The organism is Leptospira kemamanensis (genome assembly GCF_004769665.1).
In the GTDB taxonomy this organism is placed as follows: domain Bacteria; phylum Spirochaetota; class Leptospiria; order Leptospirales; family Leptospiraceae; genus Leptospira_A; species Leptospira_A kemamanensis.
The window spans coordinates 57,672-173,014 of record NZ_RQGG01000010.1; the positions used below are offsets into that span (position 1 = coordinate 57,672).

117 protein-coding genes (2 of these 117 cut by a window edge) are annotated in these 115,343 nt (G+C 38.4%); 55 read left to right on the plus strand and 62 right to left on the minus strand.

Features of this window, described 5'->3' with window-relative positions; all coding sequences use genetic code 11:
• Window positions 1–96, plus strand: the end of a protein-coding gene (gene htpX / locus EHQ59_RS03655; RefSeq protein WP_135617794.1) for a protease HtpX. The gene continues 795 nt to the left of window position 1, outside the view; the window shows 96 of its 891 coding nt (coding positions 796–891); its start codon lies beyond the left edge, outside the window; the stop codon is at window positions 94–96.
• 94 nt (window positions 97–190) lie between these two features.
• Window positions 191–724 carry an adenine phosphoribosyltransferase gene (locus EHQ59_RS03660; protein ID WP_135617795.1) on the plus strand — a complete coding sequence of 178 codons (534 nt, stop codon included), beginning with the start codon at window positions 191–193 and terminating at the stop codon, window positions 722–724.
• Window positions 725–756: 32 nt separating this feature from the next.
• Here EHQ59_RS03660 and EHQ59_RS03665 read toward each other — a convergent pair whose 3' ends face one another.
• On the minus strand, window positions 757–1,794 hold the full coding sequence (locus tag EHQ59_RS03665) for an ATP-binding protein (RefSeq protein WP_135617796.1): 1,038 nt from the start codon (window positions 1,792–1,794) through the stop codon (window positions 757–759).
• A 31-nt stretch (window positions 1,795–1,825) separates the two neighbouring features.
• On the opposite strand from EHQ59_RS03665, the gene EHQ59_RS03670 reads away from it, so the two are divergent.
• Together EHQ59_RS03670 and EHQ59_RS03675 are read left to right on the plus strand one after the other, a co-directional pair.
• Entirely contained in the window at window positions 1,826–3,376 is a 1,551-nt protein-coding gene (locus EHQ59_RS03670; protein ID WP_135617797.1) for a S1C family serine protease, read from the plus strand.
• Window positions 3,373–4,845 carry a PDZ domain-containing protein gene (locus EHQ59_RS03675; protein ID WP_135617798.1) on the plus strand — a complete coding sequence of 491 codons (1,473 nt, stop codon included), beginning with the start codon at window positions 3,373–3,375 and terminating at the stop codon, window positions 4,843–4,845. The genes EHQ59_RS03670 and EHQ59_RS03675 overlap by 4 nt, the downstream gene beginning before the upstream one ends.
• On the opposite strand, the gene EHQ59_RS03680 is transcribed toward EHQ59_RS03675, so the two are convergent.
• Genes EHQ59_RS03680 through EHQ59_RS03705 form a run of 6 tightly spaced genes read right to left on the minus strand, consistent with a single transcriptional unit; the run spans window position 4,842 to window position 11,472 of the window.
• On the minus strand, window positions 4,842–6,056 hold the full coding sequence (locus tag EHQ59_RS03680) for an AZOBR_p60025 family cell surface glycopolymer formation protein (RefSeq protein WP_135617799.1): 1,215 nt from the start codon (window positions 6,054–6,056) through the stop codon (window positions 4,842–4,844). The genes EHQ59_RS03675 and EHQ59_RS03680 overlap by 4 nt on opposite strands.
• Entirely contained in the window at window positions 6,056–7,645 is a 1,590-nt protein-coding gene (locus EHQ59_RS03685) for a hypothetical protein (protein ID WP_208652318.1), read from the minus strand. The genes EHQ59_RS03680 and EHQ59_RS03685 overlap by 1 nt, the downstream gene beginning before the upstream one ends.
• Window positions 7,618–8,340 carry a glycosyltransferase gene (locus tag EHQ59_RS03690; protein ID WP_135617800.1) on the minus strand — a complete coding sequence of 241 codons (723 nt, stop codon included), beginning with the start codon at window positions 8,338–8,340 and terminating at the stop codon, window positions 7,618–7,620. The genes EHQ59_RS03685 and EHQ59_RS03690 overlap by 28 nt, the downstream gene beginning before the upstream one ends.
• Before the next feature lies 1 nt (window position 8,341).
• Window positions 8,342–9,382, minus strand: coding sequence for an NAD-dependent epimerase/dehydratase family protein (locus EHQ59_RS03695; protein ID WP_135617801.1), 1,041 nt, complete (start codon window positions 9,380–9,382; stop codon window positions 8,342–8,344).
• Window positions 9,372–10,847, minus strand: a complete 1,476-nt coding sequence (locus tag EHQ59_RS03700) for a sugar phosphate nucleotidyltransferase (RefSeq protein ID WP_135617802.1) — start codon at window positions 10,845–10,847, stop codon at window positions 9,372–9,374. The genes EHQ59_RS03695 and EHQ59_RS03700 overlap by 11 nt, the downstream gene beginning before the upstream one ends.
• A 34-nt stretch (window positions 10,848–10,881) precedes the next feature.
• Window positions 10,882–11,472: a hypothetical protein gene (locus tag EHQ59_RS03705; RefSeq protein WP_208652319.1), complete on the minus strand. Its 591-nt coding sequence runs from the start codon at window positions 11,470–11,472 to the stop codon at window positions 10,882–10,884.
• A 51-nt stretch (window positions 11,473–11,523) separates the two neighbouring features.
• On the opposite strand from EHQ59_RS03705, the gene EHQ59_RS03710 reads away from it, so the two are divergent.
• A complete protein-coding gene (locus tag EHQ59_RS03710; protein ID WP_208652320.1) occupies window positions 11,524–13,035 on the plus strand; it encodes a peptidase MA family protein in 1,512 nt (503 codons plus the stop codon).
• Here the strand turns inward: EHQ59_RS03710 and EHQ59_RS03715 are convergent.
• From EHQ59_RS03715 to speE, 11 genes are all read right to left on the minus strand, one after another.
• A complete protein-coding gene (locus EHQ59_RS03715) occupies window positions 12,989–14,050 on the minus strand; it encodes a DUF1574 domain-containing protein (protein WP_135617804.1) in 1,062 nt (353 codons plus the stop codon). The two genes, EHQ59_RS03710 and EHQ59_RS03715, sit on opposite strands and share 47 nt — an antisense overlap.
• An 83-nt stretch (window positions 14,051–14,133) precedes the next feature.
• A complete protein-coding gene (locus tag EHQ59_RS03720; RefSeq protein WP_135617805.1) occupies window positions 14,134–14,496 on the minus strand; it encodes a protein kinase family protein in 363 nt (120 codons plus the stop codon).
• Between the two features lie 58 nt (window positions 14,497–14,554).
• Complete coding sequence (locus tag EHQ59_RS03725; RefSeq protein WP_135617806.1) at window positions 14,555–15,001, minus strand: SRPBCC family protein; 447 nt, start codon at window positions 14,999–15,001, stop codon at window positions 14,555–14,557.
• 103 nt (window positions 15,002–15,104) lie between these two features.
• Window positions 15,105–16,418: an SAM-dependent methyltransferase gene (locus tag EHQ59_RS03730; protein WP_208652321.1), complete on the minus strand. Its 1,314-nt coding sequence runs from the start codon at window positions 16,416–16,418 to the stop codon at window positions 15,105–15,107.
• A complete protein-coding gene (locus EHQ59_RS03735; RefSeq protein WP_135617942.1) occupies window positions 16,375–17,178 on the minus strand; it encodes a DUF1365 domain-containing protein in 804 nt (267 codons plus the stop codon). The genes EHQ59_RS03730 and EHQ59_RS03735 overlap by 44 nt, the downstream gene beginning before the upstream one ends.
• 8 nt (window positions 17,179–17,186) lie before the next feature.
• Entirely contained in the window at window positions 17,187–18,458 is a 1,272-nt protein-coding gene (locus tag EHQ59_RS03740) for an NAD(P)/FAD-dependent oxidoreductase (RefSeq protein ID WP_135617807.1), read from the minus strand.
• Between the two features lie 26 nt (window positions 18,459–18,484).
• Window positions 18,485–19,303 (minus strand): orotidine-5'-phosphate decarboxylase, encoded by an 819-nt coding sequence (gene pyrF / locus EHQ59_RS03745; protein WP_135617808.1) that lies wholly within the window; start codon window positions 19,301–19,303, stop codon window positions 18,485–18,487.
• On the minus strand, window positions 19,300–20,178 hold the full coding sequence (locus EHQ59_RS03750) for a hypothetical protein (protein ID WP_135617809.1): 879 nt from the start codon (window positions 20,176–20,178) through the stop codon (window positions 19,300–19,302). Before EHQ59_RS03750 ends, pyrF begins: the two co-directional genes overlap by 4 nt.
• Window positions 20,175–20,906 (minus strand): hypothetical protein, encoded by a 732-nt coding sequence (locus EHQ59_RS03755; RefSeq protein ID WP_135617810.1) that lies wholly within the window; start codon window positions 20,904–20,906, stop codon window positions 20,175–20,177. The genes EHQ59_RS03750 and EHQ59_RS03755 overlap by 4 nt, the downstream gene beginning before the upstream one ends.
• Window positions 20,896–22,155, minus strand: coding sequence for a hypothetical protein (locus EHQ59_RS03760; RefSeq protein WP_244245368.1), 1,260 nt, complete (start codon window positions 22,153–22,155; stop codon window positions 20,896–20,898). Before EHQ59_RS03760 ends, EHQ59_RS03755 begins: the two co-directional genes overlap by 11 nt.
• Window positions 22,156–22,161: 6 nt before the next feature.
• Window positions 22,162–23,007 carry a polyamine aminopropyltransferase gene (gene speE, locus EHQ59_RS03765; protein ID WP_100727913.1) on the minus strand — a complete coding sequence of 282 codons (846 nt, stop codon included), beginning with the start codon at window positions 23,005–23,007 and terminating at the stop codon, window positions 22,162–22,164.
• 139 nt (window positions 23,008–23,146) lie between these two features.
• On the opposite strand from speE, the gene EHQ59_RS03770 reads away from it, so the two are divergent.
• Together EHQ59_RS03770 and EHQ59_RS03775 are read left to right on the plus strand one after the other, a co-directional pair.
• The gene (locus EHQ59_RS03770; protein ID WP_135617811.1) at window positions 23,147–23,581 is read left to right on the plus strand and encodes a hypothetical protein; all 435 of its coding nucleotides are present in this window, start codon (window positions 23,147–23,149) and stop codon (window positions 23,579–23,581) included.
• An 85-nt stretch (window positions 23,582–23,666) separates the two neighbouring features.
• Window positions 23,667–24,056: a DUF302 domain-containing protein gene (locus EHQ59_RS03775; protein WP_135617812.1), complete on the plus strand. Its 390-nt coding sequence runs from the start codon at window positions 23,667–23,669 to the stop codon at window positions 24,054–24,056.
• A gap of 210 nt (window positions 24,057–24,266) precedes the next feature.
• On the opposite strand, the gene EHQ59_RS03780 is transcribed toward EHQ59_RS03775, so the two are convergent.
• From EHQ59_RS03780 to EHQ59_RS03820, 9 genes are all read right to left on the minus strand, one after another.
• Window positions 24,267–24,902: a hypothetical protein gene (locus EHQ59_RS03780; RefSeq protein ID WP_135617813.1), complete on the minus strand. Its 636-nt coding sequence runs from the start codon at window positions 24,900–24,902 to the stop codon at window positions 24,267–24,269.
• A 97-nt stretch (window positions 24,903–24,999) separates the two neighbouring features.
• Window positions 25,000–25,485 (minus strand): MepB family protein, encoded by a 486-nt coding sequence (locus EHQ59_RS03785; protein ID WP_244245370.1) that lies wholly within the window; start codon window positions 25,483–25,485, stop codon window positions 25,000–25,002.
• A gap of 59 nt (window positions 25,486–25,544) precedes the next feature.
• On the minus strand, window positions 25,545–26,219 hold the full coding sequence (locus tag EHQ59_RS03790; RefSeq protein ID WP_135617815.1) for a YdcF family protein: 675 nt from the start codon (window positions 26,217–26,219) through the stop codon (window positions 25,545–25,547).
• Window positions 26,220–26,292: 73 nt separating this feature from the next.
• Window positions 26,293–27,180 (minus strand): hypothetical protein, encoded by an 888-nt coding sequence (locus tag EHQ59_RS03795; protein ID WP_135617816.1) that lies wholly within the window; start codon window positions 27,178–27,180, stop codon window positions 26,293–26,295.
• A 287-nt stretch (window positions 27,181–27,467) separates the two neighbouring features.
• The gene (locus EHQ59_RS03800; protein WP_135617817.1) at window positions 27,468–28,001 is read right to left on the minus strand and encodes a hypothetical protein; all 534 of its coding nucleotides are present in this window, start codon (window positions 27,999–28,001) and stop codon (window positions 27,468–27,470) included.
• A gap of 166 nt (window positions 28,002–28,167) precedes the next feature.
• Complete coding sequence (locus tag EHQ59_RS03805) at window positions 28,168–29,070, minus strand: DMT family transporter (RefSeq protein ID WP_341867134.1); 903 nt, start codon at window positions 29,068–29,070, stop codon at window positions 28,168–28,170.
• 7 nt (window positions 29,071–29,077) lie between these two features.
• Window positions 29,078–29,560 (minus strand): DUF2505 family protein, encoded by a 483-nt coding sequence (locus EHQ59_RS03810; protein ID WP_135617818.1) that lies wholly within the window; start codon window positions 29,558–29,560, stop codon window positions 29,078–29,080.
• Entirely contained in the window at window positions 29,560–30,312 is a 753-nt protein-coding gene (locus EHQ59_RS03815) for a ferritin-like domain-containing protein (protein WP_135617819.1), read from the minus strand. The genes EHQ59_RS03810 and EHQ59_RS03815 overlap by 1 nt, the downstream gene beginning before the upstream one ends.
• A gap of 58 nt (window positions 30,313–30,370) precedes the next feature.
• The gene (locus EHQ59_RS03820) at window positions 30,371–31,039 is read right to left on the minus strand and encodes a lysoplasmalogenase (protein WP_135617820.1); all 669 of its coding nucleotides are present in this window, start codon (window positions 31,037–31,039) and stop codon (window positions 30,371–30,373) included.
• A 66-nt stretch (window positions 31,040–31,105) separates the two neighbouring features.
• Between EHQ59_RS03820 and EHQ59_RS03825 the strand changes: the two genes are divergently transcribed.
• From EHQ59_RS03825 to meaB, 4 genes are all read left to right on the plus strand, one after another.
• Complete coding sequence (locus EHQ59_RS03825; RefSeq protein ID WP_244245371.1) at window positions 31,106–31,414, plus strand: hypothetical protein; 309 nt, start codon at window positions 31,106–31,108, stop codon at window positions 31,412–31,414.
• A gap of 1 nt (window position 31,415) precedes the next feature.
• Window positions 31,416–33,227: a methylmalonyl-CoA mutase family protein gene (locus tag EHQ59_RS03830; protein ID WP_135617821.1), complete on the plus strand. Its 1,812-nt coding sequence runs from the start codon at window positions 31,416–31,418 to the stop codon at window positions 33,225–33,227.
• A 1-nt stretch (window position 33,228) separates the two neighbouring features.
• Window positions 33,229–35,367 (plus strand): methylmalonyl-CoA mutase, encoded by a 2,139-nt coding sequence (gene scpA, locus EHQ59_RS03835; protein ID WP_135617822.1) that lies wholly within the window; start codon window positions 33,229–33,231, stop codon window positions 35,365–35,367.
• A 148-nt stretch (window positions 35,368–35,515) separates the two neighbouring features.
• On the plus strand, window positions 35,516–36,631 hold the full coding sequence (gene meaB, locus EHQ59_RS03840) for a methylmalonyl Co-A mutase-associated GTPase MeaB (RefSeq protein ID WP_135617823.1): 1,116 nt from the start codon (window positions 35,516–35,518) through the stop codon (window positions 36,629–36,631).
• A 313-nt stretch (window positions 36,632–36,944) separates the two neighbouring features.
• Here the strand turns inward: meaB and EHQ59_RS03845 are convergent, their stop codons facing one another.
• From EHQ59_RS03845 to EHQ59_RS03865, 5 genes are all read right to left on the minus strand, one after another.
• Window positions 36,945–37,604, minus strand: a complete 660-nt coding sequence (locus EHQ59_RS03845; RefSeq protein ID WP_135617824.1) for a response regulator transcription factor — start codon at window positions 37,602–37,604, stop codon at window positions 36,945–36,947.
• Window positions 37,601–38,857 carry a sensor histidine kinase gene (locus EHQ59_RS03850; protein WP_135617825.1) on the minus strand — a complete coding sequence of 419 codons (1,257 nt, stop codon included), beginning with the start codon at window positions 38,855–38,857 and terminating at the stop codon, window positions 37,601–37,603. The genes EHQ59_RS03845 and EHQ59_RS03850 overlap by 4 nt, the downstream gene beginning before the upstream one ends.
• A gap of 48 nt (window positions 38,858–38,905) precedes the next feature.
• Window positions 38,906–39,268, minus strand: a complete 363-nt coding sequence (locus EHQ59_RS03855; protein WP_135617826.1) for a PilZ domain-containing protein — start codon at window positions 39,266–39,268, stop codon at window positions 38,906–38,908.
• A 79-nt stretch (window positions 39,269–39,347) separates the two neighbouring features.
• Window positions 39,348–42,551, minus strand: coding sequence for an efflux RND transporter permease subunit (locus tag EHQ59_RS03860; protein ID WP_135617827.1), 3,204 nt, complete (start codon window positions 42,549–42,551; stop codon window positions 39,348–39,350).
• Window positions 42,552–42,561: 10 nt separating this feature from the next.
• Window positions 42,562–44,424: a hypothetical protein gene (locus tag EHQ59_RS03865; protein WP_244245372.1), complete on the minus strand. Its 1,863-nt coding sequence runs from the start codon at window positions 44,422–44,424 to the stop codon at window positions 42,562–42,564.
• 123 nt (window positions 44,425–44,547) lie between these two features.
• On the opposite strand from EHQ59_RS03865, the gene EHQ59_RS03870 reads away from it, so the two are divergent.
• Genes EHQ59_RS03870 through EHQ59_RS03880 form a run of 3 tightly spaced genes read left to right on the plus strand, consistent with a single transcriptional unit; the run spans window position 44,548 to window position 48,273 of the window.
• Window positions 44,548–45,207, plus strand: coding sequence for a MotA/TolQ/ExbB proton channel family protein (locus tag EHQ59_RS03870; RefSeq protein WP_135617830.1), 660 nt, complete (start codon window positions 44,548–44,550; stop codon window positions 45,205–45,207).
• Window positions 45,208–45,218: 11 nt separating this feature from the next.
• Window positions 45,219–45,860 carry an energy transducer TonB gene (locus EHQ59_RS03875; protein ID WP_135617832.1) on the plus strand — a complete coding sequence of 214 codons (642 nt, stop codon included), beginning with the start codon at window positions 45,219–45,221 and terminating at the stop codon, window positions 45,858–45,860.
• Window position 45,861: 1 nt separating this feature from the next.
• Entirely contained in the window at window positions 45,862–48,273 is a 2,412-nt protein-coding gene (locus EHQ59_RS03880; RefSeq protein ID WP_135617833.1) for a fibronectin type III domain-containing protein, read from the plus strand.
• Between the two features lie 13 nt (window positions 48,274–48,286).
• Here EHQ59_RS03880 and EHQ59_RS17980 read toward each other — a convergent pair whose 3' ends face one another.
• Genes EHQ59_RS17980 through EHQ59_RS03895 form a run of 3 tightly spaced genes read right to left on the minus strand, consistent with a single transcriptional unit; the run spans window position 48,287 to window position 50,275 of the window.
• Window positions 48,287–48,553 carry an LA_0364 family Cys-rich lipoprotein gene (locus tag EHQ59_RS17980; protein ID WP_425270113.1) on the minus strand — a complete coding sequence of 89 codons (267 nt, stop codon included), beginning with the start codon at window positions 48,551–48,553 and terminating at the stop codon, window positions 48,287–48,289.
• Complete coding sequence (locus tag EHQ59_RS03890) at window positions 48,550–49,962, minus strand: UTP--glucose-1-phosphate uridylyltransferase (protein WP_135617947.1); 1,413 nt, start codon at window positions 49,960–49,962, stop codon at window positions 48,550–48,552. The genes EHQ59_RS17980 and EHQ59_RS03890 overlap by 4 nt, the downstream gene beginning before the upstream one ends.
• Before the next feature lies 1 nt (window position 49,963).
• Window positions 49,964–50,275 carry a hypothetical protein gene (locus EHQ59_RS03895; RefSeq protein ID WP_244245373.1) on the minus strand — a complete coding sequence of 104 codons (312 nt, stop codon included), beginning with the start codon at window positions 50,273–50,275 and terminating at the stop codon, window positions 49,964–49,966.
• A gap of 167 nt (window positions 50,276–50,442) precedes the next feature.
• On the opposite strand from EHQ59_RS03895, the gene EHQ59_RS03900 reads away from it, so the two are divergent.
• Window positions 50,443–51,354, plus strand: a complete 912-nt coding sequence (locus EHQ59_RS03900; RefSeq protein WP_135617835.1) for an esterase/lipase family protein — start codon at window positions 50,443–50,445, stop codon at window positions 51,352–51,354.
• Between the two features lie 59 nt (window positions 51,355–51,413).
• On the opposite strand, the gene EHQ59_RS03905 is transcribed toward EHQ59_RS03900, so the two are convergent.
• The 3 genes from EHQ59_RS03905 to EHQ59_RS03915 form a co-directional block, all read right to left on the minus strand.
• Window positions 51,414–51,857, minus strand: a complete 444-nt coding sequence (locus EHQ59_RS03905) for a four-helix bundle copper-binding protein (RefSeq protein WP_135617836.1) — start codon at window positions 51,855–51,857, stop codon at window positions 51,414–51,416.
• 71 nt (window positions 51,858–51,928) lie between these two features.
• Entirely contained in the window at window positions 51,929–52,306 is a 378-nt protein-coding gene (locus tag EHQ59_RS03910) for a hypothetical protein (RefSeq protein WP_135617837.1), read from the minus strand.
• Between the two features lie 48 nt (window positions 52,307–52,354).
• Window positions 52,355–53,578 carry a TraB/GumN family protein gene (locus EHQ59_RS03915; protein WP_135617838.1) on the minus strand — a complete coding sequence of 408 codons (1,224 nt, stop codon included), beginning with the start codon at window positions 53,576–53,578 and terminating at the stop codon, window positions 52,355–52,357.
• Window positions 53,579–53,638: 60 nt separating this feature from the next.
• Here EHQ59_RS03915 and EHQ59_RS03920 point away from each other — a divergent pair, with 60 nt between their 5' ends.
• Genes EHQ59_RS03920 through EHQ59_RS03930 form a run of 3 tightly spaced genes read left to right on the plus strand, consistent with a single transcriptional unit; the run spans window position 53,639 to window position 55,563 of the window.
• Entirely contained in the window at window positions 53,639–54,142 is a 504-nt protein-coding gene (locus EHQ59_RS03920; RefSeq protein WP_135617839.1) for a chemotaxis protein CheD, read from the plus strand.
• A 5-nt stretch (window positions 54,143–54,147) separates the two neighbouring features.
• Window positions 54,148–55,002 carry an HDOD domain-containing protein gene (locus tag EHQ59_RS03925; protein ID WP_135617840.1) on the plus strand — a complete coding sequence of 285 codons (855 nt, stop codon included), beginning with the start codon at window positions 54,148–54,150 and terminating at the stop codon, window positions 55,000–55,002.
• A gap of 24 nt (window positions 55,003–55,026) precedes the next feature.
• Entirely contained in the window at window positions 55,027–55,563 is a 537-nt protein-coding gene (locus EHQ59_RS03930; RefSeq protein ID WP_135617841.1) for a shikimate kinase, read from the plus strand.
• Window positions 55,564–55,600: 37 nt separating this feature from the next.
• On the opposite strand, the gene EHQ59_RS17695 is transcribed toward EHQ59_RS03930, so the two are convergent.
• Complete coding sequence (locus tag EHQ59_RS17695) at window positions 55,601–55,771, minus strand: hypothetical protein (RefSeq protein WP_167481373.1); 171 nt, start codon at window positions 55,769–55,771, stop codon at window positions 55,601–55,603.
• The gene (locus EHQ59_RS03935; RefSeq protein ID WP_135617842.1) at window positions 55,771–56,715 is read right to left on the minus strand and encodes a TPM domain-containing protein; all 945 of its coding nucleotides are present in this window, start codon (window positions 56,713–56,715) and stop codon (window positions 55,771–55,773) included. Before EHQ59_RS03935 ends, EHQ59_RS17695 begins: the two co-directional genes overlap by 1 nt.
• Here EHQ59_RS03935 and EHQ59_RS03940 point away from each other — a divergent pair.
• From EHQ59_RS03940 to EHQ59_RS04005, 13 genes are all read left to right on the plus strand, one after another.
• Window positions 56,714–58,021 (plus strand): hypothetical protein, encoded by a 1,308-nt coding sequence (locus EHQ59_RS03940; RefSeq protein WP_244245374.1) that lies wholly within the window; start codon window positions 56,714–56,716, stop codon window positions 58,019–58,021. The genes EHQ59_RS03935 and EHQ59_RS03940 overlap by 2 nt on opposite strands.
• Before the next feature lie 181 nt (window positions 58,022–58,202).
• On the plus strand, window positions 58,203–62,780 hold the full coding sequence (gltB, locus tag EHQ59_RS03945; protein ID WP_135617843.1) for a glutamate synthase large subunit: 4,578 nt from the start codon (window positions 58,203–58,205) through the stop codon (window positions 62,778–62,780).
• Window positions 62,773–64,215 (plus strand): glutamate synthase subunit beta, encoded by a 1,443-nt coding sequence (locus EHQ59_RS03950; RefSeq protein ID WP_135617844.1) that lies wholly within the window; start codon window positions 62,773–62,775, stop codon window positions 64,213–64,215. The genes gltB and EHQ59_RS03950 overlap by 8 nt, the downstream gene beginning before the upstream one ends.
• Window positions 64,216–64,431: 216 nt before the next feature.
• Window positions 64,432–65,400: an LA_0442/LA_0875 N-terminal domain-containing protein gene (locus EHQ59_RS03960; protein WP_135617846.1), complete on the plus strand. Its 969-nt coding sequence runs from the start codon at window positions 64,432–64,434 to the stop codon at window positions 65,398–65,400.
• Window positions 65,401–65,589: 189 nt separating this feature from the next.
• Window positions 65,590–67,020, plus strand: a complete 1,431-nt coding sequence (ccoN, locus tag EHQ59_RS03965) for a cytochrome-c oxidase, cbb3-type subunit I (RefSeq protein ID WP_108961164.1) — start codon at window positions 65,590–65,592, stop codon at window positions 67,018–67,020.
• Entirely contained in the window at window positions 67,020–67,715 is a 696-nt protein-coding gene (gene ccoO / locus EHQ59_RS03970; RefSeq protein ID WP_135617847.1) for a cytochrome-c oxidase, cbb3-type subunit II, read from the plus strand. The genes ccoN and ccoO overlap by 1 nt, the downstream gene beginning before the upstream one ends.
• A gap of 4 nt (window positions 67,716–67,719) precedes the next feature.
• A complete protein-coding gene (locus tag EHQ59_RS03975) occupies window positions 67,720–67,869 on the plus strand; it encodes a hypothetical protein (RefSeq protein ID WP_012476538.1) in 150 nt (49 codons plus the stop codon).
• A 5-nt stretch (window positions 67,870–67,874) separates the two neighbouring features.
• Window positions 67,875–68,405 carry a c-type cytochrome gene (locus tag EHQ59_RS03980; protein WP_135617848.1) on the plus strand — a complete coding sequence of 177 codons (531 nt, stop codon included), beginning with the start codon at window positions 67,875–67,877 and terminating at the stop codon, window positions 68,403–68,405.
• 2 nt (window positions 68,406–68,407) lie between these two features.
• Window positions 68,408–69,727 carry a cytochrome c oxidase accessory protein CcoG gene (gene ccoG / locus EHQ59_RS03985; protein WP_135617849.1) on the plus strand — a complete coding sequence of 440 codons (1,320 nt, stop codon included), beginning with the start codon at window positions 68,408–68,410 and terminating at the stop codon, window positions 69,725–69,727.
• 2 nt (window positions 69,728–69,729) lie between these two features.
• A complete protein-coding gene (locus tag EHQ59_RS03990) occupies window positions 69,730–70,218 on the plus strand; it encodes a FixH family protein (RefSeq protein ID WP_135617850.1) in 489 nt (162 codons plus the stop codon).
• Window positions 70,215–72,677 (plus strand): heavy metal translocating P-type ATPase, encoded by a 2,463-nt coding sequence (locus EHQ59_RS03995; protein WP_135617851.1) that lies wholly within the window; start codon window positions 70,215–70,217, stop codon window positions 72,675–72,677. The genes EHQ59_RS03990 and EHQ59_RS03995 overlap by 4 nt, the downstream gene beginning before the upstream one ends.
• On the plus strand, window positions 72,659–72,874 hold the full coding sequence (locus EHQ59_RS04000) for a cbb3-type cytochrome oxidase assembly protein (protein WP_135617852.1): 216 nt from the start codon (window positions 72,659–72,661) through the stop codon (window positions 72,872–72,874). Before EHQ59_RS03995 ends, EHQ59_RS04000 begins: the two co-directional genes overlap by 19 nt.
• A complete protein-coding gene (locus tag EHQ59_RS04005; RefSeq protein WP_135617853.1) occupies window positions 72,852–73,541 on the plus strand; it encodes a sulfite exporter TauE/SafE family protein in 690 nt (229 codons plus the stop codon). Before EHQ59_RS04000 ends, EHQ59_RS04005 begins: the two co-directional genes overlap by 23 nt.
• A gap of 15 nt (window positions 73,542–73,556) precedes the next feature.
• On the opposite strand, the gene EHQ59_RS04010 is transcribed toward EHQ59_RS04005, so the two are convergent.
• The 7 genes from EHQ59_RS04010 to EHQ59_RS04040 all read right to left on the minus strand — a co-directional run bounded on the left by EHQ59_RS04010 (window position 73,557) and on the right by EHQ59_RS04040 (window position 76,839).
• Window positions 73,557–73,883, minus strand: coding sequence for a hypothetical protein (locus EHQ59_RS04010; protein WP_244245375.1), 327 nt, complete (start codon window positions 73,881–73,883; stop codon window positions 73,557–73,559).
• A gap of 104 nt (window positions 73,884–73,987) precedes the next feature.
• Window positions 73,988–74,251 (minus strand): hypothetical protein, encoded by a 264-nt coding sequence (locus tag EHQ59_RS04015; protein WP_135617854.1) that lies wholly within the window; start codon window positions 74,249–74,251, stop codon window positions 73,988–73,990.
• Window positions 74,232–74,756: an RNA polymerase sigma factor gene (locus tag EHQ59_RS04020; RefSeq protein WP_135617855.1), complete on the minus strand. Its 525-nt coding sequence runs from the start codon at window positions 74,754–74,756 to the stop codon at window positions 74,232–74,234. Before EHQ59_RS04020 ends, EHQ59_RS04015 begins: the two co-directional genes overlap by 20 nt.
• Before the next feature lie 3 nt (window positions 74,757–74,759).
• Entirely contained in the window at window positions 74,760–75,212 is a 453-nt protein-coding gene (locus EHQ59_RS04025; RefSeq protein ID WP_135617856.1) for a Spy/CpxP family protein refolding chaperone, read from the minus strand.
• Between the two features lie 88 nt (window positions 75,213–75,300).
• Complete coding sequence (locus EHQ59_RS04030) at window positions 75,301–75,681, minus strand: TIGR04452 family lipoprotein (protein WP_135617857.1); 381 nt, start codon at window positions 75,679–75,681, stop codon at window positions 75,301–75,303.
• A gap of 92 nt (window positions 75,682–75,773) precedes the next feature.
• Window positions 75,774–76,454 carry an SH3 domain-containing protein gene (locus EHQ59_RS04035; protein WP_135617858.1) on the minus strand — a complete coding sequence of 227 codons (681 nt, stop codon included), beginning with the start codon at window positions 76,452–76,454 and terminating at the stop codon, window positions 75,774–75,776.
• A 37-nt stretch (window positions 76,455–76,491) separates the two neighbouring features.
• Window positions 76,492–76,839 (minus strand): hypothetical protein, encoded by a 348-nt coding sequence (locus tag EHQ59_RS04040; protein ID WP_425270114.1) that lies wholly within the window; start codon window positions 76,837–76,839, stop codon window positions 76,492–76,494.
• Between the two features lie 71 nt (window positions 76,840–76,910).
• Here EHQ59_RS04040 and EHQ59_RS04045 point away from each other — a divergent pair, with 71 nt between their 5' ends.
• From EHQ59_RS04045 to EHQ59_RS04055, 3 genes are all read left to right on the plus strand, one after another.
• A complete protein-coding gene (locus tag EHQ59_RS04045) occupies window positions 76,911–78,317 on the plus strand; it encodes an aspartate ammonia-lyase (RefSeq protein ID WP_135617860.1) in 1,407 nt (468 codons plus the stop codon).
• A 62-nt stretch (window positions 78,318–78,379) separates the two neighbouring features.
• A complete protein-coding gene (locus EHQ59_RS04050; RefSeq protein WP_135617861.1) occupies window positions 78,380–78,757 on the plus strand; it encodes a response regulator in 378 nt (125 codons plus the stop codon).
• Window positions 78,758–78,816: 59 nt separating this feature from the next.
• Window positions 78,817–79,443 (plus strand): lytic transglycosylase domain-containing protein, encoded by a 627-nt coding sequence (locus EHQ59_RS04055; RefSeq protein WP_135617862.1) that lies wholly within the window; start codon window positions 78,817–78,819, stop codon window positions 79,441–79,443.
• 24 nt (window positions 79,444–79,467) lie between these two features.
• Here the strand turns inward: EHQ59_RS04055 and EHQ59_RS04060 are convergent, their stop codons facing one another.
• Window positions 79,468–80,799, minus strand: coding sequence for a hypothetical protein (locus tag EHQ59_RS04060; protein WP_135617863.1), 1,332 nt, complete (start codon window positions 80,797–80,799; stop codon window positions 79,468–79,470).
• Window positions 80,800–80,900: 101 nt separating this feature from the next.
• Between EHQ59_RS04060 and EHQ59_RS04065 the strand changes: the two genes are divergently transcribed.
• Entirely contained in the window at window positions 80,901–82,919 is a 2,019-nt protein-coding gene (locus EHQ59_RS04065; RefSeq protein WP_135617864.1) for a protein meaA, read from the plus strand.
• Between the two features lie 95 nt (window positions 82,920–83,014).
• On the plus strand, window positions 83,015–84,019 hold the full coding sequence (locus EHQ59_RS04070; RefSeq protein WP_135617950.1) for a P-loop NTPase family protein: 1,005 nt from the start codon (window positions 83,015–83,017) through the stop codon (window positions 84,017–84,019).
• 7 nt (window positions 84,020–84,026) lie between these two features.
• Here EHQ59_RS04070 and EHQ59_RS04075 read toward each other — a convergent pair whose 3' ends face one another.
• From EHQ59_RS04075 to EHQ59_RS04105, 7 genes are all read right to left on the minus strand, one after another.
• Window positions 84,027–84,452: an acyl-CoA thioesterase gene (locus EHQ59_RS04075; RefSeq protein ID WP_135617865.1), complete on the minus strand. Its 426-nt coding sequence runs from the start codon at window positions 84,450–84,452 to the stop codon at window positions 84,027–84,029.
• Complete coding sequence (locus EHQ59_RS04080) at window positions 84,453–86,093, minus strand: glycerol-3-phosphate dehydrogenase/oxidase (protein ID WP_135617866.1); 1,641 nt, start codon at window positions 86,091–86,093, stop codon at window positions 84,453–84,455.
• Window positions 86,094–86,097: 4 nt separating this feature from the next.
• Window positions 86,098–87,024 carry a diacylglycerol/lipid kinase family protein gene (locus EHQ59_RS04085; protein WP_135617867.1) on the minus strand — a complete coding sequence of 309 codons (927 nt, stop codon included), beginning with the start codon at window positions 87,022–87,024 and terminating at the stop codon, window positions 86,098–86,100.
• A complete protein-coding gene (locus EHQ59_RS04090; protein ID WP_135617868.1) occupies window positions 87,024–87,665 on the minus strand; it encodes a TetR/AcrR family transcriptional regulator in 642 nt (213 codons plus the stop codon). The genes EHQ59_RS04085 and EHQ59_RS04090 overlap by 1 nt, the downstream gene beginning before the upstream one ends.
• Entirely contained in the window at window positions 87,665–89,281 is a 1,617-nt protein-coding gene (locus tag EHQ59_RS04095) for an FAD-binding oxidoreductase (RefSeq protein ID WP_135617869.1), read from the minus strand. The genes EHQ59_RS04090 and EHQ59_RS04095 overlap by 1 nt, the downstream gene beginning before the upstream one ends.
• An 81-nt stretch (window positions 89,282–89,362) precedes the next feature.
• On the minus strand, window positions 89,363–89,815 hold the full coding sequence (locus EHQ59_RS04100) for a VanZ family protein (protein WP_135617870.1): 453 nt from the start codon (window positions 89,813–89,815) through the stop codon (window positions 89,363–89,365).
• A 41-nt stretch (window positions 89,816–89,856) separates the two neighbouring features.
• Window positions 89,857–90,162, minus strand: a complete 306-nt coding sequence (locus EHQ59_RS04105; protein ID WP_004788037.1) for an HU family DNA-binding protein — start codon at window positions 90,160–90,162, stop codon at window positions 89,857–89,859.
• Window positions 90,163–90,339: 177 nt separating this feature from the next.
• Here EHQ59_RS04105 and EHQ59_RS04110 point away from each other — a divergent pair, with 177 nt between their 5' ends.
• The gene (locus EHQ59_RS04110; protein ID WP_135617871.1) at window positions 90,340–91,617 is read left to right on the plus strand and encodes an STAS domain-containing protein; all 1,278 of its coding nucleotides are present in this window, start codon (window positions 90,340–90,342) and stop codon (window positions 91,615–91,617) included.
• Window positions 91,618–92,074: 457 nt separating this feature from the next.
• Here EHQ59_RS04110 and EHQ59_RS04120 read toward each other — a convergent pair whose 3' ends face one another.
• Window positions 92,075–92,602 (minus strand): hypothetical protein, encoded by a 528-nt coding sequence (locus EHQ59_RS04120; protein WP_135617873.1) that lies wholly within the window; start codon window positions 92,600–92,602, stop codon window positions 92,075–92,077.
• Window positions 92,603–92,689: 87 nt separating this feature from the next.
• Between EHQ59_RS04120 and EHQ59_RS04125 the strand changes: the two genes are divergently transcribed.
• Complete coding sequence (locus EHQ59_RS04125; protein WP_135617874.1) at window positions 92,690–94,192, plus strand: HDOD domain-containing protein; 1,503 nt, start codon at window positions 92,690–92,692, stop codon at window positions 94,190–94,192.
• A gap of 2 nt (window positions 94,193–94,194) precedes the next feature.
• Window positions 94,195–94,446, plus strand: coding sequence for a hypothetical protein (locus EHQ59_RS04130; RefSeq protein WP_135617875.1), 252 nt, complete (start codon window positions 94,195–94,197; stop codon window positions 94,444–94,446).
• Window positions 94,447–94,456: 10 nt separating this feature from the next.
• On the opposite strand, the gene EHQ59_RS04135 is transcribed toward EHQ59_RS04130, so the two are convergent.
• Window positions 94,457–94,888: a Crp/Fnr family transcriptional regulator gene (locus EHQ59_RS04135; protein ID WP_135617876.1), complete on the minus strand. Its 432-nt coding sequence runs from the start codon at window positions 94,886–94,888 to the stop codon at window positions 94,457–94,459.
• A 110-nt stretch (window positions 94,889–94,998) separates the two neighbouring features.
• Here EHQ59_RS04135 and EHQ59_RS04140 point away from each other — a divergent pair, with 110 nt between their 5' ends.
• Window positions 94,999–96,069: an acyltransferase gene (locus EHQ59_RS04140; protein WP_167481374.1), complete on the plus strand. Its 1,071-nt coding sequence runs from the start codon at window positions 94,999–95,001 to the stop codon at window positions 96,067–96,069.
• Here EHQ59_RS04140 and EHQ59_RS04145 read toward each other — a convergent pair.
• From EHQ59_RS04145 to EHQ59_RS04160, 4 genes are read right to left on the minus strand one after another with little or no spacing between them, the layout of a single operon-like run.
• A complete protein-coding gene (locus EHQ59_RS04145) occupies window positions 96,020–96,622 on the minus strand; it encodes an NADPH-dependent FMN reductase (protein ID WP_135617878.1) in 603 nt (200 codons plus the stop codon). The two genes, EHQ59_RS04140 and EHQ59_RS04145, sit on opposite strands and share 50 nt — an antisense overlap.
• A complete protein-coding gene (locus EHQ59_RS04150) occupies window positions 96,619–97,272 on the minus strand; it encodes a DUF1569 domain-containing protein (RefSeq protein WP_135617879.1) in 654 nt (217 codons plus the stop codon). Before EHQ59_RS04150 ends, EHQ59_RS04145 begins: the two co-directional genes overlap by 4 nt.
• A gap of 7 nt (window positions 97,273–97,279) precedes the next feature.
• On the minus strand, window positions 97,280–97,990 hold the full coding sequence (locus tag EHQ59_RS04155) for a ParB/RepB/Spo0J family partition protein (RefSeq protein WP_135617880.1): 711 nt from the start codon (window positions 97,988–97,990) through the stop codon (window positions 97,280–97,282).
• Window positions 97,974–98,900, minus strand: a complete 927-nt coding sequence (locus tag EHQ59_RS04160) for a ParA family protein (protein WP_135617881.1) — start codon at window positions 98,898–98,900, stop codon at window positions 97,974–97,976. Before EHQ59_RS04160 ends, EHQ59_RS04155 begins: the two co-directional genes overlap by 17 nt.
• Before the next feature lie 248 nt (window positions 98,901–99,148).
• Here EHQ59_RS04160 and EHQ59_RS04165 point away from each other — a divergent pair, with 248 nt between their 5' ends.
• The 4 genes from EHQ59_RS04165 to EHQ59_RS04180 are packed head-to-tail and all read left to right on the plus strand — an operon-like array spanning window position 99,149 to window position 102,559.
• The gene (locus tag EHQ59_RS04165; protein WP_244245376.1) at window positions 99,149–100,150 is read left to right on the plus strand and encodes a putative porin; all 1,002 of its coding nucleotides are present in this window, start codon (window positions 99,149–99,151) and stop codon (window positions 100,148–100,150) included.
• Window positions 100,137–100,811, plus strand: a complete 675-nt coding sequence (locus tag EHQ59_RS04170; RefSeq protein WP_135617883.1) for a M48 family metallopeptidase — start codon at window positions 100,137–100,139, stop codon at window positions 100,809–100,811. Before EHQ59_RS04165 ends, EHQ59_RS04170 begins: the two co-directional genes overlap by 14 nt.
• Window positions 100,812–101,285, plus strand: coding sequence for a low molecular weight protein-tyrosine-phosphatase (locus EHQ59_RS04175; RefSeq protein ID WP_135617884.1), 474 nt, complete (start codon window positions 100,812–100,814; stop codon window positions 101,283–101,285).
• Window positions 101,285–102,559, plus strand: coding sequence for an NAD(P)/FAD-dependent oxidoreductase (locus EHQ59_RS04180; protein WP_425270117.1), 1,275 nt, complete (start codon window positions 101,285–101,287; stop codon window positions 102,557–102,559). Before EHQ59_RS04175 ends, EHQ59_RS04180 begins: the two co-directional genes overlap by 1 nt.
• Window positions 102,560–102,801: 242 nt before the next feature.
• On the opposite strand, the gene EHQ59_RS04190 is transcribed toward EHQ59_RS04180, so the two are convergent.
• Window positions 102,802–103,230 carry a hypothetical protein gene (locus EHQ59_RS04190; RefSeq protein ID WP_135617887.1) on the minus strand — a complete coding sequence of 143 codons (429 nt, stop codon included), beginning with the start codon at window positions 103,228–103,230 and terminating at the stop codon, window positions 102,802–102,804.
• Between the two features lie 92 nt (window positions 103,231–103,322).
• Here EHQ59_RS04190 and EHQ59_RS04195 point away from each other — a divergent pair, with 92 nt between their 5' ends.
• The 11 genes in view from EHQ59_RS04195 to EHQ59_RS04245 are tightly spaced (at most 57 nt apart) and all read left to right on the plus strand, a layout consistent with a single transcriptional unit that may run on beyond the window.
• A complete protein-coding gene (locus EHQ59_RS04195) occupies window positions 103,323–104,183 on the plus strand; it encodes an alpha/beta fold hydrolase (RefSeq protein WP_135617888.1) in 861 nt (286 codons plus the stop codon).
• Window positions 104,180–104,722: a PaaI family thioesterase gene (locus tag EHQ59_RS04200; RefSeq protein WP_135617889.1), complete on the plus strand. Its 543-nt coding sequence runs from the start codon at window positions 104,180–104,182 to the stop codon at window positions 104,720–104,722. Before EHQ59_RS04195 ends, EHQ59_RS04200 begins: the two co-directional genes overlap by 4 nt.
• The gene (locus EHQ59_RS04205; RefSeq protein ID WP_135617890.1) at window positions 104,719–106,038 is read left to right on the plus strand and encodes an LIC20035 family adhesin; all 1,320 of its coding nucleotides are present in this window, start codon (window positions 104,719–104,721) and stop codon (window positions 106,036–106,038) included. The genes EHQ59_RS04200 and EHQ59_RS04205 overlap by 4 nt, the downstream gene beginning before the upstream one ends.
• Window positions 106,029–107,009: an AAA family ATPase gene (locus EHQ59_RS04210; RefSeq protein WP_135617891.1), complete on the plus strand. Its 981-nt coding sequence runs from the start codon at window positions 106,029–106,031 to the stop codon at window positions 107,007–107,009. Before EHQ59_RS04205 ends, EHQ59_RS04210 begins: the two co-directional genes overlap by 10 nt.
• A 1-nt stretch (window position 107,010) precedes the next feature.
• Complete coding sequence (locus tag EHQ59_RS04215; RefSeq protein ID WP_135617892.1) at window positions 107,011–107,829, plus strand: DUF58 domain-containing protein; 819 nt, start codon at window positions 107,011–107,013, stop codon at window positions 107,827–107,829.
• Window positions 107,822–108,661, plus strand: coding sequence for an LB_053 family protein (locus EHQ59_RS04220; protein ID WP_135617893.1), 840 nt, complete (start codon window positions 107,822–107,824; stop codon window positions 108,659–108,661). Before EHQ59_RS04215 ends, EHQ59_RS04220 begins: the two co-directional genes overlap by 8 nt.
• Window position 108,662: 1 nt before the next feature.
• The gene (gene batA / locus EHQ59_RS04225) at window positions 108,663–109,616 is read left to right on the plus strand and encodes a VWA domain-containing protein BatA (protein ID WP_135617894.1); all 954 of its coding nucleotides are present in this window, start codon (window positions 108,663–108,665) and stop codon (window positions 109,614–109,616) included.
• Window positions 109,616–111,259, plus strand: coding sequence for a VWA domain-containing protein BatB (gene batB / locus EHQ59_RS04230; RefSeq protein ID WP_135617895.1), 1,644 nt, complete (start codon window positions 109,616–109,618; stop codon window positions 111,257–111,259). The genes batA and batB overlap by 1 nt, the downstream gene beginning before the upstream one ends.
• On the plus strand, window positions 111,243–112,814 hold the full coding sequence (locus tag EHQ59_RS04235; protein WP_135617896.1) for a BatD family protein: 1,572 nt from the start codon (window positions 111,243–111,245) through the stop codon (window positions 112,812–112,814). The genes batB and EHQ59_RS04235 overlap by 17 nt, the downstream gene beginning before the upstream one ends.
• Window positions 112,815–112,817: 3 nt before the next feature.
• Window positions 112,818–114,650, plus strand: coding sequence for a molecular chaperone HtpG (gene htpG / locus EHQ59_RS04240; RefSeq protein WP_135617897.1), 1,833 nt, complete (start codon window positions 112,818–112,820; stop codon window positions 114,648–114,650).
• A 57-nt stretch (window positions 114,651–114,707) separates the two neighbouring features.
• Window positions 114,708–115,343: the beginning of a sensor histidine kinase gene (locus tag EHQ59_RS04245; protein ID WP_135617898.1), read on the plus strand. 1,689 nt of this gene lie beyond the right edge of the window; 636 of the gene's 2,325 nt are visible here — the first part of the coding sequence; it begins with the start codon at window positions 114,708–114,710; its stop codon lies off the right edge, out of view.

Here is a 115,343-nt window from a genome sequence, read left to right on the forward strand (position 1 = left end):
TTCAAAATCTCTTCTAAGAAAGGTGGATTCTTATCTCTTTTTGCCACTCACCCGGCATTAGAAGAACGAATTTTGGCCCTCAAACAAATGAGATAAACCATATCAGAAAACTAAGGAATGGTGAGAAAGGTCGGCAATTGCCGGCCTTTTTTTATTGCAAGACCCTAGTCTTCCTTGGTTTCATCCTTTTATGTCCATTGTTAAATCTAAGATACGAACCATTCCTGATTACCCGAAACCAGGGATTTTGTTTCGAGACATCACGTCCCTGCTCATCGATCCAGAAGGTTTCCAACTCACCATTGGGATGTTTGTAGAACGATACCAAAATGCAAAATTAAATAAAATTGCTGCCATCGATGCAAGAGGGTTTATCCCAGGTGCCGCACTTGCGTTCCAATTGGGAGTGGGTTTTGTTCCCATTCGCAAAAAAGGAAAACTACCAGGAACTACCATTTCCGAATCTTATGCTTTGGAATATGGGGTTGACCATGTAGAAATTCACACGGATGCAATCGTGCCAGGTGACAAAGTTCTCATCATGGACGATCTCATTGCTACAGGGGGAACCTTGGAAGCCTCTATCAAACTCATCCAAAACCTAAAAGGCCAAATTCATGAATGTTCTACAATCATCAACTTACCTGATTTAGGTGGAGCAAAACGAATCAAGGATACCTACGGGATAGATGTGTATTCGATTTGCGAATTTGAAGGACACTAAAAAAAATATCCATTCAAAACAGAAAGTTTCGACTAAACGTTAGTTTTCCAATCGGAACTTTTTGTTTTATCCACTCGTATATTCACTTCGTTTCCTAAAAAATTCCATCTCACTAAAAATAGTTTTTTTAGGATGTGAATTCCCCTTCCCCCGGTTATCAGTTTACGGTCAGATTCGATGGGACTTGGAACATGACGTGGATTAAATCCTTTTCCACTATCAATGACAAACACATCAATGAACTTTGCAGATTCAAATACGTGGACGGTGATGATATCATCTTCCCTTTTGCCACCGTGTTCTAAAGCATTATCTAAAGTTTCATCCACAAGGATTTGGAACCAAAAACTATCCATCGTATGACGCCAATTTTGTTTGTCATAAAGGAGCCAAAGTTTTTCTTTGATGAGCCGTGAGTTGGCTCGGTTCGCTGGAATTTTCTCTTCAAAAATTTGTTTGGAACGTTCAAACAAAAAAGAAAACGGATGTGTGAGATAGTCTTTTGTAAACGAATAATGAAACAAAAAGACAATAAAACACATCAAAAACAGTAAATTCATAAATAAGAAAAAATGTAAAAAATACTTTGTTGTGAATGGAATGTTGGATGGAAAAATACAAATGATCAAAAAACTAAAACAAGTAAAAATTGCAGCGTAATAAATATATTCCATAAACTTCTGGATGGCAGGAAAATTAAATTGAAGTTTGGAAGTGATGAGATAAGAAAATATAAAAAATGTAAGAATATAATAAGTATTATAATAGTATTTGAGTAAAATTAAACTTGCTTCTGGATAAACATCATTCAACAGCCCCAAATCAACTAACAATAACATAATGCCCATTCCGAAATCAAAAGAAGCGATAATGAGAAGTCTCGGGAAGTTTCGAAAAAAAGTAGGAAAATGTAATCCAAAAAATATCAATACAAAGGAAAAGAAAACCAAGTAGGTTGAAATGATATGAGGATGGTCTAGAATTTGATTTTTTAAGAACAAAGTATCAATGATGATTGTGAAATCACCGATACAGAAAAAACCAGCAAGGACTGAAAAACTTGTTTTCATTCCCGTGCGAGGGTTCTTTCTAAAGGAAACGATGCCCGTAATCAACGAAAAAAAGGCAACTGATCCGAATAAAATGGATTCTAAAAAACTCATGCAGAAACAAAAAAAAAGACTAACGACCCTAATTCCCTTTGCGAGTACTATTTTATTTTTTCTAATTTTATTGTCCCTTCCCATTTCGGCACAAGACAACTCACAATCTATTGACGAATTGAAGAAATCTGTAGTCCAAATCCGTGTTTTTTCGCAAACAAAAGATCCTTTCTCACCCTGGATGTCTTCTGGAATTTCGGCTTCCACTGGCTCTGGATTCATCATTTCCAAAAATCGAATTTTAACCAATGCCCATGTTGTTTCCAATGCAAAATTTATCGAAGCACAAAGGTACAACCAAACGGAATGGTATGAATTAAAAGTTTTATACATTGCCCATGATTGTGATTTGGCAATTTTAGAAGTGCCCGATGAAAGTTTTTATAAAAATAGTATACAACTTGAGTTAGGTGGTTTACCAGAATTAGCAAGTCCTGTAGACATATTAGGTTATCCCATCGGTGGGAGTAAAATCTCCGTTAGCCGAGGAATTGTTTCCAGAATTGAACAATCAAGTTATGCACATACTGGGATTGATAGCCATTTGGTTGTACAAGTAGATGCAGCTATCAATCCTGGAAACTCAGGTGGACCTGCACTTCAAAATGGGAAAGTGGTTGGAGTGGCATTCCAAGCTTCCACAAAAGGGGAAAATATTGGTTATATCATCCCAACCAATGTCATCCAACATTTTTTGAAAGACATTGAAGATGGAATTTATCATGGTTATGTGGAACTTGGTATCCAAACCCAAAATTCTTTTTCTGAGTCCCATCGTAAGTTTTATGGAATTCCTCAATCGGAGGAAGGAGTATTTGTCACAAGAGTATTCAAACAAGGTTCGGCAGATGGGTATTTATTCCCTGGAGACTACTTAACAGCCATCGATGGACGTAACATTGGTCGCAATGGAAATTTAATCGAAACAAACTCCATTGATTTTTTAGAGGTGATTGATAACAAATTTGCGGGAGAAGAAATCCAATTTGATTTAATCAGGCAAAAGAAAAAAATCCAAGTGCGTTTTCCTGCCAAAAAAATGCCTCAAATGGAAAACCAAAGATCCAGTTATGGGAAAGAATACGATTACTTTTTGTTAGGTGGTTTAGTTTTCCAAACTGTAACCCGAGATTTGTTAGAAGCTTGGAGTAAAAATGGACAAACCCAGGGCGGGAGTTTACTAGTGTATCGTTTTTATGATGCCTCCCCTCTGAATGACGGCGAAAATGAAGATGTGGTTTTGTATCGGAAATTACCTCATCCCATCAATTCCCATTCTGACTTCTACATGAACATGGTTGTAGAATCGTTTAATGGTACGAAGGTGAAAAACCTAAACCATCTGAAAGATTTGTATCAAAACTCAAAAGAGAAAACAATGAAAATCCAGTTTTATGGAATTCAAGTACCACTTCTTTTAGATCGGGAAGAAATGGAAAAAGGTAATATCGAAATCAAACGCACCTATCATATCACAGGTAACAAATGAAAAATTCCTCTCTCTTTTTATCTCTATTGATCTTTCTCTTAAGTTTTGTTTTCCAAATTCAAGGGAAATCTGTCCCTGTTTCGAGTACGGATGCTTCCATCTTACAAATTAAGGTAACGGTTTTATATCCAAACTTTATCCAACCATGGAGATTTAAAAATCCGGAGATTCGACAATCCACTGGAATTTATATTGGCGAAAACCGAATTTTAGTTCCAGCTCAGGCAATTTATTTTTACACGAACATAGAAGTAAAAAAGCCAGATGCGTTAAAAGTGTATACTGCAGAACTAGAAAGATTAGATGCCGATTTAGGACTCGCCATTCTTAAGTTAGATGACCCAAGTTTTCAAAAAGATTTGAAACCAGTCCAGTTTCCAAACGAAATTTTTTTACCAGGCACAGGCCTTGTGATGGAAAGCAAAGACCAAAGGAATTTGGAAGAGAAAAAAATTAGAATGATTCGATTGGATGTCGAAGCGTATGCCAGTGGTTATGTGGAACTACCTTATATCGAAATTCAATCAGAGGAAAAATTGGAAGGCATTGGCGAACTTGTCGTAGATGTGACTTCTAGAATCCCACAAGGCATTTTATACCAGTTCAAAGAAAATGGAATGGGAAAAATGATCCCTTCCTTTGCCATCAAACATTTTATCGAAGGGAAACCATTCCCGTTCAAAGGATTTCGTTACAAACCCCTACTCGATGTTGCGTCCCGAAACTATTTTGGACTTAGAAAAGATGATTTAGGAGTCTTAGTAGCTGAAATTTATCCAAATTCTTCGACTTCTGGAATCTTAGAATTGGAAGATGTGATTTTGGAAGTATCAAATTATAAAATTGATCCCAAAGGATATTTTGATCATCCCAAATTTGGGAAACTCAATCTTTCTTATTTATTCCATAATACTTATGATACAGAATCTGCGTTTGGAAAAAAAATAAAACTTAAAGTTTTACGAAAGAAAAAACCAATCCAACTAGAATTAGAAACGAAACCTCTCAATGAAGCTGATATTCGAATTCCACACGGAAATACAAGATTCCAACCTCCCAAATATTTAATGTTAGCTGGCATTGTTTTCTTAGAATTATCAGAAACCTATTTAACTGAACATGGCAATCAATGGCGCAATCGTGTTAGCAAAGAACTCCTGTATTTAAATGACTTTTATCGAATCAAAAGAAAATCGAAAGAAGGCAAAATTGTCTTTTTATCACAAGTATTTCCACTGTCAGGGAATAAAGCATACCACACTACTCACCAAGTGATTTTAAAAACAGTGAATGGGAAAGAGGTTTCGTCTTTAGAAGATCTACGAGACATCGTAAACCAATCCGATTCGCCATTCATCCAATTTGTATTGAATGATGGTACCGAATTGGTCTTCAAAAAAGAAGAAATTCAAAGTTTAAACGAAGAAGCAAAAAAGAATTTCCAAATTCAAAAAGAATCAAACTTCTAAAATCCAACTTGGTAATTCAATTGTTTTGAAATGAATAATACTTTTATGAGGAATAAAACCAAAATGAGAAGTGTAACAAGAATATATTCTTGTTTGCGGATCGTTTTGTCTTCATTATACAACAATAAAAGCACAGGGATGCTAAGTGTAAACATTCTAGATACGTTTTCATATACAGACCAGAAATGGTAATACCCAGCTGTTCCGACCATAAAGAGAATCAGTAAAAATGAAATCCTAAATTCCCATCCTTTCGTGAGTTTTCCTGTGAAAGGCAAAAATACTCCTAAGAAGAAAAGTACAAGCAGTGGGAACCGTGAAAGAAGTCGTGCCAAATCTTTCCAATTGTTTCCATGAGCCAATTGGCTCCAGATGGATTCCATATAAGAAATCATTCCTTCCAAAGGCAAAATAAAATCGGTAAGTCGTCCTGGTCTCCAATTGGGAAAACGGTATGATAAATACAAATGCCAACAGATGGGAATCACTAGGACCAATCCAACGATAATCATCTTTTTCCAATCTTTACGAAACAAGGCAGCTAAGCCAAGAGGGAATAATAAAAACAGAGCTGGTTCTTTTGTGAGGATTGCTAAACTGGATAATAAAATAAAAACAAGATGGTTTTCTTTTATATAAAAATAGTAAGCGATGATCAAAAGAGACACCATAACAGAATCACTCACAAGAACATAATAACTCCCCAATGCGAATGGACTGAGTAAATATAAAACCGCATAAGGTTTCGATTCTTCATCTAAAAGTTTCCTAAGAAAAAAATAAGAAACTAAAATCAACGTGATATTCCAAAAATACATCCCAAAAATGGCACTTGTTTTTCCAAAAAAACCAAATAATGCAACTAACAAAGGATATCCGATCCTTGGAGCACGATAGGATTCATCAAATCCCTTTGGCCAATTCAAATTAAAATTGGAAAGTGGTCTGGAAAAATAATAAAAAATTTGTCCATCATATCCCGCCCCTAAATCCCCTTCTTCTCCTTTGAAAAGAATTGCGTTTTTTGGAGTTTCGGACTCATTTTGTAAGGCAAACTCATGTCCAAAATTCACCATGGAACTAGGATTCCATTCGTATTTTTTCCAATACGAAATCGAGGTAATCCCCCATATTAAAAGAAAAACTAAAACCGTTAACCATTGTTTTGTGTTTAGATACAGGAATATTGGATTTAACTTTTTTAGTAACATTATGGTTTCTCCTGAAACGATTCCGTTTTCTGATTTGAGAAGTACGGCTCTAATGATTTGGAAAAAATAGAATTATAAAAACTGGCACCTTCGTATGTTAAATGATGAGGATCAAAAAAATACCGAACATCTTTCACAACATCGGTATGATCAATGAGTATTTGCCCACGTTTTTCTAAATTCGTTCGTAGATCAGAAATCCAATCCTTTCTCCACTGTGAATTCTGATAGTAAGCATACTCAATTGGATTTTCAGGACTTAAAACTAAAACAAAGGGAATTTTGCTTTGATAAAAATAATCTGATATTTCTAAGATACGATTGTATTCAGTCCATGGCTCGAAACGCACCGTGTTCACTGTTTTTTTTGCTTCCCGAACAATGTGAAGACGAAATAGTTCATTTCGATTCCCAGAATCTTTGATCATCCTTTCAAAGTATTCGTCCCTGAATTCAGAATCAGACATCTGGATAAAACGGGTGTCATCCCAAAAACTTCTTCGGGAATATGCAAAATTTTCACTACTCAATCGTTTGCAGAAAAAATGAGACAAACGAATTCCAACAGTTTCATCTTTTCCATACCGAATCAAATTCACTTCTTTCGCCGAGGGGACATTGGATCCCACTTGGATTTGCACGATATTCCATTCGTTTTCTTTACCCACTAACTCATTCCATCGTATATCGACCCAACCTGATTTCGTAAAAGTTTTTACTGTGGAAACACTTGGTGTCTTTGCTAAAAGAGATGTTTCATCTGAGTAAAATCGAAACGTAAGCTCTGTATTTGGTTTTTGTAAAAAAATGGATTCTCGTTTTCTTTGTTCCGTGCAAGAGATGGTTGCTACTTCTTTGGTCCACCCTTTGGACCATATCCCTTCTTTGGGAATCTCACCTTGGTATAAATGATATTTCCTTCCACTTCGAAAATGGTTATCAATATAAACCACAATAGGATCCCAAAAGAATACTCTAAAACGACTCACATAAAACAAGGATTTGGTGGCTAGTTTCGAAAATGATTTTCGGGAGATTCGATAACCGTATTCTTTTAGAAATTGTGTTGGATAAATGGTTTTGGTCGGATACCGATCTGCCAATTGTTGAACCCAAACGTCTTCTTGGAAAGTGAATCTGTTTTCTGATTTATCTAGATATTCCCATTGTAAATCAGCGAAATTGTGAAGGTAAACAACAAGATCAGGATTCGTGGAACGTAATGTTTCTTTATAATAATAAAGATCTGTGGGCGACATGGCCACGTGAGAAAAAAAATCGTATTTCGTTTTTCGATCTTTGGTTTGATTCAATAAATCTGGTAATACTGAATACAAAGCAACGGAACTACCTGTGATGATGGTTCTATGTTCGTTTTTTTCTTTTTGTAAGGATTTTGTTTTGTAAATAAAATTGTACCAAGGAGAAGAATCCCACTCTGTCTCGTTGGGGAATTGAAAATAGAGGTCATAAAATAACACTCTATCGAGTAAAAAAATACCAGCTAACAAACAAATGGTAGCGAGAAACACTTTCCATTTGATTCCTATTCGGCTTTGTGTTACGGGTATTCGGGGATCAGTTTCCATTTTCTTAATAAAAGTTTTTTTGCAAATTGAATGGCTAGTTTTAAAACCTTACGATTGAAACTGCTATTTGAAAAAACGTATTTGATGGGAAGTTCTTTGATGTTACCATTGTGTTTGGAAACAATCGACAATGCTTCCATATGGAAATCAAAGGCAACTGATTCCAATGGGTAGTTTGCAATTTTCTCAAACATGGATCTGGAATAACGTCTATATCCACTAGTGCAATCTCGCAATCGATTCCCAAACAGATTGAATACCCCATTTGACAAACAGTAGTTCATCACTTTCGCAGCTAACCAAGAGATCAGTTTGCGATACAAAGGCACATTCACTGTCGAGGTTCGAGATCCGATGACCAAATCACAATTGGGAAATTGGATAAAGTCTTTGAGATATGCTGCATCATGGGACAAACCAGCATCCATAGTAATGACCCAATCATATTTTTTTTCGACAGCATACTTCATCCCATCTTGGATTCCTTTTGGGATATGAGTATTTTTCTCATGTCGGATCACATGGAGTTTGGATCCGAATTCTTTTGAGAGTTTTTTTAGAATCGTTGGTGTTGCATCCTTACTAGCGTCATCTGTCACAGAGACATCTGCATAGGCGATCGCGCCACGCACCACTTCTTCAATTGTGGCTGCTTCATTATAAGCTGGGATCACCACAAGTGTTCGATTTGCCATATTACTTACCAGCGATGTTGAATACGTCTTTGTTTGCTTCGATCCATTTCAAAAGCCGAGTGACCCCTTCTTTTGGAAGAATTTTTGGATTGAATCCAAATTTCTTCGCTTCGGAAATATCACAGATAAAGTAACGCATGTCACCTGGTCTTTCCACCTCAAAGAGAATCTCTTGTTTTTTTCCAAGAATTTCGCCTATGAGATAAATACATTCTAATAAGGAGATTTTATGTGGGCTAGCACCACCAATATTATAAACACCTGGAATTGGGTTCTTAAAAAATTCTAAATAAGACTTTGCCCCATCTTCCGCGTGTAAAATATCTCGAGTTTGTTTTCCAGTTCCAAAAATACGAAGAGGTAAACCAAAAACAGAACGAATCGCAAAATTTGCAACCCAACCATGGTCTTCTCCACCAAACTGACGTTCTCCGTAAATTCCTGTAAATCGGAAACTAGCCGCTTTCACGCCATACATATCTGTATAAGATCGAACATAATGTTCGGCACTCATTTTAGAAGCATGAAGAGGAGAAATTTGGCCTACCATTGTTGGATGAGTGACAGGTATTTCCACTGGTTCTCTTACATAGGAAGTTTTGTCTTCTTTGAGACTGTCGTTGATCGAGTTTCCGTAAACATGGATTGAAGATGTGTTTACTACAGGGATTTTGTGTTTTCTTGCAGCTTCCATCACGTTAAATGTTCCGATCACATTCGTTGAAAAATCAAGTTCTGGATCTTCCCAAGAAATCGTCATCGCAGGTTGAGCTGCTGTGTGAATGATATAATCACAATCTGCACTGCGATCCATTAAATGTTCTATGTTTCGGATATCACCTTTCACCATGGTAACACCAAGGGATTTTAAATAATTCCAGTTATAATCTCGAGTAGCGTCTGTTCCGTAACCAGTGCGTTTCAATTCATATTTTGTCATGTTATCAAAACTGACAACATCCCAACCTTCTTTACGGAATAATTCACAAACATGGGATCCTAAAAATCCACATCCACCAGTTACTAATACTTTATTCGCCATCGCGACTTTCTCCTAAGAAAAACTTTTTTGATAAAATTAATTTGAATATTTGGAATGAATCCGAAATCATATCGCGCAATCGATATTCCACTTGTCCTACTGGTTTGAAGTAAGAAACTGGAATCTCAATACATCTCATATGGGATCTGACGATATCAATCATCATCTCCACTATGAATTTTCGATCCTCTACAAGTAACTGAGGTTTTACACGGTCATATGACTCTCGCCAAACAGAGAAAAATTGACAATCTACATCCGTAAATCTTGGTTCTTGGCCCCACCAAAATACTTCTACCAATTTCCCCATCAATAAATTCACCAATCGATACAATGGTTTTAAATTGGAACCTTGTTCGATCATCTGTCTTGTTGTCCTTGTTCCAATGACCATGTCCGAATCTTTCATGTATTCGAGGAGTTTTGGAAAATCTTTGGAACGAAAAGAACCGTCTGGTGAAACTACAACCAGAATATCTCCTGTTGCGTATTCCATTCCACGGCGGACTTGTTCTCCCAATCGTGTGGGGTCACCATCACCAGGGAAAGTATATGTTTTTACTTTTTCTTTTTTTGCAAGAGTCAATGTTTCATCAGTGGATTCGTTATCTATCACAATGATTTCATTGAACTTGTCTTTAAAATCAACAATGACATCCGTAATGGAACGTTCATTGTTATTGGTTGGGATTATCAAACTCGTTTTGAATTTCGAAAACAAATCGTTTCTAACTTCGTAAACAGCATGATAATAATCTTGCATGGAGTTGATATTGAAATACTCACAATTCAGAGTTGTTGCAAATACTCCCCCACTGGTTTCCTTTGCCATTTTATCAATGACATCCGTGATTTCGATGACACCAGATTTTGGGGAAGGTGGTGTTTTTTTAAATACTTCAAAATATTCTGGAGTAAAATAATAACTACCCAAACCCAAAAGTTCATTCGGAGGATTTTCTGGTTTTTCTACTAAATTTAGAATTTTATCATCTTCTAATACAACTGAATAATTTTTGCGGATACGAGACAATAAGGATGTTTTTACAATGCCAATAGAGGCAGACATTTTTGGATGTTTCTTCAGCGCTTTTAGAAACATTTCATGATTGGATCTGTAATAAAATTCATCACCCAAGATGGTAAGGAAAGGTTCATGGATCATTTTTTCCAAACTGGCAACATCAGAAGCCAAACCTTTTTCCGTCCATAAGACGGTTTCAATGACAACTTTGGGAAGTTCCAAACGAATGTGTTCCACTTCCGCTTTGATATGTTCTTTTAGGTGGCCAACAAGCACATACACCTTTTCAATCCCGAATGTTTTCGCCATCAGTTCCACATTCCTGTGGAGGATGGTTTTACCTTCGATGACAAAGAGTGGTTTTGGTATAAAACTCGTACGGGGATAGGCTCTGGTACCTTTTCCAGCGGCTGCAATCACCCCAATTCTGATCTTTTTCAATGTAAAAGGAAAGTCCCTGGAAGGAAGGATTGGGTCAATTAGAAAAGGTTCGTTTCCATCGGTAGAATTGGAGTTCCTCACTCATTCCGTAGCCCCTAAATGGCTCCCATTGACCTTTAGAAGGGTTCCAGGTTTTTTCCGGGTTCTTTCCCCCAAGTCCGTTCAAATGAAAGCCCCAAATCCCTTCTCTCCCCTCAGGTAAGCCAGTCAGTTGCACTCCAACAGGATTCCCCGCGGAATGTTCTAAGGCATAAACCAAAGGGATATGTTCTAAGGTTCCCAGTAAGGATTCCGAAACTACCCAAACATTGGATTTGTTCTTTTTCAGAGAGAATTGTAGATGGTCACAATCAAAACGACGTAATAAGGCTAATTTTTCACCCCACTCTTTCATCGCTCGGATTTGACAACCTTCCGGAACGAGAATGGTTTCTTCACCTACTAGAGTGATTTTCCCTACAAATAATACTTCTTCCCAACCCAAGGTTTTTTTGAATCGGAGTTCCTGCGCGTTGTAAAAAAACTTTCCTTTTTCTTGGAAAATTTCTATACCAATCACTAGGTATCCGTTTTCAGTTGTTTGACGGTCTGAAAAATACAATCCTTCCAGTGATTTTCCTACCATCGGGTTCGTCCAAAAAGGTAGAAGGCAAATAAGGGATAAAATCAAAAATTTATGCACTTAAATTACCGAGTAATCGCTGCGCTTCTATTTATTTCATCTATTTTTTTCAATTGTTATCCCTTACTTTTAGCAACCCAAGAGGAAGAAAAAAACAATACTACCACTTTGCTTGGAACGTATCTACTACTGATTGGAAATTGTAATACGGGCAATGGACTTTGGGCCAGAGACTTAACCACACAAAGCAGTGTATGTGTACCTGTCCAACTTTTGTATGATGGGACCAATGTCCAAGTATACAAAGAATTATCATTATCAACTAATTATAATTTGGTGAATTTTGGGGAAGTTTTTGATACCAATATTTATGGAAAACTCATTTCCACATTTGGTACTCCTAGTGACAGAGATGGAGATGGTAAAATCAAAATTTTAGTCATGGACATCAAGGATGGCGCTACAGCAAACAGCGCTTATGTGGCAGGTTATTACGATCCAGTGAATTATTTCGCGGATAATTTTTTATCTAGAATTCGTTCTAATTACGCAGAAGTTTTGTATCTGGATGGAAAAGAATTAATTACATCAAATAATTCAGACCCCAATGCCTTTACTTCCACAGCAGCTCACGAATTCCAACACTTACTTCGATTTCCCAGGATGTATGAAGCAAATCAAACAGATGAACTTTGGATCAATGAAGGAACCAGCGAAGTCGCAAGTGATATTGCTGGTTTTGGTCCTCAAACGAGTCGACTCGATTGTTATGCGGGGAGAGAGTCTCGGTGCCTTGATGGGATCAATGGAGTATCCCTAATGGATTGGAATAATAGCAGTAACGAGGTTCTGAAACAATATGCGTTTGCTTATGTATTTTTAAAGTATCTCTACGAAAGCTCAGGAACAACAGAAGAACAGAAACAAAACTTCTTTCGAAATTCTGTCCTGGGTGTCAATGGGATCCGAGCCAACTCAACTGGAAGTTTGATGTCTGTGTTCCAAACCAGTTCCAATTTCCAATCAACAGCTCTCACCACCCAGAATTCCGATATCTTCTTTCGGATGTATGCCTTAATCACTGGTTATAGTTTTGGACTTACTAATTTTACCGCTGTGCATCAAGTGAATTCGTCAGGTGTTACACCTGACATCCTAGACTTAACCGACGCAGTGCACTATTATCCTTTGCCTACCAGTTTGAATCGGCTTACAACAAATCCTGTGTTACCCACAACAATCAAAACGACAATCAAACAAGGATCGACTAACTTTTATACTACAAATACACCTGCGATAGATAATAGTACTTCGAGAAAAAATTTTGGTAGAGTGGCTGGAATCAATAACAAAGGAATCTTTTTTTGGGCAGATTCTCCGACTGGTTTTAACGCAAGCATTCGCAATCGGAAGGAATCAGGAGAGATTCTCACTCCTGTCCAAACAAAACCAAGATCATTAAAATCGGTGATTGGTACAGAAGGAGATGGAAATCGTTTTCCTATTTGTGGGTTTGAATTTACAAACGGTTTGGTTCATACTTACGAAAGTATTCCAGTAGAATAGATCGCATAAGTCCTCTATAACAATCTTTTGCTACGTGACCACCATCTGCAAATGCATTACAAGAATAAGACGAATCATCTTTTAATTTTAAAATTGAATACTGATATTTGGAAGTGATTTCATTCACTTCCTTTTCCCATACTCGAACGAGTGATTCTTTTTCCATTAAGGATTCGAAATCGGGAGAAGACAAAGGCCAAACAACCACAACTTTGATAGATTCCTGTCTCAAACGAGAAAGTATTTTTTCATAAAAACCAAATTGCATTCCACTTCTTTGGTAAGAAGCAAACAACCAATCTAAGGTTCTATGACTTGTTTGCAAAAGGGAATTGGAGTTTTTCTCCATAAAATTATCCACAGGTGACAAACCATGTCCGTTATGCGATAAAATATAATCATATGTTGCTTTATGCATTTCAAAAGCATTGGCGAGATATGGATTGTTGTAATTTTTCCACATCTGATCAAGATATGGTTTATAAGTTCCTACCGCAAAAAGTTTCCTACCCAAATAAAAGGAAGCATAGTCCTTTCCAAACAATTGGATGTTGGACAATACATAACCCAAATCAAAACTATAGGTTAAATTTGAACTTTTGAAAACGGAGTTTTGGTTAAATTGGTTTGGATCCGTTTCCATGATCACAAGATCAGGTTTGATGCCAGCATCTAGAATTTTTGAAAGTTGGTAATCATAATAGGCAGGGGTTGTGACTGCTGAGGAAAGATTGTAAATCTCCCATTCTGGGTAAAACGAAACCAATTCATCATGATCAAAGTACAAAAGACGGGAAGAACCCAAAATCAACATGATTTTTTTGGATTTGTTCTGCCCAACTCCAGGTTTTTTCTGAATGAGTTGTTCCAAAAAATCAGCTTTTGCTTTATAGTTAACTGCCGTTAGGTCAATTTTTGTAATGATTTGCACATAAGGAATTCTGAAAATAGAATCCACAAAAAACAAAAAAACTAAAAGGAAAACTGGGTAAAAAAGGAACCGTGCCTTGAGCATATCTGAAAGGAGAAAGGAAACGGATTAAATTGTAAAGCGAATTGAGATACTTCCCTCAGACTTTCGAAAGAGGGAAGAAGTGTTTATGCTACTTGTGTACGAGCAAGTTTACGTTTCTTTTTAAGGCTTAAGAACCAGTCATCAGCCTTACGAACATGGCTTACTAATTTTTTCACGTGTTCTCTATTTTCTGGATTTAAGATTTCACGTGCTTCTTGAATGATTTCTTCCACTGTTTTCACATGGAATGTGAAATAACTAGTGAAAAGCTCATAATACTCTCTAGCAGTATTTTCCCAATCTTTTGATTGGATGTCATCGAAAAACTCAGTTAACTGTGGTATGTCGATCTCAGGTGACGCATCAAAATGATTGTTCATCATTGCGATACGGTCTGTTATATCAGTTAATTTCTGGAAATAAGATTCCAATTCAGGATATTCCATCTTCCAACCCTCCTTAACAACCCTTACTTTTACCAGGATTTTAGAAAGGGTCGAGAGATCAAGATTTTTTCATAAATTTGCTGATATCTGGATTTTGTTTTAAGAAGTCTTTTAAGTGTACAGCTTGTCCATCCCATGCCTCTTTGGCACCATCTAGCCATACTTGTGAAGAATCATTGTCAGGGAAACCCCCATTAACAATCGTTAATTTGGATGTGTTAGATCCTGTTGATTCAAATAATAACTGTAAATAAATATCACCAGCTGGATGGTCTTTCCATTCCATCACCAGTTCTTTCAGAGGTTCAATTTTTTGATACACTCCATGAGATGTGAAGTTTCCTTCGAGGCCTAATTTCCAAGTCCAAGAAAACTCTCCCCCTACTTTGGGTCGACCTCTCACCTCATCTGCCAACCAATGCACTAACACTTCATAAACGGTGACGGCAGACCACAATCGTTCAATAGGTTCGTCAAATGTAAATACAGACTTGGTTTCTCTCATAGACAGAGAGATAAGGTGATTCCTTTGTTTGGCAAGATGTTTTTTTTAGGGAATACCCACCAATGGATCGAATTCAATTCCATCCATTGGATAACCCTAGTGTTTAGATGTTTAGATTATTGGGTCTTACGTAGACAGCTTGCACTACGCTGATATTCCGCATTTGGAACGCAGCGGCACAATAGGCCAAATAGTATCTCCACTTACGGATAAAGGTTTCACTGTATCCTTGGCTTCGCACTTCTGATAGATTTTCTTCAAAAGCACGTAACCAAACCCGAAGTGTTTTTGCATAACTGAGACCCATATCTTCCAAATGATGTAGATACATATCCCCTGTTCGATTGATCGCTTGGTTCATTCGTCCGATGGAAGGAAGTAGAGAACCTGGGAAAATATGTTTTTGGATGAAATCGATTCCCTTTTTGAAAGAAGTAAATCGAGAATCTGGGCAAGTGATTACTTGAAGCGCCATAATCCCATCTTGGGTCAGAAGTTCTTGGCATTTTTGGAAAAAGGTTTCATAATAGGCATCACCCACTGCTTCCAACATCTCAACCGAAACAAGTTTTGTAAACTTACCTTCGATTTTACGATAGTCTTGAATTCGAATTTCGATTTTGTCAGATAATCCTTCTTTTTCTATCCGTTCTTTCGCAAATTTATATTGTTCTTCCGAAAGGGTAACTGTTGTTACTTTGCATCCATAATTTTTTGCCGCATGAATGGACAAAAATCCCCAACCACTTCCAATTTCCAATAAATGATCGTTAGGATTCAGTTTCAATTTTTGGCAAAGTTTATCAACTTTGGTAGTTTGTGCTTCTTCCAAAGTTTGGTCAAGGGACTCAAAATACGCAGAACTATAAGTCATAGTAGGATCTAAAAATAATTTATAAAAACTATTTCCTAAATCATAATGTTCTACAATATTCTTTTTACTTCCCGTGAGTGTATTTCTGCGAAGGAAATGTAAAAACTTATTCCCTAAATTGAATAAATCCAAATGGAATAATTTTTTCTTTGCCCCTGATAAATTAGGAGCTTCATCCACATTTAAAATAAACCAAGAAATCACATTTTCAATCGAATCTGTATCCCAGTCCCCAGTTAAATAGGATTCCGAAAATCCGATGTCACCGTGTAACACGGATTTTTTGAAGAAAACTGGGTTTTTCACATGGATGATTGCTGAATGGAATTTTGGATCAAAATCAGTTTTTGGATCTCCCAAAATCACTTGTTCGCCGTTTGGCAATATCATCCTAAGAGATCCACGTTTCATGGAACTCATTGCTTTAAAAAATATCTTCTTGTAAATGGGATACTGTTCGGTGACAGACTTATCCTTTAGTTCACTAAATAATTCTGAATCAATCGTTTCTTGTAAAAGGGACTGGTTCGCTGATTTTTCCAAGGGGAACTCCTGTTTGTTTCTCTAAGTTTTGGTGTTTCTTTATATATGGAATTTTTTTGATCCACAACTTGAATGCTTGCCAATGAATCAATGTTATTATTTTGACGGTAATAAATGGAAATTGGATGAAAAGTTTTAATAAGGATTGGGATCGAAACGGGATTTTTTTTCCAATAAAGGATGTAATCAAAATTCGTTTTCCTGCTTCGTAAGAGTCGACTCCAATCTGTAATTTTTCATTGGGAATGTTCAGACGAAATTCAAATTCCGAATCCAAAGTAATGAAGGGTGAGACATAAAAATGTTTTGGTTCTCGAATGTAGACTTCTGGATCTGCAATGGTACCCTTACCTTTTTGAAACGTTCCTATGTAAGGTTTGATTTCCCCAAAGGTATTGCCTACTTCTGCGATGGCAACAAGTGGAGTTCCGTTTGGTGTAAAACAGAAGTAAAAACTCACAGGATTAAACACATAGCCAAGTACTCTAAAATTGGTTAAAAGATATATTTTCCCTACAGGTTCTTTCACACCTGAGGCCTCTAAAAACGTTTTTACATTTTCATACGTCGATTCTTTTCCAAATTGTAAATGGTCTTTATCGTAATAGGAAAATAGGTTCCACCGGTTCCTAGAGAAAAAGATAGATTTGTGGGACAGTTGGTCTACTTCTTCCAAATCAATATAAAAGTTAAAAATTTTATATTGGAATTTGTTTTGGGTAGGTGCGGTACGCATATGAAATACGTCCGCTTCATACATACAGGAATTTAGGTCCATGGGTCTCGTTTTAATATACTTTTGGAAACATTCACTGCCGATAAAAATCCATCTTCATGGAAACCATACCGAAAATAAGCACCTGCATAATATATTGGTCCTTCCTCATTTAACTTAGGCAAATGAGCTTGGCCAAGTGATGCTTCTACAGAAAAGAGTGGATGTTCATAATCAACTTTTTTGATGAGATGGCTTTTTTTCACACGATCGGGATCATTGATGGTGACAAAATAGTTTTTCTTTTTTGAAACATTTTGTAATCGGTTCATCCAATAGATGGTATATGGATCTTGTTTTCCATCCTTTCCATCGATGATTTTGTAATTCCAACTCGACCAACAAGATTTGATTTTCGGCATATCCGTATCATCTGTATGTAAGGTGGCAGTATTGTGTTGGTATTTGTAGAGAGGTAATAATTCCTTTTCAAGTTTTGTGGGGTTTTGTAAGAGTTTGGCAGAGATATGACCATGGGTTGCCAGTAACACTTTATCAAACACTTCCTTTTTCCCCTCTGGTAAACTGAGTTCCACCTTTCCATTTGGCAATCTTGTTACGGCAAGCACAGGTGTATTCAAACGGAATCGATTTTGAATCGGAGGAATGATCCGTTTTACATATTCTTTCGAGCCACCGTCGACGGTATACCACTGGTGTTGGGTATTCAGGCCTAAAAATCCATGGTTATAAAAGAAACGAATGAGGGATTTAGCAGGAAATTCCAACATCAAATCAGGTGGTGTGGACCAAACAGCCGAACTCATTGGAACTAAGTAGTAGTTCAAAATATCTTTTCCATACCCAAAGGTCTCCATATAACGACCTAAATTCCAATCATCATAGGTTGGGTTATCCAAAATTTTGGGAGCGGAGGAATTGAACCGATCGATCTCGAGTAACATTTTTAAATACCGAGGTCGGAAGAGATTTCGTTTTTGTGCAAAAAGTCCTGAAAGTCCTGAACCGCAGAATTCGAGTTTGGTGGGATCATGTTGTACACTAAAAGACATGTCCGACTTTTTTGTAGGTACGTTTAAAGTTTGGAATAAACGTAATAAATTGGGATAGGTAACATGGTTGAAGACAATAAAACCAGTATCAATGGGAATTTGAATCCCATCTTCTTCTACCATCACAGTGTTCGTATGCCCGCCAATGTAATCGGCTGAGTCAAAAATAGTTAAATCAAAATCATTTTTTAAAAAGTAAGCGGAACCTAATCCTGCGATTCCAGTTCCAACAATGGCTAATGTTTCTTTCACTTGTTTCCCTAATGGTGATTAGACCGTTAAGGAAAGAGTTGGTTCATCTGCAAATGCACTTCTTCTGATTTCTTTTTCGAAACTTCACCATAATTTTCCGAGAGCGTGCTGAGTGTAATGCCTCGAGAAGAATTGATCAGAGCTTCTTTGCCCGAAGCTTTGATGATGGATTCTAAATCTCCACCTTGGGCACCAAACCCAGGGATGAGAAAACACAAATCCTTGTGTCGATTTCGTAAGGATTGAATTTCCGAAGGATGGGTTCCTCCCACAACAAGACCAACTTGTCCAGGGTATGACTCGGCAAGCTTCGCCATTTGGTCACTCACCTCTTCGTACAAATACAAATCTTTGCCATGGAGTTTCAATTTTTGAAAGTCTGCGGAGCTTGGGTTTGAGGTTAACCCTAAAACAAAAAGATAACCGCCCAAATCCAGATACGGCACCAAACTATCTCGGCCCATATAAGGATTCACCGTGAGTGCATCCACTTGTAAGGTTTGAAAAAAGTACTTCGCATACTCTTTGGCAGTATTGGCAAGGTCACCCCGTTTCGCATCCATCACAATCGGAACGTCCGGTGACACTTCTTTCATCACGTGGACCATATGTTCTAAGGCAAAGTACCCTTCTGCTCCCAAACGTTCAAAAAAAGCGATATTGGGTTTCCATGCAACGGCATGGGTATGAGTGTAACGGATGATGGTTTCCGAAAAATGAACCAGTGGGGATTTGGATTCTAAACAAACCTTGGGTAATTTTTCCAATTCAGGATCAATCCCAATGCAAAGTTGGGAACGTAACTGGTCACGACGAGAATGGAATTTCGTTAAAAATGAGGTCATAGATTGGATTTTGGTTCCTTGAGGATTTTCTTTTGTTTGCGTTTTTCTAATTCTAGAGGGATGTCCCTTTTTTTATACCGACCATAGAAATGACCCGGGATCACTGTGAAGGTTGTGATTGGTGTCACCACAACATCTCCAATAGCACCTCCCACATAGGTTGCGTAAGCGGGGGTCAAAAGTTCATAAGAGGATTCCAATTGTTTGATATCCTCTTTTTCAGCAAAATAATTTAAGGCATCATCGGAAGCCTTTGCTTCATGGTAAAGACTTCCTACGATGGGAATTGCATATACCGCAGCGTATAAAGTACGTTTCTCTCGTTGCGAAAAGTCTTTGGCATGTCCGCCTTCATGGATGGCAACAGGAGGCAAATCGGAATACAAATTGATCGTATTGGTAAAGGCGTTGTAATGATCACCCCCGATAGTTCCTGCAAACAATCGTCCCGGTAAAAAGGTATACGCAAGTAAAGAGATCGAACCAAAAAAATAGCGAACCACGGGATTGATGTTTTGATTTTTTGACAATCGCCTCCATTCCGAAAGAGGAGCGTATTGGTTGAATCGCACTTTTACATCCCGAAGGTTATTTTCTTTCATATACTGAATCAAATATTCTTTTGTTTCTTTGGAGATATGATGGTTGTCAGCCTTTCGATCCCATAACACAAGTTTGGATGGAATGGAAAAAACCCAGTCCCCTGTTTTGTCCAAGATCCAAATGGGTTCCCCTTCTTCAAACTGAGGATCGTCTTCCGTAAATTCTGGACTTGGTAAATAAGGGTTTCCATAATTGTATTGTTTTTCTAGCGAATAACAATTGCTAAAGAGAAGTCCCAAACAAAACAGAAAATAAATGGAACGTTGTTTCATAACGAGTCTAAAATTTCCTTTAACTTAGGATCCATTGGTTCTTCTACTTTTGGAGGTTTTCGAACTGGTGGAGTGATCACTTCATTCTTTTGGATCTCTTTGGCACTTGGGCTCAGATTGGAAAAACCAGAAGACTGTTCCAATTGAACAAAAAATTCGTTTAAGGCATTGCGACCCAGTTGGTTGATTTGGTCTTCCCTGTTTCCCCGAAACCCATTGTATGGCACATACCAAATCAAAGGGAAGATGGTGATCGCACTACCAAGTAAATAACAATTCGTCACTGAAGAAGGAATTTCGTCGTAGTATTGAAACTCTTCCTCTGCCATTCCTTGGATTTGGATTTTTGCTTTCATACGAACATAGGTTAGATTATAGTAACAACGATCCAAAGAAACCAATTCAAAGGTTTCCACTCGAATTTTTCCACCTCGTTCGATGAGTCTAGGGTAACGATTTTCCCGAATGGATAATTCCTTTCGTATCAAATAAGAAATGGGACCGTATTCATTTTCTAAACTTTCCGCATCAAAAAAATAGGGATCATACACGGCCATCTGTAACCGATTTTCATCTTTTACAAAAATCTCAATATGGTCCATTTTTTTGACAAAGTCGTATTCCCTTTCATTTGGAAACGGTCTATACACGCGTAAGGAAACTCCACATTCTAAAAAGAGAAAACATAAAAAGAACAATAAAATTCTGAGTTTTTTCTCAAAATACATAGGTGTACCCTAAATATAAATTTGCAATCGCATAGGATCTGTTAGGTCTTCCATTTTGACCATCACCTTCGTAATACCCAGAACTGAGATAATAATCTTTGACCGCTGCTACATAAGACTCAATATTTACCGCACGATACCCTGGTGCCCTCGACTCATTGGCTCTCCAATTGTATTCTAAGTATTGAACTCCCAAATGAAACTTATGATTGGCCAATGGTTGCCAATTCAGTTGTGAAAAGAGATTCAATCCAATGAGTACCGTATCTAGATTTTTTTCTGAAAAAATTGAATAGGCTTCCTCATACGCAATTCTTTCTCCACTAAATCTTGTGTAACCACCTGCTGTAGTAAACAAATCCCTTTTGTATTTGAGTTTGGCTTCTGGTGTAAAAAATAAATCTCCTCCCAATTCATACGACCAAACATTAGTAAAATGATGATAAAACTTAAAACCTGTACTCGGTGCGATGTAATTGATTTGATCTTTGAATAAACTGGTTTGCCCTAGGGTCATCGAATGTTGGGCAGACTGAGTATTCATTCCTCCAAACCGTAAACCAAATTCCCATGAGAAACCTTTGTTAGATGAATATTCCTCAAACACTTGGACTACCAATTTGTGATCTGCATTTTTAAATGCATCAATTTGATTTCCGTATTGGAATGTATCTACATAACCAAAGGTAAAATAATTGCGAGATGTATTGGATTGAAAATGAACATACTCCAATCCCCATTTTTTGGAACTATGCCTGTAGGCAATTCTTGGAGAAATGGTATTTGATTCCCTTCGTTTGTCATTCCATTCATTGATGAAGGGTAAAGAACGAATGTTTTGATAACCGATTTCCGAACGAGGAAAGTATGGTGTGCCAGCTTGGAACGCAATCCTAGCATCATCGAAACTCCATTCTTTTCCAGATCGAAACATCGAGGCATTTTGGTATCCGCGAAAACCAACTTCCCATTTCCCATTGAAAAATTCAAGAGAACCGTTGTTAGATGCGGGAATGTTTTGGTTGGGAGGAATGTAATCGGGTTCTGCATATCCTCTTTGGTAATTCTGAGTGCGAATTTTTTTGATTTTTTCTCGAAGCTCTTGTCCCTTTTTGAAATACCCTCGACTCTCATACGACTCTGCTTCCAATTCCAAACGAGTTGCCTTCGACTCTTGTGCCAAAAGGAAACCCGTTGGAATCGAAATCATCCCAACGGTCAATAGAAGAGAGAGGACATTTCTTCTCACAAAGTTTTAACCTTTTCGTTTGATGTAAGCTTTTGCAAACTCAGGTAATACAAAAGCGGCTTTGTGAATTTCGGGGCTATAGTATTTGAGACCTTTAGGAACTCGTTTCGGATCTGGAGTGACCGAATACGGATCAATAGCATTGGATAAAAATGTGAACCCAATGATTCCGGACGGGTAAGTGGGAATCGTTGTGTAATAGTATCCATACTCAGGGAAAATTTTCGGAATGAATTCAAATAGTGAAGTGATCACATCTCCATGATACCAAAACGATTCCGCTTGTGTAGCAATGATTCCTGTTGGTTTTAAGGCACTTGCCATATCACGAAAGAATGGTTCTTTGAATAATACTTCAGCAGGACCTACTGGATCACTCGAATCCACAAGGATCACATCAAAACGACCTTTGTTGTCTCTTGCAAATTTGGCTCCATCATCATAATGGTGAATGACTTTTGGATCTTTCATCGCGTCTGCACATTCAGGAAAATATTTATAACTAATATCAACAACAGCTTTGTCAATCTCGCATAACACAACTTCTTTGACAGATGGATGTTTTAGGACTTCACGAACCGTTCCGCCGTCTCCCCCACCAATCACAAGCACGGACTCAGGATTGGGATGGCTCATCATTGGGATATGCGCAATCATCTCATGATAGGAATGTTCGTCTTTATTCGTAACCATCGTTACACCATCAAGTGTAAACATACGGCCAAAGGATTGTGTTTCAAATATATCAATTTTTTGGAACGGAGATTGTAGGCTTTCGATTGTCTTTGTTACTCGGTAACTGACGGCTCGCCCTTTTTCTAATTCCAATTTTTCTGTGTACCAAATCTCCATTAAATGCTCCTAAGATTCTCTCTTTGAACCAGAATAGGAATGGGAAGAAGAAGGTGTAGTTTTTTTTAAAGTTTTGGCTTTACGAAAGCTTAAAAATTGAACTTGGCGGGAATCGGTCGGTTCCATTCCATAGACTTGTATGCAGAAATATTCTCGCGTTTTTTACCTGGTTGGTTTTTTATCCATGCCACTTTTTATCCTATTACTCGTTTTTGGTTACATCAAAATCAACCAAATGGCAAGTGAGGAAATCCACTGGGGTCATAACAAATCTTTTGCGTTTGGACAAGCCTCACGCGAAGGGAAACTCATCCTTTTAAGCGTGACCAAAGTTCGTTGTGAAATGTTAAAAGGTTTAGAATGTGGGGAAGGAAAACCCGATCTCGGCACTTATATTCTTCTCAACTTCACACCACGCGATAACGAATTCCAAACCTTGATTTTGGATGACCGCTTTGCCTCATTAAAATCAGAGTCCCTGCCCCAATACTTTTTATTAAACTCGTCGGGCGAAATCAGGCATTTTTCTAAAGAACTTCCCAGTGTAGAAGAGATGCAAAAACTTCCTAAATAAGAAGTAACTCCTTAAAAATATTAAAAAAGCTCTTGCAACTTCCGATTTCTCCTATACCCTATGGGGTATAGGATTTGGAGGATATATGTTAGGGTTAACCATTCACAGAAAAAAAAGTTTTGAAGATACCATAAACGATACCACGGAAGCATTAAAAAAAGAAGGTTTTGGTGTTCTTACCACTATTGACGTCAAACAAACCTTAAAAGATAAAATTGGTGTTGATTTCAAACGTTACACCATCCTCGGAGCATGTAACCCGAGTTTTGCGCACAGAGCCCTACAAACCACAGACGAAATCGGAATGTTATTACCATGTAACGTAGTCGTGACGGAAGAAAAAAACGGCGAAATCAAAGTGTCCATCTTTGATCCTATGACTATGACAAAACTCGTCCAAAACTCCGAACTCGAATCCATCGCAAAAGAAGTGCAGGACAAACTCGTACGAGTGATCCACCACCTCCACGCTTAATCAAAGTTGTCAAAAACGGTTGGGGCGCCTCGCCAATGGATATTTGGATCACATTCTATCCATTAGGCGATCCCGCTGTCCGCTCCAATCTTTCTGGATCTTCCATGTGATTTCCTTTTGATTTTATCTCAGAAAGGATTTCCGCTACCATCGACTCTTCGATAAACTCAGTGTCAATGGCGTGAGTGTGTGGGGGGATTGGAAATGAATTCATATTTTTAAAAAATCAATGTACATTTTAGCGCCCACAATCAAGTGTTTCCTCAATTCATCACCTTGCAAAAAAACTTCACTATTCAACTTTGTATGATTCTCTGATTGATGGCAAATCACTAAATCAAAGTTAGTATTTTGCAATTCTTCGTTTAGATTAAGTATTATTTTTGAATTCATATATTTTGAATCTTCAACATGAGTAAAACTTTGATTTAATCTTTCACCTATGGAAAGTATCTTTTTGCCCATTAAATGATCGAATGAAAACACACTCAACTGGCATGCATGAAACGTTTCCATTAGAAAAATTTCACTTGCGATCTCTGCAAATAAAGTGCTAAAAAACATTCTTTCAGACTCAAAAATATCCTCGGGGAACAAAACTAAAACTTTTGGTTTAATGAAATAATCTAAGAAATGTTTGTTGGTTGACCTGAGAGATTTGATTTGTTGGAGCAAACCATCAAAATGGGAAATAGACCATTTGTAACTCGTCGATGGATTTTGTTTGAGAACGTCAATATGTGGATAATTTCTGACAACAGGATCATTGGAATTATGAGTTCTAAAATAAACGAGATTTTGATTCTCAAAAATAACCACTTCAGTGCTTCGTTTCCATAATTTCATAAAGTTCATGAGTAGATGATTCCAATTCCCTATATTTTTGAGCAAGTATTTTGTTTTCGCTTAGGAAATTCAATTTGAAAAATTGGCTCGCAGATAACTAACGAAGTATTTCCTGTAAACGCGAGTTAGTTTGTGAATTCATTTTCTTATGCTCAAAGAAATACTGTGATTGCCAAATTTGGGAATTGACTGCTTGTTTGTTTGAAGGTACATCCCAAGTGGGATAAATCCGAAACCCTCTTTTCCCATTTTTTAGATGAGAGATAATTCCTTTTTCCATAAGAATGTTTTTATTAAAAATAAAATGTCCAGTTTTCCCTAATTGATTTACTTCAACGATGACAAAATCAAACTCATCCTTCTTTTCAAAAGGTGTAGTGACTCCATATTTGTTTCTTTTCCAAAGCGTGACAAAGAAACCCATTTTTTTCGGAGTTATTTTTGCCTTTCTAAATATTGCTTTTTTTGAATCTAAATCTAAAACTGTTGCATTGTATTCTAAACTTTCTTTTTCAATTTGAACATTTTTGATTTGTAGATGACTGTATTTTGAAAGGAGTGTATCGATTTGTTTTAAAAACAATGGTAGTTTAACCGTTTTGATCATCTCTTTCGTTTCTTCTCGTTTCCTTTCATTTGTTTTTAAAATGATTTCAATAGATGCAAATCGTATCCTTTTGAAACTAAATATTGAAATGCAATTTCAATAGACTCAGGAATTTGCGTTTTTACCTGAAATCCCAATTTAGGATATTCCATGATCCTTTGTAAATCACCCACAATTTCATTTATGATGAGAAAAAGATTGATGTGAGAATGCGGCGCTTCCAGAAGTTTATAATTAGGTGAGGAAATATAAAAACAAGCTTCATTCCATTGTTTTGCTAAAGCCAATTTCAGTCTTAAAGTCATGGAAGGTTTCTGAATTGCAATCACATTGGGCACATGAAGATTCATGGAACTGAGCATTTTTTTAGAGAACAATATGTTTTCACCTGTGTTAGTCGACTTGTCTTCTATGATTATACTTTCTTTCGGAATACCGAGTGAGATTATATGATTTGAAAAAGCCAAAGCTTCAGACTTCGAGAATATATGTTTCGTAAAAAAATTCAATCCCCCAGAAAAGAGGATGTATTCCGCAAATCCTATACGATACAGTTCAGCTGCATAGGCAGCGATTCGTAAGTCATGGCTACAAGGTACAAAAATTAAATCAGCTTTCTGAATTGGATCATTACAGCTTAGGAAATCCCAAATAGAGGATGCAAAACATAATTCCTCTTCTGTTACTTTTTTATCAAATTGATGTTTCATTTAGATAATCGAGCAGAACGAACATAATGTTCGCTTCATTAGTTTAGGCGAGGCTCAGGCTCTAGGCAAAACATTAGCATTCATATTTGATCATATCAATAAAAGAATCGCTCTCCAACATCTCTTCCGTATATTGGGTCCAAGAAAATCTAATTTTGGAATTGTTTAGTTCATAGGCTCTTACTATTTTTTTGAATGTTTTTTCTGATTTAATTTCTATTAAAAAGTAAAATATTTTTGCTTTGTTCGCACAATGATACGTCTGATTCAAAATCTTAAATTCATTCACTTTGTATCTTGTATTTTCTGTATTCAGAAATTCATTCGATTCCTTACGATAAATTCCTAAATCGTTTTTTGCTTTTTGCATGTCAATTTCCTTTACCAAATTACTAATTTTCTTTGGTTGATAGAAAAAAAGGTGGCCATACCTATAATGCTTTTTTTGATTCAATATTTTTTGTATTTGATTATACTCTTTTAAATGTTTTGAAATTTGAATTTCTTCATTTTCATCTACATAAGGGACTCCAAAGGAAGTGTCATCAAATGGTTCATTTGGATGATACAATTTCACTTCATATGATATCATATTGTTTTGAGAATCTAAAATAATTTCGTCTATGATCGTTTTCTTTTTAACCGAAGTAGACTTGAATTGATAACTTCTTAATAACTCTAATGTGTTATATTGAATTTCCTTTTCTGCAATTAATACTTTTTTTACGGTTTGGTTCCTCAGGAATTTCGATCGCTCAAACAATAAAAAATTCAGTTCATCAAACCCGATTTTATCCTTTAAACGATCATCTAGAGAAAGGTATGCTGCTGGCATATTTAACGCATTTACAACCTCAAGATAAGCGATTGCCTTAGCCTTAGGACTTTCTTTGCTAAAAATACTAGTCGTTATTATTGTTAATACAAACAGAGCTAAACTTTTTTTTCGATGATTCCCCATGTTCCGATTCTCCCAAAATCGTATTCCTAACAACTTGTATGCTTGAACTTGCCTCACAATTCAAAAGCATCTACGTGCATAGATAATGCATTGCTTCTTATATCTCCCATTGACCACAGACCCAAAATTTCGAACAGCGGATCCTCCATCAAAATGAAAGATCAAACCTTTGTATTAAAGAAGAATTCGATGGCTTCCGTAATTTCGTTGTCTTCAGAATCGGTTTCGTTTGCGGAAAGCGTCTAACTTAAGTAACAATTTGTTTGCTAAATTAGTTTTGGCAAAGTTCAGTCATTAAACCGACAACGATAGTCCTTGAATTCTATAGGACTGAAATATTCATTCCCTAAGAATGAAAGCTTTTTAGTTTTCGCATCGAAAGAAAGCTCCACTATGAAATCATCACTGAATGAAAAGTCGCCTGGAATATAAAAGTTAACCCAAAATGTCGGTATTTGATAATCTTGGTCTGTTATGTTTAATGTTATAAAATTTCGTTTCCTATTGAGTTTAGGCTCAGTCAAAAACACTAATGTTTCACTGTATGGAAAATTACAAAGGTCTATGAATACCTCAACGTATGAATTTGCTTCAGTATCGCTTTTTAAATATTTAGCTACCCCCTTCCACTCTTTTCTCAACCCTAGATCATTTTTGACGAAATCTTTACGCAGCATAATATCTTCATCTGTTATTACTAACTTAGATTCCTCAATTTGTTTGTGATCACTTGTTACATTCGATAAAGCTGTATCCGTAGGTGAACTTTCGTTACAATAATTACAATTTACAACCAACAGCAAGATAAAGAAATTCTTCATATTATTCTCCTGTTCTCATATTAAGATTCATATTGTTGCAATCATTCCCAATGCAATTTTCCGTTCCATTGCAATCAGTATTCCATAGAACTCGTGAGTCATTAATGCGCGAACCGCAAGACCCAATGTCTACAGTTAAACCAGACGAGACAATTCGGGATGCGTTTTATACCAACTTCTCTTTTTCCCGTTGCCGAGCCTCGTTCTGTTTCCGATACACTTCCATCACCGCACAAAACAAAATCACGGCTCCACCTAGCCATAAGCGATCGGGTGGAACTTCTCCAAGGAAGTACCATGCCGCCAAACTTCCATAAATCGGGCTCAGTGTGGACAATGTTCCTGCTGTAGTCACTGACAAATTTGAGAGACTACGAATCCAAATTGTATGCGCAAGAGCGGTAAAAATTCCTGCAAGGACCACTTGGAAAAGGAGATACTTGGGTTCTGCAAGCATCACGGTAAGCCCATTGGCAAAAGGAAGTAACACAATGGAAGTTGCAAAGAGTTGGGTGAAGAGAATTTGCGAACTGGGGTAATGGACATGCATCTCTTTTGTGAGTAGATTACGAATCGCATACAAAACAGCAGAAACCACTCCCGAAACCACACCTTGGAACATTTGGTTGTCCCAAGACAAATCTGGCACAATGAGAAATAAACCAAAAAGCGAAAAGGAAGCCAAAAACAAAGCAAATGGTTCTGGCCTTTTCCCACCTAACATAGGTTCTAAAATTGCAGAAAACACAGGATAGGTAAACAGTGACAACATCCCAACGGCGACCGTAGATACTTGGATGGAGTGAAAGTACGTCACCCAATGCAGAGCAAACAAAATCCCAATCCCAAATACATAACAAAAATGTTTAAAACTTTGGTAGGTAATAGACTTACGACGTAAGAGAAAAAAGAGACCTAAGAGGAGGACTGAAAAAAGCGCACGCCCTGAAATAATGGTAACAGCAGGAAAAGGAAGGAGTTTGGCAAACAAAGTGACGTTCCCCATAATGAGGATCGTCAAATTGAGCTCGAGTACAGATCGTAGAAACGAAGGGGAAGAAGTTTTCACTTCTTCCTTAGGATTCAACCCCTAGAAATTTGGCGATGGATTTTCTGTCCTTCTCCAAACTATGTTTGTGAATTTCTTCGATCGCTTTTTCTACGATGGGAGAAACAAAGAGCAAACTAGAAACCACATCCACATCATAAGAACGTTTGGACTCAGAACCACTTTCCTCGTATTTACTTTTCCCTTTGATAACAAAGACATTGTCTTTGCCAGGTGGGGAAATTTTAAACTCATGGGTGTTTGTGGTAATGTCAAAGGTAGACTCTTCGAGTAAGGAAAGATCGTTGAGTGCTGCCGATAATACGGCAGGCATCGATCCTTCTAAACTCACCTTTCGTTTTTGGTGAATGAGATTTCCTTCTTTTTTTTCTTCGAGTAAAGTTACATTTTTTAGATCAGGAAACTGGTCTAGGTGTTTGTATCTCTCCTCTCTTGCATGCAAAAGTTTATCTAATGGAACTGGAAATGTATGGGTGACTTGGTATTTCACTATTTTTTCTTACCTTTTTTCTTTGCCGGTTTTGCCTTTGGTTTGGCTTTTTTAGGTGTAGGTTTTGCGGCCTTTTTAACAGCTTTTTTCGCCTTCACTTTGTTTTGTGGCTTAGCAACAGGTTTCCCCTTCGCTGAAGTTTTTGGTTTTGCTGTTGCCTTTGGTTTCACACTTGGTTTAGATTTTCCTTGGGCTTTCGAAGAGGAATTGACTTGTGCGAGAAGTTCTTCATCTTCCCAATAAAAAACTTGGTCCGCAGGTGTGGATTGTTCCATCGCCATGGCTTGCGCTCCCAAAAGGGAATTGTTGGATTCATTAAAATTTGCTAATTTTTGAAACAACAAATTGATTTTTGGATCTTGGAATTTTCCACGGATGGTCGCATAAAAATTGCGGGCATCTTCCCCTTCTCGGATCGCAAGTTCAATTGCCTTTTTTTCGTCAGCTTTGACTTCTGCATTTTTGTTTCGGTCCAAACGGTCCATAATCTTTTGGATGGTGGACGAATGGAATTTTTCGATTTCCGAAAGTTGTTTGAGGTTAGGAAGTTCTTTCCCTTCTGCACTTTTATAGATGTCTTTGATGTATTTGATATGCTCATCACCATCTAACGCAAGTTGGCTGAAGAGTTCTCTAATTTGTCCTTCTGGTAAACTTTCAGAAAGTTTTAAATAAAAATTGAAACATTGAACCTCATGTTCAATCGCAGCCGCTACTGCTTCAATAAAGGATGTTTTTTTTAGTGATTTCATAATCCCTTTCCCTGGTTTTGTAAAACCATAAATACGATACTCGTTTGAGCGAAGTGAATCAAGTATTTTTCACAGATTGAACGTCTAACTCTTCTGTCTTTGTGGATGCATAAATCAGCAATTGTGCTAGATAATATGTGATCATAATGCCAAGTGAGGCTATCGAACGATCCATCTCACGGTTGAGAAACATCGAATATGCGATGATGGAGTCCGATAAAATAAAAACAAGAGCTCCGAAAAGTCCCAAATAAAATGGTTTGGTGATGGAATTTCTAGCCGCTGCCCTCCATCCCATAAGACAAATCGCTGAGATATAAAATCCGACAGGAATGGTAAGAGCACCTAGTTTCGGAACAAGCACCATAAAAAAGGAACTTCCAAATAATAAAAATGGAATCGCAAGCAATGGTTTGACTTTGGAGTCAATGGTGAAGGCATAGGAATAAATCAATTGGGCAATGAGAAAGGAACCAAGCCCCGGTACGAAATATCCTTCTTTGGGGATGGCTAAAAAACTATCTCCAAAAAGAGAAAACACAAGCCCCACCGCTACCAATTTTCCTCGTTTTTCCAAACTGGGGAAAAAACGAAACAATGCCACAATCAAAATGAGGATTGGTATGATTTTGGATGGTAGATAAAAAACATCTTCCTTTGAGATCGTAACGATCGCAAGTAGATGCACAATAGAAAAGAGAACAAACAAAACAATTTCTTTAGCCATATTTCTTACTTTACACAGATATCATTCTCGAGATTTCATCAGATGGAAAGCCCGAGTGATCAGCCTATGAAACAAACACGACCTTTGTCTATCCTTTTCTTAATCTGTCTTTTCTGGACACAAACCTTATCTGCTAGAGAAGTCCCATCTGGTGGAGAAATGTTGATAGATCTCATCGTTGCTCGTCCCATGGGACTTGCAGGAACACTTCTTGGAACCGCAGCATTTATCGTTGCTTCTCCCTTCACTCTTCTCTCTGGAACCTTTATCCAATCCGGGAAGAGACTTGTGGTTTATCCTGCAAAATTCACCTTCACACGAGGGTTAGGCGACTTTCCTGGTTATATGGAAGATTACCAAATCGTAGAGGAATAAATTGAACGAATTTTTATTTTCAGACTTCCCCGAAGTATCCACTGAGGATTGGAAAAACCAAATCCTCAAAGACCTCAAAGGTAACCCTTGGGACAAAGTGACCTGGGATACCGAAGAGGGTTTCAAAATTGAACCGTTTTATCGCAAAGAAGACCTTCCTGTTTTACCTCGCGTTTTCAAACGAAACCCTGGTTGGAAAGTCACAGAAGTTGTCACTTCTGAATCCGAAACAAAATCTTTAACACAGAAAGGTGTTGATGCCGCCATCCTTGTTTCCCACGAAGAAGCGGGGAGAGTGTATGGATGTAAAATTTCCTCGGCATCCGACCTAGAATCTCTCGCAAAATCAGTGGGTGAAATTCCCCTCATTGTCTCTCTTGCCACACGAACTCCAAAGTTCAGCGATACCTTCAAAAAACTCACATCTTCGCATAACATGGTACTTGGCGACTTTGACCCATATGGAACTGCCCTCCTTTGTGGGGAACTTGGTTGCGAAGAAAATACGATTGGGAAATCCTTCCAATCCCTCTCGGGAACCAAAGGGTTCTCTGGAGTCGGAATTCATAGTTTGTACTTACGGGATTCTGGTGCATCGATTGGCCAAGAACTTGCGTATTCCCTCTCTTGGGGAGTGGACTACCTAAACCAACATTTGGATGCGGGAGTGTCCGTCGAAGATGCGGCGGCAAACCTTTGGTTTTGGATGGGAATTGGTTCCGATTACTTCACAGAGATCGCCAAATTCCGCGCTATGCGAATCCTTTGGTCAGAAATTCTCAATGCTTATAAACCAGGTCTCGGAGAAACACTTCCTGCCCTGATCCTTGCCCAAACTTCCAATTTTCAGTACACTGCGTACGACCCTTACGTGAATATGTTACGGGGAACTACAGCTGCTATGTCTGCTGTGATTGGAGGTGCTGATTTCATCGCAGTATCTCCTTTTGATTCGGAATACACCACAAAACAAGAATTAGGCAAACGAATTGCAAGGAATGCACAACTCCTACTTCGTTACGAATCTTTCCTCGACAAAGTGGAAGACCCTGCCTCTGGTTCTTACTACTTGGAAGTCCTCACAAAAAAACTCGCAGAAACGGCTTGGGAAAAATTCCAAACTGTGGAAAAAGACGGAGGATTTGGTGCCTCTTTGAAAAAAGGAACCATCCAAAAAGAAATCCAAACTCGTGCTTCCAAAAAACGGGAAGCTCTTGCTACTAAAAAAGAAATCCTGCTTGGAACCAACCAATACCCACTTCCAACAGAACGACATGCCGAATTAAAAGATTCCGTGGCCGAAACTGAAAAACGCCTTTCTTACTCAGAAAAATCAACATACGAACGTTTGGTGCCACTCAGACTCTCTTATGAATTTGACAAGTGGAGAAACAAAACAGACCTCCATGTGGCTTCTGGGAAAAAAGCTCCCAAGGTATTTTTACTGACCATTGGGGACTTAACCATGCGAAAAGCACGAGCTGGTTTTAGTTCCAATTTCATCGGTTGCCTTGGATACGAAATCACAGACAACCTGGGATTTTCTTCTGTAAAAGAAGGAGTGACCAAAGCAAAAGAATCGGGAGCCGAGATCGTAGTACTTTGTTCGTCTGACGAAGAGTATGCGACCTACCTTCCTGAATTTGCCAAGGAAATGGCAACCCAACTTCCAAAGGCTTGGAAACTCCTTGCAGGTTACCCAAAAGACTTAGTGAGCCAAGCGGAATCCCTCGGGATCGACGACTTCATCCACATGAAACGTAACCTCGTAGAGTTTATGGAAAAAGCCCAAACCAAATGGATCGGGAAATAACATGAAGAAACCAAATTTTGCAACAACTCCACTTTCCTTTAGCGCTCCGAAACCTGACCCAAAGTCCATTTCTCTTTGGCAAACAGCAGAAGGGATATCCATCCAATCACGGTACCAACCTACTGATTTGGAAGGTTTGGAACACCTAAACTACGCGGCGGGAATTCCTCCTTACTTACGTGGACCATATTCCACCATGTATGTAAACAAACCTTGGACGGTGCGCCAATACGCTGGATTTTCCACGGCAGAAGAATCAAATGCCTTTTATCGTAGAAACTTAGCCGCAGGGCAAAAGGGACTTTCCGTTGCCTTTGACCTGGCGACACATCGCGGATATGATTCCGACCACGAACGAGTGGTAGGCGATGTGGGAAAAGCGGGGGTTGCGATTGACTCTGTCCTCGACATGAAGATCCTCTTCGACCAAATCCCTCTCGATCAAATGTCGGTTTCCATGACGATGAACGGTGCGGTCATCCCAGTCCTTGCCTTCTACATTGTGGCAGCAGAAGAACAAGGGGTTTCGAAAGACAAACTTTCTGGTACCATCCAAAATGATATTTTGAAAGAGTTTATGGTGCGGAACACTTACATCTACCCACCAAAACATTCGATGAAAATCATCGCGGACATCTTTGGGTATACTTCCAAGTACATGCCGAAGTTTAACTCCATCTCCATCTCTGGTTATCATATGCAAGAAGCCGGAGCCACTGCTGATTTGGAACTTGCTTATACACTTGCGGATGGTTGGGAATACATCAAAACAGGAATCGCTTCTGGACTTTCCGTAGATGAATTTGCACCTCGCCTCTCTTTCTTTTGGGCGATTGGAATGAACCATTTTATGGAGATTGCCAAGATGCGTGCCGGGCGTCTGCTTTGGGCCAAAATCGTAAACCAATTCCAACCAAAGTCTACAAAGTCTTTGGCACTACGAACCCACTGCCAAACGTCTGGATGGTCCCTCACAGAACAAGACCCATTCAATAACGTGGGACGAACTTGTATCGAAGCCATGGCAGCAGCCCTTGGCCATACACAATCCCTTCACACGAATGCTCTTGATGAAGCGATTGCCCTTCCGACTGACTTCTCAGCGAGGATTGCTCGTAACACACAAATTTATCTCCAAGAAGAAACCAACATCCACCGTGTCATCGACCCTTGGGGTGGATCTTTTTATGTGGAAAAACTCACAAACGATTTAGTCCACAAAGCATGGGACCTCATCACCGAAGTACAAAAATTAGGTGGTATGGCAGAAGCGATTGAGACGGGAATTCCTAAGATGCGCATCGAAGAAGCATCCGCAAGAAAACAAGCTCGTATCGACTCTGGGAAGGATGTGATTGTCGGAGTGAACCGATTCCGTTTGGATAAGGAAGCCCCTCTTGATATTTTAGATATTGATAACACTGCGGTTCGACTCGCCCAAATCAAACGACTCGAACAAATGAAAAAAGACCGTGACAACACAGCAGTAGAAGCTGCGTTAAACGCCATTACCAAATGTGGAGAAACTGGTAACGGGAACTTACTCGAACTCGCAGTGGATGCCGCACGCAAACGTGCCTCTCTCGGTGAAATTTCATATGCTATGGAAAAAGTATTCGGGAGGTATAAAGCTGTGATTAGATCCATCTCGGGAGTGTATTCCTCAGAAATTTCCGAAGACAAAGGTTATATCGAAGCACGGGGACTTGCCGACGAATTTGCCAAACTCGAAGGCCGTCGTCCAAGGATCATGGTTGCCAAAATGGGACAAGATGGCCATGACCGTGGTGCCAAGGTAATCTCCACAAGTTTTGCCGATATGGGGTTTGACGTTGATATCGGGCCTCTTTTCCAAACACCTGCTGAAGTTGCCAAACAAGTGGTAGAAAATGACTGCCACATCCTTGGGGTATCTTCTCTTGCGGCTGGACACAAAACCTTGGTTCCGCAAGTGATTGAAGAATTGAAAAAACTTGGCGCAGAAGATGTGTTAGTTGTTGTGGGTGGGGTCATCCCAGCACAGGATTACGACTTCCTCTACAAATCAGGTGCTACAGCGATTTTTGGACCAGGAACTGTGATTTCGGAAGCTGCCAAACAAATCCTCAATTTGTTACTCGGCGAACGAAGAGCCGCGTAAGGTTTACCACTAAAAGCAAAGTTTCGGGAATACACCAAATCAAACAACAATCACCGACTTGTCAATCTGGCAGTCGGGGTTCGTTTGGTGTCTGACAAACAGCATTCAAAATACGACCGCGACTTTCGTAATCTTCATAGAGAATCAAATGAATCAGGAAAACAAAGACTCAGAGAAACCAAATCGTTCGAGTGACAACGAAGGGCATAAGTCTGCCCTTTCGGTGAATCCTGGTGTTGCGGATGCTCCTGCCATCTCTCCTTATATCAAAGAACAACGAAAATCCTTATCGAAAAAAGAAACCACGCCAGAATCTCTTGCAGACGGAATCCTTTCGGGAAACCGAACTACCCTCTCCAAAGCCATCACCCTTGTGGAAAGCAATTTGGAAGAACACAATGACAAAGCCCAGGCCATCTTGGAGCTCGTGATGCCGAAGGTAGGAAACTCCATTCGCATTGGGATCACTGGTGTTCCAGGTGTGGGAAAATCTACCTTCATTGAAAGTTTTGGAAGTTTCATTTTAGAACAAAATAGAAAACTTGCCGTACTCGCCATCGACCCAAGTAGCCAGCGCACTAGAGGTTCTATCCTGGGTGATAAAACGAGAATGGAAGTTTTGTCCAAATCAGAAAATGCCTTTATCCGTCCTTCACCTAGCAGTGGTTCGCTTGGCGGAGTGGCACGAAAAACACGAGAGAGCATGTATCTTTGTGAAGCGGCCGGATTTGATACCATCATCATTGAAACCGTGGGTGTAGGACAATCGGAAACCCAAGTCCATTCCATGGTGGATTTCTTTTTGTTACTCATGCTTGCAGGTGCGGGAGACGAACTCCAAGGGATCAAACGGGGGATTATGGAGATGGCAGACCTCATTGCCATCAACAAAGCCGATGGCCAAAATGAAGCCTATGCCACTCGTGCCAGAGCCGAATATGAATCCGCTCTCCACCTCTTCCCTGCTCCCGAATCCAAATGGACACCTCGTGCCACCACTTGCAGTGGACTTGGAGGAAAAGGAATCGATGAAATTTGGAATCTCATCCAAGACTACATCACCACCACAAAAACAAACGGTTATTATGCGAAAAATCGCGAAGACCAAACGAAAACTTGGTTTGAAGAATCTTTGCGGGAAGCAGTGTTAGATCAGTTTTTTGCCAAAGAAGGGAAAAAAGAAGCCATCGCTATTTCAGAATCCAAACTGATGAGTGGGAAATCCACACTCCTACGCGAAATCAAAACTCTTCTCGGAAAATAAAAAAAACACCACCGTGTTTGGGACACGATGGTGTGTGCTAAGGTTATCATTCATTTAAAGGAAAATAAAGGAATTGGTTTTCGATAGGATCGAGTCCTATGGTTGGAATTTAGTGGAAAAAGTTTAAAACAAACAACATCAAACAATACATCCCAAACCAGAAGAGAATCCTGAGTCCATTCCAAAGATAGGGATTCAACGGATTTTTGTGACTCGGTTCAAATGAATGAGATTCCAACTTGTGATTAGTATATGATGTTTTCCTCCATTCGTCTATCTACCAAATGGTATAAAAAAGAAAAGGGAGTTCGAATTAAAAAATGCCGAACAAACGAGCTTTCTTTAACATCTGCACTCGCGTATTCACTTGGAGTTTTTTATAGATCGTTTTGATTTGTTGCCTAACAGTCCCAACTGTGGTTCCAAATAACTGAGCAATTTGAGGTGGATTGTCGCCTTCAATGATGAGTTCGAGGATTTGCCTTTCCCTAGGAGTGAGAACTTCTAAACCTGATTCTTTGGGTTTTGGGCCCAGTTTCCCAATCGGATTTGGTTTCGGACTTCGAAATGACAAAAGCACTTTTGTGGCTATGGAAGGCGAGATCACACTCCCTCCCTCCAAAATGGTTTGGATCGTATCTGTCAGAGAATCCAATTCTGATTTCCAAATATAACCAGAAGCACCCGATTGGATCGCCGCAAAGATCACATCATCTGTTTGTAAGGAAGAAAGAACGAGGCTTTTCCGAGAATCCATAATATGGTATTTTTTTAGGACATCGATCCCACTTTCTCCAGGAAGACCAATGTCGACCAAAAGAAGTTGGAGTTCTTCTTTCGGTGGATTTTGGAAAAAGGTCTCGGCGGAATTCCAAGTCAATAGCGAAACATTCCCTTGGGTTTGTAATACATCCGTAAGGGACTTGAGATAATCGGGATTGTCTTCGATGATTCCAACTAAGATTTGATTCATATGATAAATAACGATTTCGGTAAGGTAATCAAAATTTGGTAAGGAGATTCCAGAAACTTCACTTCTCCCTGTAAAAATTGGATTCGCTGTTCAATCCCTTTCACACCGAGACCCAAATCCGTCGAAAGGACTTCTGGATTGCTTCCAATTGTTTGGGGAACAAGAGACTCAGACTCAGACTCAGATTCCGATTGCGACTCAGGGTAAAATTGAATGGTTAAAGATTCGATTCCAACACTCACCTGGCAAGTGGTTTTACCGATCCCATGTCGTAAGTCATTTGTGGTGATTTCTTTTAAGATTTGTAAGAGATGGTGGGCATGTTCTGGTTCTTTGATTTGGATGAGTTTGTCTTCTTCTCTGGAATCAAAAACAATGGAGAACTCTCGGCCAAGTGATTTGTATCGTTTTTTGACAAACAAATGAATTCCATCGATGAGAGACTCTTGTAAAATTTCTCTCTGGTCTTCTTCTTTCACTTGATGGCGTAACGATTGTAAGGCGTCACTTGCCAATTCCTTGGATTTTTGGATTTGAGTTGCGTTGATCTCGTTTGGATTTTGTTCCATTGATTGGCAAAGTAAAAACAAATCTGTGAGTTTGGATCCTAAACTGTCATGGATGTCTTGGAAAAAAGTCCTACGTTTTTCTTCGAGTAACATCCCGCGGTAGGCAGCGATGTAACGTGTTTGGAACCACCAATGGTTGAGAAAAAAAGAAACCAAAAACAAAGGCACGGTGGTTGACATCTCTCGCCATGTTTCTGTGGGAATGAATCCTTCATTTTTTAGCATAACACGCGCTAAGTATACAAAAAAGACGATCGTCCATTCTAAGATAAATTGCCAAACAAGACCAGGGTAAAAAAATAAAGAAGTACCAATTAAAGCAATGATCGTTAACCAATTTCTGGGATCAAAATAGGAAATGTTTGGGTCATGGAAACCGGTTTCGATTTCGACTAACACTAAAAGGAAAAATGAGAAACGAACCAATTTTAAAATGGTAGGATTGACGTTTTGGTAAAAAAAAGAAATCCCAACCAAAAAAAGACTGATGCATAATTGCAAAAAGGAAAGGTAAAAATTGGTTTGGTCCAAATTCCCCCACTCCAAGTAAACACTTTGTGCATAAGCAAGTGTATAAGCAAAACCTAATAGATATAATTTATTAAGGATTTCTGAATAAACAGCAATCAGCGAAATGGGATCAAAATCAGAGCGAAATAAAGTTGGTATGATCCCTTGTTTCATCGGAGTGGTATTGAAAATCGATAAAAATCAAAATCAACAAGATCCAGATTACACTTCCAATCGATGGATGTGTTCTAACAAAAGTTTTTTATCATCCTCAAAGATTTGGTTGAATTCAAGTCCCACTTCATAAAAAGCACCTTCACCAAATTCTTCCAAACGAACCACTTTCGCTTTGGGATACAAAACATACTTCACGTCCGGAAAACGAAGTTCTAACTCCAACCTTGTCCCCAAAGACATAGGTTCTTTGGTGCGAAAGAGGAGTCCCCCTTCCGAAATGTCTTGTGAATCCCCTTCTCCTTTGTCACTCGGAAGGAACTGCGCAGAGCCTGCTCCCATTTGGATCACACGGTAGGTGAGATGGACTTTTTCAGAGATACGTTTGTAGATTCGGCGTTCGCTAGACATGATAGCTAGAGAACACCGAATTCAAAGTTTGGGCAAGTTTAAATTGAAAACCTAATCCCAATCCTGTTTCCGAAATTCATCAATCTTCCAAATCTTCAGGTCGAATTTCGTATTCAGGACGGAAAGCACCTTCGATTTTTTCTCGAATTCTGTCTATGTATCCAAAAACTGCAGGCACCACAATGAGTGTAATGAGAGTGGAAAGGATGAGACCACCGATGATGGCAATTCCCATCGCCGTTCTCGATTTCGAAGCTTCCCCAATTCCAAGGGCAATGGGAAGTGTTCCTGCAATCATCGCAAGGGATGTCATAAGAATTGGTCTAAGTCGTTTTGAACCAGCATCAAAGATAGCTTCGTCCCGCGACATTCCATGTTCCCGCATCGCAAGCATAGCATGGTCCACAAGAAGAATGGAGTTCTTAGCAACAAGACCCATGAGTAGAATGAGTCCAATCATACTAAAGAGGTTTAACATTTCACCAGTCAAAGCTAGGGCAAAAAAGGCACCCGAAATCGCCGGTGGAATGGCAAATAAAATCGTAATTGGCGTGATAAAGGACTCATAAAGAGAAGCTAACACTAGATAAATGAAGATAAGTGCCATTCCAAACGCTAAAACGATGTTTTGTAATAACTCTTTGAAGTCTTCAGACTGTCCCACGAAGGAATAAGTAATTCCAGGAGGTGGTGGTAGTTTTTCTTTCAAAATTTTCACGGCGGATTCAGAGGCAGAAGCAATGGCTCCCCCAGGTGCAAGGTTCGCATTGACTGGCACCACACGAGAACGATCTTCTCGGATGATCCTTGCTGGTGATGAACTTTCTTTTCCATCAGCAATGGCACTGAGAGGAATGAGACGGTTTTGAATATTCGGAACTCGTGTTTCGTAAAAGGAAGTTCGTAAATTTCTTTGGTCCTCTCGCAGACGTAATCTTACGTCATATTCAATTCCATTTTCTAAATACTTGGCAACTTCCCCACCTTCAATGTGGTAACGAAGTTCGGCTCCCATGACCCCGGCAACGACACCAACCGTTTGCATCTTGGCTCGGTTAGGCACCACTTGGAATTCTGGTTTTCCCGTTCTGTACGTTGTGTCCACATCGGTAAGGTCAGGGATCTTACGGAGTTCTTCCATCACCTTAAAGGAATAGGCTTCCAAATCTTTTAAGTTTTCCCCTTTTAAGTTGAGGTTAAACGGATATTGGACTCCACCACCGATCGCTGAGTAGTCGTTTACCTTAGGTCTTGCCTGTGGATACGCTTTTAACACATCGCGGATTTGGTCTTTCACATCCCCTGTGGTTCGTTTTCTGTATTCCGAAGGAAGGAGAGCCACTCCAATGGTTGCGATATTGGACTCTCCATCGGAGTTTCCAATCACTGTCGCCAGTAGTTCTAATTCAGGAACATTTTTGATGATTTCATTTTGGATTTGAGCGACCACTTCAGAAGTTCCATTCAATGAAGTTCCAGGAGCCATCTCCACATTCACCATAAATTCCCCTTGGTCATTTGGTGGGAGGAAGGTCTTTTTCACAAAGGCCAAGGAAAAAATACTAGTGATTAACGTTAAAAAGGTAAGAAGAATGACGGCCCATGGTTTTTTTAGGGCAAACTTCATGATGATGCCGTACATTCTGTCCAAAAAATCTTGGAATTTATCAAAGTAACGGAGAACTATATTTTTTTCTTTGTGGATATCGTTTTTCCCTGCAAAATAAGCAGATAACATGGGTGCTACGGTAAGACCATCAAAGAGAGAGATGATCATGGCAAACACCACTGTCAAACCGAACTGTTTGAAGAACTGACCTACAATCCCTGATAAAAATCCGATAGGAAGGAACACTGCAATGACTGTGAGGGAAGTTCCAATGACGGCAAGTGTCACCTCTTCCGTTCCTTTTCTTGCCGCGACAATGACAGACTCCCCTTCTTCGAGTTTTCGGAAAATGTTTTCCCTAACGACAATGGCATCATCCACAAGGAGTCCAACAGCAAGGGATAAGGCAAGAAGTGTCATCACGTTCATGGTAAAACCCATAGCATACATGATGATAAAGGCACCTAACATCGAGTTAGGTAGAGCCATCCCTGTAATCAAAGTGGAACGAACATTCCCAAGGAATAAATACACTACAAGGACTGCGAGAAAAATCCCAAGAATGATGGCGATCGTCACATCTTCAATATTGGCACGAATCCATTTGGATCCATCTCGGATGAGGATGACTTTCGGTGCACCTTTGTAGTCTTTGATTTGGTCATTGATGGTATCAATTTTTCCTAAAATACCATCCGCCACTTCCACCGTGTTAGCACCCGATTGTTTGTATACATCTAGGAAAAGTGCCTTTTTTTGGACTCTTTCTTTTTTGGGAGCATCGTATTTGAATAATAACTTTCCAATGATAGAAGGTTCTTCGTGTTCCTCTACTTTGATGGGTGCGTACAGTAGTCCCAGTGTTTGGCGGTCTTGTAATGTGTCTTTCACTTGACCGAGGTCTTTGACAAGAACTCCTCTTCCAAATTCACCACCAAAGGAAACAACTGTGTTTTCAATTTGAGATAAGGATTCGTATTTGGCTACTGTACGAAAACTGGTTTCTTTTTCGCCACCTTCCACTTTACCAGCAGGAATATTCACACCTGAGTTTTTGATTTGGTTCCCAATCGCGATGGCTGGGACTTGGTAAGAATTGATTTTATTTCGATCGAGCTCTATGTGAATTTCACGGCGAGATCCACCGATGATTTTCACTGCACCCACGTTGTTTACTTGTTCTAATTTGGTTTTGATTTTTTCTTTTGCCAAATCATAAAGTTCCCCTTCTGGCAAATCCGCAAACAAAGAGATTCGCATGATCGGTTGGTCCGATGGATCAAACCTTTGTACCAGTGGTTCTTTGGAAGCCTCGGGGAAAAGTGGTTTCACCCTTGCTGTTTTGTCCCGTACTTGTTGTTCGGCATATTTGATGTCTGTGGTCAAACTGAACTCGGCAAACACAAGAGAGATTCCCTCTTGGTTTCGGGAAGTGATTCGTTTGAGTCCCGAAATGGAACTGAGTTCTTCTTCCAAAGGTTTGGAGATAGAAGTTTCAATTTCTTCTGGGCCAGCACCTGGGTACACAGTGGACACCACAACAAAAGGAATGTTGATATCAGGGAATAAATCGACACCAATTCGTTTTAAGGAGATGTATCCTGTGATCACCATGATGATCACAAGAGAGGAAATAAAAATAGGTCGTTTGATCGAAAAGGAAGCAATACTCATGAATTTTTCTCTATTTTAGCAATTTGTACTCTTGTAAACAAGCGATACCGGAGCTCTCTCTGTAAGTAGACAGCAATGTTGACTTACTGTTCAACATTTTTGTACGATTTTCGAATTTTTCTTCTACAAAACTATCAGGACAAACGTCGCTTAATAAAAGAACAGAATCAAAATTTGTCCAATCTTTCCATCGAAACTTGTTGTCATTTCGTACCATTCCCTGTTTGTAGGTGCGAAGTTTCATCGCAAGGTCAAAGTCAGAAGCGATCAATCGTCCTCTCGTTTCATATTTCTCCTGGAAGTGGAAGGCATTGATGAGAATGTATTTTTTTTCAGGAGAAACATGTTCGGCAATTTCCCTTGCTGGTTGGAAGTCACTAGCATTCATCCCTCGATAACAAAACATTTTGGACTCATAAAACTTACCCGACAAAATCCCTTGTTCGTATAGAGAATTATAAAATACAAAACTGGTTGAGATCAGGATCACAGAAACAGAAGTAATTTTTTGGAACCTATGGTCTGCTAAATCATAAAGCCTTAAGATCCATAAAAAACCTACAAGACCAATGGCAGGGATAAATTGTAAAACATGCCTTGGTTGTTTGTTTCCTGTGGTGAGTTCCAAAATCAAAAGTTCTAAAAATAGAATGAATGTGCCCGCAACCAATGGGTCTTTGATTTTATTCCAAATGGTTTCTTTTGTGCGCACAAAAAAGTATAACAAAGACAAGGCTGAAAATAAAACTAGAGTTCGAAATCCCCAAATGAAATCAAAAACTCCAGGAACAGATGGATCTTTCCCAGGTTCTGTCCAAAGTGTAAGAAAAAAACTTCGGGTGTATGCATTTACAATCATTTGAGCATCAATCAGAGCGTTCACTCTGTCCGGATTCAAAAATAACCATACAAATGCAGGGAAAATCGCATAAACCCAAAGCACCACTGCAGTTTTTGGGAAAATCCTCTTCACAGCATCGCGATTACGGAATAAATAAACAGATAGGTCAACAAACAAAACAAAGGTGATTCCAAACATAAATTGTTTGAAGCTTTTTTGGTTGAGGTTGATTTTTGTCACCACTCGCAAAACTGGTAAGGAAAACACCATCAGGACAACAAATACCAAATATACAAGTCGAATGCCTCTCGCGTATTGTTTTAATAGATATAGCAGTACATCTTTGTATTTACCAGGAGACCTGATGAGTTCATAGGCAAAACATGCCATAAAAAACAAAATTCCATACGGATACTTGGTGAAGTAAAATCCAAATAAGGAAACAAAGACGAGCCATTTCGTTGTGCCATCAATCTCTCGTTCCCGATTGTCGGTGTCGTACAAACGGTAAATTGCATAAATGGAAAGTAAAAGGAAAAACATCGACTGAGTTTCCAACATGGAAGACAATGAATACGCTGGCACTTCCACCGTTTGAATGGTGAGGATAAAAATTAAGGTCGAAAAAAGTCCCGACCAAAAAAGAGACTTTGACATCCGGTAGGACGTGTAAACCAAACCTGGATACACTAAAATTAAAAAGAGCATCCCAAGGAAACTATCTCGATAGGTTTCGTATGCATCCATCGGCAAATACAAGGTAACAAATGTTAAGATGGAGCGAAGTGGTGGCCACGTCGGACTTTCTAAAAATGGCATCACTCCATAAAACCAATTTCCATTTCGAAAATCTACGTACTGGTCGAGTACTTGGTTCAGTCGTATGTTTTCATCCCAAGACAAAAAATCTTTGTTGGGACAAATTTGGAGAAAGGTCTCCCAAGATTTTGTAGCATAGAACACGACGAGAAATACACCGAAACCAATGAAAAGAACCCCAAAACTGTTCAGAAGAATGTTTTTTGCCTTCATACCAATCCTTGGAATCATTCTTTCTTTGGGGTGGAATTGGGATCAACCGAAGTTCTTTTTCTGTAAATTTTCTCTTTGATTGTTGTCCAAGGAATTGGATTCTGTCCGTTAGAAGGTTCCAAAATGCAAGAATTCGTAGACCTTGGGGAAAAAATCATCTTCCTCGTGATGTTACTCGCGAGTATCCTCGCCATAGCTGTATTCATCGAAAGGTTCATTGTTTATAAACGCAATTTTAACAAAGAATCGGAATCACTGCTTGATTCCCTCACTCTTCTCATTCGCCACCGTGATCTCAAAGGCACCGAGAAATTACTCGAAAGCCACCCAATGGAAAATTCTTACACTCGTTTCATTCATTTTGTTTTGGAACGAGAAAAAGAAAACCATAAGGGTCTGTCGGAACTTATGGAAGGGAAAATTCTGAAAGAAAAACTGAGTTTGGAAGAACGACTCCCCATCCTCAACACTCTCGGGAACAACACTCCTTTTATTGGATTACTCGGAACGGTTCTTGGTGTGATCAAAGCTTTTTATGGTTTGGGAACTCTTGGAAATTCTGGTGCAGAAGTGGTGATGCGTAGTATCTCAACGGCCCTTCTTGCAACGGCAGCAGGTCTTGCAGTTGCTATTCCAGTTGTAATGGCCAATAACTACTTCACTCGCAAAATGAAACTTGTGATTGGACAATTGGAAATCCTTTCCAAAGAAATCCATGCGAGTTTTATCACGAGTGGAAAACACAACCAATCTTCCAGTTCCACTCCCAATATCCATCATTAAACAGTAGTTTCATGAAATCATTTACATTGTTTTTACAATACAAACTCAGACGGTTCGGACTTTTCCGAGCCAGTTTATTTGTTTCTGTAAGTTTACATGTATTTTGTTATTTAGTGTATTTCATACTCACCTTACCTAGTGAAGCTGCCTTCCAGGAAACTTCTATGGAAGATGTAGATGTTTCCTTTGAAGAAATCCCACCAGAGCTCATAGGTGGAACTTCAAGCCCGGCTCCTGTGGAAAAACAAGAATGGGTGGAAGGCTCTAATAAAGACGCCGAAGACAAACCTGACAATTCTGACTTAAACCCAAACCAATTGTCTGGAAATGGAACAGACAAAGATGGATATTTGTTTTCCTTCAACGGCGACAGACCTCCGACTCCCATCATTGATTTTGATCTCAAAGCTTATTTCCCGGAAGCTGCCAAAGCTGCCAATATCAGCCAAAAGACTGTCGTTGTCATGGTCCAAGTAGACGAACAAGGTGTACTCCAAGGCGTAAAAATTGTTTCAGGTCGCGCTGGGTATGGATTTGATGAAGCAGCCATCCGAATCATCCAAAGAGCAAGATTTTCTCCTGGGTATGACAAGGGGAAACCTACACGTATGGCACATCGTTTGCCCATCAGTTTTGATTTAGAAGAGGATTAAAATGTTCCAAAACACAAAACAAAAAATTGCTCTTGGGAGTTTATTTTTTCTCACAGGGCTAATCGTTGTTAGCTTCCAATCAAAACCCATCACAGGAAAAACAGAAACCAAGTATTCGATTAAAAAACCTGGTTTAACTCCTGATCCTTTTGCACTTTACCAAAGTATTCCACCATTTGCATCGGAGCTCACTGCAGCGGATTTACCATCCAGTATAGACCTAAGTGTCGACTTCCCGATTCCCATGGACCAAGGAACTGGAAAAGATAATGTCGGTTATACGGTCGGGTATGGACTCATCTCTTATTTAGAAGCTGGGAAAAAAGGAATCCGAAATCTATCTTCCATTGGGCCTAGTTCTGCCAATGGACAAAAAGTCCTCTATTCTGCAAATTTCATTTACAACCAATTGAATAGTGGAAAAGACCAAGCAGTTTCCCTACTCGATGCTTTGGTTCTTGCGACTAGCAGAGGTTCTGTTCCTATGGAACAAATGAATGAAGGGAATACAAACCTTCGTGTTCGACCAAAAGCCAATATTGTGGAACATGGTCGAAAGGCAAGACTTGGCCGAATTTTTAAAATTGAACCACATGATCTTACCTCTGTCAAACTTGCCTTAACCGAAAAAAAACCAGTTTTAATTGGTTATTTGGTATATGAAAACTTTTTAGATCCAAAACCAGAGGCAGTGTACCAACAAGGATCTGGTGAGGTGTTAGGCGCTCAGTCCCTAGTTGTCCTCGGATTCAATGAAAAAAAGAAAGCCTTTAAAGTTTGGAATACTTGGGGCACTGGTTGGGGAGACAATGGTACGATTTGGATCTCTTATGAAAGTTTTCCAAAACATACAAAATCCATTTATGTAGCTGAGTCCGCAGAAGAGAACCAACTATTAACAGAATCCAAATTATTCAATGTTTTAGAATCTTTAGAATATGGAGAACACAATCTTTTCCCACCAAAAGAAGTGTATGCGTCTCGTGGTGATTTTTCTGACCGAATTCGAATCTCTTGGTCGAGCGAAAAACGAGCCATCGGTTACGAAGTGTACAGGAAACGAAAAATTGATACCAAATACCAACTTGTGGGTTTATCCAAACAACCCTACTTTGACGATTTTGGGATTCAAAAAAATACGGCTTACCATTACCGAGTCGCAAGTCTAGATGAAAACTATCTTTCCAAACCATCTCTTGACTCAAACGATGGTTATGCGTCTGAACCAACCAAACCAGCTGGAATTTTACCGGTTACAAACCTCCGAGCAAATGTAGCTCCCACCAATGATCGCATTGTGTTAGAATGGGACCTTCAATCCATACCAACTACTTACGTTGTTTACAAATGGAATGCGATGGCCCGGATTTTCCGATTTTTAGGCAAAACAGAAAGGAATACGTATACAGACCTGAAAGCAAGTCGGAACGGAGACAATGAAATTTACCAAGTGATTCCCGAACGTAACCAACTTGAAGGGGAAGCAAGTTATTATGTGTCTGCTCATCTAGATCCTTCTGAGGTATTAAAACCAAGACCGGAACATTTTACTGCTTCCAAAGGTTTGTATCCAGGAGTCACAGTTTTACAATGGGAAGGTTCTCCAAGCGCCACAGCATATCATATCTTTCGTAAAACCGATGGGAATTGGAAACGAATCGCGAAAACTACTGAGTTACAATACAAAGATCAAGATAGTTCGGGGAAAGAATCCTTTTATGTTGTCACTTCAGAGTTTGACGGAGAATTGTTTAGTTTTCCTTCGGAACCTGACCTTGGTTATGCGTCTCTTGTAGCAGGTAGGTCGTTACAATTAAAAGCACCAGAATTGGTTGTCACAGAAAATCGTAAGTCAGGTGAGTTTTGGTTTAGTTGGAACACAATTCCTAAAGTGACTTCTTATAAAATTTTGATGCGTAAAAAAAATGAGGAAGATTGGAGTTTGGTAAAAGAAACTTCGGATACCAATTTCAAATTACAAAACTTAGCAAAAAATCAATTTTACTTTTTTGTCATCCAATCCGTTCAAAAAGGTGTGGGAGAAAGTTTGTACTCTAAACCTGTCACTGCTGTTCTATCAGAAACTGTTCCAGATATCAAAAAGGTAAAAACCTTTGGTGAGTCCGCCATACAGAAGTTTATTGGTCCTTGGACTGCCATGTATTGGGATGGAAAAAACAAGGTAAAACCCGTTCGATTGTCCATAGAAGCAGAAGATGTGGATGGAAACATCATCATGAAATGGAACGAAAACGAAATCTTCCGTGGCAAAAATATAGTCGATTCTGATTTAATTGAAGAAAAAGGAAAATGGAAAATCAAACTTTCTCCCAGTTATGAATCTTTGTCGGGTGAGTTCGAAGATAAAGGACTTGTTCCCGAAAAAAGCCAACTCTCTTTCATACGCGAATGATTGAAACTCGAGTCTAAAAAATAGTTCCACTTTCACAATTTTTGCGACAGACTTTTTCTAAACCAAGACAACTGCTAGCAAGTGCCGCCAAATCAGCGTTACTGTATTCAGTAGCCCCAGTAGATACTCGATAAAAAACATCATTTCGAAGAAAACAAGCTCCTTCAATGGTGGAGCATTGATTTCTTTCATAACAAGCAGAACGAAAGGAAAAGGGAGAACCACATGAAATGGATAAAATCAATCCAAGGAAAAGGGAACAGAAACCCACTCGCATCATAAAACAATAGTTTCGTTTTCAAACTCTGTTTTGTTGAGGGAGGAAATCTTCTTTAGACTTCCTGACTTGTTTTGAAATTTCACTTTTCCTTTGATGGTTATCGGAATATCAAACAAGATCTCACCTTCCACTAACAATTCCTCACAGTAAAGTAAGGAAGGTAAGGCACCAAACAAAGCATCAAATTGTTGGATTTTTTTATAATGTTTTTCATCTAAAACGACCAATACTTCGCCAAGGCCTTTCTCTTTTCTTTCTTTGGCCATGGTCAAAGAATAATCTTTGTTTAGAACATAAGCATCAGAACGTCGGATCAAATAATCTTCCGTTTTTTTCACAGGTGCAAAACGGTCTCTTGGAATGATGATTCCTTTGAATTTAGAAAAATTGCCAACAGCACTGCCCATTGCAGTTTCTAATTGAATCACATCCTTTCCTTCTACTTGTTTTGGGTTCACAATGAGGGACAATGAAAAGTTTCCTTGTTGAAATCGTTCTTTTAAAGCACGTAAATTGATCCAAAGGTTGTTTGTGGAAAAGGTTCGAAATTTACCAAGCCCACTGAATTCGTGTTCATGTTCTTTTGGAACTTGAGCTGTTTCCAATAATTCATATTGAACCATTTTTCCACCAACTAACTTACGATAAATGGCTCCACCTTTTTTGTCAGCAAGGGTTTTCGGTGTCATCTCCATGGCAAAGTGGATATTTTCTTTCAGTAAAAAAGATACAATTTGAGGATCAACAGTTGCCCCTAAATTATCTCCATTGGAAAGAAAAGCGATTTCAAATCCTTTGTTTAATAACTCATCCAAAATACCTTCTTCCATCATAGTGAAATAGATATCACCGTGACCTGGTGGACACCAATTGTCCTTCTCGTGTTTGGTTTGGATAGGAGCAAAGGTTTTCGCATCTAAACGTGGGACTTTATGTTGTAAAAAACTAGAACGTAACGACTGTTTGAAGCCGTTTTGTTGTAACTCTTTTTGTGAATCCTCTTGTGTATTATAAGAATCCATAAAAAGAAGTGGCACATCAATTCCAAATTGACTTCGTAAGTATTCAATTTGTTTGGCCATGACCGATAAAAATGACAAAGAACCTTTGATGGGAATCAGAGACTTGGCTTTGTCAAGTCCCATACTGGTACCAAGTCCCCCATTCAATTTGATCACCACTAATTTGGAAAGTAGAGTTGCATCGAGTGGATAAGAAGCATGGATTTCTTCTAATGAAATTTCGTCTGATTTGGGATCTAAATCGCCAACCTCTTCCCAACGTACGATCCCTGTTTCTCCTTGGCGGACTGCATCCACTTTGGCGATAAAATCAGCGATAAACGCATCAGAGAGACCTGCTTCTTTCATAGTATCTCGGATCAATTGGTCAGAACTTTCTTTTTGCATTTCATTTCCCTTCATGTGGTTCCCCTAATTCAATCCGGTGGGGTTCGTCGGTGATTCCCGGATTCCAGAAAAAATAGACAAGGATATTGCGGCCGTCTGCTTTTGGGACAGCGACTGTCTCTTTTCTTTCGTATTTTGGCATAAACACTTCAAAATTGTACACCCAATACTTCCCTTTTTTACGAGAAATCTGTCGAATTCCTTGGCCCATGGGGTCTTTTCGCAAAAGTTTTCCGTACGGAAGTGGGTATTTTGTCTCCCAAATTTGTGGGAGTAACTTGGCTGCCTCATCATAAGTACCGGGACTAGCCAAAAGGTAGGACGGCAGTACCAAAAAAGAGAATAGGACGCACACCAATTGCAACATAACTTTCTTAAAGGCAATCCTATGTGAGTACGGTTATCGGTCAATTCAGGAATTCTTGGTCTCGCGTTTGATTTTCCTAGACAAGAATTGTGTCAGATTGAAACATTTAATTCATGTTTCGATTCATAGAATATCTGGAACGTTTTTGGGCCTTATTGTCATTTTACCTTCCTAGTCATGTAAAGGTGGATCGGAATCAGGATAAAAATATTCTCATCGTACCCGGTTTCAAAGCAGGCCGATCTTACTACGCAAGACTAAAATCCAACTTAGACAATTTGGGTTTCAAAGTGGGGATTTTGTCCACTTTACGAAATCCCAATTCTTTGGAAGAAGCAGTTGGGTACCTTGCCAATCAGATCTTAACAGCACCTAACGAAGTTACTTTGATTGCTCACAATACAGGTGGTCTTCTCGTTTTAATTTTACCAGATGAAGCAAGACGAAAGGTAAAACGACTGATCACCTTAGGGACTCCTTTTCATGGGTCGGATCGATTCACGAATACTAAGTACTCCTACTGGGGTTTTGAATCAGATTGGGTCAAAACCAATTATAAAAATGCATTATTTTTCCCATTGTTCCAACCACTTTCTGCCATTGAGGATTTCAGTTTCCCTCCGCAAGAGAGTACCGAGTTTGGACAAGGCCGAGATTTATGGTTTGATATTCCTGGGAACTACAACCTTGTTAGGCGAAACGAAAACATTCGTACCTTACGTGAATTTTTAGGAACACCTAAGGATAATATCAATATCACTCCAAGTCCAAAAGCAAACCCTGAATTCGCAGTTCCTAAAAAGATAGAAGTCGATTTTTCCAAATACGAACCTTCTGTTTACAAAAAGAACAAAGAAAGTCTGGCAAAAAAGAAATCATCTCCTAAGAAATCTAACGCACAACCGTCATCGACCAAGGCCAAACCTAACAATAAAATGGTGGCAAAGTCAGATCCTAAAGGGAAATCGAATCCGAAACCCAAAACGGTTTCCAAACCTAAGGCCCAAAAGAAAACCAAACGATAAAAAAAAAGCTGCCCACCAAACGATGGACAGCTTCTCTAATTCAAACGTTACGTTTTGAATTATACTTTTTTTAATTCTTTCACACAAGCAAGGCAACTATCTCGACACTCTTTGCAGACCGCGTGATGGTTGGCATGTTTGTCACATTCTTTGGCACAAGCCTCACAAACTTCGATGCAAAGGTTTGCCAGTTTTTTGGTGAAGGATGAGTTTTGGCTTGCGAGTTTCACAAAGGAATCACAAAGACTGATCACTTCGCGAGTGGACGCCGCACAAGCCGCCATCGCTTTTTCTCCTTTTCCCAGTTCTGTGAGACAATGGCTGAGACACACTTCTGCCGAAAGTTGGCAATGGATGGCTGCCATCATTGCTTTGGCATACTTGGATTTTCCAGCTGTCGGCATTGCCGAAGAATGGTCATGGTCTTCTGCGGAAAGTGTGGATAAAATTCCAGAAACAGCCACTGCCATTCCTGCTTTTTGTAATAATTCTTTACGGTTCATAATCAATTCCTTTGGTTTCATTTGATATAAAAGAGAAAATTTGGTCACCTAACAATATAGGTGTGCCTATCTCAAATCAAAAGTCGAATTGTAAGCATGGGTAAATAAGGAGGAAGTGCAGTTTGAGAGAGAAAAAACCGATTGGATCCATTGGAAAAGGATCGAAAAGAAACATGTGCGTTCGAAGTGGGCAACCATGTGACCATGGTTACACCAGGTTTCCCTATGGTGGTGGTCGAATCCGAAGAAAACTGGAGTGATTCTAAAACGATAGGACAATCACAACTCTCTTTTTCTTTGGCTTCACCCGTTTCTGTTTGGTGGCAAGGGGGAACGGATTTGGTTTGTACAAAGGAATCTGCGGATAAACAGACCCCAAAGAGGGAAGACTTACATCCCAAATACAAAAGAAACAATAGAATGAATCCTAAACTTGCCTTACGTTTCATACTTGTTCTCTTTCCCTTAGACGAACTCTTTCCCTTCAGAATACCTGTTTAAAATAAATTCTTCAAGCCTTTTCCTGCCACAAGAAAGGTTCCAATCGTAGATCCAATTTGGGGAAGGAAAAAGACCAAAAAGATATGGAGGACTCGGTTTTTCCAAAATCCCGTAAAGGTTTCGGAATCATTGGCGATTTGTTCAAAGTCTTCCACTAATGGTTTTCGTAAATACGACTCAGACAAAGCACTCACCCAACCCGCTTTGAAGATAGGAAGAAAGGTTCCGATCGGTGCCGTGATAAACGCAAGGATAATGGAGATGGGGTGAGCCAAAGCGATAATGGCACCCAAGGCAGCAAGGCCACCTTTGATGTAGATGAGTTTGGAAAGTAAATCCATCCCCGCTTCTCCACCTTGGGAATAGGTTGTATAACCAATCAGTCCCGCAAAAAAAGTGGGATACAATACCAAACTAAAACTGTCCCAAAATTTGCGTTTCGGAACTTCGTCTAACGGAGCTAATTCGTTCTGGTTCTCGATATTTCGTTCAATCCCAGCCAAGTGACCTGCACCAACAACAGCGACTACTTTTTTGACCTTTGGATCCAAAGTGGACAATCGAATTTTTTCTGCTAAGTATACATCTCTTTCGTCTATGATGACATTTTTGACGGATTCATATTTTTTTGGAATTTGAGAAAACAAATCTTTTAAGATATCATCCGACTTCATCTCTTCAATTTTTTCGTCAGTTACATCCTCTTTGACAAGAAGAGATGCAAGTAGAGCACTGAAGAGATACATTTTGGAAAAAAATCCGACATTGCCCCAAGAACGTTTGAGTGTCGTTTGGATTTCCCTGTCGACTGCAATCACTGGTTTACGAAGAGACCTTCCAAGAGTGATAGCTTTACGCATCTCATCTCCTGGTTTGATGTCTTGGTTTCCCATTTTCTTTTGAAAGGAAGAAAGGATGAGGCTTGAAAGTAATAACCACATCTTTCTTTCTTTGAATACTTTAAAGATATCTAATTTTTTAAGGTAGTCAGGGTCTTCGACTGACTTCATTCGCGATTCACATAACTCAACACAAATGACATCGGGTTTGATGTCGTGGATCATTTTTTCAACTTCTTCCACACTTTGTTTGGAAATATGGGCAGTTCCTAAAATATGGACTTCCGTTTTGTCAATGGTTTTAAATAAGTAAGGTTCTTTGGTTTTGAAACCTTTTTTGGTAGATTTTCTGGCAGGAGTAGTTTTTTTGATTGAACGCATAAGGAGAAGTGACTATCTATTATACCTAAATAACGGTTCCACTCTCTAGAAACAAGTAGAATGTCTATAAAATCCAAAATCATCAATGTAGGAATTGCTGACATTAAGGTCGGAAAGGATACAGATGTACTCCGCACGACACTCGGCTCCTGCATCGGAATCGTCTTATACGATCCCGATCAAAAAATCGGTGCGATTTCTCACATCATGCTCGCAAAAGACCCAACAGGAAAAGACATGAGTAAGTTCCCACATAAATATGGAGAATCGGCACTTCCTATCCTCATCGACATGATGAAAAAAGAAGGATCGAATATCGGTCAATATTCCTGTCGTATTTTTGGTGGAGCCTCCATGTTCAAAGGGATCAATTCCCAATTTTTACAAAACATTGGGGAACAGAACATTGCCATTGTCAAAAAATTTATGGAAGAGAAAAAAATCCCGATCATTGTGGAAGACATAGCAGGTAACGAAGGTAGGACAATCAGCCTCTATTGTGATGATGGAAGAGTATTGTTAAAAAAAGCTGGTATGGAAAAATACCTTTATAAGGTGCGTTAGGCGATATGCTAAAATCAAAAGTTGATGAAGTATTACAAGACGTAAACAAACTACCGGCCATCTCATCGGTTGTTTCTCAAGTATTGGAGAAATTACAAAAACCGGATGTCAATATTGCTGAATTAGCGCAGGAAATCTCCAAAGACCCTGCGATCACTGCCAACGTGATCAAACTTTCCAATTCTGCGTATTACCGAGCTTCCAAACCCATTCGTACAGTGCAAGAAGCGCTCATGACTCTTGGGATCAAAACGGTAAAAGAGATCGTATTACTAACAGCGGCTAAAGGAATTTTAGCCCAGGACCTCAACAGTTACCAACTGGAAGCGGCTCAGTTATGGACTGCATCTCTTCTCGTAGCTGAACTTTCGAGTAAAATTGTTCAACATAAAAAGTTAAAAATTGATAAAGACCTCGCTTTCACATCGGGTCTTCTTTGTAGCGTTGGAAAAATTGTGCTCGCTCAGTTTTTTAGTCCCGTGATGATGCAAATCAAAACAGACCTAAAAGACAACCAAGAACCTTTCCCTATGTTAGAGAAAAAATACTTCGGTTATACTCATATGGAAGTATCCGAAAACCTACTCAAACGATGGAACTTTCCTCCGGAACTAACTGATGTGGTGGCAAACTACCTCACACCGGAAACATCCAAAGTGAACCCCCTTCTCACATCCGTTGTCCATATCGCAAGCATTCTCATTGTCGTATCGGGCATTGGAATTGATATTGGTGGGGAATCCGTTCCGATTTCCCCGTTTGCACTTAGCCAAACAGGGGTAACTGATGCCGACATCGAAACGTATTTTGTTCATATCCCTGACCTACAAGCAGGTCTTGCTGATTTGTTAAATGTCTAAGCCTCATCTTCTTTTGATCTTTACATGAACATCATTTTAATTGGAGCAAGAGGTGCGGGAAAATCAAAAGTTTCCCGTTCTCTTTCAAAACAAACCGATATCCCAGTCGTTTCTACTGATTCAATCGCCGTCTACGAAGCTGGTGGCTTGCCGATCCCAGAGTTTGTCGAAAAACATGGCTGGAAGGCTTTTCGTGATTTAGAATATTCCATTCTTCAGAAATTGAGAAATGCAGATGGAATCATTTTAGATTGTGGTGGTGGAATCTTATTTGATTTGGATACTATAGGTAACGAAATCGTTAGCCAAAGGAAATTGGAACTTTTACGAAGTATCGGTCGGATAGTGTATTTAGAACGAGGGATCGAAGAACTCGTGGAAAAAGTAAAAGGGGATAAAACTAGGCCTGATCTTTCCAAAGTAACATCGTACCGCCAAATTTTAGAAAAACGCCTACCTGTTTACCAAGAAGCAGCTCACTTCAAACTCAATCTTTCCAAACTTTCGAAAGAAGAAGCCGCCGAACGGATATTAGACTGGCTGGGGCTCAAATCCAAATAGAGGTAGAAAGGATTTAGCTTAAGTGGACAAAATAGATTCAAAGATTCAGCTGATCGAGTTTAATTTCATAAATTGTAGTTTCAAACTTATCTAAAACCGCAAGAGAATCTTCATCAAGAATTATATTCTTAAACTTAGACGCATAAACTATTTCATCAGGTTCAGTTTTCAATATTTCTTGACTAAGGATTATTTCGCCTCCTTTCATTACCAACTCCCACTCGATCCCCCTCCCCCAAAACTTCCACCTCCTCCGCTAAAACTCCCACCACCACCACGAGAAGAACCACTTCCTCCACTACTCGAATATCCACCAGAAACAAAAATCACATTGTCTGTTACTTTTTTGGAGATCCTCTTTACCCAGGACACCTTATCTCTTGTGAGGCGGACAAAAAGAAACCCAAAAATATAAAGCGAATTACATCCTACCCAAGCATAATACCCAAAAAACATCGTTGGTACCCATTGGAAAAATACCAAAACAAATAAAAACATCCCAATCCCTTGGTCTTCATAGTGGAAGGCAGTGATGACACCAAACAAAAATAAGACGGAAACAAATAACATGCCCACTGGATACAATAACCAATGGCCTTCAAAATCAAACCCTCGAAAGGACTGAAACCTTTCCCATAACGATGGTTCTTTTGGTGTGATCCCTGATTTTGCTGTTTCTAACAATTGATCTAAACCCAATCGAATCCCCATTGGGTAATCTTCTTTTTTGAAGTGAGGGATCATGATGTCTTGGATGATACGTTTGCAATACACGTCAGTGAGCACACCCTCTAATCCATAACCCACTTCGATTCGCACCTTTCTGTCGACTGTGGCAAGTAAAATCAAAACTCCATTGTCAACACCTCGTTGTCCGAGTTTCCAAGCCTCCGCTACCTTCAAACTATATTCTTCTAAAATCTCTCCTTCTAACGAATGTACCACAAGGATGGCAAATTGATTGGAGGTTTCTTTTTCGTGATTGATTAGGACCTTTTCCCATTCCTCTGCTACTTCCTTGGAAATGGTACCATCTTCGAAGGTAACTCTTCTTTCCAATTTCGGAATTTCTTTTGCCTGTACTTCGCAATCAAAAACGAGGAGAAGACTCACGAACATAACAACAAGGAAAGAAACAAATCTTCTTTTCATGGGCACAAGGCTAGTTGACAAAAAGAAAAAAATCAAAGAGTTTTTTCCGTGCGTGGAAACAAGTTTTTTAACAAATTCTATCTTAGTAAAAGCAACAATGGTAAATGATTACGTATTCCTTTTTGGTGTTGCAGTTTGGACCATCCTTGCTTTATCAGGAATTTGGTTTTGGAAACGAACTCACATTGGAAAAATGGGTTTTGTTTTTACCTTGGTTAGTTTTTTACCTTTTAGTTTTTTATGTTACCAATCTTACGAAACAGAAGATCGTTTTGTATACAAACTCAAACTTGATACAACGGAAGGTACCATTCAATTTGGAGATTCAGATGTGCCTGATATTGAATTACCGATTGAAGAATTTCATACATACCAAGTACGATCGGAATCAGAATCAAAAAAAGATGGCATCAGGTATACCGATACAATTTACATTCACCACAAATCAGGACTGTTACTTCCTGTAGCGACTGTTTCTGTAAAACGTGATAAAGATAACCAAGAAGGATTTAGTCGGTATTCATTACTCTCTCGAGAATTTAAGAAATTTTTTAGAATTTTACCACTCCCTGTGGAAACAGAAACGGGAAAACCATTCCAAGAACTTCTCATCAAACCAGAGTTACCTAAAGAAAAGAATCCTGGCCCAAAACTTAAAAATAAAGCCCTCATATCTCTCAAAGAATCTGAAATGCATTCCCTCAAAAAAGTGGGAGCTCCCCCATTCCCTATCGAATGGAAACACCAAATCATAAGTGCCAATTGGTATTTTTCCTTTTCACTACTGGCAATTGGCCACCTCGGGATGTTGCTTTTTATTTTCAACTTTTTAGAAAATAGGAATCACATCATGTATTATGGAATCCTCATTTTATTGTTTGGTTATCTTTCTTTTGGTTCTCAATATTACTTTTGGATTTTGCCAAAATCAAAAACAGTCTATAAAATTGAGGCTGTAGAAAATGGATTTCGGTACTACTCAATCCAAGATCGGGGCGACAAATTTGACCAAAACCACGGAGTTGGTGAAATCAAAAGATTAGAAGGAGAATGGTTTCCCAATCGAGAAAAAATCGTTTTTTTGGAACTTCCCAAAAAGAGCCTACACTTCCAAAGCAAATTGGCGTACGAAAAAGCAATGGCTTTGGCAGATTCCTTAGAAAGTGATTCTCCCGACTTAAAACAATCATTCCGATTGACCAAAGAGGTTTATGACAGCTCCGAATGGGTGCTCTGGGATTTAAGCGATCTTCCTATGGAAGTTGCAGTTCGCTTCTTTCTTGTACTGTCACATTCTTTAGACTAAGTTTAATAATGCTTTATATGAAAGCTGATTTTATATATTATAGGCAGAATGATCTTATATTGAGCATTTTCGAGACATCCGTTTTGCCTAAAAATAAATCATTTTGCTGAAAACAAAATAATTGGACAATACACCCGATTTCTAAAACAAGGTACAGTAATTGCTTTAGTGTAGGGTACGTATGTCAAAATCTAACCAACCACCCATTCTTCCACCACTCGGCCCACAGGCCCAAGGTATGTATGATCCTGCCATGGACAAAGACTCCTGTGGTGTTGGTTTTATCGCAAATTATAAGGGCAAACGTTCCCGTGACATCGTAGACAAAGGGATCCGCCTGATGTGTAATCTCGAACACCGAGGTGCCGAAGGTGCTGACCCAAAAACGGGTGATGGTGCTGGGATTATGATCAATATCCCGGATGCTTTTTTCCGCAAAAACCTACCTTTCACCTTACCAAAAGAGGGTGATTACGCAGTCGGATTTTTATTTTTACCACAAAACGCAGAAGTGCGAGCGGCCGTTGAAAACGTGATTGAAAAAATCATCATCGACGAAGGGGAAGACTTCCTTGGTTTCCGCGATGTTCCAGTAAACAAAGAATATGCGGGTGTTGTGGCTTCCAAAACCATCCCAGTCTTCAAACAAGTGTTCATCGGGAAAAAATCCAAAAAAATCAAAACCTCAGATGATTTTGAGAGAAAACTATTCCTCATCAGACGACTCATTGACAGACGAATTCGTGCCGAACTCAAACTCGATCGTTCCCAATACTACGTACCTAGTTTTTCTTCTAGAACCATCGTTTACAAAGGGATGTTACTCGGAGACCAAGTCAAAAAATTCTACGAAGACTTGAAGTCACCTGACCTCACTTCAGCGTTCTGTTTGACTCACACTCGGTTTTCTACAAACACCTTCCCTACTTGGGATTTGGCTCACCCATATCGTCAAATTGCACACAATGGTGAGATCAACACTTTACGTGGGAACATGAACTGGATGGCAGCTCGCCAAATGGTCATGCAATCTCCGTTATACGGTGATGAACTCAAAAGAATGCTTCCTATCGTGATGGAAGGCCAATCAGATACTGCAACATTTGATACAGTTCTAGAACTTTTAGTGATGGGTGGTAGATCACTTCCTCATTCTGTAATGATGATGATCCCTGAAGCTTGGTCGAAAAACAAATCCATGGACGCCGACAGACGCGCGTTCTACGAATACCATGCCACATTTATGGAACCATGGGATGGACCTGCTGCGATTGCGTTCACTGATGGAAGGATCATTGGAGCCACTCTTGACCGAAATGGATTAAGACCTGCTCGTTATATCGTGACCAAAGATGATGAAGTGATCATGTCTTCTGAGGCGGGGGTATTAAACCTACCACCAGAAGAAGTCCTTGTCCAAGACAGACTTCGTCCAGGAAGGATGCTCCTCATCGATATGGAAAAAGGCCAAATCCTAGACGATGAAGAAATCAAAAAACAAATCTCTACCCAAAAACCATACCGCAAATGGGTAGAAGACAATATGATTCGATTGGGTTCTTTACCAGACCCTGAGAACGTAAAACAACCACAACACGAAACGATTTTAGAAAGACAAAGAGCGTTTGGTTACACACATGAAGATGTGTTTACCCTCATCAAACCGATGGGAGTTTCGGGAGAAGAACCAGTAGGTTCCATGGGTGTGGACTCTTCCCTTGCCGTCCTCAGTGAAAAACCACAACCTCTCTTTCGTTACTTCAAACAAAACTTTGCGCAAGTGACAAACCCACCGATTGATCCCATCCGGGAAGAGTTGGTAATGGAACTCACAACTTACATTGGGCCGGAAGGAAATCTTCTTTCAGAAGAACCGGAACATGCCCACAGGTTAGAGTTGGAACACCCAATCCTTACCAACGAAGATTTTGAAAAGATCAAACAAATCAGTGAAGGCCATTTCAAAGCAAAAACCTTTGAAATCCTTTTTGATCCATCCAAAAAACATGATATGCGTAACTCACTCGACAGAGTGTGTGCCGACGCAGCAAAAGCCATTCGCGAACAAGGGGTAAACCTCATCATCCTCACTGACCATGGTGTCGGTGAAAAAAAGGCAGCCATTCCATCTCTCCTCGCTGTGGCAGGACTCCACCACTACCTCATCCGAGAAGGACTCCGCACAAAAGCAGGAATCGTTTTGGAATCGGGGGAACCAAGAGAAGTCGCCCACTTCGCTTTGTTATGCGGATATGGTGCCAATGCAATTAACCCATACCTTGCGTTTGAAACCATTGCGGATTTATCCCTCCAAGGATTATTACCAGAAGTTCCCAATTACAAAGATGCAAAGAAAAAATACATCAAATCGATTGGCAAAGGTCTCTTCAAAGTATTCTCTAAAATGGGGATCTCCACATTACAATCGTATTGTGGTGCACAAATCTTTGAAGCGGTAGGTCTTGATTCCGAACTTGTGAACACGTATTTTGCGGGAACACAATCCAGAATCGAAGGGCTTTCCCTCGAGATGTTGGAAGAAGAAACCGTTCGTCGCCACAAAGCAGCTTACGATCCAACTTTTTTCCCTAACAACTTAGAACCAGGTGGAGTTCACTACTATCGTAAAAATGGAGATAGCCATCTTTACACTCCAATCACAGTTCATAAATTACAAAAGGCAACACAAGATAACGATTACAAAACGTTCAAAGAGTTTTCGGCTCTCATCGACAACCAAAACGAAAGAGCGATCACACTCCGAAGTTTGTTCCAATTGGACTTTGAAGGATCAAAAGCGATCCCAATTGAAGAAGTGGAATCGGTAAAATCCATCCTCAAACGTTTCCAAACAGGAGCGATGAGCCATGGTTCCATTTCTTGGGAAGCGCATACAACTCTTGCCATCGCCATGAACCGCATTGGTGCAAAATCCAACACAGGAGAAGGTGGAGAAGACCCAGTTCGTTTCAAAACCCTCCCGAATGGAGATAGCATGCGTTCGGCGATCAAACAGGTGGCATCTGCAAGATTTGGTGTGACTATGGAATACCTCACGAACGCAGATGACATCCAAATCAAGATGGCACAGGGCGCAAAACCAGGAGAAGGTGGACAGTTACCAGGACACAAGGTAGACAAATACATTGGATGGTTACGTTACTCCACTCCAGGTGTAACCCTCATCTCCCCTCCTCCTCACCATGATATTTATTCGATCGAAGATTTAAAACAGCTCATCTTCGATTTAAAAAACTCAAACCCAAGAGCTCGTATCTCCGTAAAACTGGTTTCGGAATCAGGTGTAGGAACTGTAGCGGCAGGGGTTGCAAAAGCTCATGCGGATCATATCCTCATCGCAGGTCACGAAGGAGGAACAGGAGCAAGTCCGATTTCTTCCATCCACCATGCAGGAACTCCTTGGGAACTTGGACTTTCGGAAACCCACCAAACACTCGTTGCAAACGGATTACGTGACCGTGTGTATCTAGCTGTGGATGGGAAACTCCTCACAGGAAAAGACGTTGTGGTAGGAGCTCTCCTCGGTGCGGAAGAGTTTGGTTTTTCCACATCAGCACTTGTCTCTGTTGGTTGTATCATGATGCGTAAATGCCATCTCAATACATGCCCAGTGGGTGTTGCAACCCAAGATGAATTTTTAAGAAGTAAGTTCACAGGAAAACCTGAGTATGTTGTGAACTTTATGACCTTTGTTGCGGAAGAAGTGCGTGAGATCATGGCAAAACTTGGTTTCAGAACTTTCGAAGAAATGATTGGCCAAGTGGAAAAAATCAAATTCAAACGCCCTCACCACCATTGGAAGGCTCGTGGACTTGACTTTAGCAAAGTGCTCCATAGACCAAACCCAGTTTTCCCAACAGGCCTCTATCGTGCCAAAGAACAAAATCACCACTTGGATGAACAGATTGATAACGAACTGATTCGTAAATCCCTTGCTGCGATTGATCACAAACAACCTGTGAAAATCCAAACTTCCATTGTGAACTTAAACCGTTCTGTAGGAACCATGCTCAGCCACGAAGTCACTAAAAAATACGGTGTGGATGGACTCGCAGAAGATACAATCGACATCGAATTTACAGGAACCGCAGGACAATCGTTTGGTGCCTTTGTTACCAAAGGGATGACACTTCGCCTCATCGGGGAAGGAAACGACTATGTAGGGAAAGGTCTTTGTGGTGGAAAACTCATCTTCCAAACTCCTAAAAATGCTCCTTACAAAGCAGAAGAAAACATCGTCATCGGGAACACTTGTTTTATCGGTGCGACGGGTGGACATGCTTATGTGAATGGGATGGCTGGCGAACGTTTCTGTGTGAGAAACTCTGGTGCTCATGTCATCGTGGAAGGAACGGGTGACCATGGTTGTGAATACATGACCGGGGGACGAGTCATCATCCTGGGTGAAATTGGCCGTAACTTTGCGGCTGGTATGTCAGGTGGGATTGCTTACCTTTGGGATCCAAAGAAAAACAAAGAAGCTCTCATCAACAAAGAGATGGTCGACTTAGATCCGTTAACTGATGCATCAGAAATTGCAGAAGTCAAAAAAATGGTGGAAGACCATAAAAAATACACTGGCTCCAAACGTGCAGAAGAAGTTCTAAACAATTGGAATGAAGTCGTAAAACAAATGATCAAAGTGATTCCGAGAGATTACAAAAAAGCATTAGAAAAAATGACTTCTGAAAATGGATCGGGAAAACAAAAACAAGTGGGGGTAACAACTCGTGGGTAAACCAACAGGATTTTTAGAATTTAAGAAAGAATACCTTCAAAAGATTGAACCAAAAGAAAGGGTCAAAAACTACAAAGAGTTTGAAAAACCTTTCCCTGAGGCTGTTGCCAAAGACCAAGGGGCTCGTTGTATGGACTGCGGAATTCCGTTTTGCCATGGCGACACTGGTTGCCCCGTCGACAACCTCATCCCTGAATTCAATGACTTTGTTTACCGAGGTCGTTGGAAAGAAGCTTGGGAAAACCTTTCTAAAACCAATAACTTCCCTGAGTTCACAGGAAGGCTCTGCCCTGCTCCATGTGAATCAGCTTGTACTTTAGGAATCATCGAACCACCAGTTTCCATCAAGTCGATTGAAAGAACCATCATCGACCGTGCTTGGGAAGAAGGTTGGGTCATCCCACAAATGCCTGTTTCCAAATCTGGAAAAAAAGTGGCCGTTGTCGGATCGGGACCAGCTGGTCTTGCCGCAGGACAACAGTTAGCTCGTGCAGGTCACACGGTGACAATCTTTGAAAAAAATGACCGCATTGGTGGCCTACTCCGTTATGGAATTCCAGATTTTAAAATGGAAAAAAGACACATTGACCGCCGTATGAAACAAATGGAAGCGGAAGGTGTTACTTTCAAAACCAACGTAAATGTTGGAGTTGATATCACCGCAAAACAACTTTTAGCTGATTTTGATGCAGTTGTTCTTGCTTGTGGATCCGAAGTGCCAAGAGATCTTCCTGTGGAAGGTCGAAGCAACAAAGGAATCCATTTTGCAATGGAGTTTTTGACAAAGAACAACAAACACGTTGCAGGTGATGCAATTGAAATTATCAACGCCAAAGACAAACATGTGATCGTGATTGGTGGAGGTGATACAGGATCTGACTGTGTAGGAACTTCCAACCGCCATGGTGCCAAGTCCGTCACTCAAATTGAATTATTCCCAGAACCTCCGAAAGATAGAGACAAGTCCACTCCTTGGCCATTGTATCCAAAGATGTTACGTACTTCCACATCTCACGAAGAAGGAGTCAGTCGTAAATGGGCTGTCTCTACGATGGGATTCAAAGCCAATGAAAAAGGCGAAGTCACTGCGATTTACGGGTCGGAAGTCAAAGAAGAAAATGGGAAATTCATTCCAGTGCCGGGCACTGAGTTCGAATGGCCTGCTGACCTCGTTTTTTTGGCAATGGGATTTATGAATCCGGTAAAAGATGGGTTACTTGCTGATTTACAAAAAGAAGGATTGGAACTCGATGGCAGAGGCAATGTCAAAGCAGAATTCGGAACCAAAGCCGGTTCTTTTGCGACAACCGTTCCAAAAGTGTATGCTTGCGGCGACGTAAGACGAGGGCAATCCCTCATCGTTTGGGCGATTTCCGAAGGAAGAAAGTGCGCGGACCAAGTGCACCAATTCCTGATGTCAGAAGTAGAAGCCTAAGAACACGAGTCACTTCACATCAGGATCCACACTTGGAACAAACCTTCTCATAACAGGGATAATTTGTTTCCAATTGTGGATTCAGTTTCGCTTTGTCTTTGGCAAAAAAATTCTTGCCTAACTTCCAAATTGTTAAAATCATTGGAGAGACCAATTGGAACGTAGCTAGTAACACTATAAAAATCGTGATATAATATTCTAACATTTGAGACTCCCTTGAAACTAACTGTAAAACAAATCCTAAAAATCGCAACACTTTTGGTAGTCCTTTCTTCTACCTTATCCGCTGAGAACATCCTTCTCAAAAAAGGGGGAACCATCAAAGGGAAAGTCATAGAACAAGACCAATACAAACTCAAAATCCGAAAAGAAGATGGAACAACGATTGTTCTCAATAAAACGGAAATCCTAAAAGTCGTTTATAAAGAAAACTTAACTGCTGCAGAAGAAGATAAACTCAGAAAAGCAGAAGAAGATAAAGAACGCATCAAACGAGAAAAAGAAGAAGCGGCAAGGCTTAAAAAAGAACAAGAAGAAGCTGCTCGTTTGGAAAAAGAAAACGCGAAAAACAATGCTACTTTAGAAGCAGAAGCCAAACGGAAACAAGAAGAAGAAGCAAAATTAGCAGAAGCGGAACGAAAGAACCTAACAAGAACAGGTGCCATGTGGCGTTCTGCGGTTCTTCCAGGTTGGGGACAATGGAAACAAGGACGAAAAGTACAAGCCATTGTATACCCATCCATCATTGCAGTAGGACTCTTTTTTACCTATGACAAACACCGCATGTATCTCAATGCAAAAAGAGATTATAATAATTTAGAAAACCCTTATACAACCAATGGCCTTGTCCGTGCTGCATTTACACCACAATCAGCAGCTGTTTCCCCATCGGAAGCAGTCGTGGCAAGCCAACTTGGTCCTTTTAAAGGGCAAAGAGAATCTGTCGAAAGGCATTACCAAGAGATGCAATACATAGGAATTGCCACCTTACTTGTGTATGCTTGGAATATCTTTGATGCGTATTATTTCCACCCAACGGGTTCAGGCCTCAGTATGGATGACACAAGGAAAGAAAAGTTTTTCCTGAGTTCCAGTGTAGACCGAGTGGGTTATCACCCAACAGCTCTCGCTGGGGACAGAGGACTTGAACACCGTACTCAATTGGGATACGAATTTACCTTCTAACCAGAATTATACTGAACTAACCCTTCCTTAAACTTTAGATCAATTCTAAATCTCAACTCCATCCTTGACAAAAATCAAGGGTGGAACATAGTCCCACTTTCCTGTTTTTCTTTCTTTTCTTCGTCTTCTTTATATAAAGGATTAAGTTCTCTAAAGAAATAGAACTGATAAAGATTAAGGAGAGAAACATTGGCTACGGAAAAAACTCAATATGACGATTTTATCGTAAAAGGGTTTATCATTTCAGCGTTAGTCTGGGGCGTTGCATCAATGACATTTGGTGTCATCATTGCCTTCCAACTTGTGTATCCACAGCTGAATTTGGAATTACCTTGGACGAGCTTCGGAAGACTACGACCATTACATACCAATGCTGCCATTTTTGGTTTTGCGTTGAGCGTGATCTTCGCCACTGCCTACCATACAGTACAAAGACTTTGTCGCACCAGAATGTGGAACGACACTCTTTCCAAACTGCATTTAGCATTATACAACTTATCAATTGTTTTAGCTGCGATCACGTTACCACTCGGTTACAGCCAATCCAAAGAATATGCTGAATTGGAATGGCCGATCGACTTACTCATTGTTGTTTGGTATGTTATCTTTTTTGCAAACTACCTCATGACGGTACTGAAACGAAAAGAAGAACAAATGTATGTTGCCATTTGGTTTTACATTGCTTCCTTCGTAACAGTTCCCCTACTCTTCATTGTAAATAACATCGTAATCCCTGCAGGATTTTTAAAATCGTATTCGGTTTATGCAGGAGTATTTGATGCCAACATCCAATGGTGGTATGGTCACAACGCAGTAGCATTCGTACTCACAACACCATTTTTGGGTCTTATGTACTACTACCTTCCAAAACACATCAAACAACCAATTTACTCACATAGACTTTCTATCATCCACTTCTGGTCACTTATCTTTATCTACATTTGGGCAGGTCCTCACCACTTATTGTATTCACCAATTCCTGAGTGGTTACAAACAACGGGTATGGTATTTTCCATCATGTTATGGATGCCATCTTGGGGTGGTATGTTAAATGGATTTTTAACACTCACTCAAGCCAAAGACAAAATCAAAGTGGACGCAACCCTCAAAATGATGTTAGCTGCCGTTACTTTTTACGGTATGTCAACCTTTGAAGGACCTCTTCTTTCTATTCGTGCGGTTTCGGCTCTAGGACACAACACAGACTGGATCATTGGTCACGTTCACTCGGGAACTCTCGGATGGGTTGGATTTATGTCAGCAGCTGCCTTGTATTACTTAGTGCCTAGACTTTGGAATGCAAACCTCTATAGCGAAAAATTGGCGAATGCACATTTTTGGTTAGGGACTCTCGGGATCCTACTCTACATCATTTCGATGTGGGTTTCTGGAATCACAGAAGGATCTATGTGGAGAGCTGTGGGAGAAAACGGGGAACTCGTTTATAAAGACTGGGTTGAGATTGTTGAGTTCTTAAAACCTTTCCGTCTATTCCGTGCGATTGGAGGAACACTCTATCTAACAGGGATTATCCTTATGGTGTATAACTTTATCAAAACCATTCAAAACAAAGACAGTGGTTTTGTGGAACAAGACTTACGTATAGGAGTGAAATCATAATGTTGGGATTTAATAAATTCTTAGATTGGTTTTCAGAAATTGCAGACCGTTGGGATACAAAAGGAGTTAAGTTTACAATCTACACAACCATTGCCGTTGTGATTGGTGGACTTTTTGAACTCATCCCTCCGTTTTTTTTGACGAAAACGGTAACACCAATTTCCACTGTGAAACCGTATTCGGCATTGGAGTTGGCAGGTCGCGATACCTACCAAAAAGAAGGATGTATTGGTTGCCACACACAAATGGTTCGCCCTTTTAAATGGGAAGTGGATCGTTTTGACCCAACTAAATCCTATGGAAGAACTGGTTACTCCAAAGGGGGAGAATTTGTTTACGACCATCCATTCCTTTGGGGTTCTAAACGAACTGGTCCAGACCTAGCTCACGAATCACAAATGTTACGTTCTGATGAATGGCATAAAAACCACCTCATCAATCCAAGAACGGTAGGTGGTGTACCAAACTCCATTATGCCAGCCTATCCTTGGTTATTCGAAGAGTCTCACAAAGTAGATGTAGAACAAGTAGTTGCAAACATGAAAGCACTTAGATCCATCGGTGTTCCTTACTCAGAAGAAGATTTGGCAAATGCACCTTCTCTCTTAAAAGACAAAACCGAAGGTGATGCACTGGTTGCCTACTTACAAAAACTAGGCCGTGACTCGGCTGAGTTACAAAAAGGGATGAAGTAAAGTCATGAATGACGCAGACCTTCTCTTAATTTATAAAAGTTTGCGATTGCCGATCCTTGTGATCGCAATTGCTTACATCACCTACTACGTTTATAAAAAACGTACGAAAGACGAAATGGAAAAACCCAAGTATCGAATGCTTGAGGAGGATTAATACGAATGAAAGAACCAAAAGAAGTAGACGGAATCTTCCAAGCCGACAATCCCATGCCACCTTGGTGGAAAATGGTTTGGCTCATCAGTATCATTGTATCCATCGGTTATGTTGCATACTTTCACTGGTATTCCGATTGGCCACAAGATGTCGCTTTTGAAAAAGAAGTGGCAGAACACGAAGCAAAGTTCCCCACCAAACAAGCAATTGTTGCTACAAACGATGATGGTTCCAACCCTTACCGTGATGACGCAGTTGCGATCAAAGAAGGGGAAGGAACTTACAAACAAATTTGTTCTGCTTGCCATGGCCCCACTGCTGAAGGTGCTGTTGGTCCCAGTTTAGTTGATAAAGATTGGATTCACGGAAATACCGACAAAGAAGTGTTCCATAACATTATGAAAGGAATTGGACCAGAAAGACAAAAACTCAACCGAGGTGGAATGCCAGCTTGGGAAGGGTTAGGTGCAGAGAAAGTGTATGCTGTGATGGCATGGCTTGCAACTAAAAACAGTACTTTGGTAAAGGCAAAATAAAAATGATCATTTCAAGACCACAATCAGGAAAGGTAAGGACACGAAGGAATATCGTCATGAGTTTTCTCGTGGGATTATTTTTGGTAGCACCTTGGGTGGTGTTACCAGACACAAGCCCCCTCATCCGACTGGACATTCCCAAACGAATGTTTCACCTGTTTGGTGGTCTTTTTATTCCACAAGAAGGATTGATTTTATGGTTTTTCCTTCTGACGATGGGATTGTCACTTTTCTTTTTTACCTCCGTCATCGGCCGAGTCTGGTGCGGATGGGGTTGCCCCCAAACGATATATACCGACCTATTTGACCGAATTGGTCGGTTTGTATTAGATTCTAAATACGGGAAAAAGGACGCATCCATTCTCGGAAAATACACAGTGTATTTTTTATGGATCGTAGTTTCTTTTATTGCTTCCTTTCATTGGATCGCATATTTTGTCAGCCCCTATGAAATGTTAGCTGACTACATGCGTTTTTCCGCATTCTCCGAAACCTATTTCTATTTTACCTTATTTTTTACAGCTGCGATGTTTATCGACATCGGTTTTATCAGAGAACAATTCTGTCGATATGCTTGTCCTTACGCAAGATTCCAAACCCTCCTCATGGATGAACATTCCTGGAATGTCACTTACGACTTCAAACGAGGGGAACCTCGTCGCGATGGCAAAACCAAAATTGGAGATTGTATTTCTTGTAATATGTGTGTTGCCGTTTGCCCCACAGGAATCGATATCCGTGATGGTCTGCAAGTTGGTTGTGTTGCTTGTGGAAAGTGTGTAGATGCTTGCACTTCCATCATGGCAAAGGAAAACAAAAAAACATTAATTGGTTATTTTTCTCTCAATCAAATTGAAACAGGGGCAAAAATCAAATGGGTTCGCCCAAGAACTGTGATTTATGCCATTTTACTCAGTGTAGTGCTCATTGGTGCGTCTATCCAATTACTCACTCGAATCCCTATGTCTATGATTGCCGCTTCCAATAAGTCCATGCCACCCATCCTTATCCCTGACAATAAAATTCGTGCCTTTGTTGCTCTTCGCATTCAAAACATTGCCCCTGTTGAAAAAGAATTCCAACTTTCTGCTTTTGATACAAGGCATGGAAAAGAAATTTTAATTCGATCTGGCGAAGAAGGTAATCAGTTCAAATTAGGGTCAGGAGAAATGAAGAGTTTCTCAATTGTTTTAGAAACACAAAGTCTCACAGAACAAGAATTAAATGAAGGATACCTACCTGGATCCATCGTTTTGCGAAACACACAAGACCCAGAAGAAAAACTTGAGAAAACGTTATCGCTCTCTCTACCAAGGAAATAATCATGTTCAAAGACTTACACCCTAGTTTACGCAATGCAATGTATGTGGTATTATTTAGTTTCACCGCTCTTGTCGCAGCGACCTTTTATACCATCCGCCTGACGTTTCAACATTTTGAACCTGTGATGGACAAAAATTATTACGAAATTGGTTTAAATTATGAAAAGGCCATCGAAAACCAAAAAGAGCTTTTATCACAAGGATTTCAACTCAATACCAATTGGGATAAAACTACCCTTCTCCCATTAGGAGAGTTGGATTTAAATGTATCCTTAAATCAAAATGGAGTGGCTGCAAAAGCGGATTCTGTATACATCATTTTAGAACGAAATGCCACTACCAAAAACACGGCTCGTTATGATTTAAAACCATCTAACTTAGATTTTACTGGGAAGATCCCTCTAAATGAGAAGGGAACTTGGAACATGAGAATCATTGCAAGTATCAATGGCAAATCATTTGAACGAGAAGGGAAAATCACAGTTCGATGAAGGAAACAAGTCCTGCAAACACAACAACGGAATGTGACCATTGTGGAAATCCCATCCGTTTAGTGAGGATTGAATCCAAATTAGGCAATGAATCCAAGGTTTTTTGTTGTGAAGGTTGTGAAACTGTTTATTCCATCATACATTCTTTAGGTGGAAGTTATTATTACCAACTCAAAGGAAATACCAAATTAAACCCTGTTGAAATCGAAGAAAATGATACCGAAATTGAAAATGAATTAGTGTATCGAAAATTTGTGCGTAGCTCAGGTGGATTTTCTGAAGTTTCCATTCAAATCACAAATATCCATTGTTCCGCCTGTGTTTGGATCAATGAAAAAGTATTAAACGAAGAAGAAGGAATTCTTTCCGCTCAAATCAATTTTGCATCAGGTAGAGCTCGGATTCGATTTGACCAGTCCAAAATTAAAATCTCCCGGATTCTCTCTCTCATTCGTGCCATTGGTTACAAACCGATTCTTTTTTCTCCTACCGAAGGCAATCTACAAAAGTCCAAACAACTGAAAACCTTACTCCTCCGAATCGGTGTGGCTGGTTTTTGTTTTGGAAATATTATGATCTTGAGTGTGGCCTTATACTCTGGATACTTTACTGGCATTGACTTAAAACTCAAACGTATGTTTCATTATGCCTCTTGGGTATTTGCGACACCTGCGTATTTGTATTCTGGTTTTCCTTTTATGTCTGGATTTTTAACAAGCATACGAAGGAGAACTCTCTCGATGGATTTCCTTTTATTTTTAGGAATCTCCATGGCATATTTTTATTCCGTTTATGTGACGTTAACTGATAGAGGTGAAGTCTATTTTGATTCCGTTGCTATGATTTATTTTTTCATCTTAGTGGGAAAATACTTCGAAGAAAAAGCAAGGGTCTTTGCATCCGATAAACTGGAATCCATTCTTTGCAAACTTCCTGAAACTTCGGTTCGCATTACAGAAGCAGGTGAAACGGTCATCCCTAGTAGTGAAATCAAATTAGGTGACAAAATCCAAGTAGCACCTGGAAAACGAATCCCTGTGGACGCGATTTTGTTATCAAATGAAACCTATGTAGATGAATCTTTTTTAACAGGTGAATCAGTACCAATTCACAAACAAAAAGGGGATTCGATCCTTGCAGGTTCCCTTTCTATGGATCACCCAGCTCTTATCATTGCCCATTCCGATTACCATGCATCTACTCTTTCTTCCCTAAAACTTCGTTTGGAAGAAGCTCTCCACTTAAAACCAAAAATCCAAATCTTAACAGAACGAATTGCTTCTTATTTTATCTCGGTTGTGTTTCTATTAGCGTTTATCTGTTTTGGGGTTTGGATGTTCGTGACAGCTGGTGATTTTGAACAAAGCCTTGTCACAACCATTTCTGTTCTCATTGTAGCCTGCCCTTGTGCTTTAGGAATTTCTGTACCCACAGCCCTTGTGACCAATCACATCTTAAATGCCGAAAAAGGGGTGCTCTTAAAAAATCCATCTGTTGTAGAAACTTTAGCGAAAACGAATACTATCTTCCTTGATAAAACAGGGACCCTTACCGAAGGAAAATTTCTTGTTCGTTTGGTCACATTGAAAGAAGACCACCTAGCTTTTGTTTACCGAATCGAAAAAGAAATCAACCATCCACTTGCCAAATCATTAGTGAAGTATTTAACTCCCTTTCATTCTGTTAAAGAAAAAGCAAAAGAGATGGAACTCACCCACTTACAAAACATTCCAGGCCAAGGAGTGCAAGGAACCATTCTCTGGTTAGGAAAAGAGTATTCGATTTTGATTGGAAACAAAACTCTGTTTCAAAACCAAAAGATATCCACTCCTTCCCTACCCGACAAAGAGGGTTCACTCATTTTGGTAGCGATCAATGGGAACATGGAAGGTCAGTTTGTGCTCGCGGATGAAGTGAGACAAGGTGCACATTCATTTGTAACCTTACTCAAACAAATGATTCCAAACATCGCAATTCTTTCTGGCGACAGATTCCCAGCTGTGAAGGTTATCGCAGATTCTCTTGGGATTCAGCAGTTTTATGCTGACCTTTCACCCGAAGAAAAGGCAAACATCATACAAGATTCACAAAACAAAGGCAATGTGGTAGTGATGGTAGGTGATGGTATCAATGATAGTTTGTCACTAGCAAGAGCCAATGTTTCGATTTCCCATACAGAAGCAGAAGATATGTCTTTGGAAAAGTCAGATGTGGTTCTAACTTCTGGGAATTTAAATGGACTTGTCCATAGTTTACTCTCTGCGAAAAAGACAAGAGAAGTGATTATACAAAATATCATCATCTCCTTTTGTTACAATTCCATTATGTTGCCACTTGCCATGTTTGGGCTGATGTTGCCTGTGATCTGCGCGGTGTTTATGGCATGTTCTAGTTTGACAGTTCTACTCAACTCATTATCGATACGATTAAGGATCCCAAAATGGAAGCCCTCTATTTAACTATCCCGATGGCCATGTGCATTGCTGGTTTCTTTTTGTATGTATTTGTTTTAGCATTCAAAAAGGGCCAATTTGAAGACATTGAATCCCCGAAATACAGAATGTTTTTTGAAGAAGAATACCCAGTGCAAAAAAATTCTGAGACTCCCGCCGTCTCAAAAGAAACCAGAGAAGATGGACCAACTAGCAAATCTTAGTTTTTTTGGGTCCATCCTTACGTATGGATTTCTAAGTAGTTTCCATTGTGCTTTGATGTGTGGGCCTTTTGTTTCCCTATTGCAAACTTCTAATCCTTCCCGACAAATCCCAGTGATTCTCTATCATTTTGGCAGAATGTTGTCTTATTCTTTTTTAGGTTTGATTTTAGGATTTGTAGGTAAGGGTGCCAATGCTTTAGGGGAACTAACGGCGATCCAAGGCATCGCTGGAATTTTTACATTTGCGTTTTTGTTATTATTTTTGATCAGGATGTTTTTTCAAAATTCAAGTTCTAGGTTTGGGACCATTCCCAAAGGAATCTCTGAACTTCTGCAATCCATTCGCAGAAAAACAAGTCAGAATGGATTAGGGTTTGGAATTGGAATTCTAAGTGCCCTACTCCCTTGTGGTGTTTTGTATCCAGCATATGCCGCTTCTTTTGCCACAGGGAGTGCCGTCACGGGTGCTCTTGTGATGTTTACTTTTTATCTTGGAACGGTTCCTGCTTTGACTGGCCTAAGTCTTGTTATGGGAAGGATCCGTAAACACATCCAACCCAAATGGATCCCTGTGTTTGGCAGTCTTCTCCTACTCACCTCACTTGGTTTTTTACTCTTTCGAGTGTTTTTCCATGTCCATGGTGAGTCTTGTGATCACTTACTCTAAGATTGTAAGATTACCTCACATTCGTCCTCGGAAGTATTTTTCTTTGAAATGACTGACTTGGCTAGGATTGATTTTAGTTTCGATCGCATTCCCAATGACAGCGATGAGTTTTTTGGCAAGAACTCGATCATGATTGGCAAGCCATCTGCGGTATTCGGTATTGAGACCCGATTCACCAACAAGGATCACTTCACTTGGAGAATCCAATGTTTTTGTGATTTCAGCAAAATCCCATGTGTCTGTGTCTTTTAGTTTTTCCCAAGACTTCGACTCCATGTGATCTGATTCTAACTTGATCATCTCAATTCGTTTATTGTGTAAGTAGAGAATGCAAGCGTTCATTTTCATTTGTTCCTTTCTTAACTCTGACGAAACAAATGGAATAAAAATACTCCTTTATCATAAAGGATATAGGTTTGTGAGATTGATATTTATCAATGACAGTCTCAATCGAAACTCAAACTCACAATCGATTCAGAACTCAACTCTTCTACCAAATCACTCATATTATTTACCATTTCATTTGGTTCAATCACCCATTGATAAAACGAAAAAGTGATTAGAACTAAAATTGTGGCACTTATAGAGAAAACGAGATTTCGTTTTCGTTTATAATTCCGAATCCGTGTCTGTGTTCCTGTTACGATTCGCGATTCAAAATTAGAATCATTTAATAATTCTTCCCATTTTTTATGATTCTTGGAATTCATTTTTCACTCCTGGCATGAATTTACGGATCCACTCCTTGGTTCGAAACAACCTAGATTTCACAGTCCCCTGTTTGATTTGCAGTTCCTCTGCAATTTCTTCCATGGTTTTCCCGGTTAAATACAATCGTAATGTTTCGCGGTAGACCTCTGGAATTTTGTGAAGTAACATTTCCATCCAATCTTCCAAAAGAATGGAATCGTTAGATTTTGTTTGGATTAAATCCGATTGGTGGTTTTGCAGATACCGTTTTGCTTTCTCTTCTTCTTTCAGTCGTTTTTCGTTCATCCTTAGGGCTTCGTTTCTAGCAATGGTATAAATCCATGTTGAAATTTTTGACCTACCATCAAACCCACCCTTCTCCAGCGACTTAAACACACGAAAGTACACTTCTTGTACCACATCTTCTGTGGCATCGTCAAAACGATCGATGAGAGTATCACCGATCGTTTTTAAAACCAAGTATTTGGTTTCTTTGACTACAGATTCGAAGTCAAATTCTGCCATCGTTTATTCTTCTGGTGGTTGGTGACGTGAGGCAAACTTTTCAACGAGTTCCGCAAACTTTTCTCTTTGTTCTGGTTTCAGAACGGCATGAAACTCAACTAGTTTTGTTTGGAAAAACTTTCGCATTTCTTGGTGGCGAGTTTCTCTTTCTAAACTCATTTTATCCAGGAGTTTGGTATCAATTTTTTCAGAACGAATTTGATTTGCCATTTCTTTGGCCCATGATTCGTGTTTTGGTTTCATTTCCTTGTGTTTGGCAATGAGTTCCCCTTTGATACTTTCTAGTTTTGCTTTTTGTGTATCATCCAAGTCCAATTTGGAAATGAGTTTGGAGGTTACCCATTCGATTCTTTTTTCAAAGTCTTTGTGCCCACGGCAATTTCCAAAGGCAAATGCCATAAGTGAGACGAGTCCGATGGTGGTTGTGATTTTTAGAACTTGTTTGAGAGAGATCATAAAACCTTCCTGTTTTGTTTGAAGAATACGACCCGGAAGATTGGGAATTGGTTCCCTGCCCTAAAAAAAAGAGCAGGGAAAATGAAAATTAAAAAACTGGGAACGGCTCTCCTGTGATGAAACCATCAGAGCTGATGTCTTGGCAAGAGATGATATTTGTGATTAAAGAACCTAAAAGATATCCTTTGAAACCTTTGATCTCATTCACACAAGCGTCTACATCAGATTTGATATAATATTTGTCTGATTCGATTTTTGCAATATCTGGTGCAATTAAACTAAAAATAGAGATACTTCCTCTTCCTGTCAAAACAACTGAATTGATCAAATCTGTTTGAATCGCAGCATCTGTAATACGAGAAGCAGCTTCCGAACCTTTTTCACGATCGAGTGAAGCACCTGCTGGGTTTAAGACCAAACAGTTTGTTAGCGAAATCGCTAACGCTAGAAATAAAATTTTTTTTAACATATATGTTCCCTTGGATATGGTTTCACCTAATCTAATTTTCCCTGATTTACCATTCAAGAAAAATCTGTGTTTTCATTTGGATTTAACAAGCATCAATCGCCAACAACAAAGATGGAAAGAACCCACTTGTCTTTCCGTTTTTCAAAAAAGGCTCTGTAGTCAAGAGGACTACGAATGAAACGATCACACACAAATCCAGCTTTCCCTTGTGGAGTGCAGATTTTTTTCCAATTACAATTACTTTCCTTTTCCATCCGTCTTCCATCTAAGTCATCTGCTTCGGAACGCACAATTTGGTAACTGAGTAAACCAAGAGATTTAGAATCCTTCGAGGCATCCTCTCTTACATTCACATTTTTGCCAATGATGAGGTAATGGGAAAAAGGATCATAGTCACTGGGAAAGGTTTCAAAAAAATAAGGGGCTACCATCTGACCTTCTTGGTTTTGGCGAAACCCAAGTTGGATGGTGTCTGTTAATAAATTCCAAAAGTCAGATTCATTTGGTTTGTCAGTGAGTTGAAACGATTTTAAGAAATCTTTTTTCCCTGACTCAGGTCCAAAACTAAAATGAATATCTGAGTCAATGATCGCTTCCAAACCCTTTCTATCTTTCGATTTTAATACCTTTTGTAATTTGGTTTTGAATTCCAAAAAACTTTTGTCTTTCGAGGAATGGTCGATAGGTGGTAACGATTTGGAAACAAATGGTTCACAAGGCAAAAGAACCATGGGTGAAAAAAAGAAACAAAGAATTAGAATGAATTTCCACATAAAACTTGCAATAAATTTACAAAAAGAAAAAGAAGAATCAATTCTTTTTCGAAACGTTTGGTAAAGAATTACATTGTTTGGACAAACCTAAATTTTCTTTGATATCATCTAGAGATCGTTTTTTTCGTTTGAGTTCACAAACTTTCAAAAACAATTCACTATATTCTTTATCTAGTTTTTCGCCCTCTTCATCTTCTTCTGTGAGGACAAGTTTGGCAATTTCGGTACAGGATCGTTCTGAATCAGGAAGCAATTGGTAAATGGTATTTACTGTTTCTTCTTTTTGTTTGCAAGTGGTTTGGGAAATTTCCTTTTCATTTCCAAAAAGGAACAAGGGAAGATAAAATACAAGAATGAGAAACGAGGGAAAAAGGATTTTCTTCATGCAGAACATAAATCTTCTTCCCATTTCCATTTGGTCGAGTATCTTTCGTCTTTACTTGGAGAATTTCTGAAATGAAACAGGCAAAGATGCGCACGGAACATGACCTACTTGGGGAAAGAGAAATCCCGAGTGATGCTTATTGGGGGATCCATACCTTACGCGCATTGGAAAATTACCCCATCACTGGAAAAACCATCGGCACCTATCCTGATCTTGTGTATGCCCTCGCCCATATCAAAAAAGCCTCTGCCAAAGCGAACCTCCAACTAAGCCTTCTTTCCGAGGAAAAAACAAAATTCATCATACAGGCATGTGATCGAATTTTGGCAGGTGAATTTCATTCCGAATTTGTTGTGGATGTGATCCAAGGTGGTGCAGGAACTTCTACCAATATGAATGCCAATGAAGTGATTACAAACATTGCTTTGGAACTGGCAAATCGGTCCAAAGGTGACTATCAATTCCTCCACCCTTTGAACGACGTAAACATGTCACAAAGTACAAATGATGTGTACCCTTCCTCCATCAAATTAGCCGCAGTTTTTTCCATTCGTGGATTACTTTCCGCTTTAGAAAGTTTACAATTGTCGTTTCGTAAAAAATCAGAAGAATTCAAAGATATACTAAAAATAGGAAGAACCCAACTTCAAGATGCGGTTCCTATGACCCTTGGCCAAGAATTTTCAACTTACGACGTTATGTTAGGCGAAGATATCTCTCGCTTAAAAGAAGCAACGTCTCTCATTGGTGAAATTAATTTGGGAGCCACCGCCATTGGAACAGGAATCAATACGGACATTCGTTATTCGAAAATTGTCACGGACATCCTTGCCAAACAAACTGGATTTGATCTCAATGCAGCACCTAATTTGATTGAAGCCACACAAGACACAGGTGCTTTTGTTCAACTTTCAGGAGTTTTAAAACGGATCGCAACCAAACTCTCAAAAGTTTGTAATGACTTACGATTATTGTCGAGTGGGCCTCAAGGTGGTTTTAATGAAATTAATCTTCCAGCAAAAGCAGCAGGTTCTTCCATCATGCCAGGAAAAGTGAATCCAATCATTCCAGAAGTGGTCAATCAAATTGCTTATGAAGTGATTGGGAATGATATTACCATTACCATGGCAGCAGAAGCAGGGCAATTACAACTCAATGCATTTGAACCCATTATTGCTCATAGTTTATTCAAAAGTATTGAACACCTAACAGCTGGTTGCAAAACATTGGAACTCAATTGTGTAAAGGGCATTACTGCTAATAAAGAATTGTTGGAATCCAGAGTCAAAACTTCTGCAGGCCTTGCGACTGCTCTCAATCCTTATATCGGATACGAAAATGCTACCCTTGTTGCAAAACGAGCCTTAGCTGAGAATCGATCCGTTGAATCCATAGTTTTAGAACTTGGTTTATTAGAGGAAAAAAAATTAAAAGAAATCCTGAGACCAGAAATTCTGACATCACCTCACTCTCTTTAATTGAAGTTTAATGGTTGCATCATTTCAGAATATCTGCATATTCTTGATACAATCGCTATTATATGAAAAAGATTTCTAAGGTATTTCTGATTGAAGACGATTTGGTCACTACGTTTCTAATCAAAACCTTAATGGAAAAATTTTCTTTTGCTTCTGAAATCATCACTTTTTCAAATGGCGATGTAGCTCTGCACACCTTACAAAATTCCGAGACCTATCCAGATTTACTATTTTTAGATTTGAATATGCCAGTGATGGACGGTTGGCAATTCCTAGAAGAGATTCAAAACCGCAGTCCACTTTCAAACATCCCCACGTACATTCTCACCTCTTCCATTGATCCCCTAGACCGTTCACGGAGTACCCAGTTCCCCAATGTCAAAGGGTACTTGGTGAAACCTTTGAGTTGGAAGGACTTACAATCCATCCAAGAAGGATAAAATTTAAAGAGACATAATTTTTTTCTTCAGTTTTCCCCATTACTTCCGAAGAGAAATATGTGAGACTTTCTGATATCCCTTCTGTTTCTTCTGTCCTTTCCCGAATGGATTCGCTTTCGCAAATGACAAAGGATCCGAGAACCCTTGTCTCTTTTCCTGACCTTTTGGAAAAGGAATGGAACCGCCAAAATGGAAACTACGATAGCAAAACCTCACAACCCATCCCAAAAGACTCGATCCAACTCCCCTTTCCCGAATCGAGAGAACCCTTAAGTGGAAAAGAGCAATTGGGCAAAACGACGAGTGGTTCTCTTTTAGAAACCATAGAGTCCATTGCAGAAGCACAAGGAATGGATCCAAATTTGGTAAAAGCAATGGTGAAAGCAGAATCCGGTTTCAAACCGAAAGCGGTTTCCCCAAAAGGTGCGATGGGACTCATGCAACTCATGCCAGATACGGCCGAAAGCCTTGGTGTAAAAGACCCATTTGATCCGGAAGAGAACGTCCAAGGTGGTGTGAAGTTTCTGAAAGGACTGATGAAGGAATTCAAAGATCCAGAACAAGCAATCGCGGCTTACAACGCTGGCCCTGGAGCCGTAAAACGATACAAAGGGATTCCTCCTTACGAGGAAACCAAACAATATGTTTCGAAAGTAAAACGGTTTTACAAAGACTTCAGTTCCTAATTAAGAACTGATCAGAAACAAGAATTAATAAAAACTCAAATACCCAAACTTTTTCTGTAATCCTGCCGTATATTCGTCAAACGGACGTTTTGCGGGAATTGCCAACCAAGCATCTTCCACTTTTTTAGAAATAAAACTCAAATTTTTTTCGGATTTGATTCGGTCAGATGTGATTTTTTGGAAAAGAACATCATCTTCACTAAGTGGAACAATGCCTATGGATCGATTGGCTTTGCGGAAAAGACCCGATTTCTGTACGAGTTGGATGTCTTGGTTCCAAATTCCTTCCACATACAAAAATGATTTTTCAGAAACAGTTGTTTCTTTGTTGTATTTGGTTTTGGTTCCTGTTTGGAAATACAAAGCATACGAAAATTCTTTTGGTAGGTAAATTGGATCTGATTTTAAAATCAAAGCTTGCCCAAAAGATTTGGTTAGATTTTTGGTTTGGATTTCCCAAGGTTCTACTGCACCAGTTCGTAAGTCTTTGATGATAAAATAAACAGAAACTAAAATTGCAATACCTAACACAATGGAGGCGGTAATCGTATTGAGTTCTTTTTCCGTTTTTAATAAGATATGACCGATCCCAATGGTTAACATCGGCAATAAAATCTTAAGTGAAGTTTCATACCAGTTTTTGAATAAAAAGGAAACGGAACCTTCGCCAAAAAAATCAGAATACGAAAAGTAAAGTAATGATAAAAGAAAAAATGTGAGATACCCAAGCAGGAATAAAAAAGGCACATTTTTCTTTTTATAAAATACAGATGTTTTTTGTGCTGCCTTTCTGGATCCTCGTATTCCTGTGAAGATGACAAAAAATGTAAATCCCAAATAGAACATGATGAAACTGGAGAAAAAAGCAAGAAGTGTGAACGTGGGGAAAATCAGTAAGTCCGTCATCTTCTCCAAACGGAATGTCAAAAAAACGAGCAAAAGAAAGACGAGGCATAATGTTTCGGTAAAGTAAGATGTGGGGAACCCATAAGAAAAGGGAAGAAACGCAGCCAAATAAACAACGAAATAGTGATTTCGTTTCCATTCTCCGTTTCGAAGTAACAATAGAAACAAATGCAAAAACAAACTATAAAATAAACCAGCTAACGCGATGAAGGATGGAATGTAGTTTGAGCCAAAGATTTTTTTCCATGTGACCACAAACCAAAATGCCAAGGGTTCTCTGGCCGAAATGAGCCCTCCCTCCTCCGTTGCCGCCTTCACATTCGCCAAAAATTCCCATTCGGTTTCTGTTGTAGGAAATGGTCTAAAATAGGAGAACAATGCATAACCCAAACTTAAGAGTAAGATGCTAAAAAAGAATGGAATTGGTGAAAAAGGTTTAGGTTCGCGCATCTTGGAAAAGGCTTAAATTGCCTAGTCCTGTATAAATTTTTAGGTGAAAATATTCCAGAAGATTTTCAATTATACATAGAAATTATAAAACGAGGCAAAGAATGTCCGCCGAAAAAAAAGATTACCTTCTCGTTGACGAGAATGGACAGGGAAAACCTGACAAACCATGGATTTTTAGGACCTATGCAGGGCACACCAACGCAAAAGCCTCCAATGAGTTGTACAGAAAGAACCTTTCTAAAGGCCAAACAGGGCTTTCCATTGCATTTGATCTACCCACACAATGTGGATATAGCTCTGACCACGAAGTTTCCAGGCCAGAGATCGGAAAAGTGGGAGTTCCCATCAACTCACTCGAAGACTTTCGTATCTTATTTGATCAAATCCCGATCGAAGAAATGAACACATCGATGACCATCAATGGAACATCCATGTGGCTCTTGTCTCTTTATGTGGCTCTTGCCGAAGAACGTAGAGTTCCTCTGGAAAAGTTAAACGGAACGACTCAAAACGACCTCATCAAGGAATACCTGGCTCGTGGGACTTACATTTATCCACCGAAAGATTCGATGAAAATCATTGTGGATATGTATGAATACTGCCTCCACAACATTCCGAAGTGGAACCCTTCTAACATCTGTTCTTATCACTTACAAGAAGCAGGTGCAACACCTGTTCAAGAGCTCTCCTTTGCTCTCGCAACTGCGATTGCGGTTCTTGACGCCATTAAAGAAAGAAACTGCTTCACATCTGATGAATTCGAACAGTGTGTAGGAAGGATTTCCTTCTTTGTGAACGCCGGGATTCGTTTTGTAGAAGAGATGTGCAAAATGCGTGCATTCTCCGAAATGTGGGAAGAAATCACAAAAGAACGTTACGGTGTCAAAACAGCAAAGTACAGAGTGTTCCGTTATGGTGTGCAAGTGAACTCACTTGGACTCACAGAAGAACAACCAGAAAACAATGCTTGGAGAATTCTCATTGAATCCTTAGGTGTCACTTTATCCAGAAATGCAAGATGCCGTGCACTTCAATTACCAGCATGGAACGAAGCACTTTCCCTTCCAAGACCTTGGGACCAACAATGGTCACTTCGTTTGCAACAAGTCCTTGCATATGAAACAGACCTATTAGAATATCCTGATATTTTTGAAGGTTCAAAAGTCATAGAAGCAAAAGTAAAAGCTCTCAAAGAAGAAGCAAAATTGGAAATCCAAAAGATTCTCGATATGGGTGGAGCACTTGTTGCCATCGAAAACGGTTATATGAAATCACAACTTGTGAAATCTCAAACCGAACGACTTTCCAAAATCAACTCTAATGAACTTGTGATCGTTGGTAAAAACAAATGGACTGACGGAATCAAATCACCACTCATGACAGACTCTGATGGTGGTATCTTCAAAGTAGATCCAAAATCAGCAGAACAAACCTTAGGTGTCTTAGCAGAAGTAAAAGGTCGTAGAAACGCTGAAGTTGCAAAAAAATCTTTAGATGAGCTAAAACAAGCTGCAAAAGAAGGAAAAAATCTAATGCCTTACTCCATCGCTTGTGCCAAAGCACTTGTCACAACTGGGGAATGGGCAGACGCTCTTCGCGAAGTGTATGGAGAATACAACCCACCTACTGGTGTAGACGGCCAAAAACTCTTCCTTTCCGACGATAAAGTGTCAACGGTTCGAGGGAAAGTAGATGCTTTCACAAAAGCACATGGCCATAGACCAAAAATCGTTGTGGGAAAACCAGGACTTGATGGTCACTCCAATGGAGCTGAAATGATTGCAGTTTCTGCAAAACACAGTGGTTTTGATGTGATTTATTCAGGGATCCGACTTTCTCCTGAAGAAATCGTTCAGTCTGCTGTAGAAGAAAATGCCAATGTCATTGGACTATCCATTCTTTCTGGTTCTCATAAAGAAATCGCAAAACAACTGTTTGATGAATTGGCTCACTACAAAGCAAATATCCCAGTTGTGATTGGTGGGATCATCCCAGAATCCGATTTTGAAGAACTGAAAAAAATGGGAATCCGAGAAATCTTCACACCAAAAGATTATGATTTGATGTCGATTATGAATAAAATCATCGATATCATTTCTACGGAACCTGCACTCGTTTAATTTCGAGTTCCTATTTACCTCCACTCGGATCGTTTCTTGTCTGCAGTGGAGGGATTTCACCCTTTACTCACTACTTTTATACTATGGCAAACTCATTGATGGATTCCACTGAAACACTATCCCAACTGGTTTCCGAGGCACTACTCGGCGAAAAATTCCCAATTGCCAAAATCATCTCTAAAATTGAAACCGAAAACAATTTAGAATTTCGAAAGTCTTTATTCAATGAATTAGATTCCCAAGTTCCTAATAAAAAAGATGGTTTAACCATCGGAATCACAGGAACCCCTGGCGCCGGCAAATCTTCGTTACTTGGGGAACTATGCCGCTTGTTCTTAAACTTTGCACCAGACAAAAAAATGGCCATTGTTGCCATTGATCCTTCTTCCAATGTAAGTGGTGGTTCCATTCTAGGTGATAGGACACGTGTCACTCTTCCTAGGCGTGACACAAGAATTTATTTTCGATCGCAACCTTCCCAACTGGAGTTAGGTGGACTCAATCCATATACCTACCATGTGATCCGTTTCTTACGAAAAATTTTTGATTATGTATTCATCGAAACTGTAGGGATTGGCCAAAACGAAATTTCCGTTTCTCTCATTTCTGATATCTCCTTTCTTGTAATGCAACCTCTTGGCGGTGATCAGGTTCAATTTATGAAATCTGGAATCATGGAAGTGCCAGAAGCGTTTATCATCAATAAATGTGATGAAGAGTCATTAGCGAATTCCAGTTATTATATGTTAGAGTCTACATTGGAATTCATCAAAGACATTCTCCCAGACCAATCACTTCCTCCTATTTTCAAAACTTCTGTTGTCAAAAAAAAAGGAGTGGAAGAGCTACTGACTTATATCCTTTCTTATCCAAAACGGAAAGATAAAAATACAGAAACCATCACACAACTCATGCAATGGATTCGTAGCGAATATGGTCGATTTGGAATTGGGATTTGGGAAAAAATGGAATCCAAATCATGGAACCAAGCAGTTCGTCTGAATTCACTCGGAGGAATTCACAAACTCAATTATGAAACGGAAGAATCAAAATTTGTTTCGCTGATCCAAAAAAAACTGATTCAAGAATCAAATCATTAGAGACTTGTTATTTAGATATAACGTTTAAAAACACTTCGGGAATGGAACAGGCTTTTCGTAAATCGTAATCAAAAAACACAATGGCTGTTTTTGCACGAGCAATCTCTTTTCCATCTTTTTTGTGGGTGATCACATACACCATATCAAAAGATTTTTTTGATACTTGATCCACATACATTTGGATGTTCATATCATCTGGGAAAAATGCTTCTGATTTGTACACAATGGCAACATCAGAAACCACAATCCCCTTCCCATCTACATTGATTTCTGTCCATCCATGCGAATGAAAAAACCGTGCTCGGCACTCATGAGTCAGCGTAAGGATTGCATCATGAGCCAAGTGGCCAGCAAAATTAATGTCCGATATCCGAACACTTAATGAAGTTTCAAATACTAAATGCTCTGGGATATCGATACTAATTCTTGGCATTTAATCTACAAACCACTCGTAACGTGCGTCCACTTTTTTAGATTCTTCTTTTTGACGTTCCACACTCCATCCTAATAGTTTCGCAATTTTTTTGTCTAGTCGCGTACGTTCTGATTGGTCTAGTTTACCAACAGTACCTACACCAGACCTTCTAAAATAAAAATCAGTTAAATGATGAATGTCTTCTTGGAACACAATGTATTCCACTTCATCTTCGTAATACACTTCCCCATTAGGAATGCGATACGTATCAATACCCTTCCCTTGTAAGATCTTCCAAGTGGTACTGCCATATCGTCTCACTAATGTTTCAATTTTTTCACCTGGAATATGCGGATATTTAAATTGAATTTCATTTACTAACTCTTTTAGATTTTGGTATCTTCCACCAAGTAATGGCGTGAATTTTGTGGCAGAAGGAGTTTCTTGTCCTTTGGTAAATACATCAATCTCATTGACCAAACTTTCGGCCACTGCTCTGCTTGTTGTATACTTTCCACCTAAAGCGGAAAAAAATCCAGGAAAGCCTTCTTTTTCATAATGCAAAATTTCGGATTTACGTGATGCAGAATAAGTTCCTTCCGTACTACCTGGGTCTTCCACAAGTGGCCGCAATCCACCATAATAATAATCTACATCCTTTAACGTCAATTTTGCGAATCCAAAACTAAAATTGACTTCATCAATCAAATCAACAATTTCTGATTGTTTTACTTTAAATTTGTCTGGATCATCTTCATATGCAGTGTCAGTTGTGCCTATGATAGTTTTTCCTCGCCAAGGGATAACAAACAAATGAGAACCGTCACGTTTTGATAAAACCACACACTCATTTCCGCAAATATTGCGAACAACAGCATGAATCCCTTTGGAACGGACTAATTTTTTTTCGGCGGAAATCCCAGCCATAGATTCGATGACATCTGCCCAAGGACCAGCAGAGTTCACAACTACCTTGGCAGAAACTAAAATCTTTTTGCCTGTGATTTCATCTGTTAGTCCAACCGTATAACCACCGCTATTTTGTTTTTTCAAAGTGGTGACAGATAAATAGTTAAATGCGTGTGCCCCTTTTTCTTTTGCAGACAAAATAAATTCAGTTGTGTGTTTTTCGGGATTGGGATTGGCATAATCGTAGTATTGGAAACTTCCTTGTAAGGATTTTCTACTAAGACCAATGACTTTATAAATAGTTTCTGCTAAAGTATTCCATCGATACTTAGGAAGTTGTACATCAGGATCAATCTCTTTGTTTCTATCAAACGATAGAAGATTGTACAATTCCATCCCTAAGAAGAGTTGGATCCTTTGAAATAAGGATCGAATTGGTATGATAAAACCCATAGGTCGAACAGCATGAGGAGATATTTTAGCCAAATACCTTCTTTCCGATAATGATTCCCTGACTAAACCAAATTCAAAATTTTTTAAATAACGGAGTCCACCGTGTATGAGTTTGGATGTAGCTTGGCTTGTTCCAGAAGCATAATCATTCTTCTCTGCTAATAAACAATTATATCCTCGTAAGGTTGCATCCCATAAAATATTGGCACCGGTGATCCCACCGCCAATGATGAGGATATCATATTCTTTTTTAAGGTGGTTTAATCGCACATTTTCTTGTTTGGTGCTATGTTTCATATAATTAACATTTTATTGGTAAAACTTTTGGCAAAACTTTGAACTTAGCCGGGAGTTTCCCCATATTTTCTCCATCTACATCAATGAATACGTCTTCGTCTGATTCTGCAGTTAGTTCCGTGATTTGTTTGGAAATTACCTTGGCATCATCTGATAATTTTCCACGGTAAAGGTTCCCAAATTTTCGGAGAGTTTCAAATACAGAAACATTTTGTATGGCCAAAAGATCCATTTTTCCATCATCTAACTTTGCCTTGGGGGCAAACCACATCCCACCACCAGCAAACTCACCATTGGCACAAACGATCAATCTACATAAGTTGGTGATTTTTTCAAACTTCGAAAGAGTAAGCGTGATTTTTTTATTGGTATATGAGAAAAGACAAACTACCGTATAAAGTAAAAAAACAGCTTTGCCCCCTATAAATCTGCCTAACTTTGATTTGTTCACTCGGTAAACAACCTCACCTCCCATACCAAAATCAGCTAAATTCAAACACAAATATTTTCCTTGTGATTGATCTACCTTTGTATAAGTAACATCAATTAAATCGATATTACGTTCTTTTCCGTTTAACGCTTGTTCCAAAGCCTTAATTGGATTTTTGGGAACTTTAACAGTTTTAATAAAGTCATTCCCTCTTCCTGCAGGGATTGGGCTAAAGATCACATCTTTATGAAAGATTTTCCCGTTTTCAATCAGTCCATTGATGATATTGGAAAAGGTGCCATCTCCACCTATCCCTACAATCCAGTGATATCCTTGTTTGACAGCTTCTTTGGCAATGTCTTTGGCGGCCTTTTCTTTTGTAGTAGCTTCATAAGAATATGGGATCCCTTTTTCAATTAGAACTGGTTCTACTTTTTTCCATACTTTTGCGGAAAGCCCACCACCAGAAACTGGATTTAATATCACCTTCATCTTTCTCATCATGTTTCTCCTTTGTTTCCGCCTGAAAATAATCCAAAAAATAAAACATGTTCAATGGTATCTAGATATGCTTTTTCGCTTTTAATTTCGTTTTGAAAATGGCCATCTAAAATCACTTCCACTGCACCACGTATCATACCCCAAGCAACAGCAACGTTAGGATAAGTTCCTCGAGAATTAATTAAATTCTCTTGTTTTGCTTGTTTGTATATTTTTTCTAACAAAGACAACCTGTTGGTTCTTTCATCCGTCAACATCTTACGCATGTCTTCTGAAACATTTTGAATGTTAAGGTTCACTCCACATTGTTTTGCAACAATGTACATATGTTTATCACCCAAACAATGATCGATATAAGCTCGAATGGCACGCCTGGACATCTCAATTGCAGTTTTCTCTTCCAATGCCATTTCTAAACGTTTCCGCAACCGAACATAATCCTCGTATTGGATGCGAGCCATCAAATCATCTTTACTTTTGAAATGGAGATAAATAGTTCCACGACCAATTTCTAAATGTTTGGCGATGTCATCCATCTTAACTAAAGATGGATGTTTTGTGCGAAAGAGTTCAATCGCACAATCTAGAATGTCATCTTCTCTTTTCGCAAATTCTCTTTTTTTCCGTTCCGAAACACCCATTATTTTAATCCTAACAGTCCACCTGGATTCATAATTCCTTTCGGATCAAAAGTTTTTTTCAGAGAAGATAAAATTCGAAGTCCTTCCTTCCCTACTTCCTTTTCCATCCATGGTGACAACATCCTACCAATCCCATGATGGTGAGACAAGGATCCTCCATTTTCATGGATGTGATCTATGATTCCTTTATGGAATTTGATAAAATTTGACTCTTCATGTTTCTCACTCATCGGACTAATAAAAATAAAGTACAAATTGGCACCATTTTCATATGCATGTGAGATATGAACCATACAGGAAGTATTCTCAAAACTTTTGATATAACCTCTAGTATTTTCCCATAATGTATGAAGGTTTGACCAACTAACGGCTGTCTCAAGTGTATCAATTCGAATCCCTTCATCCATCAAATAATCACGAAGGTAGGCACTCGAATACCTTTGGTGTAACCATTTATTCACAGGTGATTCCCCTGTTGAAAAACCACCTTTTCGTTTTGCGATTTTTTTAATTTTTTTAAAGACTTCTTTTGTATAAGAAGGATCACCATCAATGATAATATGCATGAGGGATCTTTGCATTGGTTTATAACCAATGAATCGTAAAAATAAATCTTCCTTTCCACCGTGTAGACCACTCATATGAAAAGATATGTCCGTTTCTTCTGGATCTTGTATGCGAAAGAAATGGGGTTTTCCAAATCCTCCTTGCATCACTTCACGCATCGTCTCCACGGCGTTTTCAAAGTTTTTAAAGATAAAAGATCCCTTTGCCGAATTTTCCGCATGGTATTTTCGGATTTTCAAAGTAGCTTTTGTGATCACTCCAAAACTACCTTCTGTTCCAAGAAACAATCGAAAAAGATCAGGACCAATAGATGCAGCAGGGTATGCTTTTGATTCAAATTTACCTGTAGGAGTAATTGCCATTAGGCTAAGTAAAATATCTTCAATTTTTCCATATCCAGTGGAAGCTTGTCCTGCCCCTTTTGCCGCAATCCAACCACCTACAGTAGAAAATTCAAAGGACTGAGGGAAATGACCACAGGTATACCCTCTTTCATTTAAATGTTTTTCAAGCTCTGGTCCATATACACCGGCTTCAACAGTGACAGTTGAATCGATCGCATTGAATTCAAGAATTCGATTGAGTCGGGACAAATCGAGAGAGATTCCACCTTTTGGGGCTTGTAAAGCTTTTGTAACTGTTGACCCAGCACCAAAGGGAATCACTGGGATTTTATTGGCATTGGCTAACGCGATAATCTCTTCTATTTCTTTTTCAGTCTTCGGTGAAACAACAACATCAACAACATCATTTACTTCACCAAACCTTGCTTTATAGATCTCTGTGTAAAATTTTCCAATCGAATGCCTTGCGCGGCTTACATCATCTAACGTTACATGGGTGTTCCCAACAATTTTTTTGAGTTTGGAAATGATGTTAGAATTTAGTTTCGATTTTTTTAAAGGCTTTAAAGGAAGTTCTCCTTTGGGAAGAGATGATTTAAATTCTTTTGTTACCGGGAATTGATTGTTTAAAAAATCTAACGTGTGTGAGGGGAGTTTTTCTTCCACTTCAGGAGATCCCCATTTATAAATGTTACGAGTTTGCATAGTGGTAACCAAAAATCCTTATTTGCTCCAATTTTTGAACCAAGTTCACAAATTGACAACTAAAAAATATTTTGCCCCGATTTAACCTCGTAACTCTTTGAAGTATTCGGCTCGGACCGAGGTCAAAAACTCTATACTTAGAGTGGTTCCAAATAATAAAGATAAGGTTTCTCGTAACACTTCGTCCAAGTCAAAACCCGTTAACAACCATTCAATGAGTTCAAAAGTGATATCAAGAGACGGATTCGGATTCGAAGGAGTTTTGCCTTTTGCAATATTGATTAGAAGTTTTGGGATTTCAGATGTTCGATTCTCTGCGATTAAGTTTCGAATCTCAGTAGGATAAGAAACCATTAACTTTTGTTTAATGGCGTTTGGTGTAAATACTAACTGTTCTTCTTTTAAATCTAGAGAAAGTAAAAGATGATCTTTTAAATTTTTTTCCGAATGATGGCTTTCTTGCCAAACAAAAAGAATCTTTTCGCCAACAAGAGAGTCTTCAAACGGTAGAAAAGGATATGGTTTTTTATCCATACGATACCCAGGCGGTAGCCCTCCTGGGGGAATAACAGTGATTATTTTTTAGGTGGGACAACCGCATCTTTGCAAGTTTTGGAAAGAGTAAATTTCACAACTGTTTTTGCAGGAATGACAATCGCTTCCCCAGTCGCTGGGTTTCTTCCCTTACGTTTTGGACGATTCCGTTTAACCAATTTACCAAGTCCAGGAATGACAAACGCGCCATTTTTCTTAGTTTCTTTGTATGCGAGTTCAACAAAAGAGTCGAGGAATGCTGCTACATTCTTTTTGGTCATACCAGTTGTTTCAGCTAATTCACTTAGCATTTCGGACTTTTTCATTGGGGTAGGAGTTGTTGCCATACTTTGATTTTCCTCTAAACCATTTAACGGTTACACATTATTTACAAAACTACCTGTTTTGGTACAAGATTAAATTGATTTTGGATACAATTTTTCTTAGAATTTCCTAAGAAAAACGCGGTTTTTTGAAAAAAACCTTTATTTCCCTAAGGAAAATGGGAATTTCTTCCAAAACTCATGGCTTCTCTCAAATACAAGAAGATCGTTGTCGTATTCAAACGCACTAAATACGAATTGGATTTGGAAACTTATGGTTCCATCCAATCCTATAAAGAAGTCACAAAACAGAATCCTGAAGTATTCCAAAGAACATGGGAATCTCACGAAAGGCAAATTCGATCCCGTGATCATCTAAAAAAACATGTATTCCCAAATGCTGACTTTGTCTTTCGCGAAGATTTTGATCCAGAAGGTGGATCGGAATATGACTTGGTTGTCGCACATGGTGGGGACAATCACTTCACTTATGTGGCTCACTTAGTAGGAAATACTCATTTAATCGGTTGTAATTCCGATCCAGATTCCTCCGTTGGTGCTTTACTTGGGTTTACTGCAGAAGAATTAGGCGAAGCAGTTCGAACCAATTTTAAACAAACGAAAGTGGAATCTTGGTCTTTACTGGATACAGAAATCATTTATCCCAACGGAACCAAACTGAGAACCGTGCCTGCTGTTTGTGAACTTTCCATTCGTAATAATAGCCCGGACTTAACGTCACGCTTTTGGATTTCCTATTTGGACAAAAAAGAAGAACAAAAATGTTCTGGATTACTTGTATATACGGGTGCTGGTTCCACTGGATGGATTAGTTCTTGTTTCCCTAAAAAATTCCCTCCCTTTTCCAAACATGAGCCATTTTTTCATATATATTCCAGAGAAATTCGGGTCAAATCACGAGAAACAGAGTTTTCCTTGGCAGATTTTAGGGCTTTGGATCAAGTGGAAGTTATTTCCGAAATGAATGGTGGTTTGGCCGTGGATTCTCTCACTGAGAGGCATTATCCGTTTCCACCATATGCAAAAGCGATGATTCGTTTATCGCCTGAGAAATTATTTGTAGTTGTTCCACTAAAGAGAGGGGAATCCATGCAGGACTTACCATACGAAATAGAACAAAAACGCATCAATGGAACTGTCATCGTTCAAATTAAAGGACGAATGGAATCAGGTCCTCTTGACCGCATAACACAAACCATCCTGGATGAAATGGTGGGTGCAGACCGTAAACATCTGATCTTAGATTTTTCTGAACTTCGTTACATTTCCAGTTTAGGAATTCGAATGATTTTAGATGTAAAGATGAACCTTCAGAAGCGAAATAAAGAAATGGCTTTAGTGGGTGTCACAAGCTCTATTTTACAAGTATTCCATCTTTTGGGTTTATCTAATGCGTTCCAATTTTACCCAGATAGAGAAGAAGCACTAAAGTCTTTTGAGGAGCCATCTAATTCCTAGATGACTCCGCGAATTTCCGTTTGGATTTCCAACTCGGTTTTCGTTTCCTTTTTGGTTCTATCTATATTTTATTCCGTAGTTCACTTTGAGAACCTCACTCTTCGCGAAGAATCAACCAAACTTGTAGATGAAAGCAATAGAAGTTTTGCTAGGGTTCAAGAATTATCCAGGATCAAAAATCAGTTCCCAATTGCTTACCAATGCCACTATAGTTTTGGTTTGAGCAATGGCTCTCTGTTTGAATCCACAGAAAAAATTCCCTATTCCATCTATAAAAAACTGAGATTAGGTGATTCGATTCAAATTTATAAAAAAGAGATTTGGATTTTAGGTAAAAGGACGGCAATATCTAGAATTATGGGGAATGATGAGCCACTCCCCTTACTTGAGAACTTAGAAAAATATTTTAAGTATAGTTTTTTTTATTTCCTCGTCCTAACAGTTGTTTTTCTTACTCTTAGGGTTTCGGGATGGTTATTTCGAATTTATCCTTCCCAGCAAAAACCAACTGAGACTGGCGTGATTGTTGTAAATAATTCTCCGGATTCACATCAAAAGTAACAAAACACATATATTTATCATACTTAACCACATACATAAACTCCATATAGTTTAAGTGAGTGTTTTGAGTCATAAATCCTCGTAACCATTTACTCTCACGGTAAACTCTTTCGTATTGAATATTGGTTGCATCGATTTTTTTAATCGATTCTTGGGATTCTTTTGAGTAGTCACGACTCATAATTTCTTTTTTGAGCGTCTTAATCAAGTTATACTCAAGTTTTGCTTTATTAGGTGGTAAATTTTCTGGACGTGTTTTATAGTAGTACTCGAATAACTCTTTATCTTGGCCTTCTTTGGCATCGTGATTGTCTTGGTTCACGTCGGTGGGAGTTGTTTGCTGTTTTGTGTCCTGAGCAGAGATTGAAACAACTGCTAAACTGAACACAAGGGTAATTAGAAGGGATTTTTTCGAGAGTTCCATACTGATTATTATCGGTTTTTTTGAGTCATTTTCAAAATAAAATTTTCGGTTTTCAAAAAGAGAAACAAGGTTCAAAACAGTTTTATCATGGCGATTCCCCCACTCATGACATTCCAGGAGGACTTCCTATCTGGGAAATTGATCACCAAAGAATACGTTCACTTTTCGGAGATTGACTGTCCCGAATTGGACGTGTGGATTGGTCGTGTGGTGAGGAGCATTTCATTAGAATTCCTCCACGAAATCCTATTTACCATTTTAAGTGAACTTCTGGTCAATGGCTGTAAGGCAAATGGGAAACGAGTTTTTTTCTCCGAACAAGGGTTAGACTTATGGAATGAAAAGGACTATGCCAAGGGGATTGCCTTATACAAAGACGAATTTGGTCACAATCGCAAACGAGTTTTTTTATCCCTAGAGAAATCGAATTTTCACATCTCACTCAGCACCAAGTTCCAAGAGGATTTTATAGAGTTCCGTGTGCGAAACAATGCAAAAATCCTACCTGAAGAAAAAAACAGAATCCTGAGACGGGTACAAGCCTCCATCAAATATAAAAACATCAATGATGCTTACCGAGAATCGGTAGATAACGAAGAAAGTTCGGGACTTGGGATTGTACTCATCCACATACTCCTCCGAAACTCAGGCATTCCAAATCAGTTTTTTGAACTCGTCACTGAAGACGATTATACAGAAGTCATTATTCGAATCCCAAAACAATTAATTCCAAAAGAAAATCAAACTCGGATCAAAGAACTTTTGATTCGAGAAGTGAACTCCCTACCTCCTCTACCCCCTCAAATCAATAAACTGATACAGATTGCGAAAAAGAAGGATGTGACCTTCCAGGAAATTGCAACAGAAGTCGAAAAAGATCCTGCCGTCGCGGCAGAGATTATCAAAATTGCTAATTCACCTTTATTTGGGGTTCATAAATCCATAGTTTTAGTTGTGGAAGGTGTCAAACGGATTGGCCTGAAGAATTTAGAGGCAATGTTCTTAACTTTAGGTGCAAAAAGAATACTTAACTCACGTTATGCGAAGCAAATTTTAGTATGGACCCATTCATTTAAAGCTTCCATGTATGTGAAATTCCTTTTGGAAGAAAAACGAAAACATATACAATTATTAGAAACAGCAACAATCGCAGCCCTTTTACATGATATAGGTAGGATGGTTTTACTCTCTCTTGACCTAAGTCAGGTGAACCAAATCCGAGTACTCAGAAGTGATGACAGCACCGAAATTTCGGAATGGGTTGAAGAATATACAGTGGGAACAACACATTCTGAACTAGGATATTTGATTTCCGAAAAATGGAATTTCCCAGAGGAAATTTTAGATGTCATCCGTTTCCATCATAAACCATGGCAGTGTAAATCCAGAAACAATATCCTTTGCCAAATCATCTACTTAGCTGACATTCTGGCAAATATTGGGAAAGGTAAGGGTAATTATTTTACAGTCGAACCAGAAGTATTGGATTATTTCGAAATCCATTCAGAAAAAGAATTCCGAGAAATGCAAGATCGGTTTAAACTGAAATTTGAGGAACATAGAGAAGAGTATCAGAATCTCTTTATTTAATTATGGAATGGAAAGAATTACTCAATTTAGAGGATAAAGATTTAGAAAACCCAGATCTCGCAAATGAATTCAATTTAGTAGGTCATCCCGAATATCCTTTTATTTCTAATTTGCCACCAGAAGAAACCTTAGAAATTTTAAAGGAATTTGTTATGGCAGAAGGCCATCAGGTCAATATTAAGAATCTTTTGAGTTATGCACCTATTTTAGAAATTACTTTGGTTAAAAAAAATCTCCCTTCCATTTATGGGTAAACAAATCGGTTTACCCCGCGTTTCCCACATCAGTTTTTAAATCACTTCCTAGTTCCGTACTAAATTCAATCTTTTTCGCGACAGCTTTTTCCATACTGCTAATAAGTAACTCATTGGTTTTTGCCAATCGATCTGCCATAATAGACACCATTTTAGCTGCAAACTTAGGGTTCTTTACTAAAAAATTCTCTAGTTGTTGTTTACTTTCGATCACAGCCAACTCACAAGTTGTAATGGTTCTTGCCGTGGCACTTCTAGGATTCGAACTGAATAATGCCATCTCACCAAAAAAGTCCCCAGGTTTCATTAAAGCAAGTCTCGTTTGACTATTGTTCACAGTGAAAAAGATTTCCACATTCCCTTGCAAAATGATGTACATAGCATTATTCAACTCCCCTTCTTTGAAGATCCTTTGGTTCGGCGGAATGTTGAGTTTGCTCATAATATGGTGACTCCTATATCTATTTTTGGCTTTTTTGTCTAAAATCTGAATTCATTTTCCTTTTCTCTCTGAAATATAAAAAGAAAATGTTCCAAAAGGACGTTTGTAATATGGAATGGGAACTTTTAGGGATCATACTGGCAGGGCTAGCTTCACTTACGCATTATTTTTTTAAAATTCCTGTCGATTTCCCTTCACCAAGTAATTTAAAAGACAATCGAGAGATCCGTTTTGATATCTTACGCGGTTTTGCAATGATTGGAATTGTGATGATTCACATTCATTCCTATTTCCAATTTTTCCATCCAAAAGATCATCTGGTAATCCATAGCACATTATTTTTGTCTAATATTTCAAGATTTTCAGTTCCCATCTTTATTTTGACATCTGCGATTTTTCTGAAGAAAAAAAGTGGTTATTGGAAATCCAAATTAAACCATTTGGTTTTACCTTATTTTATTTTTTCAATTTTTGGATACTTGATCAAATATCAAAATTACAGTTTTTCGGAATTCACTTTCTTTTTCCTCTTTGGAAAAGTGTTCACACCTTTTTATTTTGTACCTCTTCTTATACAATTTTATATTTTATTTTATGTTCTGAATTCAGTCTTCATTCGAGAAACATGGAATTTTTGGATCCTACTACTTTCATTTGTCATCAATTTGGTTTCTAATTTAGGGTATTTAGATCCAATCCTTCCAAATGTTTATCATTCTATCTCAATCTTCAATTACCTATTTTTCTTTGTTTTAGGCATTTCGATTGTTCAAAGGAAATCATCCGTTCAGAACTCAAATCAAAACACAAACTTCATATTATTTGTGTTTTTCCTCGTAGTTGTTGTCCTAATGATTCTTTTTAGTTATTTATTAGAAATTGATTTTAAAAACCACCATCTCTTCTATCCAATTTTTATGATGATGTTTGTGTGGATCCATTTACATAATTTTCGACCAAAAATCGCGAAAATTCTTAGTTATATAGGAAACCATAGTCTTTATATATTTTTGTTACACCCATTCATCATTCATTTTATGCATAGCTTTGATCCTTATATTTTTGGCGGACCAATATTGGGTTATATCATAACTCTGCTATTGAATGTTGGACTTCCAGTTCTGATTTCTTCTATAGTCCAAAAGGGTAAGATTTTATATCAATCACACCACTTTTCCTAATAGAAACAAATGCTTTAGCGTATTCAATTAGTACGTTCAATACATAGTGCAAACGGCCCCGTATGTACTCATCGTCCTTTGAGACGGGAGATTCTTCATTTAATATGTTTTCCACATGTCTGACGATTACATGGTCAGGTATGTATACAATTCTAGTATTTTTGTAGCTAGACATTCTTAATTCGGCATTTGGGTAACTGCCACCCATACCACTAGAAACCGTTATGATTAAACCTGGCTTATGGGAAATATCTCCACCAGATAAATACAAAAAGAAATTTTTTAATGCAGGGCTTGCCATTCCCGCATATTCAGGAGAAACAAAGATGTATGCTTCCGATTCTGCTAAACCTTTGCTATATTCTAACCAAAACTTTTTTAAATCAGAATCCTTTTCCCACATAGATGGGTCCCAAAGAGGTAAAGGTTGGTTTCCTAAATCAAAAAGGTTTATCTCTATTCCTTTTGATTCTAGAATTTTAGATAAAAAATTTGCAACTTTTAATGATTGTGAATTCTTTCTATGACTTCCAGCAATGATAGAAATTTTCATTTAGGCCCTCCCCCCTGGTTTTTATTACCTTTGTAGTGTGACTTTTTTTTATTTTTCCACTTTCTACTATTATGGCCACTAGGTTTGGTATCCCCTCTATCCTCTTTTTTATTTTGCTGGTGTTGATGATTATGTTGCTTTTTTTCAGAAAAGTTTTTCTCTTTTTTGTTTTCGCGGTCTTTTAAAAATCTTAATTTTTCATCACCAAACAGTTGTATGTAACCAAAAAGATATGTTGCTAGAATGCTATGCACTCTTTCCCACTGTTTTTTGTCCAACTCACCAAACACTTGATGTTCTGCAAATGGACCTGAATGTAATTTAAAAGCAGTTAATGAAGTTTTTAACCTCAGCTGGGCAGCTTCAGAATCGCCCAAATCTTTAGGAGGGAATCCAGGAATTTGATTTGCTTTGGTATAATTTCCTGTGGAAATCAATTTGGCAAATTTGTATTTACCTAATAGTTTATTTACAGCAGATCTCTTTTTATTGTAACTAATTCCTTGAATTGATAACTCAATGGATTCTGCTAAAAAATCAAAAATTTGAGATAACGTAATATCTGACTTTTGTTTTTTTTCACATGTAAGTATAATTGATAATTCTCTTTCGATATCATCTATTGTTTTTAATTTCAAACTTGATTTCATTTTCCCTCTATTCGCTGATACCGTATTTTTTCTTAAGAGAAGCTAAATCCTTTAAAAAACTCTCTCTTAATTTTCCACTTAGTTTCCCGACGTTTATACTAATTTTATTTTGACTTAAACTATTTCGGGGTGAAACGATTTCACCCCCCCTATTCTCTTTTTTCTTCAGCAATTCTTCTAAATTTTTAACAGATAGAGGTTTTCCGCTGATAATCAATTCCATTACCGACTTTTGATCCAAACGAGCAATACTACTTAATTGTTTTACATACCTTTCGCTGTATCCTAATAAAACCGAAACTTCATCCGCCGTTTTCTTCTTTTCCTTTCTCAAGTATTGAATTGCCTTCCCTACTTCCCAAGGATTTAAATTTTTTCTCTTTTCATTTTCCGCTAATGACATCTCGTAACAGACATCTTCATTTGCATCAGTAATGATTGCAGGTATTTCTTTCCAACCCAATTTAAGAGCTGCACGATAACGCCTCTCCCCCGCAACGATCAAATATTTTCCTTTTTCTTTCCTGACTAAAATTGGTTCAATTAAACCTAACCTTTCCATAGAAGGCAATAAATCAGAAGTATCTTCCCTTCCTATCAATCTAGGTTGTGTAGGATTTGGAAAAATTTGATTTAACTCTAAATGAGAAGGGTTCTTTTTTTTCTCAGAATAAGCGGAGATTAAATCGAGAGCTTGGAATTCAGTTTTTTTCGACATTGATTTTTTCCTTCACTTCGGTGGCTAGTTCTCGAAAGTTTTTCATAGTGGTGAGATCTATTTTTGCCAAAAAACTCATCCTTGCCTGCGCTTGCGGAATGGACTCTCTTCTTTGGATTACGGTTTCAAATACTGGAAAATACTTTTTCACACCTTCTGCCAATCCAGCGAGAGCCTTTTGACCTTCAAACTGATTTAATACAGCACCAAGCAATTTTAATCTTTGGTTTGCTTTCCTTTGGATTTTTTGAATCGTTTCATGTAGATCCCTAATCCCCTGGAGACTAAAAGCCCTAGTTTGGATTGGAACCAGTATATAGTCTGCACAAATCAATGCATTTTCTAAAATTAATCCTAACGAAGGCGGGCAATCTATAATGATATATTCATAACTGGATCGAATCGGCAAAATAGCTTCCTTCAATAATTCAAAGTCATCTCGTTCGTAAGGTGTAGTTAAATTAGCAAGTTCCAATGTGGAAGGTAATAAATCGAAATTCTCCGAAACATTTTTAATGATCGGCATAATGTCTTTTGGTTTTTTGCCCCGATATCCCAAATAATCCATGATGGAAGGTACATCATCGTTTAAGAAAAGTTGAGTAGCATTTGCTTGAGGATCCCAATCAATTAACAAAACTTTATGATTTTCTGCTAGTGCTTCAGCCAAATAAAGACTAATGGTTGTTTTCCCTTCCCCACCCTTTTGATTTGAAACTGCAATTACACTGCTATCATATCCTTCAGAAATATTGGCCTCAAAATATTTTGCTAGGATTGACTTTTTAAATTCCCCTGTTTTCCAACCTGGAATTTTAAGTTCAGTTACTTTTTTCTGAAAGTCAACGGGGTTAAGGCCTACAAACTTTGAAGCCTCTTCCAGATCAAAAACTGCATCCAATTTACTCATAAACTTTCTTTACCCTCGCGGTTCACAGACCTATTGTCAATTTAATTATGTCTCTTAGGGGTGAAATCATTTCACCCCCAGTAACGTGGGAACTGCCAGGGAATCTAACACTGAAAATGATACAATCCCACCAAATTACGAATTTACAACATTTAGGTAATCTGGAACCTAAGTTGGTGCCAGAATTTTCCAGATTTTTCGTTTTTTGCATTCTTCTATTCCTTCTGAATCGACCACTATTCTCTGAAATGATTTGGGGACCATCCATAGAAAAATCAGGTGGCGAGTATATATTTGAAACAGGCAACAAATTCCCGAACTTATCAGGTATTAGAGGTGGTTCACGAATATCTTTCCCTAGAACATTTACTTTATTCGGAATTCAAGGAATCTATACAAAAGACAAATGGGAAATTAATGGGAAACTAAAAACAACTGGTTGGAATCAAAAATCGGGAGAAGCCCGAGATGAAGACTTCCTTTTAGGAACTATCTCTACAGAAAACACAACCAATATTGCAACAAGGGAATGGAGTTACCGAGACTCAGCTACGGTTTATTCTGGAAGTCGCAATTTTGCTGATGGTAAAGGAAAATCTACTCTCGTTGAGAATCGAATCGAACTCTACGGCAGATATTATTTCCAAGATGCAAATCCAGATTATTGGAAAGAAGGATCCGGATTTTTCTTATCTACAGGAGCAAGGTATTCATACTTTAAATATCTTTTTTACGACGTAAATCAATTCATTGAAACAACTCCAGTATTCTATGCTCCCATTGGAATCGGATTAAGTTTTTCAAATGACTTATGGGAAGTTTTTTATGGAGGTGGTTACCGTTATTCGAAGGGAGACGTTTATTTTGACATTAATTTTATGCCATCGATTGGTAGAATCAAAACAAGAGATTTCCATATCCAAAGAAATATCAATTTCTTCTCTGACAACTATGGATTTGGCTGGTCATCCAAATTGGAAATTGGATACAAATTTGATTCAAATTGGCTCAGTTATTTTCGGCTGAATCATAGGCGTTTTTTTTCAGAAGGAAGATTTACTTCTCAAGGAGGACTAAACGCAGCAGACCTTTCATCCAACCTTGTTTCAGGATTTAAATCACACATCAATATCAAGGACTTCTCGTTAGAAATCGGTGTTTTAAACAAAATCAATTGGGAAAATAATTCAAATCCAGAGTCAGTAACACCCAATGTAAAACAAAAAATAGAGAGTAATGAAACCAATTAACATCGAAAGAAAAGTAAGCAAAGGTAGAAATTTATCCTTAACGGTATATCATAATGGACGCGTCGTATTAAAACATCCATCTTCTTATCCGAAACACCAAATCGACAATTTTTTAAATGAAAAAATAGATTGGATTCAAGACAAACTCAAAAAAATCCCGAAAGACATTCCAAATAAACTGAACTTTGAACCGGGAGAAACCATTCCCATATTTGGTGAAATGTTTTCAATTTCACTAAATGAAAAGGAAAGTTTTTGGGATCCGAATCAAGCATTCTTCATCCAACCTTTTAAAACTGAATTGAAGCGACAAAAAAATGCAAAACTGATTCTCAAATCAATTTTACTCAAAAAAATTACACCAATCATTGAGAAATATGAATCAAATCTAAAAACGAAGGTTACAAAAGTTTCTATTAAACCTATGAGATCTCTTTGGGGAAGTTGTAATTTTAAAAATGCAATCTCTATCAATTTGAGTTTGGTTCATTGTCCAAATTTTGTGGTAGAATATATCGTTCTTCACGAAATTGCCCATACCTTACAGCACAATCACTCAAAAAAGTTTTGGGATATCATTAAATCACAGGATCCAAATTACAAACTAGCAGAAAAATGGTTAAAAGAAACAGGGAAAAAATACATCCACTACTTAAATTAAATGAAAGATAAAATCAAAGTTTTGTTCATCTGTTTGGGAAATATTTGCAGATCACCAGCAGCAAAAGGTGCATTCCAAAATTTAGTAAAACAAAAAAACTTGGAATCTAAATTTGTAATCGATTCATGTGGAACTTCAGGGTATCACGATGGCGAACTACCTGACCCTAGAACAAGAAAAGTAGCCCTCAAACGAGGAATCCAACTTACTCATCGTTCTAGAAAATTAAAACCAAGTGATTTTGATGAATTTGATTATCTACTTGTTATGGATGATAATAACTTTCGAGAAGTAATCAGTCTAATAAAAGAGGAAACAATCAAAAACAAAGTTTTTAAATTTGCAAGTTTTCGAACTGATGATGGACCTGATATTGTTCCAGATCCATATTATGGAACTGAAAAAGATTTTGAGTCAGTTCAAAATTTGGTCGAGGATTGTTCCGATGGATTTCTCAAATACTTAGGAGTATGATTGTGTCCAAACAAAAGAAAAAAGTAGTGATCATCGGAGCAGGTTTTGGTGGATTACAAGTAATCAAAACTCTCGCAAATCAAAAGGAATATGAGATTCTTGTTGTAGATAAAAAAAACCACCATTTATTCCAACCACTTTTATACCAAGTAGCAACTGCTGTTTTGTCACCAGCTGATATTGCAATTCCAACAAGATCAATCACAACGAAATACAAAAATGTCAAAATCCTATTCGGTGATGTTTCAGATATTAACTTTCAGAAAAAGGAAATCGTATTTCAGAATAATACAGAATCTTATGATTATTTGATAATTGCAACTGGAGCTAAAACAAGTTATTTTGGAAATGCACATTGGGAAAACAAAACATTAGGTTTAAAGAACTTAAGAGATGCTTTATCCATCCGAAGACAAATCTTATTATCCTTTGAACAAGCAGAACTGATTGGAGACTATGAAAAATCCAAAAGTTTAATGCATTATGTGATCATCGGAGGAGGACCAACTGGAGTCGAACTTGCAGGTTCCATTGCAGAACTTTCACATAATATCATCCGAAAAGATTTCCGAAACATTGACTCTGGAATGACGAAAGTTACACTGATAGAGGCAGGTCCCAGGATATTAAATGCTTTTAGTGAGTCATCAAGCCAATTCACAAAATTAAAATTGGAAAGTAGGGGAGTGGAAGTGTTAACCAATTCTCCTGTATTGGACATTACAGACTCAGGAGTAAAATTAAAAGATCGTTTCATAGAATCAAAAACAGTTATCTGGGCAGCAGGTGTGGAAGGATCAAACCTTGCCAAAAAATTACCACTTAACAAAGACAAGGCGAACAAAATTATCGTAGATGAATATTGCAGAACTTTAGAATACCAAGACGTTTTTGTTATTGGTGATGCAGCCAATTTTAGCAAAGGTCTAACTAAACCTTTACCGGGAGTTTCACCTGTTGCCATGCAACAGGGTCGTTATGTTGGTAAATTCATCCAATCGCAAGAGAAGCAAAAACAAATGGCGCCATTCCAATATTTTGATAAAGGCAATATGGCAACGATTGGGCGAACAGATGCAGTTGCAGAATTTGGAATTTTTAAATTAAAGGGAATTTTAGGTTGGTTAGGTTGGCTATTTGTTCACTTGGTTTATCAAGTTGGGTTTAAGAATAAGGTGAGCACTTTACTCAGCTGGGTTTGGAGTTATCTTACTTTTCGAGCCGGCTCTCGGCTCATCCAGGAAGAAGTCCAAGACCTTTCAGTTCGACCTTAAATTAAACTGATTCTTTTTAGATTCTGAAATACATTTTTGATACGATAATTCAGTATTACCAACCCAATATAATGAGTTCGTCTCTGTGGCTCCATTTGGCGCATGCCTTTGTAAGATGGGGATCATGTAAAGATAACTATTATTTCTAGTGATTTCACATTCATCTTTGATTTGTGCTTCACGGGAAATTTCGGAACAACCACACGTCAAAAGAACACAATAGAAACTGAAACTAATAAATCTCATTGTGTACTTTTCAGTAATTTTGTTAGATCTTGGAATTCTTTCTTCTGATCATCAGAACAACTAGATAGGTTTTTTTCTAAAAAAGTTAGGTCTTCTTCTGCTTTCTTCATCTGAGAAACTTTGTATTCTGGTTTATGACTTACCTTCAAAACAATCTCTCCTGTATAACCAGTCTCCCCGTTTGCTTCCAAAATGATGGATCGGATTCTTTTTAAATATAAAGGAATCAATGACTGTATGTTCGCATCTTTCGAATACTCGTTTATAGCCGTAGTCAAAAAGGTGATTTTTTTTCTATGAATGGAAGTGAGATCTGATTTTTTTTCGCAATCAATTATGGAATCACATGGATTCTTTGTTTTGGACTCTCCATAGACAGTCACTGAAATCAACATCACAACGAAAACAAATCTGTGTACATTCATATCGAAAATAGAATCAAATCCAAAAAAAGAATCAAGCGTAAATACTTAAGATAAATGTTTACAATCGAAGGGATTGAAAAAACCCTTAGTTTATGTTGCCGATTTCGATTCGCACAAAATTCCACACCATTGAGGGATTAGAGTGGGGGAATCCGCAAGGAACACCCATAGTCTGTTTTCATGGATGGTTGGACAATGCAAATAGTTTTGCACCACTAGCCAAATATTTCCCAGAGCATCGATTTCTCTCCTTCGATTTTCCAGGCCATGGGAAATCCACTCACAAACCAGAAAATTCAGTGTATTATTTTGCAGAATATGCGTTAGAAATAGTATCCATCATACAAACTTTAGGTTTAGAGGATTTTATTTTGATGGCCCATTCCATGGGAGCCGCCATTTCTACGTTAGTTGCCGGCACCAATCTACTCAAAATTAAGAAACTAGTTTTAATTGAGGCTTTGGGACCAATAACGAATCCTTCCCAATCGGCACCAGACATTATGGCAGAAGCCATCAAACAGATATTACATCCCAGAGGAAAAAAAGAAACGTATTTCCCCAATATGGATTCGGCAGTTGCCATACGACTACGCGCAGGAGATATGGACGAAAATTCTGCATCATTACTTATGGAAAGAGGAATTGAAAAAACGCCTCACGGCCTAAAACCAAGACGCGACCTTAGACTGCACTTCAATTCATTCTTTCGATATACGGAGGAACAAGTTGTATCTTTTTGCGAAAGGATTGAATGTCCTACATTGCTTATATTAGGTGACAAATCAAACTTTCCTATCGGAAGTGCTTATCCAAATAGAAAATCAGCTGTTCAAAATTTAACAGAAGTCACTTTAAGCGGAGGGCATCACCTACATATGGATCATCCCGAAAAAGTCGCACACGTCATTCAACAATTTTTAAACGATCAGAAAACAAAGGACAATTCATGAGTTCACCAATTGAAAACCCATCTCGGCATGGTTACGAAATTCACCACGATACTTGTTTCGGTTGTGGGAAAGAAAACCCACTTGGACTCGTAGCCGATTTCACCTTTCATGATGAAACGGGAGAAGTAAACTTTACTTATAATTTCAAGAAATTGTATAACGGTGCACCTGGCTTTGTACATGGTGGTATATTATCAACGATGTTAGACGAAGCAATGGGCGGACTTTGTTTTCATTTAGGCTACATTGTCATGACGGATACAATGAGTTTTAAATTTCACAAAGCAACACCAGTGGAAACAGAACTACTCATCCGAGCGTGGCCGATAAAAAAAGCGAAACGTAAAGTATTATTAGAGTGTGAGCTCACTTCACTCAACGGAGAAATTCTCTATGTCAAAGGAGAAGGAGCTTTCCATATTCTACCACCTAGATTTTTCTCAGAAAAATTGACTGGGGGAAAAATAGCGATTGCGAATGAATTATTATCTGTTAATAAATTGAAACGAGCACATCTCTTTGACAGGATAGAAACATGAATTCAAAATTTTACGCAATCTTGATCGCCGCATTGGTTTTTCAATGTTCTGGCGCATCAGTAAAAGATGGGTCAGGTGACCAAGAATTTGAACTGAAATTAACAAAAGGTAAATGGATCCGTACAGAAAGATTTAAAAATTCAGGTGGAATCCGCGCGGTCGGAGAAGTGAAGGCAGAATGTGGTGGAGCAAAGTGTTCGGAAGAACAAGTTTCTAAGTTTGCTGCACCTAAGATCAAATCATTGCCAAAACATGGAATTTGGGAAGAATACATCCAATTTGAACAACCAGGATCTACTCCAGAAAGTCCAAAATTCAAATCAACACTTGACCAAGTCGGTGAATACATCGATGGGAAAAAAACAGGAATCTGGAAAAAACCTGACCCTGAAAACCCACAAAAATTCCTCGCCGAAACTCCTTGGGTAGATGGGAAAAAAGAAGGTGTGGCCAAAACCTTCGACAAACAAGGGAATGTGACATCCGAAACTACATATGTAGATGATAAAAAAAATGGTCCTTATTATCGAAAAAATAGTAAAGGGGAATGGGTTGAAAAAGGTTCCTTTAAGGACAACGAAGAAGAAGGGGAATGGGTCTATCATTTTGTTGGCGCTGATGGAAACGGAATCAAAACAAAAGTTTCTTATGCAAACGGCTTAAAAAATGGATTAGAGATCAATTACTATAAAGATGGCGCCGTTGAGTCCCAAGGAAACTATGTTTCCGACGTTCGGACTGGAACTTGGAAAATGTTTGGTGGAAAAGGAAATCTTTTAGCAGAAGGAAACTACTCAAAAAAAGAAAACTCCGAAAACTTAGACATCAAATATGAAAGGACTGGTATTTGGAAAGAATACTATCCAGATGGAAAACTATTTGGCTCTGGTCAACGCAAACATACGCGCACCGGTGAATGGAAATTCTATTATAAAAATGGCCAAGTAGCATATCATGGAAACATGGCTAACGAAAGTATGTTAGAAACTGCAAAAGTTTATGACCAAACGGGAAGAATTTTAGGAGAAGGGAAACTGTTTTTCTCTCTTGTTAAAATAGATGAAGAACTCCAAGACCTAAAATTAAACTACAAACCAAGTATTCCTTTTACCTACTTTTACCCTTCCGGAAAAAAAAGAATGGTGATTCGTTCAACTGAAGATGCAACGGAATATTCCGAAGATGGAAGAGAACTCGGGAAAGGTCCAGTGGAACCACAGGGAAGAAAAATGGGATGTTGGACAATTGGTGGAAAAACAGAATACTATATGATCGACAAACCAATGCCTAAAATGACTGCTTCGCAATGCAAATAGACCAAGAACAAATTAAAGACATCTCTGACCAAATCAAACTGATTCGGTCAGAATTAGCAGAATCAATATCAGGAATGGATCATGTCATCCAATCCTTGTTTGTTGGACTCGTAGCAAATGGACATATCCTATTAGAAGGTATGCCTGGACTTGCTAAAACCTTAGTCGCCAAAAATTTAGCCTCCATCATAGATGCTAATTTCTCAAGAGTTCAATTTACACCTGATTTGTTACCAGCAGACCTAATTGGTACCAATATATTTAATCCGAAAACCTCATCTTTTGAAATTAGGAAAGGGCCTATTTTCACCAATGTGTTGTTAGCTGACGAAATCAACAGAGCACCTGCAAAAGTTCAATCTGCCTTATTACAATGTATGGAAGAAAGACAGGTTTCTATTGCAGACCAAACCTTTGACTTAGCTCCTCCTTTTTTTGTAATCGCAACGCAAAACCCAATTGATCAAGAAGGGACGTACCCATTACCAGAGGCGCAATTGGATCGATTTTTGTTCAAAGTGACAGTTGGGTATCCCAATTTCGACGAAGAAGTTGCAATCTTACACCAACATGGCAATGTTCAATTTCAAAAATCTTCGCCAAAAAAAACGATGAAACCAAAGGATATCCAAAAGATTTCTGAAATTTCGAATCATGTTTTTGTTGATCCGAAACTTTATGCTTATATTGTGAATTTAACAAGGAATACACGTCCTAATTCCACAAATAACACAGAACTCAAAACCTTTATCCTTCATGGTGTAAGTCCAAGAGCCAGCTTAGCTTTATTAAAAGTAAGTCGGATCAACGCATTATTAGAAGGAAGAACATTTGTGATTCCAGAAGATATCCAAAGATTTTTTCCGGAAATAGTGAAACACAGACTTCACTTAACTATCGATGCAATTAGTGAAGACATAAGCACAGATTCAATTGTAAAAAGGATATTGGCCGTAACGGAAGTTCCATAAAATGCTGAACCCAGAGTTAAAAAGACTACTGCAAGTTTTGCAATGGGAATCAAAAAAGAAATTTGCTTCGAATAGAAAAGGTCTTTTATACACAGCGGATCGAGGAAGAGGACTTGATTTCAAAGAAGTTAGAAATTATCAATATGGTGATGACATTCGTTACATTGATTGGAATGTCACTTCCAGAACTGGTGAACTTCATACAAAAGAATTTTATGAAGAAAAAGATGCGACCATCATTTTATTCATAGATACTAGCTTATCCATGGATGAAGCAAAATCAAATTCCACCATCCAAATTGCTTTATTTTTATCCTTATTTCATATACGACTTGGAAACCGTATTTTTATTGTTAGTTTTTCCGATCACATTTTTTCATCGGGAAAATGGTTTAAAACAGAATCAGAAGTATTAACTTTCTTTGATCAACTGAAAAAACAAAAAGTCGGCAATGAAACCAACTACTTAGAAGCATACCAATATGCTTTCAAAATCCATCCAAAATATGCAGTGACATATTGGTTAAGTGATTTTATGAACTTTTCTACTTTGGCCAAACAATTTAAAATGCCGAAGATTTGGGACCAATATGGTATTTGGATTCAAGATGAGATCGATGAAATAGAAAGACCTTTTTTCCTTCGATTCTTTCGTATCATCGCACAAGAGAGTAGGTCTTTACAAGGCAACGAGTCGATTTATTCAAAAGATTTATTATCTGCAAAATCGTTATTTGGCAAAAATTTAATCCAAATCGATCCCACTGCAAAACTTCACAATCAAATCTTACCTTTATTCAAAGTGCGAAGTAATGTATAAGTTTATTCTTTTCCAAATTTTATTCTGTTTTGCTTTAATTGCATCACCAAAGGAAACCTTATCCCTAGATAAAATATATGTTGGTGATAAGGTTCAATACGAGATCCGGTGGGAGGAACCTTCGGTAACCGATGTGATTTTAGAACCAGGGGAAATTTATGAAGACGAATCATTACCAGTTCTAGAAATTCTATCTGTGGACAAATTAGATCATAAAGTCACAGCTTCGATTATTTTCTTTATGGCAGGAGAATTCTATTTACCAACAGTATGGAAGGAAAATGGTAAAGAATTTAAATCAACACTCAAAATTACAGTATCTTCACATTTAACAGGGATGGAATCAGAAATAGAAGATGTAGATCCACCCATATTGTTCTCGGGTCCTTACCTATTTAGACTACTTGGCCTTATACTTTTTACATGTATCAATTTATATATCCTTTATGCTTTATATCTTTATTGGAAATCCAAACCAAAAGTTGTAGACGCTCTCTGGGAAAAAAATCCAACCTTACCAGAATCAACCAAACGTTTGCAAAACATAGAACAGTATTTACAGACAGAAACCATTTTTGAAAAAGAATTAATCTTTAAAATCAGTGAATACTTAAAGGAAATATATTCTGAAAAGTTAAATGAAAATCTACTTGGTAATACTGATTCAGAGTTTCTTGCCACGATTCATGACAAAACCCATATTCCAGATTCATTCATACGTGAAATTCGAATGTATTTTAGAGAAATGAAATACAATCAAAACGAAGTAATTCTTTCTAAAGAGAAAGCAAACCAAATTTGGGAACAAATCAAAAAGGATTTTTTGACTTAAGATGGATCAGTTCCAACGACCTTACCTTCTCTTTTTTATTCTCCCTATCCTTATTTTATATGTTTACCAATGGAAAAAAAATCCATTTGGACCCATTTTTTTAATCCAATCAGATCGTTTTCAAAAACCAAAACATCAATTCCTCACGAAATTAAGAAAGTATGTTTATCTATTATCTGAATTTATTGTCTATTTAGCCTTGGTTTTCTTAGTGATTGCTGCAGCAGGTCCAGGTGAGAGCTACAAACTAACACCCGATACTACAAAGGGTGTAGATATCATGATCGCTCTCGACATTTCAGGTTCCATGGTAAATTCTTACGACTTTTTGCCTAAAAATAGATTAACCGTATCAAAAGAACTTTTGCGAGTGTTTATCCAAAAAAGATTATACGATCGCATTGGTATCGTTTTGTTTGCAGGAGCTGCATATCTCCAATCTCCACTTTCCAGTGATCGTTATGCGTTAGATGAACTAATCAATGAAACTTCCAATGAAGATATCGAAGAACAAGGCACGGCGATCGGAGATGCCCTTGTATTGTCAACCTACCGACTCAAACATTCAGAAGCAAAATCGAAAGTAATCATTTTACTAACCGATGGAGTTTCCAATACGGGGAAATTGGATCCAGAAACAGCTGCCTACGCGGCAAAATCCCTTGGAGTCAAAGTCTACTGCATTGGCATCGGAAAAGAAGAAGGTCAGTACGAAGTTAATTATGAATCACTTGCAAAAATATCGATGAATACAAATGGAAGATTTTTTAGAGCGGAATCACCAGAAGATTTGCAAGAAGTATTAAATGAAATCAATAGTCTCGAAGTTGTGGAATTACCTTCTAAACCATTAGAAATCCATGAAACACACTTTCCGAATTTTGTTTATTTTGCATTCATCCTTTTACTTACCCATTTATTGATGAAACTATACCCTTCCCCGGAGAAAATTTGATGGATGCAAATAGAATTATCATACTTGGCATCATCACTTTAGTGGTTGGACTAATAGTTTCATTATTTAAACTTTGGATCAATCATTCGTCTCAAAAATTAAAAAAAGATCATCCTTCTTTAGTCAATAGATTACAAACTACAAATACGAAGATTCTCTTCTTACGTTCTGTAATATTTTTATTAGCAGTATTATTCGCAATTGAGTCCTTATATAAAGTCAAATCAGTTGATGCAGAATCCACGAAAGACTTTGAATCAGCAGACATCTTATTTGTAGTGGATGTTAGTTTATCCATGAATGCTGTGGATGTTAAACCAAATCGATTAAAACGTTTCCAAGATGTAATCTTACGGTTACTTCCTGATTTAAAAGGCAATCGTGTCGGAATGATTGTATTTGCTGGGCAATCCTTCGCATACTGTCCCCTTACATCAGACATCACTGCTGTTTCGGATTACATCAAATCACTAGGTGTTGAAATGGTGGGAGCCAAAGGAACTAATTTAGGCAAAGCTTTAGAAAAAGTAGAATCGGTTAGAAAAAAAAGTAAACATTTACAGTCGATGCTCACCGTCATTGTCACAGATGGAGAAGACCATGAAAAACAATCTTTACCAAACCTAGAAGGGGACGTTGTGGTATGGGGAATTGGAACGGAAGAAGGAGGACCGATTGAATTTCGAGATCCAAGTACGGGAAAAGGTGGGTTTGTAACTTACGATTCTAACTTAGTAGACTCACCTTATTCTGAAAATGTGATCAACTCTAAACTTAACTTAGATATCTTAACATCTTTAGCGGATCGGTATGAAGGAGAGTATCACAACATTTCGTTTTATGAAGATGGTGCCTTAAACCTCGTAGATAAAATCCAATCGATGAAAAAAACCAAAACCGAACGGCTAGAAAGATTTAAAAATGAAGATGGTGCTCATCCTTACCTTTTGATTTCCTTTTTTTTACTCCTAGTGGAACGAGTGATATCAATCCATTTACAAAAAAATATTTTTTTTAAATTATCTATCTTCCTTGTTTTATTACTAACATTCCAAAACCAAATATATGCCTGGGAGTTGGATCCTGGTGGTAACGCCATTGAGAGAGGCAAACAAGCTTACGAAAATCAAAATTACAATGAAAGCCAAAAAGAATTTACAAAAGCAAAGGAATACATAGAAGACGATCCCAGATTAATTTACAATGAATCCACAACCGCATACCAAATGGGGAAATTTATGGAATCAAAGGAATTATTGGATAAAACTCTGCAACATCCCAAGTCAGACTCCGATTTAAAATCCAAAGCTCATTTTGCCAAAGGAAACATTTACTCTAAGTTAGGTCAAAAGAAAGAAGCTCTCAAATCGTATCTTCAAAGTTTAAAAGAAAATCCCGATAACATCGCTGCCAAAAAAAACATTGAACATTTAACCAAAAAACAAAACACAAGTCCTAAAAATAACCAGGGACAAGGGCAAACACAAAACCCAAATCCTTCCAAAACACCAAAAGAAAACCAAAAATCGGAAAACGAGAGCCAAAATCCATCTGATGTCGATCGAATTATGGAACCATTTTCCAATGATTCAATTCTAAAAAACAAAAGAGGAGGATCATTCGACAATGAAAAATTTTGGTAGTCATTTTCTTATTTTCCTACTTACATTCATTTTTCCTCTCTCTAATCTTTTGGCAAATGAAGTTGAATTCAACTTCCATCCAGACGAATTTTCGTTAGGTGAATATGCAAAATTAGAAATCAAAGCATTCGGTGACAAACCATTCCGTGCCATCCAAACCAATGTGAAACAAAATGGAGTCCGTGTTCGTTATGTAGGAAGTGGAACAGAAACTCAAATCATAAACTTAAAAGTATCGAAGTTTCAAATCATCAATTATTACGTAGACACGGAAACGGAAGGAACGTTTCAACTGCCAGAAATTACAGTTGAGTATGATCAAAAACAATACACATCACCGCCAATCAAATTCAAAGTTGGGAAACGAACCAAATACAATCCAAATGGATTTTTAAATCCTTTCCCATTTGAGTTTGATGACAATGATTCAAATGAAGTCCCTGAAGTTTCCTTTCATACAAACAAATCAGTATTTTATAAAGGGGAACCGATTGTTGGATATTTTGTATTGTATTACACTCAGTACAGACAACCATTCCTCGAGAGAGATCCAAATCACTCCATCTCCTTTCCTTTTTTTCTAGCAGAAACACTTAGACAAGTCTCCGTACAAATTGAACCAGAAGTCCTTCGAAACAATGTCCCCAAAAAAACGATGGTGTTTGGAAAAGAAATTTATGGGCTTACTGCCTTGAAATCAGGAAGTTTTATTCTTGGAAAAACAAAATTCATAACAGGCGACAGTTTGCGTTTCAATTCCATCCAAGAAACAATCGAAACCATACCAGCAAAAGTTCTTGTTTTGGATTTGCCAAGGAATGCTCCCAAAGAGTTCTCAGGAGCAATTGGGAATTTTAAAATTAATTTTTTGTCTACTCCGAAACAAGTGTATGAAGGAGAAACTGCTTACTTTGAAGTGAACATAGAAGGGGAGGGTGGCTTTGAAGGGATCCAACCATTTGTTTTTTCCAATCCGAAACTCAAATGCATCTCAGAGACCAAATCCAAATCCTTTCAACAATTGGAGTCGGGAGAATATGGATTTTATTCCAAAGTCAAATTTTTATATAGTTATCAAATCGTAAGTAGAACGAAAGAAACCATCGAACCCTATCGATTTAGTTTCTTTTCCCTCTCTGAAAAAAAATATATCAGTTTCAACCTTTCTCTTCCTGATTTTCAAATTTTACCAAAACGGAATTTGAATTTAGAAAGAACTCCCAAGGAAAAAAAACCAAATCTAGAACTTCCATTTCTCTCTTTAGTTTTGCTTGCGATTTTTGGGATTTTTTCTTATATAGGTTTTAAGAAGTATGCACTTCAAATGGAGATCCAAACCTTTGTATCATTTGTGGAAAGTTTTGGAAAAAAACGGGGATTCTTTCTAACAGAATATCTGATGAAACAGGGAATTCCCCCTAGCGATTCTGAGTGGATCACCCAACTACTCGAATCAAATCAAAATTCCGAACTTCCCGACCTGTATAAAAGTTTAAACTCCAAAGATCGTTTAAACATAACTCGTATCATAAAAAAATTTCAAACCAAGGAGTAAAACATGTCACAAGAAGAAACAGGCAAAATTAGTGTCGAAACAGAAAACATATTCCCAATTATCAAAAAATGGTTATATTCAGAAAAAGATATTTTTTTGAGAGAACTTGTTTCCAATGCAAGTGATGCCATCACCAAACTAAAAAAAATCTCATTGAGCGAAGAATTCGAAGGTGGCACTGACTACCGGATTGATTTGGATTTCGATGTAGACAAACGAATTTTGATCATTGAAGACAACGGGATTGGAATGACAAGTGATGAAGTAAAAAAATACATCAATCAAATTGCGTTCTCTGGTGCCTCTGACTTTGCTAAACAATACCAAAATACCGAAAACAAAGCAGAAATCATCGGCCATTTTGGATTAGGATTTTATTCCTCGTTTATGGTTTCCAAAAAAGTAACCATAGAAACCAAGTCCTACAAAAAAGTACAAACTGCCGTTATGTGGTCTAGTGAATCAGGAACGGACTTTTCTATTTCTACGATTGAAAAAGATAAACGAGGCACAAAAATTTCCCTTTATCTAGATGGAGAATCCGGTGAATATCTTGATAAATGGAAACTAAAAGAGCTCATCAAAAAATATTGTGACTTTTTACCTGTTGGCATCTATGTGCAAGGAGAAAAAGCAAATCGAGAAAAACCTCTTTGGTCTGAAGAACCATCTAAAATCTCTGCAGATGATTACAAAGATTTTTACTCCTATCTTTTCCCTTTTTCAGGTGAATCCCTTTTCCATATTCACTTAAACGTAGACTATCCATTCCGTTTGCAAGGAATCTTATACTTTCCAAAACTCACACACGAATTAGAAGCCTCCAAAAATGGAATCAAATTATTTTGTAACCATGTATTTGTAAGTGATAATGCAAGTGAATTGATTCCACAGTTTTTAACCATCCTGAAGGGAACGATCGATATTCCAGACTTACCATTGAACGTATCCAGATCTTACCTGCAAAACGATCCTTTGGTTAAAAAAATCTCTAACCACATCATCAAAAAAGTGGCAGATCGATTGATTGACGATTTCAAAAAAAATAGAACAAAATATGAAGAGAATTGGAATGATATCTCCATTTTCGTAAAATACGGAGTTCTAACGGATGAGAAATTTTATGATGCCATGAAAGATCATATCATTTTCAAAAATTCAGAAAATGGATTTTCAACCGTTTCGGAGTACTTTGAAAAAAACAAAGATAAAAACCAAAACAAAATCTTTTATGCAAACGAAACCGAAATGGGTTCGGTTTATATGGATTTGTTAAAGTCACAAGGACTAGAAGCATTACTTGTTGATTCTAAAATTGATTCTCACCTCATCCAACATTTAGAGACTAAAAATCCTGATTGGAAATTCCAAAGAGTTGATTCCGAACTTGCAGACCAGGTTCTCGACAAAGATTCTAAAACAGAAATTGTAAATGAATCCAATGAAACAGAATCAAGTAGAATTACCAAATTATTCCAATCAGCTCTTCCAGCTGAAGGAGTGCAAGTCAAGGTAGAGCCGTTAAAATCAGTAGATGTCCCTGGTGTGATTTTACTTCCCGAATTTATGCGTAGAATGACGGAAATGAATTCTTCGTTCAATCGAGAAGATACAAAATCTTTGCTTAAATCTCATACTCTGATGGTCAACTCCAAGTCACCACTTGTCAAATCCGCCTTACAAGCGTTTGAAGGAATAAACCCAGAGAAAGGCAAAAAACTTGCACGAGTTATCTATGACCTATCTCTGCTATCAGCCAAAGTAATGGACGAAAAAGAAGTCTCCGAATATACAAAAAGAACAACAGAATTTTTGCAGGAGATTTTTTCTACCTAAGACAATTTCCAATCAGAAAGATTTGGCAACGATTCCTACAAATGGAATTGTTGCCATGTGATCCAGATTTGTATAACAAGTCGTCTTAGCTCCCTTCCTATTGTTGTTGCCTACAAAAAGGGATATTTCGAAGAATTTGGCGTAAAAGTAAGTCTTCATTTAAACACACACCACAAAGCCATTTTACCCTTACTGGACGCAGGAAGAGTGGAAGCGGGAGAAATTCCAACCATTGCCTACCTCCAAGAGAGTTTTTTAAAAAAATCAAAACTCAAACGTATCTATAAGGGAATCTATCTTTACCATTCCCCTTTGAGTTTTTATTCTAGGTTCCAATTCAAACCAGAAGATCTAACGAGAAACAAAGCATACATTTTACCTGTGCCTCACATCAATTCCGTTGAAAGATTGTATGCTGAAAAATTTTTAGAAGAATATGCACCGAAAAACCCAGTCAAAGTTCGTTATATAGATACACCAGGTTTCTTAGAAGAAAAGGAATTCTTGAAACCAAATTGTTTAGGCCTTGTTTCAGATTCATTTTCCAGCCCGTTTTTGAAAAACTTCCAGGATTTTGGAAATACTTTAGAACTGCCCATACTAAAGCAAAACACTCTTTACCCTTCCACCTTACTAGCATTTAGCGGCGATGCGATTCTCAAATCGGGAAGAGAAGTATCGGGAGTTTTACTT

Bases quoted from the DNA above. Each gene is read 5' to 3' on its own strand.
- EHQ59_RS03660 (WP_135617795.1), top strand. From the start codon at position 191: ATGTCCATTGTTAAATCTAAGATACGAACCATTCCTGATTACCCGAAA.
- EHQ59_RS03665 (WP_135617796.1), bottom strand. From the start codon at position 1,794: ATGAAAACAAGTTTTTCAGTCCTTGCTGGTTTTTTCTGTATCGGTGAT.
- EHQ59_RS03670 (WP_135617797.1), top strand. From the start codon at position 1,826: ATGCCCGTAATCAACGAAAAAAAGGCAACTGATCCGAATAAAATGGAT.
- EHQ59_RS03675 (WP_135617798.1), top strand. From the start codon at position 3,373: ATGAAAAATTCCTCTCTCTTTTTATCTCTATTGATCTTTCTCTTAAGT.
- EHQ59_RS03680 (WP_135617799.1), bottom strand. From the start codon at position 6,056: ATGTTACTAAAAAAGTTAAATCCAATATTCCTGTATCTAAACACAAAA.
- EHQ59_RS03685 (WP_208652318.1), bottom strand. From the start codon at position 7,645: ATGGAAACTGATCCCCGAATACCCGTAACACAAAGCCGAATAGGAATC.
- EHQ59_RS03690 (WP_135617800.1), bottom strand. From the start codon at position 8,340: ATGGCAAATCGAACACTTGTGGTGATCCCAGCTTATAATGAAGCAGCC.
- EHQ59_RS03695 (WP_135617801.1), bottom strand. From the start codon at position 9,382: ATGGCGAATAAAGTATTAGTAACTGGTGGATGTGGATTTTTAGGATCC.
- EHQ59_RS03705 (WP_208652319.1), bottom strand. From the start codon at position 11,472: ATGGTAGGAAAATCACTGGAAGGATTGTATTTTTCAGACCGTCAAACA.
- EHQ59_RS03710 (WP_208652320.1), top strand. From the start codon at position 11,524: ATGCACTTAAATTACCGAGTAATCGCTGCGCTTCTATTTATTTCATCT.
- EHQ59_RS03715 (WP_135617804.1), bottom strand. From the start codon at position 14,050: ATGCTCAAGGCACGGTTCCTTTTTTACCCAGTTTTCCTTTTAGTTTTT.
- EHQ59_RS03720 (WP_135617805.1), bottom strand. From the start codon at position 14,496: ATGGAATATCCTGAATTGGAATCTTATTTCCAGAAATTAACTGATATA.
- EHQ59_RS03725 (WP_135617806.1), bottom strand. From the start codon at position 15,001: ATGAGAGAAACCAAGTCTGTATTTACATTTGACGAACCTATTGAACGA.
- EHQ59_RS03735 (WP_135617942.1), bottom strand. From the start codon at position 17,178: ATGTATGAAGCGGACGTATTTCATATGCGTACCGCACCTACCCAAAAC.
- pyrF (WP_135617808.1), bottom strand. From the start codon at position 19,303: ATGACCTCATTTTTAACGAAATTCCATTCTCGTCGTGACCAGTTACGT.
- EHQ59_RS03750 (WP_135617809.1), bottom strand. From the start codon at position 20,178: ATGAAACAACGTTCCATTTATTTTCTGTTTTGTTTGGGACTTCTCTTT.
- EHQ59_RS03755 (WP_135617810.1), bottom strand. From the start codon at position 20,906: ATGTATTTTGAGAAAAAACTCAGAATTTTATTGTTCTTTTTATGTTTT.
- speE (WP_100727913.1), bottom strand. From the start codon at position 23,007: ATGGAGATTTGGTACACAGAAAAATTGGAATTAGAAAAAGGGCGAGCC.
- EHQ59_RS03770 (WP_135617811.1), top strand. From the start codon at position 23,147: ATGCAGAAATATTCTCGCGTTTTTTACCTGGTTGGTTTTTTATCCATG.
- EHQ59_RS03775 (WP_135617812.1), top strand. From the start codon at position 23,667: ATGTTAGGGTTAACCATTCACAGAAAAAAAAGTTTTGAAGATACCATA.
- EHQ59_RS03780 (WP_135617813.1), bottom strand. From the start codon at position 24,902: ATGAAATTATGGAAACGAAGCACTGAAGTGGTTATTTTTGAGAATCAA.
- EHQ59_RS03790 (WP_135617815.1), bottom strand. From the start codon at position 26,219: ATGAAACATCAATTTGATAAAAAAGTAACAGAAGAGGAATTATGTTTT.
- EHQ59_RS03795 (WP_135617816.1), bottom strand. From the start codon at position 27,180: ATGGGGAATCATCGAAAAAAAAGTTTAGCTCTGTTTGTATTAACAATA.
- EHQ59_RS03800 (WP_135617817.1), bottom strand. From the start codon at position 28,001: ATGAAGAATTTCTTTATCTTGCTGTTGGTTGTAAATTGTAATTATTGT.
- EHQ59_RS03815 (WP_135617819.1), bottom strand. From the start codon at position 30,312: ATGAAATCACTAAAAAAAACATCCTTTATTGAAGCAGTAGCGGCTGCG.
- EHQ59_RS03820 (WP_135617820.1), bottom strand. From the start codon at position 31,039: ATGGCTAAAGAAATTGTTTTGTTTGTTCTCTTTTCTATTGTGCATCTA.
- EHQ59_RS03825 (WP_244245371.1), top strand. From the start codon at position 31,106: ATGAAACAAACACGACCTTTGTCTATCCTTTTCTTAATCTGTCTTTTC.
- scpA (WP_135617822.1), top strand. From the start codon at position 33,229: ATGAAGAAACCAAATTTTGCAACAACTCCACTTTCCTTTAGCGCTCCG.
- meaB (WP_135617823.1), top strand. From the start codon at position 35,516: ATGAATCAGGAAAACAAAGACTCAGAGAAACCAAATCGTTCGAGTGAC.
- EHQ59_RS03845 (WP_135617824.1), bottom strand. From the start codon at position 37,604: ATGAATCAAATCTTAGTTGGAATCATCGAAGACAATCCCGATTATCTC.
- EHQ59_RS03850 (WP_135617825.1), bottom strand. From the start codon at position 38,857: ATGAAACAAGGGATCATACCAACTTTATTTCGCTCTGATTTTGATCCC.
- EHQ59_RS03855 (WP_135617826.1), bottom strand. From the start codon at position 39,268: ATGTCTAGCGAACGCCGAATCTACAAACGTATCTCTGAAAAAGTCCAT.
- EHQ59_RS03860 (WP_135617827.1), bottom strand. From the start codon at position 42,551: ATGAGTATTGCTTCCTTTTCGATCAAACGACCTATTTTTATTTCCTCT.
- EHQ59_RS03865 (WP_244245372.1), bottom strand. From the start codon at position 44,424: ATGAAGGCAAAAAACATTCTTCTGAACAGTTTTGGGGTTCTTTTCATT.
- EHQ59_RS03870 (WP_135617830.1), top strand. From the start codon at position 44,548: ATGCAAGAATTCGTAGACCTTGGGGAAAAAATCATCTTCCTCGTGATG.
- EHQ59_RS03875 (WP_135617832.1), top strand. From the start codon at position 45,219: ATGAAATCATTTACATTGTTTTTACAATACAAACTCAGACGGTTCGGA.
- EHQ59_RS03880 (WP_135617833.1), top strand. From the start codon at position 45,862: ATGTTCCAAAACACAAAACAAAAAATTGCTCTTGGGAGTTTATTTTTT.
- EHQ59_RS17980 (WP_425270113.1), bottom strand. From the start codon at position 48,553: ATGATGCGAGTGGGTTTCTGTTCCCTTTTCCTTGGATTGATTTTATCC.
- EHQ59_RS03890 (WP_135617947.1), bottom strand. From the start codon at position 49,962: ATGCAAAAAGAAAGTTCTGACCAATTGATCCGAGATACTATGAAAGAA.
- EHQ59_RS03900 (WP_135617835.1), top strand. From the start codon at position 50,443: ATGTTTCGATTCATAGAATATCTGGAACGTTTTTGGGCCTTATTGTCA.
- EHQ59_RS03905 (WP_135617836.1), bottom strand. From the start codon at position 51,857: ATGAACCGTAAAGAATTATTACAAAAAGCAGGAATGGCAGTGGCTGTT.
- EHQ59_RS03910 (WP_135617837.1), bottom strand. From the start codon at position 52,306: ATGAAACGTAAGGCAAGTTTAGGATTCATTCTATTGTTTCTTTTGTAT.
- EHQ59_RS03915 (WP_135617838.1), bottom strand. From the start codon at position 53,578: ATGCGTTCAATCAAAAAAACTACTCCTGCCAGAAAATCTACCAAAAAA.
- EHQ59_RS03920 (WP_135617839.1), top strand. From the start codon at position 53,639: ATGTCTATAAAATCCAAAATCATCAATGTAGGAATTGCTGACATTAAG.
- EHQ59_RS03925 (WP_135617840.1), top strand. From the start codon at position 54,148: ATGCTAAAATCAAAAGTTGATGAAGTATTACAAGACGTAAACAAACTA.
- EHQ59_RS03930 (WP_135617841.1), top strand. From the start codon at position 55,027: ATGAACATCATTTTAATTGGAGCAAGAGGTGCGGGAAAATCAAAAGTT.
- EHQ59_RS17695 (WP_167481373.1), bottom strand. From the start codon at position 55,771: ATGAAAGGAGGCGAAATAATCCTTAGTCAAGAAATATTGAAAACTGAA.
- EHQ59_RS03940 (WP_244245374.1), top strand. From the start codon at position 56,714: ATGGGCACAAGGCTAGTTGACAAAAAGAAAAAAATCAAAGAGTTTTTT.
- EHQ59_RS03935 (WP_135617842.1), bottom strand. From the start codon at position 56,715: ATGAAAAGAAGATTTGTTTCTTTCCTTGTTGTTATGTTCGTGAGTCTT.
- gltB (WP_135617843.1), top strand. From the start codon at position 58,203: ATGTCAAAATCTAACCAACCACCCATTCTTCCACCACTCGGCCCACAG.
- ccoO (WP_135617847.1), top strand. From the start codon at position 67,020: ATGTTGGGATTTAATAAATTCTTAGATTGGTTTTCAGAAATTGCAGAC.
- EHQ59_RS03975 (WP_012476538.1), top strand. From the start codon at position 67,720: ATGAATGACGCAGACCTTCTCTTAATTTATAAAAGTTTGCGATTGCCG.
- EHQ59_RS03980 (WP_135617848.1), top strand. From the start codon at position 67,875: ATGAAAGAACCAAAAGAAGTAGACGGAATCTTCCAAGCCGACAATCCC.
- ccoG (WP_135617849.1), top strand. From the start codon at position 68,408: ATGATCATTTCAAGACCACAATCAGGAAAGGTAAGGACACGAAGGAAT.
- EHQ59_RS03990 (WP_135617850.1), top strand. From the start codon at position 69,730: ATGTTCAAAGACTTACACCCTAGTTTACGCAATGCAATGTATGTGGTA.
- EHQ59_RS03995 (WP_135617851.1), top strand. From the start codon at position 70,215: ATGAAGGAAACAAGTCCTGCAAACACAACAACGGAATGTGACCATTGT.
- EHQ59_RS04000 (WP_135617852.1), top strand. From the start codon at position 72,659: ATGGAAGCCCTCTATTTAACTATCCCGATGGCCATGTGCATTGCTGGT.
- EHQ59_RS04005 (WP_135617853.1), top strand. From the start codon at position 72,852: ATGGACCAACTAGCAAATCTTAGTTTTTTTGGGTCCATCCTTACGTAT.
- EHQ59_RS04010 (WP_244245375.1), bottom strand. From the start codon at position 73,883: ATGAACGCTTGCATTCTCTACTTACACAATAAACGAATTGAGATGATC.
- EHQ59_RS04015 (WP_135617854.1), bottom strand. From the start codon at position 74,251: ATGAATTCCAAGAATCATAAAAAATGGGAAGAATTATTAAATGATTCT.
- EHQ59_RS04020 (WP_135617855.1), bottom strand. From the start codon at position 74,756: ATGGCAGAATTTGACTTCGAATCTGTAGTCAAAGAAACCAAATACTTG.
- EHQ59_RS04025 (WP_135617856.1), bottom strand. From the start codon at position 75,212: ATGATCTCTCTCAAACAAGTTCTAAAAATCACAACCACCATCGGACTC.
- EHQ59_RS04030 (WP_135617857.1), bottom strand. From the start codon at position 75,681: ATGTTAAAAAAAATTTTATTTCTAGCGTTAGCGATTTCGCTAACAAAC.
- EHQ59_RS04035 (WP_135617858.1), bottom strand. From the start codon at position 76,454: ATGTGGAAATTCATTCTAATTCTTTGTTTCTTTTTTTCACCCATGGTT.
- EHQ59_RS04040 (WP_425270114.1), bottom strand. From the start codon at position 76,839: ATGAAGAAAATCCTTTTTCCCTCGTTTCTCATTCTTGTATTTTATCTT.
- EHQ59_RS04045 (WP_135617860.1), top strand. From the start codon at position 76,911: ATGAAACAGGCAAAGATGCGCACGGAACATGACCTACTTGGGGAAAGA.
- EHQ59_RS04050 (WP_135617861.1), top strand. From the start codon at position 78,380: ATGAAAAAGATTTCTAAGGTATTTCTGATTGAAGACGATTTGGTCACT.
- EHQ59_RS04060 (WP_135617863.1), bottom strand. From the start codon at position 80,799: ATGCGCGAACCTAAACCTTTTTCACCAATTCCATTCTTTTTTAGCATC.
- EHQ59_RS04065 (WP_135617864.1), top strand. From the start codon at position 80,901: ATGTCCGCCGAAAAAAAAGATTACCTTCTCGTTGACGAGAATGGACAG.
- EHQ59_RS04075 (WP_135617865.1), bottom strand. From the start codon at position 84,452: ATGCCAAGAATTAGTATCGATATCCCAGAGCATTTAGTATTTGAAACT.
- EHQ59_RS04080 (WP_135617866.1), bottom strand. From the start codon at position 86,093: ATGAAACATAGCACCAAACAAGAAAATGTGCGATTAAACCACCTTAAA.
- EHQ59_RS04085 (WP_135617867.1), bottom strand. From the start codon at position 87,024: ATGAGAAAGATGAAGGTGATATTAAATCCAGTTTCTGGTGGTGGGCTT.
- EHQ59_RS04090 (WP_135617868.1), bottom strand. From the start codon at position 87,665: ATGGGTGTTTCGGAACGGAAAAAAAGAGAATTTGCGAAAAGAGAAGAT.
- EHQ59_RS04095 (WP_135617869.1), bottom strand. From the start codon at position 89,281: ATGCAAACTCGTAACATTTATAAATGGGGATCTCCTGAAGTGGAAGAA.
- EHQ59_RS04100 (WP_135617870.1), bottom strand. From the start codon at position 89,815: ATGGATAAAAAACCATATCCTTTTCTACCGTTTGAAGACTCTCTTGTT.
- EHQ59_RS04105 (WP_004788037.1), bottom strand. From the start codon at position 90,162: ATGGCAACAACTCCTACCCCAATGAAAAAGTCCGAAATGCTAAGTGAA.
- EHQ59_RS04110 (WP_135617871.1), top strand. From the start codon at position 90,340: ATGGCTTCTCTCAAATACAAGAAGATCGTTGTCGTATTCAAACGCACT.
- EHQ59_RS04120 (WP_135617873.1), bottom strand. From the start codon at position 92,602: ATGGAACTCTCGAAAAAATCCCTTCTAATTACCCTTGTGTTCAGTTTA.
- EHQ59_RS04125 (WP_135617874.1), top strand. From the start codon at position 92,690: ATGGCGATTCCCCCACTCATGACATTCCAGGAGGACTTCCTATCTGGG.
- EHQ59_RS04130 (WP_135617875.1), top strand. From the start codon at position 94,195: ATGGAATGGAAAGAATTACTCAATTTAGAGGATAAAGATTTAGAAAAC.
- EHQ59_RS04135 (WP_135617876.1), bottom strand. From the start codon at position 94,888: ATGAGCAAACTCAACATTCCGCCGAACCAAAGGATCTTCAAAGAAGGG.
- EHQ59_RS04140 (WP_167481374.1), top strand. From the start codon at position 94,999: ATGGAATGGGAACTTTTAGGGATCATACTGGCAGGGCTAGCTTCACTT.
- EHQ59_RS04145 (WP_135617878.1), bottom strand. From the start codon at position 96,622: ATGAAAATTTCTATCATTGCTGGAAGTCATAGAAAGAATTCACAATCA.
- EHQ59_RS04150 (WP_135617879.1), bottom strand. From the start codon at position 97,272: ATGAAATCAAGTTTGAAATTAAAAACAATAGATGATATCGAAAGAGAA.
- EHQ59_RS04155 (WP_135617880.1), bottom strand. From the start codon at position 97,990: ATGTCGAAAAAAACTGAATTCCAAGCTCTCGATTTAATCTCCGCTTAT.
- EHQ59_RS04160 (WP_135617881.1), bottom strand. From the start codon at position 98,900: ATGAGTAAATTGGATGCAGTTTTTGATCTGGAAGAGGCTTCAAAGTTT.
- EHQ59_RS04165 (WP_244245376.1), top strand. From the start codon at position 99,149: ATGATTTGGGGACCATCCATAGAAAAATCAGGTGGCGAGTATATATTT.
- EHQ59_RS04170 (WP_135617883.1), top strand. From the start codon at position 100,137: ATGAAACCAATTAACATCGAAAGAAAAGTAAGCAAAGGTAGAAATTTA.
- EHQ59_RS04175 (WP_135617884.1), top strand. From the start codon at position 100,812: ATGAAAGATAAAATCAAAGTTTTGTTCATCTGTTTGGGAAATATTTGC.
- EHQ59_RS04190 (WP_135617887.1), bottom strand. From the start codon at position 103,230: ATGAATGTACACAGATTTGTTTTCGTTGTGATGTTGATTTCAGTGACT.
- EHQ59_RS04195 (WP_135617888.1), top strand. From the start codon at position 103,323: ATGTTGCCGATTTCGATTCGCACAAAATTCCACACCATTGAGGGATTA.
- EHQ59_RS04200 (WP_135617889.1), top strand. From the start codon at position 104,180: ATGAGTTCACCAATTGAAAACCCATCTCGGCATGGTTACGAAATTCAC.
- EHQ59_RS04205 (WP_135617890.1), top strand. From the start codon at position 104,719: ATGAATTCAAAATTTTACGCAATCTTGATCGCCGCATTGGTTTTTCAA.
- EHQ59_RS04210 (WP_135617891.1), top strand. From the start codon at position 106,029: ATGCAAATAGACCAAGAACAAATTAAAGACATCTCTGACCAAATCAAA.
- EHQ59_RS04215 (WP_135617892.1), top strand. From the start codon at position 107,011: ATGCTGAACCCAGAGTTAAAAAGACTACTGCAAGTTTTGCAATGGGAA.
- EHQ59_RS04220 (WP_135617893.1), top strand. From the start codon at position 107,822: ATGTATAAGTTTATTCTTTTCCAAATTTTATTCTGTTTTGCTTTAATT.
- batA (WP_135617894.1), top strand. From the start codon at position 108,663: ATGGATCAGTTCCAACGACCTTACCTTCTCTTTTTTATTCTCCCTATC.
- batB (WP_135617895.1), top strand. From the start codon at position 109,616: ATGGATGCAAATAGAATTATCATACTTGGCATCATCACTTTAGTGGTT.
- EHQ59_RS04235 (WP_135617896.1), top strand. From the start codon at position 111,243: ATGAAAAATTTTGGTAGTCATTTTCTTATTTTCCTACTTACATTCATT.
- htpG (WP_135617897.1), top strand. From the start codon at position 112,818: ATGTCACAAGAAGAAACAGGCAAAATTAGTGTCGAAACAGAAAACATA.